Source organism: Kribbella ginsengisoli (genome assembly GCF_039537185.1).
In the GTDB taxonomy this organism is placed as follows: Bacteria; Actinomycetota; Actinomycetes; order Propionibacteriales; family Kribbellaceae; genus Kribbella; species Kribbella koreensis.
The window spans coordinates 192,673-307,342 of record NZ_BAABAA010000007.1 but is presented as its reverse complement, the minus strand read 5'-3'; the positions used below and the strand labels follow the sequence as shown (position 1 = coordinate 307,342).

Genomic DNA, 114,670 nt, shown 5'->3' with positions numbered 1-114,670 from the left:
TACCGAGGTAGAAGTTCAGGTCGGTCGCGCCGGAGGCCGCCGTGCCGGTGTTGCTGACCCGGGCGGACAGCGTGATCGCGTCGGTCTCGACCGGTGCCGCCGGCGTCCACGTCACGTTGGAGACGGTGAGATCCGGGTTCGGGGCCGGGACGCCCATCACCTGGAGCTCGGCGACCTGACCGGCGGGGGCGCCGGTGTTGGCGGTGAAGTTCAGCCTGACGTCGGCGATCCGCGCGCTCACCGGGATCGTGACGGTGTTGCCGGTCGACGGGCTGAAGTTGTACGACGCGGAGCCGACGATCGTGGTGAACCCGGACGCGCTCTGCTCGCGGCCGAGGATCGAGAACGTCTGGGTGCGGTTGCCCCAGGCGCTGTCCGGGTTGAGCCGGATCACGATCGAGCTGAGGTCGGCGTTCGAGCCGAGCTGGGTGGTCAGCGTGGCCGGGTTGGCGTTGCCTTCCCAGTAGGTCTGCACGTTGTCGTCGTTCGCGTTGGTCGCAACGAAGGTGAAGACCGAGCCGGACGCGGTGATCGGCTTGCCGAGCGCCAGGTTGGTGCCCGGGCCGGTGCTGCCGCCGCGGGTGACGGTGTTGCTGTTCGGCGATTGGTTGCCAGCGGCATCCTTCGCGCGGACGAAGTAGCTGACCGAGGCGCTGGCCGGCTGGGTGTCGGTGTAGGTCAGCACGTTGCCGGCCACGCTGGTACGCAGCGCGCCGTTGGCGTACAGGTCGTACCCGGTCACGCCGACGTTGTCGGTCGAGGCGTTCCAGGTGAGCTTGATCTGGCCGGCGGCGGGTTCGGTGAAGGCCAGGCTGCCCGGGGCGGTAGGAGCCTGAGTGTCACCGGTCGCCGGGCCGTAGACCTCGAGTTCGGAGACCTGTCCCGCGGGCCAGCCGGTGTTCGCGGTGATCAGGATCCGGACGTACCGCGCGGTCGAGTTGCCGTAGTCGATCGTGAGCGTGTTGCCCGGTGCGGTGAACGCGCGCGACGCGGACGCGGACAGATCGTTGAAGTTCTGGCCGTCGGTACTGCCTTGTACTGCGAGGGTCTGGTTGCGCGAACCCCAGCCCGACGGGAGCTTGAGGATGACCTGGTTGGTGCTGACCGACGAACCGAGATCGACCTGGACCCACTGCGGGAACGCGTTGTTCGCGCTCTCCCAGTAGCTGCCCTGGTTGCCGTCGGTGACGTTCGAGGCGACGTAGTTCTGGGTGTTGCTGCTGGCGGTCGCGGTCTTGCCGGCCGCGAGGTTGGGACCGGCCAGTACTGCGGCAGCGGCGGTCGAGCCGCTGCTGTGCAGCCCGGCCGCGGCGAACATCGGTCCGGCCGTCAGCAACAGACTGCCGACGACCGTGGCGGCCAGCAGCCGCCATCGTGCACGTGTGGTTCTCATGGCATCCGGGGCCTCTCCGGTGGGCGGGGTGGTGAGGGCGCAAGGGACTACGGCTGCCAAGAAAATTGCACGATGCCTACGGAAGTTTCGTAAGTTTGCTGATTTCTTGCACAGCGCTGGCTTATTGTTACGGCAGCGCTACGCGAGCGTCAACGGTTCATGACCGCACGCTTTGCTCCGGGAGGAGGTTGCCGGCGACGTCAGGCGGGGATCTTGACCCGCCCGAGCACCAGTTCGTTGGCGAGGAAGTCGCGCTCGACGACGTACAGATACCCGCCGCCCAGCGCGAACTCGGCGCCCAGCGCCGCGGTCGAGATGGACCCGTCCGGCCGGATCAGCCGGATCGCCTTCCCACGGGCCTGGTCGAGAACTGCCCGCTGCCCTGGCGTGTACTTGCCGTTGTAGTAGGCCGTGGTGTCATCCGGCGCATGCTTGGTGGTGGAGACGGCAATCAGCCCGCCGGCGGCGGCCAGACCATCTCTGAGTACGCCGATGTCGTTCACGGTGCCCTCTTGGGTGAACGGCGCCGGCGCGACCGGGGCGCCGCCCGTGCCGCCGAGCTGGGATGTCGCTACTTTGGTGAGCTTTCCCGTCGAGGTGATGGCCAGGATCGTCCGAGCCGTGCCGCCGTTGTCGTCGCCGACGGCCGCCAGCAGGATCGTGCCGTCCGACTGGGTCACGAGTTCGTCGATGCGCACGGCTGCCGTCGTCTCCCAGTCGAGCGCCGCGCCGCTCGACGGTGGGTGGAGCGCTGCGGCAGAGGCTGCCACGGCGGCGTCGTACGTAGTGAACTCGGCGCGCTTGCCGGCGATCGTCCGTACGGTGCCGTTGGTCTCGAGCCGGCGAATCACCACGCCGGAGTGGCCGTCCTTGCTGGCCTCCACGGCGAAGACGAGCCGGCCCTCGGCGTCGACGGTGAAGGTGCCGAACTTGCCGATCGCCTTGCCTGGCCGGGCATCGATGCCGGCGGTGGCGGTGGTGTAGTCGATCACCGGCTGCCGGCTCTGGCTGCCGTCGGGCTTGATCCGGTAGATCGCGTCGTTCTTCTCGCCGACGTGCAGATTGACGTACGCCGAACCGTCCGGGCCGACCGCGATCCGGCGGCCGAGGTTGCGGTTGTAGTCGAGGTCGACCTTGGTGCGGGTGCCATTTGGGTGGATCCGCTCCAGGCGGAGCTGTCCCCTGTCGTTGTTGATCAGCAGGTTCGCCGTACCGTCCGGTGCGATCTCGATGTCCCATGCGGCGCCGATGATCTTCGCGTCGAGGGCCTTGTCGGCGGTAGCATCGGCGCCGCCGCCGGCCACGATCTCGAACGGGGTGGTGGCGGCCGGCTGCTGCGACCGTGGGGTACCGGCTGGGGCTGGTGTCGACTCTTCCGGTGTGCCGGTTGAGGTCTGCTCGTGCGCTTGCTGCGTACCGGCTGGGGAATTTGACGGGTTGGTGGTGATCGAGCAGCCCGTGATGACGAGTGCGAGGGCGACGGTTGCAGTCAGCAGTCGGGGCACGAGGGCTGACGGTAGTTCGGGGTGGGGGTCAGCGGGAGGTGTCGGAGGTGAGCCAGCGGGTGGGGCGGAAGGTCAGCAGGGTGACCAGGTTTTCGGGGTCGCCGAGCTCTGTCTGGACGTAGCCCTGAGCGTGCTCCTCGGGCATGTAGCGGCGGGCGATGGTGAGCATCTGCTCGTGGGTCGGCTTGGTGACCTCGACGAGCTCGGCCTCGACGGTCACGTACGCCGGGGGCATCTCTTCGCGCTGCACCACGAACGACACCACGCCGGCCTGCTTGATCTGCTCGATCCGCTTGGGGGCGCGGCGCTGCGTACCTGTGAACATGGTCAGCTCGCCACCCGGCTCGTATGCGTAGAAGGTCGGGACGCTCGTCGGTGGGTGGCCGGGCTCGCCGGTGACGCTCAGGACGCCTACGTGGGTGTCGGCCAGGAACTCTTCGCGCTGTTGCTTGCTCATGGTTGCCATGCATTAAGCTTCATAAAAACAAGTACACTTTGTCAAGGGGAGTAGGGTGGTCGATATGACGACGAAGACCTACGGCCAGTACTGCGGGGTCGCCCGCGCGCTGGAACTGGTCGGCGAGCGCTGGGCGCTGCTGATCGTCCGCGACCTCCTGGTCGGCCCGAAGCGCTACACGGATCTGCGCGCCGGCCTCCCGAAGATCCCCACCAACGTGTTGGCCACCCGCCTCAAGGAACTCGAGCAGGCGGGTCTCGTCGAGCGCCGCATCCTTCCGCGCCCGTCCGGTGCGATCGTCTATGAGCTCACTGCGTACGGAGCCGACCTCGAAGACGTAGTACTGGCGTTAGGCCGCTGGGGTGCCCGCTCCCTGGGGGAACTCCGCCCCGACGACATCATCACCTCCGACATTCTGGTGATGGCCCTGCGCTCCACCTTCCAGCCGTCCCGCCTGAAAGCCAAGTACGAACTCCACTTCGGCGAAATCACCATCCACGCCGTCATCGACGGCGACGACCTACTAGTCGACGTCGGCCCCCTGGAAGGCGCTGTAGTCCTGGAAGCCTTCGCCCCCATCGCCCCCCTCCTCATCGGCGAACTCGACGGCGCAGCAGCCCTCAAGTCCGGCCTACTCAAAACCACAGGCACCGCCAAGGACGTAGACCGCTTCGCAGCAGCCTTCCCCATCGGCCCACCTGCATAGGCCCAACCCGGTTGGTGCGGGCTCCTTGTGTGCCGATCGACAGGTAGTGCACCCCGATACGGCGTACATGCGACCGTTGTCCACGCTCAGGGTGCACTAGGTCCGGTCGACTACTTCCTGTCCTTCGGTACACGATCCCGTCGCGCCCCGCTGGCCAGCGACGCGGGTACTGGTGGGGTCATGCGCCAGTCCCACCAATGCAACGCGCCCGCGGCCCCAAGAGGAGTCGCGGGCGCGTTCGTAGTACGGGGGCTAGTGCTTGCCGGGGCCTTCGGCGCCGGCTCCGGTCAGGGAGCGGACGGAGAGTTCGTTGTAGCGGTTGGCGGCGGTTTTGTCCTTGCCTACGTAGGTGCCGATGATGCCGAGCAGGAAGCCCAGGGGGATGGAGATGATGCCTGGGTTCGAGAGCGGGAACCATTGGAAATCGGCGCCGGTGATCATCGAGGTCGGGCGGCCGGAGACGACCGGGGAGAAGATCACCAGGACCACGGCGGAGATCAGGCCGCCGTAGATGCTCCAGACCGCGCCTGACGTGTTGAAGCGACGCCAGAAGAGGTTGAAGAGCAACGCCGGGAGGTTCGCCGACGCAGCGACGGCGAAGGCCAGGGCGACCAGGAAGGCGATGTTCAGCTTCTGGGCCGGGATCGCCAGGCCGATTGCGACGGCGCCGATGCCGATGGCGGCGAAGCGGGCGACGCGGATCTCGTTCTTCTCGGTGACCTTGCCCTTGGCGATGACGTTCACGTACAGGTCGTGCGCGAACGACGATGCCGACGTCAGGGTCAGCCCGGCGACCACCGCGAGGATGGTGGCGAAGGCGACGGCCGCGATCAGCGCGAGCAGGATCGCCCCGCCGATCGAGTCGGCCCCACCGCCGACGACCTCTGCCAGCAGTACCGACGCAGTGTTGCCCTTGGATGCGGCGACCGCTGAGGACTTGCCGGTATCGAGCAACGCCGCCGCACCGAAACCGAGCGCCAGCGTCATCAGGTAGAACGCGCCGATCAGCCCGATGGCCCACTGCACCGACTTCCGCGCCGACCGCGAGTCGGGGACCGTGTAGAAGCGGATCAGGATGTGCGGCAGACCCGCCGTGCCGAGCACCAGCGCGAGTCCGAGCGACAGGAAGTCGATCTGGCCGGTCAGGTCCTTGCCGTAGAGCAGCCCGGGCTGCAGGAACGCCTCGCCCTTGCCGGAGTGTTGCGCGGCCGCCCCGAGCAGCTTCGACGGGTTGAAGTCGAACTTCAGCAGCACCAGGAACGTGATCAGCAAGGTGCCGGTCATCAGCAGCACGGCCTTGACGATCTGCACCCAGGTGGTGCCGCGCATGCCGCCGATCGTCACGTAGATGATCATCAGCGCGCCGACCAGGACGATCACGCCGGCCTTCAGGCCTTCGCTCTTCACCCCGAGCAGCAGCCCGACGAGCGAGCCCGCGCCGACCATCTGGGCCAGCAGGTAGAAGATCGACACGACGATGGTGGAGGACGCGGCGGCGGTACGGACCGGGCGCTGCTTCATCCGGAAGGCCAATTGGTCGGCCATCGTGAAGCGCCCGGAGTTGCGGAGCAGTTCGGCGACCAGGAGCAGCGCGACCAGCCAGGCCACCAGGAAGCCGATCGAGTACAGGAAGCCGTCGTACCCGTAGAGCGCGATCTGGCCGGAGATGCCGAGGAAGGATGCCGCGGACATGTAGTCGCCGGCGACGGCGAGGCCGTTCTGGGCGCCGCTGAACGAGCGTCCGCCGGCGTAGTAGTCGGCCGTGGTCTTGTTCTGCCGGGACGCCCACCAGGTGATGTACAGCGTCACGGCGACGACCGCGGTGAACAGCGAGATGGTCAGCGCCTGGTTGCCGGGTTCGGCGTCGGCGAGTGGGACGAGCAAGGTGTTCACCGGCGGCGCTCCCTCTTGTACTTGGCGTTCAGGCCACTGGCCAGCGGGTCGAGCTTGCGGTTCGCGAACCGGCCGTAGACCGCGGCGATGACGAAGGTCGAGACGAACTGGAGCAGGCCGAAGACCAGCGCCACGTTGATGTGGGTGTCGCCGATCCGGTGGCTCATGAAGCCGCGGGCCCAGTTGTTACAGGCGACGTAGGCCAGGTACCAGATCATGAACGCGGCCGTCCACGGGACGACGAAGTTCTTGTACCGGCGTTTCAGCTCCTGGAAGTCCTTCGCCTCGTACACGACCTCATACGCACGGGCTTCCCGCTCGTGCACAGTTTCCTCAGACATCTGCACCCCTTTTTCCGGAACGCGAACAAGGGCACGCTAGCGGCTGGTGAGCGGTTTGTGTCCGAAAGCAACAAAAACGCCTGGAGAAAAGTGACGCAGCTAGACCATCGTCCGGCGATAGTTCGCCAGGTCGCTGGGCCGGGTGCGGTAGCAGTTGGTGAAGTACGGCATCCGGAGCGGCTCCGGCGGGCGGGCGGTGCTGTCGTAGATGGCGTCGATCTGGTCCAGCACCGACTCGCGCCGGGACTCGGTCAGCACCGCGACCCGCGAGTGCGACATCGCGAGCTGCTTCAGGCCGGTCCGGTCGAGGTCGTGCCAGTGCCGGAAGCGGGCCGTCTCGACCATCGAGAACAGGTCGGACTGGAGCAGCGTCGGCATCGGGTCGAACTCGTCGTTGCCGGCCAGGAAGTCCTCGCCGATCATCGCGCGGTGCAGCCGCCGCACCCACGGTACGACGGTGTCGTAGTTGTTCCAGAGCAGCCCGAGGACGCCGTGCGGCCGGAGTACGCGAGCGATCTCCGGCAGCGCGCGGGCGTGGTCGAACCAATGAAACGCTTGTCCGACGATCACCGCGTCGACCGAGGCGTGCGCCAGCGGGATCGACTCGGCCGCGCCGACCATCGTGTCGACGCCGGCCAGCTTGCGGCAGACGGCGAGCATCTCCTCGGACGGATCGACCGCGACCACGTCGTGCCCGAGCGCCGCGGCGACCTGGGCGAGCTTGCCGGTACCGGCCCCGAGATCGAGGATCTGCAGCCGCCCCGGACCGAGGATCCAGGTCAGCGCGTCGGCAGGGAACGTCGGCCGGCCCGCGTCGTACGCGGCCGCGACGGCGCCGAACGAGTGCGCGCGTGCTGAGTCATCGGTGGTCATCACCGCAAATCATGCCGTAGCCACCGCCTCGCGGGGTGTTACTCGCCGAGCTTCTTCTGCTCGATGTGCGCGTTGAGCGCGGCCAGTTCCGGATGTTGGTCCAGAATCGCGACCAGATCCGCGCAGTTCCGGTCGGCCGCGTCGTACTCCTCGTACAGCGCGGTGAGCAGCTGCCGGTCGTCCTCGGTGTCCAGCGTGAGCCGGTACTGCGCTCCGCCGCCGCTCCACGGCAGGTTCAGCAAGCGGACGTCCCCGGCCCGATTCTGGTGCAGGTACGACGTCACGTGCTCGCGGTCGGCTTGCAGCGTCGCTTGGGCGTCAGCCTCGAGCAGCCGAGCCGTCGAGAACACCTCGTAGTCCATCCCGCGCGGGTACGTCCGCTCGAGACAGTTCGACAGGTACAGGCCCTCATCGCCCTCGGCGCGCCAGCGGTCGACGCCCGCGGCAACGACCTCGGGATCGATCAACGGGCAGTCCGAGGTGACCCGTACGACCGCATCCAGCCCGTACTGCGAAGCCGCGCCGGCGAACCGCGACAGCACGTCCTCCTCGCTCCCCCGGAAGACCGGCAGCCCGAGCTTCTCGGTGAGGATCACGATCGGGTCGTCGTCCACGTTGGTCGTGGTCGCCACGATCACCGGCAGCCCGGTCCGGGTCAGCCGCTCCAGGTGGTACTCGAGGTAGCTGCGGCCGGCCGCGGTGAGCAGCACCTTGGCGGGCAGCCTGGTGCTCGTAGCGCGGGCCTGGGTGATGATGCCGACATTCATTGAAACGCTTTCTTGGTGGTCCACTGGAACATCTCGCGGATCTCCGCCGGATGGGCGAGATTCTCGACGCCGAGCTCGGTGTCGGTGAACTCGCGGGCCTGCGGCAACGGAACGTACGGCTGGTCCATCTCGGGCCACATCCGCTTGATCCGGGCCTGTCCGCCGAACGACGGGTGCTCGTTCTCCAGCAGCATAGGGTCTCCGTAGACGCCGGGCTGCAATCCGAGCGACGCGCCGTACAGGACCGCGGAGCTGAGCCGGTTGGAGGCGACCCGGCGGTGCTTGCGGATCTCCTTGAGCTGCTTGAGCAGGAAGTCCTTATCGGTCTTGCGCCAGTGCAGTCCCCGGTACCCGTGCGTGATCACCCGGAAACCGGCTGACTCGTAGACCTGCCGGATCGCCTCGTTCTGATACTCGTTCCAGTACAGGCAGACCGTCACCGGTCCTTGCTCGTGCTCGTTGATCGAGGCAACGATCCGGCCATGGTCGCCCAGCACGTGCTGGCCTTCCCAGCCGTGGAACGGGTAGAAGATGGTGCCTTCGGCGTCATTCGCCGGAGTCGCCAGCCCGGGATGCACCTGCAGGAGATAGAGCCAGGGCGCGCCGATCACCGACTGGTTGCGCAGCCCCATCGAGAAGCCCCGGCGCCGGACGCTGTCGGACCAGACGAACTTGGGCATCCCGGCGACGAAGGCCGTGTTGTACGCGAACCCGTCGAGGATGTTCCACCCGTGCTGGAGATAACCCCAGATCCGCGGCGAGCCGTGCAGCCCGGCGTACGCGGCCATCACGTGCGCGTGGCCGTAGAAGTGGTTGGCGTGATGCATCAGAGCCGCCGCAGCCGCTTCACGACCACCCGGGCCGGATTGAGCACCGCATGACCGATCCGGTACGGCCGGGAGCGCCGGATCCCGTCCAGCTGACTCTCGAACCAGGTCGCCTGCTCGTTCGCGTCGGCCAGCTCCTGCGACAGCCGTGCGATGGTCGCGAGCTGCTCGGCCTGCCCCTGCGGGCGAAGGTTGTCGAGGGCAACGGTCAGCTCGCCTTCGATCGACAGCCCAGCCATCGACGCGAGCCGGGCTGTCAGGGCTTGGGTGTCACCTGACCATGGTTGCCGAGAGCCCGCTTCCTGCGCCCGCCGGACGAACCGTGCGAGATGCTCGACCGCTCCGCCGGAGGTCACCACGCCGCTACCGAACAGCCGGTACTTCGTACCGTCCACGATCACGTTGTCCGGCGAAGCGATGGCCGCGGACTCCGGCGCCAGCGAGTGCAGCCAGGTGACATACGCGGGCACGGAACGCCTGAGGGCTGCCTGGTCGTCGACCTTGAGTGCTGCCAGCAACTGTTCTTCCAGCAAGATGCCATCGCCGACCGGAATCGCCTGTGCTGGAAGGATTTCCGGCACTTTGTCGCCGATCACGAAATACCAGACCGGTGCAAGCTCGCGACCCAACCCGGCGGCGATCGCGTCCTGGATCAGGCGATAGGGATCCATCAACGTCGATCCGCTGTGCCGAGCCGCGACGGACCGGCCGATGGCGACGGCCGTGAGCGGGCCGGTCGGGGTGAGCATCGCGAGATCGGCGGTGACCAGATCGGGATAGACGCTGTAGACGGTCGTCGACGATGCGAGGGCGCCGAGGGCGGTCCGGATCGCGGCCAGGCCGACCGGGGCTTCGAGTGTGCCGCCGACGACGCCGGGCCAGTCCGCGTTGCGGGGGACGGTCGCGGTGACGTCGGGCTGGAGCAGGCGCTCGATTCCGAAGGCGTTCTCGGCAGCCAGCAGGAGTCGGCCGCGGGGGGCCATCCGGGCCTTGAGCAGGGCTAGGCCTTCGGTCCAGGTCATCGATGGGGTGTCGGGGCCGACCAGTCGGGGCAATCCGTCGAGGGCTACGACTACGTCGTACAGGTCGGTGCCGGTGAAGCGGTCGAGGGCGCCGCAGAAGACGCGGCCGCTGACGACGCGGGCGATCTGCTCGGCGTCGGGCGCCGACCGGACCAGCACGTCGACGCTGGTGACCTTGGTGGCGATCAGGTCGAGCAGCTCCAGCGAATGCGGACCCGCGACGAAGACCTTGTCGGTCGGCCGCAGAACAGCATCCAGCAACGCGGCCGTCGCCGGGCCGCCGGTCGCCGGTCGCCCGTCGGCCGGGCGCAGGTCGGACCAGTTGAGCATCTCAGCGCCAACCATCAACAACTCAGTGCACCAGTTTCGTCAGTGTCTCGATCACCCGGTCGACATCCGTGTCGGTCAGGTCGGGGAACATCGGCAGCGAGAGCTCCTCGCGGTAGAACTGCTCCGCGTTGGGGCACAGGCCGCGCTGGTAGCCCAGTTCGGCGAAGACCGGGTGCCAGTAGACAGGAATGTAGTTCACCTGGACGCCGATCCCGGCAGCGCGCATGCCCTCGAACACCTCGCGGCGGCGATCGCCGAGCACCCGCAGGGGGTAGAGGTGCCAGGCGGGATCGACGCCGGGGCGCTGCACCGGCGTGCGGAGTCCATCGATCCCGGCGAGTGCGGAGTTGTACTTCGCGGTGATCTCGGCCCGGCGTTGCTTGAAGGCCGCGAGGCGTCGCAGTTGGGACAGACCGAGGGCGCAGGCGAGGTCGGTCAGGCGGTAGTTGACACCGAACTCGTGAACCTCCTGGTGCCATGGGCCTTCGTCGGTGATCTGGAAGCGAGCGGGGTCGCGGACCAGACCGATGAAGTGGAACTCGTGCACCCGCTGGGCGACGGCCGGGTCCTTGGCGACGACGGCGCCGCCCTCGCCGGTGGTGAGGTTCTTGGTGGGGAAGAAGGACAGCGTGGTGACATCGGCCAGGTCGCCAACAGGTCTGCCATCAGCGAATCCGCCGACTGAGTGGGCGGCGTCGTCGAGGGTCTTGGCGCCGACGCGATCGGCGATGGGCTGGAGAGCGTCGTAGTCCGCGGGGTGGCCGGCGTAGTCGACAGCGGCGATCACCTTGGTGCGGTCCGTGGTGACGGCGTCGACGGCAGCCGGGTCGAGGAGGGCGGTGTCTTCCTCGACGTCGGCGAAGACGATCTTGGCGCCGAGGAGGGCGGCGGTCGAGGCGGTCGCGACGAAGGTCATGGGAGTGGTGACGACCTCGTCGCCGGGGCCGACGCCCAGGCCGGCGTACGCCATGTGGAGGGCGGCGGTGCCCGAAGTACAGCTGACTGCGCGATGGCCGCCGGTCAGTTCGGAGATGGCGGACTCGAAGGCGGTGACGGCTGGGCCTGTCGTGAGCCAGTCGCCGCGCAGTACGGCGGTGACGGCTTCGATGTCTTCTTCAGAGATGGACTGACGACCGTACGGGAGCATCGGGGTCAGTCCTCGAGCAGGATCTTGCGGATCTCGTCGATCGAGTACCACTGGTCGTTGGTGTCCGAGGCGTAGTGGAAGCCTTCGACGACCGGGGTGCCGCCGTCCGGTGGCACGTAGCCCCAGCTGGCGAGGTCGGGCTGGAGGACGAAGCGGTTGCCGAGGGTGAGAGCGCGGCGGCCTTCCTCGGGGCTGATCATCTCCTCGTGCAGCTTCTCGCCCGGGCGCAGGCCGATGTCGTGCATGGTCGCACCGGGGGCGATCGCCTCGGCGAGGTCGGTCACCTTCATCGACGGGATGCGCGGGACATACAGCTCGCCGCCGGTCATCAGCTCGAACGAGTCGACGACGAACTGGACCGCCTCGGGCAGCGTGATCAGGAACCGGGTGCAGCGCAGGTCGGTGATCGGCAGCGACTGGCCGGCCTCGTGCAGCGCGCGGAACTTGGGAATGATCGAGCCGCGGCTGCCCATCACGTTGCCGTACCGGACCACGCTGAACCTGGTCTCGTACGCCGCCGCGTAGTGGTTGCCGTTGATGAACAGCTTGTCCGCCGTCAGCTTGGTGGCGCCGTACAGGTTGATCGGACTCGACGCCTTGTCGGTGGACAGCGCGACGACCCGCTTCACACCGGAGTCGATCGCCGCCTCGATCACGTTCTGCGAGCCGATCACATTGGTCTGGACGAACTCCCACGGGTTGTACTCCCCGCTGTCCACCTGCTTCAGCGCCGCGGCGTGCACCACGTAGTCCACCCGGTGCATCGCCCGCATCAACCGGGCCCGATCCCGCACGTCGCCCAAGAAGAACCGCAACCGCGGATCGTCCCCGAAGGCCGCCCGTACTTCCCACTGCTTCAACTCGTCCCGGCTGAACACGATGATCCGCCGCGGATCCAGCTGCTTCAGTGCATGCCCGATGAACGCCCGGCCGAAGGACCCGGTGCCTCCGGTGACGAGAATGTCAGACCCGGTGAGGATGGACACGTAAGCCCCTTCTAGCCACAATTCCGAACCACGCGATCACACCACGCAAGTCCGTACCTTAGCTGGCCCGTCCTATTCCGGCGCCACCAGTTCGATGGTGGGGAAGTAGGTCCGGAAGCGCGCTGTGTCCCGGGTGATCAGCCGGTATCGGTTCACGGCCGCGTGGGCGCCGATGTAGAAATCGGGCAGTGGGGAACTCTTCAGGCCACCCCGGCCGCGGTAGGTGACGAAAGCCCGGGACGCCAGGAAGCCTGCTGGGTAGGGCAAAGCCTCCCGGAGGAAATCGGCTGCCGGCAACGCCGCGTCGACATCTTCGATCCGGTCGAAGCCGGCACAGACCTCCGCGTAGATGATCGGGTTGATCACCAAGTCGCCGACGTCTCTGGCGTCGGCAACGGCGGTGGCCGACCAGTCGGCCCACTCCGCGTCGTCGGTGAGGATGTCCAGCAGCACGCAGGTGTCGACCATGGTCGACACCTGCTGGACGGATTGCAGTGGGCGGTCATTCGCCACGCAGCAACTCCATCAGTTCCTCGGTGCTCTGGCCGGTTGTTGCCCGGCCGCGCATCTGGCGGACCAGTCGCTGGCCGTGCGTCTCACTGCCCTGGGCCCGGACGATCCGCAGTGCGGTGCCGTCCTCGATCACCTCTAGCTCGTCGCCTTCGTGGAGGTGATGCTTGGCGCGCAGCTTGGCGGGGATGGTGACCTGCCCCTTGCTGTTCATTCGCATGGTTCCTCCTACGTAGTACATCCCCTACGTATTACATCCTACCCCGAACCGGATACGGTCTTGGCGTGGATCAGGTGCTGAGGGTTGGGGTTCGGTGTGATGTGGGGGTTCGGCGCGGGGTCGGGCATGTGATGCGGAGCCTGGCGCTCGCGGAGGAGTTGCGGGGGCGTGGGGCTGAGGTGGTGTTTGTTTGCGACAGTCCGAGCGTGCCGTGGGCAGATGAGCAGATCCGGGCGCGGGGGATCGCGGTGGAGCCGGCGGTGTGGGGTGCCGGGGAGCATGTCGAGATGGTTCGGCGGTTGGGGCTGGATGCGGTGGTGTTCGACTCCTATGACTTGCCGGGGGAGGTGTTCTCGGCGGTGCGGGGGTCGGGGGTGCCGACGCTGGCGATTGTGGATGGGGAGTTGCGGGGAGCCGATGCCGACGTGTTGGTCGATCAGAACTTGGGGGCTGAGTTTGATCGGCCGGTGCTGCCTCAAGGGAGTGTGAGGTTGGCGGGGCTCGAGTACGTGATGTTGCGGGATGAGGTGCTGGCGTCGAGGCCGGTGGAGGCGCCGATACTGCGGGTAGGGGGCGTGCCTCGGGTGTTTGCGTTCTTCGGGGGGACGGATGCTTACGGGGCCGGGCCGTACGTCGTACGGGCGTTGGCGGCGACTGGGGTGGTGTTTGAGGCGACGGTGGTCGCGCCGGGCGATGAGCTGGCCGAGGCGATCGGGGCAGTGCAGCTCCAGCCGGGGCAGGACGTGCGGGTGATCGGGCCGACGTCTGAGCTGGCTAAGGCCGTCGTGGAGTCGGATCTGGTGGTGAGTGCGTCAGGGACGTCTACCTGGGAGCTGCTGTGTCTTGGAGCTACCGCTGGGCTGGTCTGTGTCGTGGACAACCAGGAGATGGGCTACGAGCGAGCAGTGGCCACCGGTGCGGCCGCAGGGGTTGGGACCCTCGCGAGTTTGAAGGCAGATGTGACAGAGGCTGCGGCGGTACTACGCAAGCTGCTCACCAACCCGCAAGAGCGCCAGCAGCTCGCCCAGGCCGGGTGGAAGCTAGTTGACGGGCAGGGGAGAGCACGCGTTGCGGATGCGCTCCTTCACCTGATCTCGTAGATCGTCGCGTCCAGGGTCGCGTGCCGCAGGCGGACGTACTGCTTCAGTTGCGGCGAGATCTGACCGGCCCGGTGGTCGGCGTACAGCCACCGCACGCCCAGCTTGCGCAGGCGCTCGATGATGGCCGGCGACGGTGACGTGAAGGTCGCGTCGTTCGCCGCGAGCTGCTCCTTGTTCCAGTACGGCACCTTGCTCGGGTCCACGCCCGAGGTAGCCGAGATCCGGCTCGACCGGTTGGTTCGTACCCAGCCCTCGATCAGCACCTGCCGCTCGGACAGCGCAGCGATCCAGAAGTGCCGGCTGTCGCACGTCTCGCCGTGCTGAGCGATGCAGTGCGCGTTCGTGGCGATCAGGTCCTCGTCAGCCGAGTTCTCCTTCAGCCACCGAGCAGCATCCGCCTCAGCGTCGGTCGGCCCATCCCTGCCCGGTCGCCCATAGGCGACGTCGCTTGCCGAAGCGGACACCAGCCCCACCAACGGCAGCGCCAACGCCCCGACCATGCACGCCGCAACCAGAGCAGCGAAGAACGCCCTCGGCATCCCGCCACCTCGCCGGCCTGCCTTCCACCCGATCGCGACCACCAGCGCAACGGCCAATACCGCCGCAACCGTCCAGACCAAAGGCTCCTTGACCCCACGCAGATCGGCCGCGCCCCACCGAGCAAACCCACAAGCCGCCAGCCCCAGCCCAGCAGCACCAGCAACCAGTACTACGCTCCGCCGATCGTCCAGCCGCTCGACCAGCCGAGCCAACCCGACGCACGACAACACCGCGAGAAAAGGAAACGCCATCCGGTAGAACGACAACGGCTGATTCGTCACCAGCGCCGCCACGAACCCGCCGATCGCAAAGCCGGCCACGTAGATCCCACCCGGATCCCGCCAGAACCGCCGCAGGAACAACACCCCGACGACTGCCAGCCCCCAGGCCACCAGGATCACCACCGCGCTGATCAACCCGGCCCGATCACCAGCCGCCGCCTTGATCGCGGCGTACGGCGGCAGCTCCTCGAACAGCACGCCGAACTTCACCTGCAACCCCGACGACTCACCGCCGAAGACCACGATCGCCGACCCGACGAACACGCCGAGCGCGATCAGCACCCCGAAGAACGCATTCCGCGTCGACCGCCGGAACAGGAACACCAGCAAGAACCCACACACCGCCATCGGCAGCACACTCGCCTTGGCCCCCGCAGCAGCCAGCGCCACCAGCAGCAACAAGATCCACCGAGTCGACGGCGGCTGTTTGCGCAGCAGATCGATCGCGATGACCGCAAGCACCAGCGCGAACATCACCCCTAGATTCTGCGTCGGACTCAGATACGCCCCCGACACCATCGAAACCCCGCCGACCGACAGGTCATGCAGCGGCTCCAGCGACCCACCAAGCCCCGCCACGAGCACAGCAAGCGGCCCCGCCCACACAGCCGCAGCGCTCTCACCCGGCTGCACGAACCGCTGCATCACCACGAAGACCAGGGCACAACCCGCCAGCGCGAACGGCAGCCAGCTCAGCGCATAGATCAACTGAGTCAGATCCACCCCGGTAGCCCACGACGTCGCCGCGGTGACCTGATGAAAGAACGTGTGGAACTTCATCGGCTCACCACCGATCCACAACGGCACCACCGGTACGTCGGCCTTCGCGCTGGCCGCGAGCGCCTGGTGGAACGCCATCCCCGGATCACTGACCAACGGATCGGTGTACGCCGGTGCATACCGCCCCGGCCCGGCCCGATAGATCGCGAACAGCACGAGTGACGTCGACAGCGACAGCAACCAAGCAGTCAACGGCGCGAGCGGACTGGCGACCCGGCGCCAGACCCGGTTCCGCACGTCGCGATCCATCACCCCGAGGACGAGCACGATCGGCGCCCAGCCCCACGACCAGCGCTGCAACCCGACGGACGCGCTGGCCAGGTACACGATCAACTGCGCGGCCGTACCGATCGCGAAGCCGGCCGCGAAGTCCTCGACCAGGCTGCCGCGATAGGCGCCGATCAACCGCCAGATCACCACACCGGGCAAGGTCACGCCGACCACCAGGAACAGGCCGAACTTCGCGACGTCGAGAACCGGGGCTCGCGAGATCAGCAGGACCAGGACCAGCAACAGCACTGGCAGGGCCGCCATCCGTCCGGCGAGCGTTCCGGAGCCGGTGTCCTTCGGCCCGCGCCGCCGAGCCCTGGAGTGCATGCGGTCACCCTAATGCCGGAACGGCTCCGATGCGTAGGCGCGCCATCACTCAGGGGAGTTCGTAGACGAGCGCGTCCGACGCCTTGAAGCGCAACGTGGCAAGACTGTTCAGAGTGCTTGAGACGATCGTCTGAGTCGGGTCGGCGTACAACCAGCGGACGCCGTACTTCTCCCGCAGCACCCGCAGGTTGTCCCGGGTCGGCGCGACGAAGACGATGTCGTTCTCCTGCAGCCGCGGCTGGTCCCAGAACGGCAATGAGTTCGGGCCCATCCCGGTCCCGGCGACGAGATCGTTGAGCGTGTTCGTGTAGCCCCAGCCCTCGATCAGCACGTGCCGCTCGGACAGTGCCGAGATCCAGAAGTGCCGGGCGTCGCAGCCCAGCGTGCTCTTGCTCGCGCAATGCGCATTGGTCGCGATCAGCTCACCAGGCGCAGCGTGATCCCGCAGCCAGATCGCCGCAGCGGCCTGGGTCCTCGAAGGCCCGAGCAGCTGCTTGTCGGTCTGCGGGGCCAGTACGACCGGCTTGTACTCCGCCATGGCCTGCATCGGGAGGAACAGGCCGGCGCCCATCCCTGCGAGCGCGAAGGAGGCCATCGCGATCCGCGTCGGTCGGCCCCGCCGATGCCCGCCGCGCTTCCACAGGACCGTGAGCACGACGGCGACCAGCAGCAGCAAGCCGATCGTCCACAGCCATGGAGCGATCAGCCCGTGCAGCGATCCGTCGGCCTGCCGGAACGGCTTGGCGTCAGCCTTGACGATCGCCCGCGCCGCCGCGGTCGCTCCGATGCCGCCGACGACCGACGCGAGCACGACGAGATCGGACCACTTGTCGGCGAACCAGAACACCAGCATCCACACCCCGGCCGCGGCCAGAGCGGCGATGACCGGTACTGCGGTGCGGTGGAAGTACAACTGGCTGGTCCCCGGCTGGTCGGTCAGGATCATCGCGCAGAAACCGGCGATCGAGATGCCGACCAGGAAGATCATCCCCGGATCGCGGAACCAGCGGGCCGCCGTACCGGTGAGGATGATCAGCCCGGCGCTGCCGAGGACCAGGCCGAGACAGGCGGTGATCCCACTGATCCACATCGCGCTGTGGTCGAACTGCCCCGACGGCAGCGGATCGGCGATCAGCGGATAGATGCCGATCTTGGCGAAGGTCACCCAGGGCTTCACCGCGAGCCCCGACGAGTGCATGCCGAAGACCACCACGATCGAGGCGGCGAAGATGCCGCCGAGCGCCACCGCGATGAGGACCGCGGATCGGGCCAGCCGGCCGTAGCAAAGCCGGACGAAGACGACCAGGGCGAGCCCGCAGATGATCAACGGCAGCACGGTCGCCTTGGACCCCGACCCGGCCGCCGCGATGACGACGAACATCACCCAGGTACCAGGCGAACTCCGGCCGCGCAGCAGATCGACGCCGATGAGCGCGAGCAGGGTGATCAGCGCGCCGCCGAGGTTCTGCGTCGGGCTACCCCAGACGTAGTTCATCAGGCCTTCGGACAGCAGCGAGCCCTGTGGATAAGCGCTGACCGTGCCGCCAATGGACGCGACCGCGATCGCCAGCGGACCGGCCCAGCGCGAGCTCGGGGCGAGCCGGTCGGTGAGGGCGAAGATCAGTGCGGTCCCGGCGATCAGCAGTGGTACCCAGCCGATCGTGTAGACGAGGTCGGTGAGGTCGATCCCGGTAGCCCAGGAGGTGGCGGCAGTGAACTGGTGCCAGAAGTAGTGGTAGTCCATCTGCTCGCCGTTGACGTACGGCGCCTGCAGCGGGAAGTCGTACTTCGCACTGGCCGACAGTGCTTGGTGGAACGCCATGTCAGGCGAGTTGGAGCGGGCATCCGTGTAGGGAGCCGGCAGCAGATTCCGGTAGCGCCCAGTGCCGTACAGCGGCAGCGCACAAGCGGCGACGATGAGCCAGGCGGTCACCGGATTGATCGGGCGCTCGACCTTGCTCAGCACTCGTCGGCGCCACCGCGGCACCGACACCCCGGCCATCAGTACGGGCGCAGCCCACAGCCAGGCCCACTGCTGCAGCCCTAGCGGCGCAACCCCCATGTAGACGAGCAGCAGGATGGCCACGCCGACCAGTGACCCGGCCGCAACGTCCTCGACCAGGTTGTGCCGGAACGGGCTGGCCAGCCGCCACAGGATGAAGCCCGGCAGTGTCAGCCCGAAGACCCAGAACCGCAGCAGCGCCACGATGCTGTCCCCCGACGCGTGCCCGGCCATCAACCAGATCGCCAGCACGGCCAGAGCGACCCCGGCGCCGGCCTTGACCAGGCGCGCAGTCGGTGTCTCCGGAGCCTGGCGTGCTGCTGGTTGAGGTGGCCGGATGACCGACCGCATCGTCCGCGACCGGGCCCGCATCCGGGCGGCCTCGCGGAGCCGCGTCTCCTCGATCTCGCGGGCTCGTTCCAGCTGACGAGCGGTCTCCCGCCGCACGGCCGCCTCACGCCGACGTTCGGCGAGACTGCCGGGCGGTTCGCCCGTCACGATTGCCACCAGGGCAGCCTAGTGCCGCAGACGGCTAGTAACCTCCCCGGCAAGGAGGTCTCCATGGCATCCAGCCAGCCTGTTCTGTCCGTCGTCGTGCCGATGTACGACGAGGAAGAGGTGCTGCCGATCTTCTTCGAGCGGATGCACCCGCTGCTGGACGGTCTGGGGATCTCGTACGAGGTGCTGGTCGTCGACGACGGCAGCCGGGACAAGACGGCCGCCCTCCTGACCGAAGCCACGGCCAAGTGGCCGCAGCTCCGCCTGGTCCGGCTGCTCCGCAACTCCGGTCACCAGGCCGCCCTCTCGGCTGGCTTCCGCAGGGCGCGTGGGGAGTACCTCGTCACGATCGATGCCGACCTGCAGGACCCGCCCGAGGTCATCGCCGAGCTGCTCGCCACTGCCCGCGACAAGGACGTCGACGTCGTGTACGGCGTGCGCTCCGACCGCTCGAGCGACTCCTGGCCGAAGCGGACGACCGCCCGGATGTACTACCGGCTGATGTGCCGTCTGGTCGGCAAGGAGATCCCGTTCGACGCGGGCGACTTCCGGCTCGTCTCCAGGCGAGTGGTGGACGCAGTGAACGGCTTGCCCGAGGACGGCCGGGTGTTCCGGCTGGTGATCCCGTGGCTGGGCTTCCCGAGCGCCGAGGTGCCGTATGTCCGCGCAGTACGGGCGGCAGGCGTCACGAAGTACAACTGGACGAAGATGTTCCGGCTGGCGTTCGACAGCGTGACCGCGTTCTCGGCGGCACCGCTGCGGCTGGCCACCTGGCTCGGGTTGCTCGGTGGGCTGCTGTCCTTCGCGATGGTGATCGGCGCACTGATCATCAAGCTGTCCGGCAACAGCATCCCCGGCTGGACGTCGACAGTGCTCGCGGTCGGCGTGATCGGCGCGATCCAGCTGCTCTGCCTCGGCTTGCTCGGCGAGTACGTCGCTCGCTTGTTTCAATCGAGCCAGCGCCGGCCGCAGTTCCTGGTCGGCTACGACAGCCTCGAGGATCCGGGCCACCACAGCTATGCCGAAGCGCTCGAAGCGCAAGAGAAGGACTAGGCTTCTGCTCTATGCCGGAGCTGTCGCCGATCCCCTTCGTCAAGGCGTACCTGGCGGGTGACGAGCTCGCGTACGTGAGCCGGTCGTTCACCTCCGCCGCGGTCACCGGAGACGGTCCTTTCACCGCCCGGGCGACCGAGCTGATCACCAAGCTCACCGGCGGGCTGGCATCGTTGCTGACCACCTCGTGCACGCATGCGCTGGAGATGACCGCGCTGCTGCTCGACCTCGCTCCGGGCGACGAGGTGATCATGCCGTCGTTCACCTTCGTCTCGACGGCCAACGCCTATGTACTGCGCGGCGCGGTGCCCGTGTTCGTGGACATCCGGCCGGACACGCTCAACCTCGACGAGACCCAGCTCGAAGCCGCCGTCACCGACCGCACCAAGGCGATCGTGGTTGTGCACTACGCCGGGGTCGCGGCCGCCATGGACGAGGTGCTGGCCGTCGCGGCGAAGTACGGGCTGGCAGTGATCGAGGACAACGCGCACGGGCTCGGTGGGACGTACCGGGGTCGGCCGCTCGGCTCATTCGGGGTGATGGCGACGCAGTCGTTCCACGGGACCAAGAACGTGCACTGCGGCGAGGGCGGTGCGCTGGTGCTCAACGACGCCGACCTGGTCTCGCGTGCCGAGGTGATCCGGGAGAAGGGCACCAACCGGAGCCAGTTCTTCCGTGGGCAGGTGGACAAGTACCGCTGGGTCGACGTCGGCTCCAGCTATCTCCCGGCCGACCCGCTCGCCGCGTTCCTGACGGCGCAACTGGAGCAGTTCGACCGGATTCAGGCACCGCGGCATGCGATCTGGCAGCGGTACGACGAGGAGCTCGCCGTCTGGGCCGCGTCGCGCGGCGTCGGCGTACCGACCGTGCCGGCCGAGTGCGTGCACCCGGCGCACCTGTACTACCTGCTCATGCCGTCGCATGAGGACCAGCAGGGGCTCATTGCGCACCTGCGGGAGCTGAACATCAGTGCACCCTTCCACTACCTCCCGCTGCACTCGTCGCCGGCCGGTGAACGCTACGGCCGGGTCGGGCCTGGCGGCTGCGAGGTCACCGAGCGGGTGAGCGACAGGCTCGTCCGGCTGCCGCTCTACAGCCAGCTCACGTCAGATGAGCAGGCTCGTGTGATCGACGGCGTCATCTCGTACAACCTGGTTGCCGTATGAGCTGGTACGACGCCCTGGAGTCCGGCGAGTTGACCAGCAGGCCGGGTGAGTACGAGGCGAAGCGTTTCGGCGTCTCCGTCGACCGCATCTCCGTGTCAGCCTCCGCCGGTACGCCGCTGGACGAGGTGCTCACCGCTGTCGACAAGTCCTCGGCGGACGTCGTCATCCTGCGCTACCCAGCGCGCGAGGTGACCTGGTTCGCGGCGCTCGCCGCTGGGACGCGTACGGCGCTGCTGGCCGACAGCCTCGTCTACTGGTCGCTCCCGGTCGGCAAGGGTCGTCGCCCGGCGCCACTGGCCGGGTTCAGCGCGAGCCTGGAGAAGGAAGTCGACGACACCCTCGTGGACGACCTGGTGGGCGACATCTTCGGCGACTACGGGAACCACTACTGCGCCAATCCGCTGTTCAAGCGCTCCGAGGCGCTTGCTGGATACCAGGAGTGGGCCCGCCGCAGCGTGGCCGACGCGGGTGCGGTCGTGCTGCGTGGGCCCGACCGACGAGTGCTGGCGCTGGCGACCATCGACCAGGAGAGGTCGTGGACGGAGGTCCAGCTTGCTGGCGTAGTACCGGCTGAGCAGGGGCGCGGGAGGTACGGGCATCTGCTGGCCGCGGTAGAGGATGCGAGCACGACCCGACGGTTGGTGATCTCCACTCAGGGGCATAACACCGGTGTCCAGCGCGCTTGGGCGCGCTACGGTTTCGAGCCTGTCCACACCCTGCTGACAGTGCACTTAGTAGCCGATCGGTTACTGCTAGCATGACGAACCGAACCTGAACTGAGCCGAGGAGACAGAAGCAGTTGTGACGCCGCGGCTGAGCGTGGTTGTGCCGTTCTACAACGTCGGGGAGTACATCGGGGACTGCCTCGAGTCGATCGCCCGGCAGACCTTCGCCGACTTCGAGGCGATCCTGGTCGACGACGGGTCGCCGGACGACAGCGCCGCGATCGCGAAGGACTTCTGCGAGCGGGACGCCCGGTTCCGGATCGTCGAGCAGCACAACCAGGGGCTCGGGCCGGCCCGCAACACCGGCGTACGGGAAGCCCAGGGCGACTACCTGACCTTCGTGGACAGTGACGACCTGGTCAGCCGGCACGGGTTCGAGTGGCTGATCCGGACCCTCGACGAGACCGGCTCCTGCCTGGCCGGCGGCAACGCGCGGCGGTTCAACAACAGCGCCGGCGTCCGGCCGTCGTGGATCCACCGGCTGCCGTTCGCCAAGGACCGGATCGCGACCCACGTGATCGAGACACCCGACCTGATTCTCGACCGGATGATCTGGAACAAGGTCTACCGGCGATCCTTCTGGGACGAGCACGGGTACGAGTTCCCCGCGATCCGGTACGAGGACTACCCGGTCACCCTGCAGGCCCACCTGGACGCGGTCACCGTCGACGCGATCGCCGCACCGGTCTATTACTGGCGCGAGCGGGAGTCTGGGGAATCGATCACGCAACAGAAGTTCCAGTTCGGCAACCTGGCCGACCGGGTGACGTCTGCCGAGCTGGTGCTGGACCTGATCGACTCCGGCGGCCCCGGGCTGGGCGAGATCCGGCGGCGGGTGCACTCGCACTTCACCCAGATCGACATGCTGACGCTGATGATGGCCTTCGGCGCGGTGCCGGAGTCGGAGGAGCAGGAGTTGGTGCTGCTCGCCTCCAGGTTCCTGGAGCGGTTGGATCGCTCGGTGCTCACGCGTGCTCATGGGTACGACCGGCTGCAGCATGCTGCGCTGCGGGCCGGGGATGTCGAGCTGCTTCGGCGGCTGGCGCACTTCCGCAACGAAGGCGGGCTGCGTGGCGGCGCCCGGGCGCTGCCCAAGCCGGGTCGGCGGCGGCAGTTCGAGCACAACTATCCGGGTGTGCACGAGGCGAACACGGCGATCCCGCGGTCGCTCTACCAGTTGCCGGCCCGGGAGCTGACGCTCGCGACCACGGTCCAGGACGTCGCCTGGCGAGATGGCGGGCTGGCGATCAAGGGCACCGCGGAGATCCGGCATCTGGCGACGGACGCTGCGTCGTCGGCGGTGCGGATCGCGCTGGTGGTCGATGGGGCCGAGACGCCTTTGGCGGTACGGCGGTTCGAGGCGACTGACTCGCATGGGGACACGGCGATGGTCGGGTTCGAGGTGCACCTCGACAAGCCGTTGCTGGCCAGGCTGTCCGAGACGGGGGCGCCGGGGCATTTCGCCGTACGGATGCGGGCCGGGAAGGCACGGCGGGAAGGCAAGCTGCGGGGGCAGAAGGCGGGCAGCCCGGGGTGGCCGCCTGGCAACTGGATCTGTGCGAACAGTTGGGTGCAGCCCGGGCCTGGCGCAGATGGGGCCTTCGTACTGCGCCGGATGGTCGACCCTTGCCGGTTGACGTCCGTCGACCAGTTCGAAGACGCCCTGGTACTGCGGGGTCGCGTGCCCGCCGCCCTCGACAACCCGCAACTGCAGTTGACCAGGCCGCTGTCCGGGCAGGACCAGGTGCTGTCGGTCGAGCTGTCGAGCGACCGGCGGTTCAGCGTCCGGATCCCTTATGCGCCGATCATCGCGGAGACGAACCCGGACGACCCGTTTACGCAGCGGACCACCTGGGCGTTCCGGATGGTGGGCAGCGATGGCACCGAGAAGCTGCTGCTGTGGACAGCCGAGGACCAGGCCGTCAATCACCTGGAGCAAGGCCGGTTGGTCTCGTTGACCCGGTCGACCGGCGGCTACGTCAATCTGCACGAGGGGCCGGCCCGGCTGGTCGCCGAGCGGGCGCTGATCGTTGCTGAGAGCAATGAATTGCGGATCAGTGGGCCGTTGACCGATGTCACGCACAGCTTCAGCTGGCGGCGGTACATCGATGACTCCGACGATCACCTGGATGTGGCCTGCCGGAGCGCGTTGTCGGACGGGCAGTGGACGGCGTCGGTGAAGCTGCCGGCGCTGGTCCCGGAGAACCCGGTCGCGCATGCCGTCGATCCGCTGGCCAGCTTGGCGGACTGGGTGCTCTTCGCGGTCGCCGCCGATGGCTCGGCGCAGGCTGTGCAGTGTGAGCCGTTCCTGGCCAGCCGGTTGCCGTTGGTGATCGAGCAGAATGGCCACATGCTGGGTGTGCGGCCGCACGCAGGCACTCTTCACGTCGAGGTTCGCTGATGCATCACCACAATCACTACTACGGGCAAGCGCACATCCTGGCGCGGTACGCCGGGCTGGACGAGGCGTACCCGCCTCGCCTGCGCGGCTACCTCCAGCACGGGTGGAACATCGGCGACGGCTGGAACCCGGTGCATGAGTTCTACGACGGCGCCTGGCGGTTCACCTGGAGTGACGCTGTGCGGCGGCGCGGGCATGCGCTGGGGCGTCGGAACTACCACAGCATCGGGGCGCCGTTCCTGTACTTGCTGGACCTCGAGCCTTCGCTCGGCGTCGTGCCGGAGGAGGAGCGGGAGGGGACGCTGTGGTTCCTCTTCCATGGTTGGGAAGGCGGCAAGATCGAGGGCGATCACAAGCGCTTGATCGACGAGATCCGGGAGACCGAGCCGGGGCCGGTGACGTTCAGCCTGTACTACACGGAGTACGACCGGCCGGAGATTCGCCGCTCGTACGAGGATGCCGGCTTCCGGGTGGTGTCGTTCGGGCGGCGGGGGTTCTCCTACGAGGGGACGGATCCGCGGTTCCTCTACAAGCAGCTCGCGGAGTTGCGCAAGCACAAGCGGGTGGCGGCGAACCGGCTGTCGACCGCGGTCTTCTACGGGATCGCGGCGGGTTGCGAGCCGGCTGTCTACGGCGATCCGATGCAGATGGCGGGCGAGAACCCGCTGTTCGGCGGCGAGGCGCGGATCGCGCGCCTGTGGCCGGAGATGCTGGGCAAGGAGATCGACCTGGCGGCCGCGCGGGCGACCACCGACCTGGAACTGGGCGTGCCGTGGATGATGCCGCCCGCCGAACTGCGGATGTTGTTCGATTGGAGAGAGCGTGTCTGACAACCAGCTGGCCGTCGAGGTGGTTCGCGGTGAGATGCAGCCGTGGAGCGACTACAACGGCAAGCGTGGGGCTGTCGGGGGACCGGTACTCCGGACCCTGCTGAACGACGTACTGCCTGCTGGGGCACGCACCCTGATCCTCGGCCCCCACACGGCCGACCTCGTCTCTGTGGTCTTGGCCAAGTCTTCCGCCGCAACCATGCTCGTCCGCTCCGTCTCGGACGCTTCCTCGCTCTCCGAACAATTCCCCGACCTGCAGGTCATCGCAGGCGCCCTCGACGGCCTCCCCGGTACGACGCACGAAGCGGTCGCCGGTACGACGTACGAAGCGGTCGCCGGTACGACGTACGAGGCGGTCGTCGCCGTGGATGGCTTGGACCGGGTCCTCGGCTACGACAGCCCCGACCTGACCTGGCCGCAGCGGCTGGATGCATTGGCCGCCCATTGCACCCCCACCACAGTCGTGGTCCTGGGCCTGGAGAATGAGTTCTCCCTCACCAACCTCCTAGACAGCCGCCTCCCCACCAACCGCCACGGCGACGACGACTGGCACCCCCTCCACGAAGACCCCACCCGCCCGGTCTCCGCAGTCCAACTAGCCTCCGAACTAGCCCGAGCCGGCCTACCCCTCCAATCCGTCTACGCCTCCTACAACGGCACCCTGCTAGCAGCAGACGTAGCCGCCTCCGCCCGCCCCGGCACCCTCCCCACCCGCCTCGCAGTAGAAGCACTGGAGTCCAGCGACGTTCCGCTCCTCGCCCCCATCGCCGAGGCAGCAGAAACAGCAGCCCGAGCGGGCCTCCTCGCCTCAACAGCGACCAGCTGGCTGGCAATCACCAGCACCACCAACCACAGCGCGATCTACGCCCACACCGGCCCCGCCGGCCAAGCCGTCCTGACATCCACCCCGGCCCTCGCGCCATCGGCGACCCTGGCCACCCCGGGGGCAGCCACGCCCGGCGCGCCGACGACCTCGGTAGATGCGACCACCGCTCCGGCCAGCGCCTCGGCGCCCACGGACTGGGCGACCTCCGTCGTGCAGTCCGAGACCCCAGACGAGGCTGACCAGCCTGAACCTCCTGGTCGCTCAGCGCGAGGCGTCCTCTTCGACCACGCCACCATCCCCCCCGTTGTTTCCGGCGGGACCAGCGTTGAGACCGTCCTCTTCCGGTTGGCGGCGGCTGAGGACGTACCGGCTTTCCGCGAGCTGGCTGGGCGCCTTGGCGAGTGGGCCTTGGCGCAGCCTGGTCAGGTGTTGCTTCGGTGGGACGACGTGACCGTCGACGGAGACCCCTTTGGGTTCGGGGTGTCCGGGTGGGTTGCTGAGGGTGGGCGGGGTGAGTTGCTTGCTGCTGCTTGGGCGCGGTTCCATGAGCGGTTGATCGGCGCGCATCGACGTCACCCGTGGCCGCCGTGGATGGTGGGGGATGACTTGATCACCACCTGGCTGGCGATGTCGGGCGGTGCCGCCGGGGATGTTGCTCGGGGCAAGGAGTTGGCTGCGGGGCTGTCGGCTGCGCTGGGCAAGGTGGAGAGCCAGGCTCCCGACGTACGGACCGCGTTGGCGGATGCTGAGCGGGCCAAGCATGAGCTGTTCGAGTTGCAGGGGCATGTCTTCGGGCTGGAGCGGACGCTGGGCTTCCGGGACAAGGCGCTGAAGACTCGTGAGACGCGGCTTCGTGAGATGCGGCTTCAGGTGCAGAAGATCAACGCCGAGCGCACCCGCTTCCGCAACTCCCGCGCCTTCGCCGCCGCCACGCTGATCCGCAAGGCAGCGCTCATCCGCAACCCGCGTAAGTTCGCCTACAAGGTCAAGCGCCGCCTGAAGAAGAAGCTCGGCAACAGGTTCTAGCGCTTGGCGATCAATAGCTGGTGGGTGTCCGGCCAGTCGACGGCCTCGCCGGTCACCGTGCTGATTGAGGCGACCGGAGCGATTCGGTTGTCGATCACCCAGTCGTTGCGCCACGCCTTCGACGCGGGGTCGATGGTGAAACCGGCCTCCTTCGCGACCGCCGACCAGCCGGCGAAGTCGAGTCCGCAGAACTGCTCATGCGTCTCGCTCAACCAGTTGTCCACATAGTCCTTGCGCGTCAGGAAATCCATCGCATCCGCCAACCGCAGCACCAGCTTCCCGTCCCGCTCGACGTACTCGAACGGCACCGAAGCATTCCGCCGGAAGTCCTGCGCGAACTGGAAGAACCGCGCCCGCGTCGACAACCCGGAGATGTAGCCCGCCGGGTCATGCAGCGCCTCCAGCTCGACAGGCTCATCCGGATTGGCCCCATCACTGTCATCCAGAGCCAGTACTACGCTCCGCTCCGGCTCCCCAGGTCCGCACACATCAGAGTTGACCCAAACCCCACCCGGCGCAGTATGCGCATAGAGCGCGTCCGCGAAGCGCTGAACGGTCTCCGGCCGTGACCCGGCGGCGTACGACCAGATCTCATGTGTCAGCGCCAACGTCAGCGTCGTGTCGATCGAGCGCGCCGGGAAGACCGCCGAGCCGAGCATGTTGCGCTGGTAGAAGTACACGTTCGGGTTGTGGAACAGCCCCTGCTCTTTCTTGTGCACGCATTCCGCGTACAAATGCCGCGCGACCTCGACCCCGATCAGGTCCGACTCATGAAACCGCGGATCCGCGTCGACGAGCTGCAGCGTCGCACCGGTCGCGCACCCGATGTCGAGAATGCGCCCCGGCCGGACGAAGTCCTTGATCTGCTCCCATTTCCGGTCGGCCGCCGTCTCGAACGCGTCCGCGTAGGTCTTGTAGTCGCGAGTGGTGGTCAGCCCACCGTCATCCCCGACCACCGGGTCGTTGACGCAGCGCTGGATCTGCGCGTCCAGCCGATAGCGATCGAAGACATCGACAGTCGCCGGATGCGCCAGCTTGCGCCAGTCGTCATTGCCAGCGGCAACCATCAACAGCACGTCCCAGGGGCGCGGCTCGTCCTCGGGCTCCACCCCGATCACCTGGTACCCGAGCTGCTCGTACAGCTTCGCGACCTCCACCGTCGAGCACGCGACGACCGTGTTCGACGGATCCAGCTGCACCTCGTCGTCCGTACCGGCCTCGACCGCCTTGATGGTGACGTCGGCGAAGTCGTCCGTCGGCGGGGTGTCGACCACGCCGATCACCAGCGACCGGATCCCGACCGCCACGCTGAGCCGCTCGATCGCGGCCTCGCGCCGGTCGAACGGCACCGGGTTGCGCTTGGTGGTGTGGTGGTTGGCCGACGTCACGGCCCAGACGATCGTCGCGTCGTACCGGCGCAGGAACTCCGCCTGGTAGCGCGTCAGCACGTGATGGCGGCCGGGGAACAGCAGGTACTCCATGGTCAGTCAGCCTCACGCTTGATGTCCGGATGGGCGTCCACGTCGGTGCGCTCGCGGATCACGTACGTCGGCCGGCCCATCGACCCCGAGTGCAGGCGGCCGACGTACTCACCCAGTACGCCGAGCGCGAGCATCTGCGCGCCGGAGAACAGCGCGACCATCGACGCGATCGTGGTGAACCCGGCGACGGTCGTCGCGCCGGTGACGTACTTGACGATGATCACGCCGAACAGCCCGACGCCGAACACCGCGCAGATGAATCCGAGGTAGCCGACCAGCCGCAGCGGCTCAACGGAGTACCCGGTGATCAGCGTCAGCGAGTGCTTCATCAGCATCCAGGTCGTGTAGTTCGACTGGCCGGCCGCGCGCGGCTCCATCCGTACGGTCGTCTGCGCGATCCGGGTCGTCGACCACGACAACGCGACATCGACCGAGGCGTGCGGCCCGTCCAGCCCGTCGAACCCGTCGCGCAGGAAGGTACGGAATGCCCGGAACGCGCTGATCGACCGCGCGTCCCGCACCGCCATCGCGGACGCCAGCGCCCCCTTCACCAGCCGCGACGAGAAGCTCCGCGCGAACCCGTGCTCCTCCTCGGCCGGTACGCCGTACACGAGGTCGACGTCATCCGTCAGCGCCCGCAACAACACCGGCACCTGATCGGCCGGATGCTGCAGATCGTCATCCATCGTGACGACGACCTCGTACCGGGCGTTCCGCACGCCGGCGATCAACGCATTGTGCTGCCCATAGTTCCGGGCCAGCCGCATCGCCCGCACCTCGCCGTACTTGTTGGCCAGCTCACTGGCCACCTGCCAGGTGTCGTCCGGACTCCCATCCACCACCAGCACGATCTCGAACCCGGTCGTCGCGCCGGGCAGCACCTGCACCAGATCCTCGACCAGCCGCGGCAGAGTCGCCCCCGACCGATAACACGGCACGACAACTGAAACGAGCACGAAAAGCCCTTCTTACAGAAGATCCCAGGTCAGTGGTGTGCCGGCGGTGGCGTCGGTGCGGAACGGCCGGCCCTCGACGGTGGAGAACGCGTCGGGCTGGAGGCCGCCGGCGGGGCGCACCGAGCGGACGTTGTCGGGGGAGACGTGCTCGCCGGCTTTCACGTCGCGGGTGACGTAGAGGGAGCGGCGGAAGCGGAGTACGTTCTGCTCGGCCTGCTTGGGGCCGATGACCGGTTCGCCGAGGGCCTCGTGGGCGATGGTCGTGCCCTCGACCAGGGCCCTGACCTCGTGCGGCTCCAGCGAGAACGCCGAGTCGACGCCGCCGTCGTCGCGGGACAGGGTGACGTGCTTCTCGATGACGGTCGCGCCGAGGGCCACCGCGGCGATCGAGGCGCCGATGCCCATCGTGTGGTCCGACAGGCCGACCTGGACGCCGAGCGCGTCGCGGAGGACCGGAATCCCGCGCAGGTTCGACTGGTCGGCGGGCGCCGGATAGCTGGCGGTACAGGACAGGACGACGATCTGCTCGTTCCCGGTCGAGCGGGCGGCGCGGACGGCCGCGTCGATGTCGGTCAGCGTCGCCGAGCCGGTGGAGATGATGATCGGCTTCCCGGTCGCCGCCATCGCCCGGACCAGCGGCAGGTCGCCGATCTCGTTCGACGCGACCTTGTAGCCGGGGACGTCCAGCTTCTCCAGCAGGTCGATCGCGGTCTGGTCGAACGGCGACGCGAACGCGACCATGCCGAGCGAGTTCGCCAGCTCGAACAGCGGCTCGAACCAGGACCAAGGCGTGTGCGCCTCTTCGTACAGCTCGTGCAGGTGGCGGTCGGCCCACAGCTTGTGGTCGCCCGGCAGCCGGAACGCGGGCAGGTCGACGTCGAGCGTCATCGTGTCCGCGGTGTAGGCCTGCAGCTTCAGCGCCTGGACGCCGGTGTCGCCCATCGCGCGGACGATCTCCTTGGCCCGCTCGAAGTCACCGTTGTGGTTGCCGGACATCTCAGCGATCACGAACGGCCGGTGCTCCGGGCCGATCGGGACGCCGCCGAAGTCGATCGTGCGGGTGGCGCTCATCGGGTCTCCTTCGGCTTGCGCCGGTCGGCTCGGGACAGCTTGATCGGGATGACGGTGAGCTCGCGGCCGTCGGCGTACCGGAGCTCCGGCTCGCCCTCGGTGAAGCGGAAGCGGCGGTTCATCTGCCGGACGACGGTGTTGTGCTCGAGCACCTCGCCGGTCAGCTCATCGAGGCCGAGGGTGTCGAAGGCGTAGCCGGTGGCTTCCTTCATCACCTCGATCCAGGCGGGCAGCGTCTCGCCGGTCTCGGCCAGCCCGTCGGCGTCGAGGAAGAATCCCCAGGCGCCGGTACCAGCATCGAGATCGAAGAAGTTGACCACGCCGGCGGTCCGGCCGTCGCGCTCGTAGATCAGCACCCGGCGGCTCGGGTCGACGCTCGTCTTGGCCCACCAGCCGGCGTGCTCCTCGGCGGAGATCTCGTGCGTGGTGATGCTGACGTCGCGGTTGGCCTGCTGGTTGCGCAGTGCCCGGATGGTGTCGACGTCCTCGTCCGTGGCCTGGCGCAGCATGGCCCAACCGTACCGACCTCTTCTGCACCCGGCCCAACTGTGTAACTATTTTTCGACTTCTTTTGGACAATCGGTCGGAGAATGACATGAGAGCCTGGCGGATCCTCGGCCTTCTCGGCGCATCAGCCTGTCTGGTGGCCGGTGCCCTCACCAGTACTGCGACAGCGGCGCCACCGGCTCCGGACAGCACCTGTACTCCGAACCCGGCGACGCCCCTGCGCCAGTTCCGCGCGAGTTGGGTGTCGTCCGTGGTGAACATCGACTGGCCGTCGCGGACCGGGCTGACCCCGGAGCAGCAGAAGGCCGAACTGCTCGGCTGGTTCGACGACGCGGTCCGGCAGCACCACAATGCGGTCATCCTGCAGATCCGCCCGACCGCAGACGCCTTTTGGCCGTCGAAGGTCGAGCCGTGGTCGCAGTACCTGACCGGTACGCAGGGTGGGGACCCGGGCTATGACCCGCTGGCGTTCGCGGTCGCCGAGGCGCACAAGCGGAACCTGGAGCTGCATGGGTGGTTCAACCCGTACCGGCTCTCGATGGGGACCAACCTCAACGCGCTGGTCCCGACGCATCCGGCGCGGCTGCATCCGGACTGGGTGGTGACGTATGGCGGGAAGCTCTACTACAACCCGGGCATCCCGGCTGCGCGCAAGCTGGTTGAGGACGCGATCATGGACGCGGTCGTCAATTACGACCTTGATGGGGTGCACTTCGACGACTACTTCTACCCGTATCCGGTTGCTGGTCAGGTGTTCGACGATGCGGCGACCTATGCGCAGTACGGGGCGGGTTTCCCCACTGTGGCCGAGTGGCGGCGGAACAACATCAACCTGTTGATCCAGGAGATCCAGCAGCGGATCAAGGCGGTCAAGCCGTGGGTGAAGTTCGGCATCTCGCCGTTCGCGGTGTGGCGGAACAAGGGGACGGATCCGCTGGGGTCGGACACCACTGCCGGCGTACAGACCTATGACGATCTGGCTGCTGACACGCGGCGGTGGGTGCGGGAGGAGTGGATCGACTACATCGTGCCGCAGGTCTACTGGGCGGGTGGGTTCGCGCCGGCCGATTACAACAAGATCGTGCCGTGGTGGGCCGAGCAGGTGCGCGGTACTGACGTGCATCTGTACATCGGGCAGGCGACGTACAAGGTCGGTACTTCGACGCAGTCGCCGGACTGGTCGGACCCGGCCGAGTTGAGCGATCACCTGGCGTTCAACACCACGGTGCCGGAGGTGAAGGGCGACATCTACTTCTCTGCCAAGGATGTCCGGGCGGATCGGCTTGGTGCGACAACCCTCCTCAACAACAACTGGTACACGCGCCCGGCACTGATCCCCGCGATGCCCTCCCTGGATTCCCGACCCCCACTGCCGGTGCACGCACTGCGGTCGACCCGTACGGCGGCCGGCGTATCCCTGCAGTGGAAGGCGACCTCGGCCGACAGCACGTCATACGCGATCTACCGCCGCGACCTCACCGCTGGCGACTGGTGCGCCGACACAGATGCGCGCAACCTCCTCACCACCCTCCGCGGCAACTCCTACGTCGACACCACCGCCGCAACGGGCCACCACTACCTCTACTCCGTAACAGCCCTGGACCGAGCCTCAAACCAAAGCCTCCCGATCCCAACCCTCGGCTAGCGCCCACCCCCTCAGACCGCATCTGCGGGGTTAACCCCGCAGATGGTGGGTTGCCCCATCAGAATCTCGGCAGGCAACCCACCATCTCAGGGGTCAACCCCCGAGATGGAGCCGCAGCCACCCAACCTTCCCAGCCCCGCCCCGGGCCGACGCCCCCGGAAGGCGTTTGAGGGGTTGACCCCCGAGTTGGTGGGTTGCCCCCCGAGATTCCGGTGGTGCAACCCACCAAGTGCGGGGTTAACCCCTGAGATGGGGGGCCGGCCGGCCGGCTTCGGCGAGGATCGGCTGGCCAACTTCGGGGTGGGGAGGTTGCTGGTTGCGGGTTAGGGGTGGGGGCTGGTTGGAGGAGTTGGCGGTGGGAAGGTGGATGACGGCGCACCGCTGGGGGGCGGGGATGACGGAAAGCCGCCGGGGGTTTGACTCCCGGTGGGGAGGCCGGTCGGCTGTGAGGTGGGGAAGGTGCCGGTCGGCTGCGAGGACGGGAGACCGCTCGGTGTCTGCGAGGTCGGGAAGCCGCCGGGAGTCTGGGTTGGCGGCTGGCTCGGGAAGCCTCCGGGCTGAGACGCGCACGGGTTCGGCGACGGTGTCCCTCCCGGCGTCTGCGTGCCGGTGGGGAAGCCAGGCGTCTGCGACGAAGAGAATCCGCCAGGCGTCTGCGACGAGGGGAACCCGCCAGGGGTCGGCGACGTGGGGAAGGTGCCGGGTGGCTGGGACGTCGGCTGGCCGGTTGGCTGCGTGGACGGGAAGCCGCTCTGCGACGGCGGGAGTCCGCCGGTCGACGGAGACAGCGGGAGACCGGGAGTCTGCGAGCTGGCAAGCGGTTGCGTGGGAACGGTGCTCCCGAGTGCCCCCGGAGCGGCGCCGCCGGCCGGTCGAGACGGAGCGGTGCCCGGGGGTTGGGAGGAGGGCGGGCCGCTCGGGGGTTGGGAGGTGGGGAAACCACCTGGCGAGGATGGGAAGGCGCCTGGGGTGGATGGGAAGCTGCCGGGCGTGGATGGTTGGCCGGCGGGGGTTTGGGTGCCGGTGGGGAAGGGGGTTTGGGTGGGGCAGGGAGTGGAGCTGGTGGGGCGGGGGTAGAGCTGGTAGACGCGGACTGTGCCGTAGTGGAAGCGGAGTTCTGCTAGGCGTTCCAGGGCTACGGGCGGGGTGGCGAGGCGCTCGTCGAACAGCAGCCATTGGACGCCGTACTGCGTGCGCAGCGTCTCCAGGACCTCGCGCGTCGGCGTGGTGAACGCCTCGTCGTTGAGCCGGAGCCGCTCCGGGTTCCAGAACCTGCCCTGGACCTTCTCGTCCGCCGCGTAGCTGTCGTCGACCCGCTGGGTGTACGCCCAGCCCTCGACCAGCACCCGCCGCTCGGCGTACCCGGCGATCCAGTACGACCCGGTCAGGCAGCGATCGACCCCCGCCTCGCGACAGTGGACGTTGGTGGCGATCAGATCGCCCGGCCCGGAGTTGCGCCGGATGAAGCGCGCCGCCTCGATCCCGCCCGGCGCGATCGACTCGTACGCCGTCAGCGCAGGCGACGCGAACTCCTTCAGCGACTCCAGCGTCGGCGACACCGTCAACCCGAGCACGACCGCCACCGCGACCACTGCCCACAGCTGCCGCTTCAACCGGAACAGCAAGCAAAGAACGCCGACCCCGATCACAGCGATGACCAGCGCGACCACCAGCGGCTGCCCGAAGCAGTTCGCGCCGGTGCACGAGTCCTCCGACCGATAGCGACCCCAGTAGATCGCCGCTGCTCCGATCAGCAACCCCGGCGCGGCAACGTAATACTGCTTCCGCTCGAGCGATCCCAGCCCCCACGTCGCAAGCAGGACGCCGTAGATGAAGCCGGTACGCACGAAGAACACCTGCGTCTGCCCACTGTCGTACAGCAACCCCGTCGCGACCACCGAGCTGACCAGCCCGACCAGCAGCAACAGCACCATCGGATCGCGAGGCACCCGCCGCCGGATCAACACCGCACCCACAGCAGGCAGCAGCCACCCGAGCACCACAACCACTGCGATCACCACCAACGCAGCAGTGGTGTGCCGCGCCGTCATCACGTCCATCATGTGCCGGAAGGTCCGCGCCGGGTGGAACTCGATACCGGACGGCTTCCCCCGCAGTACGACGAGGAAGGTGAAGCCATAGCAGGCCGCAACGCCAACCCCGAGAGCCAGAGCACGCAGGTTGAGGCGGCGAGCTCGCACGGTGAGGTAGACCCACGCGGCAGCCAGCCCAGCGGCGTACACGGGAAGTGCGGACGCTTTGGTCGCAGAGATCGCCGCGATGAGCACCCCGGCCGCCACCAGCATGCCGATGACCTGTGCCCGCGTCTGCGTGGGCTTGCGCCGCAGCAGCATCGCAGTGACCGCTATCAGCGGCAGCATCAGCACAGTGGAGAACGACTGCGACGGATTGGTCAGCCAGCCCATCGAGAACGGGCTGTCGTTGAACAGTCGCGCGTCAACCGCCCACGGCCAGGCAGCGAGATCCCCGGCAGCCACAGTCAGCCCAGCGCCGATCGGAGCCGCCACCGAGCGGCCAGTCAGTACTACGCCGACCGCGGCCGCGCCGAGCACCGTCAGGAGGAGGAAGGCGAAGGGCGCCATCCGCTGAGTCAGTACGTCGAGCTCGATGCTGGTGATCCAGTGCGCCGACGCCAGGTGGTCGTAGACGCCGAAGTGGCTCGTCAGCGGTCGCCCGGACGCGTAGGGGATCTGCGGCGGGAAGTGATGAGCCAGCTCACCGGCCAGCGACAAGTTGCGCGCTGCATCCGAGTCGGACCGCAGTGCTGCCGGTCCGTCGATCGGGATGAGCTGCGAGCCGACCCGGACGAACCAGGCCGCGACGACACCGACGGCGACCATCACACCGGCCATCGCCCACCAGGGCGTCGCCTTCACCGGCAGCTTGCTTCGCGGTACGCCGCGGTAGACCCCGAACGCGAGTGCCGGCATCAGCAGGGCCGCCAGCGGGATGTCGAAGTACCGGCCGACCGGGTAGATCAGTGCCTCGACGGCCAGGCCGAACGAAGTGCCGAGCACGGCGTCGACGGCGAACCAGCCGGTACCACCGGTCAGCCGGCGCCAGAACAGCGTGCCGGGGACGGCGATCACCAGCAGCAGGTAGCCGAGGTAGGCGATCGACATCCACGGCTTGTGGTCCTGCAGCGCGATGAACCAAGCGAGCGGTAGTACCGGCAGGCTCGCCAGCGAGGCAAGCCCCATCGCCCGTCCTGGTCTCGTCATACATGTCCTCTCGGTCGCGTCCTCGCACACGGAAGAGAGCCCCGGACGACGAAAAGTTCCCTGCCATTTCACAACAACTGTCACAACAGCACCGGCAAACGGGTCTCAGTGTATGAGCCGTTTACCAGGCGGCGGCACGCGCCTACACTGAGTAGGCGAACGCCCCCTTGTCCGTCACACAGCGCACGGGAGGTCACGTTCATGCCTGCCCAGCACATCGCGGGGATGCCGGTCGAGGAGATCCTGCTCGCCGCGCTCGCGGCCGCCACTCCGATGATCGCGCTGATCGGCTGGGAGATCCGGGACCGCCTCCGGCGGTTGCGCGGAAAACTCTCCCGCACCCCCGCGGATCTCTCCCACGCCGAAGCGAACCGAACCACTGCCGAAGCAACCACCGATTCGGCCCCGGAGGTCAGGTAGACCGTGTCCGGCCCCGGTCCACAGCAGCTAGGCTCTGTGGTCATGGCTGAGCTGACGCGGGAGCAGATCCGGGACCTGATGGGAGCGGTGCTGACGGCGCAGGGCAAGACGTTGCCGGCCGACGACGGCGCCGACCTGCGGGAGATCGGCTTCCGCTCGCTGGACTTCTCCGAGCTCGCGCTGCGGGTCGAGGACGAGATCGGCGACGAGCTGAACTTCGACGCGCCGGGGCTGCGCCAGATCGCCAAGGTCGGCGACGTGCTGGACTTCATCGAGCAGCTCCAGTCGGCGTGACCACGCGGCGCCGGTCCACTGCCCTGATCGGGGACGACAACAAGGTCGTCGCCGGTGGCAAGACGGTGACCTGGCGGACCCTGCACAAACTCCCGCAGCTGCCGTCGCCGGCCGCGGTCCTGGTCGACAACGGCGCCGACGCGCTGGCCGCAGTACGGCATCACGCCGTGCACGGGACCGAACTGCTCGTCGCGACCACCTCGCGGGTCGACCTGAGCATGCGCGAGGAGCTCGCCGACTCCGGCTTCGCGATCGTGATCGCGAAGGGCGACGAGCACTCCGTCGAGCCCGCGAAACTCAAGCGGGTGGAGGAATCCGGCCGCGCCTGGCTGCTCACCTCCGGCTCCACCGGCCGCCCGACGCGTATCGGTCACACCCTCGAATCGCTGACCACCGTCACCAACCAGCAGCAGCCGCGCACGTGGCTTCTTCCGTACTCGCCCGGCACCTACGCCTGGTGGCAGGTGGTAACGATCTCTCTGACCCAGGCCGATCAGGGCCTGGTCGTGATCGAGCCGTCCGAGCTCGAGATCTGGCCGTCGATCGCCGCCGCGCACGGCGTCACCGCAGCCTCCGGTACGCCGACCTTCTGGCGCCAGACGATCTACCGCGACACCGACGCTCTCACCAAGGTGCCGCTGGAGCAGATCACCCTCGGCGGCGAGCCGGTCGACCAGACGATCCTCGACCGCCTGCGCGAACTCTTCCCGAAGGCCCGGATCTCCTGGATCTACGCATCGTCCGAGGTCGGCGCCTCGATCGTCGTGCACGACGGCAAAGCCGGTTTCCCCAAGGCCTGGCTGGATCGCAAGCCCACCGGCGAACGGCCGGCCTTGTCCGTCGCCGGCGACGAGCTCGTCATCGCCTCTCCGCACCACGGCGCGGGAATGGACGGCGCGGTCCATACCGGGGACCGGGTCGAGTTCGTCGACGACCGGGTACTGATCACCGGCCGGCTCGACAGCGACGAGATCAACGTCGGCGGCTCGAAGGTCTCGGCCGGCGTGGTCCGCAGCGTGTTGCTGGCCCACCCGGGCGTCGCCTGGGCACGGGTCTTCGCGCGCAAGGCGCCGCTGGTCGGCCGGATGGTCGCGGCCGAGGTAGTGGCCAATCCGAATCTCGGGCCGATCACCGCCGACGATCTGGTCCAGTGGTGCTCGCACCGGTTGCCGGACTACGGCGTACCGCGGCGGATCAAGTTGCTCGATGAGATCCCGCAGAAGGAGACGTTGAAAAGCGATGTCTGAGCCGACTGCAGTGCCGCCGTCCTCGGTGGTGCTGGTCTCCGGTGGTTCGCGTGGGCTGGGCCTGGCGATCGTCACCGAGCTGCTGGCGTCCGGCGTGAAGGTCGCCGCGTTCGCCCGGACCGTGACCGCCGAGCTGACGGCGCTGGCGACGAAGTACCCCGACGATCTGCACGTCGGCTCGGTCGATGTGAACGACGCCAAAGCGACGCAGGCGTTCGTCAAAGAGGTCGAGGAGAAGCTCGGCCCGATCGACGGGCTGGTGAACAACGCCGCCGTCGGCCAGGACTCGCTGCATGTGCACACCTCGGCCGAGCAGCTCGCCGGCATCATCCAGACCAACCTGACCTCGCCGCTCGTCCTCACCCGGTTCGTCCTGCGCCGGCTGCTCGCCAAGGGCCTGAAGGGCCGGATCGTCAACGTGACCTCGATCTGCGCACAACGCGGTTACCCGGGACTGGTCGCGTACTCCGCGACGAAGGGCGGCATGGACGCGGCCACCCGGTCGATGGCTCGCGAGCTGGGTGGCCGGGTGCTGGTCAACTCCGTCGCCCCCGGCTTCTTCGCCTCGGAGATGTCCGCGGTGCTCGGCCAGACCCAGCTCGACCAGATCGTCCGGCGGACCCCCACCGGCCATCTGACCGAGCCGGAGGAGGTCGTACCGGTCGTCCGGATGCTCCTGCTCGACCAGACCAACATCAACGGCCAGGTGCTGGTGATCGACGGAGCAGCCTCCATCTAGCCCGGCAGGATGTTCATGTTGCGGTGGAAGACGTTGCCGGGGTCGTACTGCGCCTTGATCTTCGCCAGCCGCGCGTACTTCGCTTCGCCGTACGACGCCTTGACCCGGTCGTAGTCGTTCTCGGCCATCGCGTTGACGTAGCTGCCGATCCCGAGCGTGTGCGGCTGCAGCGCATCCCAGAACGCCCGGACCCAGGCGCGATCGCCGGGCAGCAACTCAGGCACCGGCGCGATCGCGACGAGGAAGACCGCGTACCGCGGCGAGCGGCCACCGGCGAAGGCGGTCTCGTCCTCGCCGACCTCCGAGTAGGCGCCGTCCAGCCGGTAGAACAGGACGTTCGAGAGTGGCGACGACTTGAGCGGGACGTGCTGGGTGATCACCTCGATCGCCTCGTCCGACAGGGTTTCGAGGTAGCTGCCCTTGTCGTAGCAGTGGTTGCCCCAGGAGTTCGGCTCGTCGATCGACTGCTGCAGAGCCGTGTAGGGCATCGGGGTGGCAAATTCCCACCGCGGCGGGATGGCCTCGTGGATCTGGTCGAGTAGGGCCTCGTGCTCCTCGGGCGTTCCGAACCCGACGACGATCAGCGCATAGCCGGGCTCGTGATGGTAGTGCTTGGGGAGGAAGGGCGCGGGTGGTGCGGTGATTGCACCGATCACGACGTTGAAATCCAGGGACAGCGTCGGGATCAGGTCGCGCGCGTACCGAAGTACCTCGGCGCCCTGCTCCAAACTCCAGAACTGGATGCCGTACTGGACGATCGGCCCGACGTCGTGCAGCTGGAACTCGAACTGCGTCACCACACCGAAGTTGCCGCCGCCCCCGCGAACGGCCCAGAAGAGCTCAGGGTTCTCGTCCGCCGACGCCCGCAGGATCTGGCCATCGGCCGTCACGATCTCCACGGACAGCAGATTGTCGAGCGTGAGCCCGTGCTTGCGGCTCAACCACCCCATCCCGCCACCGAGGGTCAGCCCGGCGATACCGGTATGACTGATCGCCCCGGCCGGCGTCGCGAGCCCGTGCTCCTGCCCAGCCGCATCCAGCTCAGCCAGCTTGGCGCCACCGCCGGCCACCGCCCGCTTGGTCTCCGGATCGACCGTCACCTGGTTGAGCCGACTGACATCGATCATCAGCCCGTCGTCCACGGTCGACGCCCCGGACATGCTGTGCGCCCCACCCCGCACCGCGATCTCCAGCCCGTTCCGTACTCCGAACAGCACCGCCGCCCGCACGTCCTCAGCACTCAAGCACTGCGCCACCACAGCCGGCCGCCGGTCGATATCCGCGTTCCACACCCGCCGCGCGTCGTCGTACGCCGAATCGCCAGGCGCGACCACCACCCCACCGATCGCCGCCCGCAACTCATCGATCCCACTACTCGCCGTCTGCGTCATGGCATACCTCTCCCCGAAGTCATCACTCCCGGTAACCATAAAGGTTCAGCCAGCAGCTGACACGGTCCTTTCGGCCAGCCCATCGCGCGCAGATTGTCGGCGGCCGCAGGTAGAAAGCGGGTATGAGATACGGAGTGATCCTGCCCGGCGGTACGGCCCAGCAGCAGCTGGAGCAGGCCGTCCTCGCCGAGGAATCCGGCTGGGACGGCGTCTTCGTCTGGGAAGCCGCGTACGGCGTCGACGCCTGGGGGCTGCTGTCGGCGATCGCCGTCCGCACGTCGCGGATCCGGCTCGGCACGATGCTGACCCCGTTGCCCTGGCGCCGCCCGTGGAAGGTTGCGAGCCAGGTCGTGACGCTGGACCAGCTGTCCGGCGGCCGCGCCACGCTCGCCGTCGGGGTCGGCGCGACCGGGTTGGCCGAGACCGGTGAGGAGCTGGATCTCCGGACCCGGGCGGCGATGCTGGACGAGGGCATCGACCTGATCCGGGAGCTGTGGGCCGGCCGGTCGAGCTACCACGGCGTGCACTACGACTACGAGTCCGATCGCGAGGACGTCACCCAGGCCGGTGGTGCGGTCCAGGAGCGGATTCCGATCTGGGTGGTCGGTGTCTGGCCGCGGCCGAAGTCGATGGCCCGGGCACTGCGTTGCGATGGGCTGCTTCCTCAGTACTCCTCAGGCGAGGGCACGCCGGAGGAGCTCGGTGCGGTGCGTACCTGGTTGAACGAGCGTGGAGCCGCGCCTGAGTTCGAGGTGATCGCCGAGGGCGAGACGGCGGCGGACGACCCCGCGGCGGCGGCCGCGCAGGTGGCGCCCTGGGCCGAGGCAGGCGCCACCTGGTGGCTGGAGACCCGCTGGGAGATGCCGCACCACTCCCCGGAGCGGATGCGGCAGGTCCGTGATCGCCTGATCGCAGGCCCGCCCTCGGGTGATCCCGGCTAGGCCGAGTAGGAGCCGATGCGGGTCGCCTCCTCGCGGATGAGGTCGCCGTCGAAGCGGTCGGCGAGGTTGCGCTGGAACTCCTGGAAGGCGGCGAGGTCGGTGAGGCCTTCGCCGTCGACCACGTGGACGAAGGTGACGCCGTCGTCGAGGCGGAAGCTGGCGTAGGTCAGATCGGGTGGCGCGACGGCAGACAGTTCGGCGAAGACCTTCTCGATCAAGAGAAGGTTCTCGTCGGCTGCTTCCGGCTTCGTGCGGTAGCGGAACACTGCTGTAGCCATGGTTGCTCTCCTTCAAAGGGGTTCGTCACTGGTACAGACAGCGGCGCAGGGTCGAACTCATCGCAGCGATGAGTTCGGGTCCTGCGCGCTGTCAGTACCTGTGACAGCGAATTCCTGGAGGACACGTGAACAGCAAGATCGGTACGACCGGCGAGCAGCGGTGGGTGCTGGGGCTGACCTCGATCGGGTCGGTGGTGGTGGCGCTCGACGTACTCGTGGTGGCGGCCGCGCTGACCACCATCAGGCAGGATCTCGGCGCGACCGTCGAGCAGCTCGAGTGGACGGTCAACGCCTACAGCCTGAGCTTCGCGATGCTGCTGATGACCGCGGCCGCGATCGGGGACCGCTGGGGACGACGCCGTACGTTCGCGGCCGGCCTCGGCCTCTTCACCATCGCCTCGATCGCCTGCGCGCTGGCTCCCTCGGTGCCGCTGCTGATCACGGCCCGTACGGTCCAAGGCGTCGGTGCGGCAGTGGTGATGCCACTGTCGATGAGCCTGCTCGGCGCCGCGTTCCCACCCGAGCGCCGTGGCTGGGCGATCGGCATCTTCAGCGGGCTGACCGGCCTGGCCGTTCTCGGCGGCCCGATGATCGGTGGCGCGGTCACCGAGGGCCTCGCCTGGCAGTGGATCTTCTGGATCAACGTGCCGATCGGCGCCATCGCGATCCCGCTCCTCCTGGCCAAGATCCCGGAGAGCCGCGGCGCCGTCCGGCAACTTGATCTGCGCGGGGCGGCTCTGATCACGCTGGCCGTCCTCGGCATCGTCTGGGGTGTGGTCCGCGGCGCGGTGGCGGGCTGGTCGAGTCCGGAGGTCCTCGGATCCTTCGTCGCGGGAGCCCTTCTTTTGCTGGGTTTCCTGGCCTGGGAGAACCGCGCCGGGCAGCCGATGCTGCCATTGCGGTACTTCCGCTCGCGCGCCTTCTCGGCAGGAAACGCAGCCGGCTTCTTCCTCACGGCTGCGCTGTTCGGCGCGGTCTTCTTCCTCGCCCAGTTCATGCAAGCGACCTTCGGTTCCGGGCCTTTGAAGGCGGGTCTGCAACTCCTGCCGTGGACAGCCACACTCTTCCTGGTCGCCCCGATCGCCGGACGCCTGGTCGACAAGATCGGTGAACGTCCCCTGGTCTTCACCGGTTTGCTGCTGCAAGCAGTGGGCATGTTCTGGATCAGCCAGGCCAGCAAGGGCACAGTCCAGTACGCCGACCTGGTGCCGGCCCTGATCGTCGCCGGCTGCGGGGTCTCCCTGGCGATGCCTGCCACGCAGAGCGCCAGCATCGGGTCGCTACCCCCGGAAGCGGTCGGGATGGCGTCGGGTATCTACGCCATGATGCGGCAACTGGGTGGGGTGGTCGGTGTCGCGGTGCTGGCGGCTGTGTTCGCGGCCGCCGGGGGATATGAGTCGTTCGAGACCGGCTTCGCCCGGGCGCTGGCAGTCTGCGGCGTACTGTCGTTGCTGGGTGCACTTGCCGGGCTGGGGATCGCTGTGCGACGTAGTACGGGCGTTGTGGTGCTGGAGCCGGCGGAGGAGTTGGGATGAACCTGGAGGACGAGTTCGCGCAGTACCGGGGTCAGTTGGTCGCCCACTGCTACCGGATGCTCGGGTCGCTGCATGATGCGGAGGATGCGGTCCAGGAGACATACCTGCGCGCTTGGCGAGGGTTCGCGGACTTCGAGGAGCGCTCCTCGGTCAAGACGTGGCTCTACCGGATCGCTACCCGGGTCTGCTTGAACGCCTTGCAGCACAGCAGTCGACGGATGGTCCCGTCGGCGCTAGGGGCGCCAGGCATCGACCCGCACGACCTGGAGACGCAGTCGCTGGAGACTAGTTGGCTCGAGCCGTTCCCGGATCTGCTGCTGAGCACGGACCCGGCACAGGTGGTGGGGACTCGGCAGAGCCTCCGGTTGGCCATGGTGGCAGCGCTACAGCACTTGCCGGCGCGGCAGCGCGCAGTACTGATCCTGCGGGATGTCCTTGCCTGGCAGGCGTCCGAGGTGGCCGACCTGCTGGTGACGACGACTGCTGCGGTCAACAGTTCGCTCCAGCGGGCTCGCGCGGAGATGGCCAAGCTCGCACCGGCCGAGGACGACTTCAGCGAGCCGGACGAGCCAGTACGCCGTGCTCTGCTCGACCAATACGCGAAGGCGTTCGAGAAGGCCGACCTGGTTGCGCTGAAGGGTTTGCTGACTCAGGACACCCGGTGGGAGATGCCGCCGATCCCAACCTGGTTCAGTGGGCGGGACGACGTACTGGGCCTGCTGGCGACGAAGATCCTGCCTGGGGAAGGGCGACGGATCCTGATCGAGACGTCGGCCAATGGGCAACCTGCCTTTGCCATGTACGTGCGTGGCGACGACGGGATCTTCCACGCGCACTCGCTCAAGGTGCTGACCCTGACCAAGGCCGGGGTGTCCGCGGTGATGGCGTTCCACAACCCGTCGCTGTTCGCGGCGTTCGGGTTGCCGATCGACCGTTGTCCACAGGAGTGATGGCGCGGCCGGCGGGAGGTTGGGCTCGGGTGACAAACTCGTCCGCGTGAGTGATTCCGAGATCCTGCACCTGCTGCCGTCAGCGGCGGCTGCCGTCGTGCTCAACCACGAGGAGGCTGACGCGTTCCTGGCCCGTCTCGGTGGCTATGACGAGCGCGACCAATCGCAGGTCGATCGGGTCCTGCAAGAGTTCCTGCGGAAGCTGGTCCGCTCTGCCTGGGAGCGTGGGTGGACGCCTGGCGACGTGGTGCAGCATGCCCGGCGGCGGTTGGAGCCGGGGGTGGAGCCGTTGCTGCTGGTCGTGATCGCGTCGGAGCATCGGGCCTATCGCGAGGTCGATCCACGCTGGCTGGATCAATTGCTCGACCTCGGCATCGACGCGCCGTACTCCGAGTTGCAGCTGACCGCCTGGGCTTCGGGGCAACGGCTCGGCCGTTATCTCGCCCTCCACACGGCGCTCACGGTCGCAGGCTTCCTCCAGTCGCTGCCCGGACTCGCACGACTGTTCCCCCTGCCCGGTACGCCGGTGCAGGCGCGCGTGGCGGGGACCGGCGTACCGAACGACAAGATGCTCGGGCGGATCAGAGCCCTGCTGGCCAAGGCGGAGGCGACGGACTTCCCGGACGAGGCGGAGGCCTTGTCGGGCAAGGCGCAGGAGCTGATGGCCAAATTCTCGCTCGACCAGGCGCTGGTGGACGCCGACCCGGGGCTCGACCTGCCCGACGACTCCGGCGCCCGGCGGATCTGGGTCGAAACCCCTTATGTATCAGCGAAAGCGCAACTCGTCGGAGCCGTCGCCTCCGCCAACCGCTGCCGCACGGTCTCGATGGAGCAGCTCGCCGTCGTCACGATCGTCGGCGCCGAGCTCGATCTGCAGCTGACCGAGCTGCTCAGTACTTCGCTGTTGGTGCAGGCGAATCGCGCGATGCTTGCTGCTGGCAAGCACATCGGCCACCGGGGCGAGTCGCGGACCCGGTCGTTCCGGCAGTCGTTCCTGATGGCGTACGCGCAACGCATCGGGGAGCGGCTGCAGAAGACGACGGACGCGACGCAGGCCGCCGTACCGGCTGCTGATGCCGATCGGTTGTTGCCGGTGCTGACCAAGCGGGAGGCCCAGGTCGAGGCGTTGTTCACGAAGCTCTTCCCGGACACGGTCACGCGGCGGACCAGGATCACCAACGGCGCCGGCTGGGCCGCTGGGCTGGATGCGGCCGACCAGGCCCAACTGCAGGCCCGTCCCCAGGTCCGTAGATAGGCTGCGAGCCATGCCGAGCGTCAAGCAGACCAGCATCCCGGGACTCCTGCAGATCGAGCTGGACCTGATCGAGACTCCGCAGGGGTGGTTCAAGGAGAGCTTCCAGCAGGCGAAGCTTGTCGATCAGGGGTTCCCGCAGGTCGAGTTCGTGCAGAACAACATGGCCTACACGACCGAGGTCGGCATCACCCGCGGGATCCACGCGGAGGCCTGGGATCGGTACATCTCGCCGGCGCTCGGGCGGCTGTTCACCGCGATCGTGGACCTGCGGGAAGGCGCGACGTTCGGCCGGCTGGAGACGTTCGAGCTGACGCCGGGGCAGGCGATCTTTCTTCCCGAGGGCTGCGGGCACTCGTTCTGCACACTGGAGCCGAACACGGTCTACACCTATCTGCTCGCCGCGCACTGGACGCCGGATGCGCCGCGGACGATGGTCAACCTGTTCGACCCGCAGCTCGCGGTGCCGTGGCCGCTGCCCAAGGATCAACAGCACTATGTAGAGGCGGACGCGACCGCTCCCTACCTGGACGCGGTGACGCCGATCAGGCTTTGAGGCCGGCCAGGACGATTTCGAGCAGGCGGTCGGCCTGCTCCGGCGACATGTCGCGGCCCATCGTGATGCCGCCGACGAGCCGGAGCACGTCCATCAGCTGTAGGTCCTGGCGGACCGAGCCGTCCGCCTTCGCCGCGTTGAGCAGCTTGTCGCCGGCCTCGCGGACGTTCACCTTGCAGGCCGTGAAGAACTCCGAGTTCTTGCCCAGCGCCGCCGTCAGCTCGCCGGCCAGACTCTTCTTCGAGACGCTGTAGCCGACGAAGCTGCGCAGCCAGGCGGCCAGCGCGTCGTACGGCCCGAGCTTCTCGGCGAAGCCGTAGGCGCGGTTGCAGACCTGCTGGATCTCGTCGACGTAGACCGCCTCGAGCAGCGCGGTCCGGTTCGGGAAGCGCCGGTACAGAGTGCCGATCCCGACGCCCGCCCGGCGCGCGATCTCCTCCAGCGAGGTGTCCGTGCCGTGCTCGGCGAACGCTTCGCGCGCCGCGGTGACCAGCAAGTCGTAGTTCCGGGCGGCGTCGGCGCGGGCAGGCCGGGTCGTCGGAAGTGGTGTCGAGGTCATCCGGCCCTCCTTGCCGAGGCGTAGTGGACGGCGCAACGCAAAGTCGCGCCATAAATCCCTTGATAAAGCGGAGGGTGCCTCCGTATGGTGGAATCCGGAGGAGCTCTCCACTTCATCTGAAAACAACTCTAGCCCCTCGTGGGTAAGGAGCAAGTCACACTATGGCGGCAACATCCGCGGCGCCGGCCGGCGCCCGAACCGGTACGCCCGCGCGGCGGCCGGGGGTAGTCCTCGCAGTCATCCTGGTCACTCAACTGATGGTGATCCTCGACGGCACCGTGGTGAACATCGCGATGCCCAAGATCCAGCACGCGCTCGATTTCAGTCCCGCCAGCCTGTCCTGGGTGCAGAACGCGTACGCCCTCGCCTTCGGCGGTTTGCTGCTGCTCGGCGCCCGGGCCGGTGACCTGCTCGGTCGCCGGCGCGTGTTCATCACCGGTGTCAGCGTCTTCAGCGCCGCCTCACTGCTCGGTGGGCTCGCCCCGTCCGCCGAACTGCTGTTGGCGGCCCGCGTCCTGCAAGGCATCGGTGGTGCCATCGCAGCGCCGGCGGCCCTGACCCTGCTCATGCTCACCTTCCGCGAAGGTCCCGAGCGGCTCAAGGCGCTCGGCCTCTACAGCCTGGTCTCGTCCGGCGGTGCAAGCGTCGGCCTGGTCCTCGGCGGCATGCTGACCGATTGGGTCTCCTGGCGCTGGGGCCTGTTCATCAACGTCCCAATCGGCATCGGCCTGGTCTTCGCGGCCCGGCAGGTACTGTCCGAGACGCCGCCCGAGAAGGGCAAGTTCGACGTCGCCGGGGCGCTCACCTCGACGCTCGGCATCACCTCGGTAGTCTTCGGCTTCATCCGCGTGGCCGAGGTCGGCTGGACGTCCGCCGAAGTGCTCGGCGCCTTCGCGATCGGCCTGGTGCTGCTCACCTCGTTCGTGCTGATCGAGCGCCGGGTGAGCCACCCGATCGTGCCGCTGCGGCTGTTCGGCAACGCCGACCGGGTCGCGGCGTACGTGACCATGCTGCTGGTGGTCGGCACGATGTTCGGGATGTTCTTCTTCCTCACCCAGTACCTGCAGGGGGTGCTGGAGTTCAGCCCGCTGAAGGCCGGCCTGGCCTTCCTGCCGCTGACCGGTCTGCTGTTCACCTCGTCCCGGATCGTGCCGCGGCTGCTCGGCCGGATCGACGGCGGCAGGCTGATGATCGCCGGTTCGGTGCTGATCCTGGTCGGCATGATCTGGCTGACCCGGCTCACCGAGGACAGCACCTACCTCGGCGGCGTCGTCGGCCCGCTCGTCCTGTTCGGGTTCGGCGCCGGGATGCTGTTCATCCCGACGACCGGCCGGGCGCTGGCCGGCGTACAGCCTCAGGACGCGGGTGCTGCCTCCGGCATGCTGAATGTGTTGCAGCAGGTCGGCGGGGCCCTGGGTCTCGGCGTCCTGGTCACCATCTTCGGTACCGCGAGCCGCAACTCGGACGCGGCCTCGAGGATCCCCGCTGAGCGGGTGCGCGAGGTCCTGACCGACGGCGTGCACGCGGCCTTCATCGGCTCCGCGATCTACGCGGCCCTCACACTGGCGGTCATCGTGCTCGGCGTCCGCCCGTGGAACCGCCGCGGCAACCCTTCACCGGCGGTCGAAAGGATTGAAGAAGTCCCCGTCGAGCTATGACAGTGAGTGCATGACCAAGACACTCGCAGTCATGTTCATCGCGGGAGCCGGCGTGGCGGCACTGACCGCCGCGCCGGCTTCGGCTTCCGTCGAGTCAGCGCCCGGCCGGTGTACCTCCCCGGTCCTCATCCGCACAGCGGCAAGCACGGGCGGGATGGGCAAGGGCATCTGCCAGCCGACCCACTCGACCACCGCGAACTGCAAGGTCAACGGCCCGCTCGTCGTGGTCGGCGGCGTCGCGACCAGCATCTGGTACTACATCACCGACCACACCATCAGCGTCTCGGGCTACGTCAGTGCGGCCTACTACGAGACCGACGACTGGGCCGTCCCCTACTGCTGACTCAGGTCAACGGCAGTCGGTACGTCGTCCACTGAGTGTGCTGCTGGAAGCCGAGGCGCTCGTAGAGGCTGAGGGCGCCGGTCGGGTTCTGGGTGTCGACACCCAGGGATGCGCGCTTGAAGCCGGTCTCGGCGGCCTGTGTCATCAACGCGGTCAGTGCCACGGCGGCCAGGCCGCGGCCGCGGTGCGATCGGACCGTACCGACCTGGCCGACGTAGACCTCGCGGATGCCGGTCGCCGCGGTGTCGGCGTCGTACTCGAAGCCGTTCGCGTAGGCGACGATCTGCTCGCCGTCGAGGACCAGGAACGACAGTCCGGCCCGGAACGCGCGCGACCCGGTGAACCAGACCTTCCAGGTCTCCTCGTCCTTCGGGGTCGAACCCCAGTGGTCCATGAAGACCTCGTTGTGGGTCAGCCGCAGCGCCTCGTCGTACGCCGGTTCGAACGGCACCACCCGCAGCCCGTCCGGTACGCCGACCGCCGGGATCGGCTCGTCGAACGGCCGCTGCAAGGTGAACGAGTAGCGGCACTCCTCGAAGCCCTGCCCGGTGAAGAGCGCGGCCGCCCCGACGTTCGTGCTGATCACGGTCGAGTTGAGCTCCGCCTCGGCGACGTCCGGGTGGTGCTCCTCGTGCAGTTCACGAGCGCTGGCGATCTCCCAGGTCAGCAACGCCTGCCCGAGCCCGCGGCGACGCCACTCGCCCCGGACCGCGGAGTCGGTGTTGAGCCGGTCGACGTCGACCAGGTTCTTGCGCCAGTAGACGACGCCGTACGCCACCATCACCTCGTCGACCCAGAGGCCGATCGTGTCCCGGGCGGTGTTCATCTTCGGATCGCCGAGCTCCTCGACCAGATCCTCGGCGCTGTAGTTCTCACCGTTCTGGTCGGTCACCTGGACGTCGTTCATCAACGCCGCCCACGCGTCGGCGTCGGTCTTCTCGATCGGCCGGGCCTCGACCCACTCCGGAAACGTCCCCATGCCGAGAACGGTAGGTGCCGGGTCGCTGACCCGGCACCTCATTTACCCGATCAGGCAGCCAGTTGCCGGCAGAGCCACTCGACGGCGAGCGGGTAGCGGTACTCGATCCCACCGTGCTTGCCGTCGAAGAGCTCGAAGTACAAGCGTTCTTCCGGTACGCCGGCCCGCAACGCCGCCCGATGGAACGCAGTCGCCCCGAAGTCGAGGTAGTACTCGTCCTGCTTGCCCGCATCGATCCACACGGCTCGCATCGATCCGAGCGCCTCGGCGTACCGGGTCTCGGTCGCGACCATGTGCACCGGATCGCGACTCAGCCAGCGCTGCCAGATCTCCGGGATGATCTGGCCGAGCTCGTCGTGGGGGAGCAGCACCGTCCCGTCCGGCTCGGCCGAGTACGCTGCGGCATACCCGTACATCTCGAGCAGCTCGAGATCGTCCCCGGTCGTCCGGCCGGCTCGATTCTCGAAGTCCGCGAAGAACTTCTGGTACGACCCGTCGTACTGATCGCGCAACCGCCGAGCCGTCAGCGGGAACCCGGACTGGTAGCAGACCTCGAACGCCGCATCGCCCGCATGCGTCGCCAGCGCCCCGAACACGTCCGGCCGGAGCAGCGGAGTCACCATCGCCGCATAGCCACCGCTCGACTTGCCGGTGATCGCGCGATGGTCGCGATCGGCGATCGTCCGGTACCGCTCGTCGACCCACGGCACGATCTCGTCGCACAGATACGAGTGGTACTGCCCGGTGCCCGGCGAATCGAGGTACTGGCTGCCGCCGAGCTTCGTCCACGCGTCGACGAACACCACGATCGCCGGCGGCACGTCGCCGGTCGCGAACACGGCGTCGAGCAACTCCGGATACGGCTGGCGGAACGGCTGCCGGTTGAACCACATGCCGAGGTGGCCGGTGTAGCCCATCGCCACGTAGATCGACGGGTAGCGCTGATCCGACTCGTCGTACCCGGGTGGCAGGTAGACGAGCACCGGCCGCTCGTGCGGATCGCCCAGCGGGTTGCCGCGCAGGAACGCGCTGTCGAAGATCGTCTGGTCGAACCGTCCGGCAAGCTCCGCGGACCACGGCAACATCGGCGAGCCCCTCTCAGATCACATCGCGTCGGGCGCGCTGATCCCCAGCAGCCCCAGGCCATCCTGCAACACCGTGCGGGTCGCCGCGCAAAGGCTTATCCGGCTGGTCCGGACCTCGCCTTCGCTGGTCAGCACCGGACAGGTCTCGTAGAACGCCGACAACGCGGCCGCCACCTCGTACAGATAAGTGCACAACCGATGCGGCTGCAGCGTCTCGGCGACCTGTAGGACGCAGTCGCCGAAACCGCTCAGCAACAAGGCCAACCGTTGCTCCGCGGGCTCCGTCAGCACTGTCACCCGGCCAGGAGTCTCACCCGCTTTGCTGAGGAGCCGAGACAGCCGCGCGTGGGCGTACTGAAGGTACGGTCCGGTGTTCCCGGTCATCGCGACCATCCGGTCGAGGTCGAACACGTAGTCGTTGATCCGGTCGCTCGACAGGTCCGCGTACTTGATCGCCCCGATGCCGACCGCGGCCGCGACAGTCGCCTTCGCGTCGTCGTCCAGCGCATCCCGTTCGTCCAGGAGCGCCCGGGCCCGTGCCGTCGCTCCGTCCAGCAGCGACGCCAGCCGGACCGTACCGCCGTCCCTGGTCTTGAAGGGCTTCCCGTCCTTCCCCAGAACGGTGCCGAAGGCAACATGCTCGGCCGGTACGCCGTCGGGCAACCAGCCGGCCGCCCGGCAGAGCGCGAAGATCTGCTGGAAGTGCAAGCCCTGCCGATGATCGACGACATAGACGATCCGATCGGCCTGCAGCTCGTCGATCCGGTGCCGTACCGCCGCCAGATCCGTCGCGCTGTAGCCGAACCCGCCATCGGACTTCCGCACGATCACCGGCAACGGCGAGCCGTCCCGTCCCGCGAACCCCGGCAGGAACGCGCACAACGCGCCACCCGACTCGGTCAGCAATCCGGCAGTCGTCAGATCGTCGACAACGCCTTGCAGCCGGTCGTTGTAGGCGCTCTCGCCGACCACATCGGCCCGCGTCAACGGCGACCCGAGCTGCTGGTAGATCCGGTCGAACTCGGTCAGTGACACCTCGACCATCTGCCGCCAGATCGCCAGCGTCCCGGCGTCGCCTGACTGCAGCAGCACCACCCGCGCCCGGGACAGCTCGACGAACTTGCCATCGGCATCGAAATGCTTCCGCGCCCGCTGGTACAGCTGCTGCAACCCTTCGATATCAAGGGTTTCCACCGCCAGGTCCTCGAACAGCACCTGCTCGACCAACATGCCGAACTGGGTTCCCCAGTCGCCGACGTGGTTCTGCCGGATCACCTCGTAGCCGACGGACCGGAGTACGTTGCACAGGGCGTCGCCGATCACCGTCGACCGCAGGTGGCCGACGTGCATCTGCTTGGCGACGTTGGGCTGCGAGTAGTCGACCACCACTGTCTCGCCGCGTGGTGCGAAGGCGACCGGCTCGTTGACGCCGGCCGCGAGCGTCGCCGGAAGCAGGGTGAGGTTGATGAACCCTGGCCCGGCGATCTGCGCAGGCTCACAGAGCCCGGTCAGGTCGAGGGCCTCCACCAATTGCTCGGCGACTGCCCGTGGCGACGTGGCTAGCGTCTTTGCGAGTCGCAGAGCGAGGTTGGTTTGGTAGTGGCCGAACTCGGGTCTGGTGGCGGCCCGGAGTTCGGGATCGAGTCCGCCGTACTCCGCGCCGAAGGCGGCCGAGACGGCGGTGGACAGCTGGGTGGCAAGGGCAGACAGCGCTGCGGACATGGCAGAGTCCTTGAGAAGAGAAGCAACTGGAACAGGGTTGAGGTGTTCAGACAGTGCTTCGTCGTCGCAGGCCGAAGCGATCGCGCGCGATCACCGGGCTCGTCGACATGCCCCCATTATGCACAACCGGTGGGCGCGGTTCGTCAGAGCTGGTGTGGTGACGGCGCCGGGTGCCGGTCGGCGAGCGGGATGATCGGTGGCAGGTCGGTCTCGCCGAGGAAGATCCGCCGGACCACCCGCTCCGCCGCGCGGCCGTCGTCGAACTCGCAGAACTTCTCCCGGAACAGCTGCCGATGCTTGGCCGCTTCAGCTTTGGCGAACGCGCCGGTCTGAAAGGCGGAGAGCAACTCCTCCGGCGACCTCGCCACCAGCCCCGGCGGAAACGCGGTGATGTCGAAGTACGTCCCGCGGGTGCTGTCGTACGCCCCGAGGTCGTCGACCAGCAGCACGATCGGCCGGTTGAGGTTGGCGTAGTCGAAGCTGATCGACGAGTAGTCCGAGATCAGCACGTCGGCCGCCAGCATCAGGTCCTCGACCCGCGGATGGCTCGACGCATCCACCACTCGGTCGGAATGCGCGGTCGGATGCTTCGACAGCGAGTAGTGAGTCCGGACCAGCACCCGCCCGTGGTCGCCGGCCGCTGCCGCCAATTGGTCCAGGTCGAGGTGGATCCCGTCGCCACCCAGATCGACCAGGCCGGACGGCGTACGGACCGAGTCGACGCCGTCGCGGAAGGTCGGCGCGTAGAGCACCACGAGGTGTGAGTCGTCGAACCCGAGCGAGGCCCGGATCGCGCGGACGTCCTCCACGGTCGCGTTGAGGAGCCGGTCGTTGCGGGGGAACCCGTACTCGAGTTCCTCGAAGTGGGCCGGGTAGGTGCGTTCCCAGATCTCCGACGAGTACCGGTTCGACGACAGGTTGAAGTCCCACCGGTCGACCTGGCGCATGAGTTCCTCGAGGTCGAGGTCCTTCGCGGCCGCCGGGTAGTGGCGCAGATCAGTCCCCATGGTCTTCAGCGGAGTACCGTGCTGGGTCTGCAGATGGATCTGCCCGTCGCGTTTGTCCAGCTCCTTCGGCAGGTTCATGTTGCTGACGAAGTACGTCGCCTTGGCGACCAGCTTCTGGTACGCCGGTGAGCCCGCCACCACGTATTCGACGCCCTCCGGGATCGCGGCGACATGCTCCGCGTCGACCACCCAGACGCCGCGCAGCTGAGGAGCCAGCTCGGCGGCCTTCTCGTAGATGGCTCGTGGGTTGCACGCGTACTGCTTGAACCAGTACGCGCCGTAGAGGGCCAGGTTCGGGTCGAGGTCGCCGCGGTGCAGCAGCTTGTCGACCGCCTTGCGCGGACTCGGTACCGCGAGCATCTTGGCGCTCAGCTTGAGGGTCGTGTACGTCGCGTAGTCGTCGTGCACGATCTGCCACCGGCGGAAGCCACGCCGGGTCTTGTCGACCACGTACCCCTCGGGCTTCCAGCGCTTGGCGAAGGCCGCTGCGGCGTGGAAGAACTCGGCCCGGTCCTCCGGAGCGAGTCGCTCGGGCTTGTCGATCACCGCCAGGATGTGGTCCAGCGACCGGTCGAAGGCGAACCGCCGCCAGCCGGCCAGCTCCGGGTCGGAGGTGATGAAGGCGTGCACCCGGTCGTACTGGTCGAAGATGTCGAACTGCTGCCGGGTCGCGGTGGCGTGGATGTTGCCGCCGGTGCGGTGCTGGCGGTAGTCCACGACGACCTGGTCCAGCGTCGCGATCCGCTGCGCGGTGAGCATCGTCGAGTAGGTCCAGGGCGCGTCCTCGTAGAACCCGGCGGTGAAGACGAAGCCGTGCAGGGTGAGGAAGTCGCGCCGGATCGCCTTGTTCCAGACCACCTCGAGGAAGGTCAGGAAGACCGGCCGCTCGGCTGCCGTGAAGACTCCGGCGCCCTCGCGGGCGAACGCGTCGTGGCGCTGGTTGCGCACCACCTGACCGTCCCAGTGGATCCGCTCGTAGTCGAACATGACGATGTCCGGCCGGTTGGTGTCGTCGATCCGGGTTGCGATCGCGGCCAGCGAGCCGGGCCGGTAGGTGTCGTCGGCGTCGAGGAACAGCACGTAGTCCCCGCGGCACTCCTTGAGGCCGGCGTTGCGGGCCAGCCCGAGCCCGACGTTCTCGCTCAGGTGCAGCACCCGGACCCGCGGGTCGGCGGCGGCGTACTCGTCCAGGATCCGGCCGCTGCCGTCCGGGCTGGCGTCGTCCACGCCGATGATCTCGAAGTCCGCGCACGACTGGCTGAGCACCGAATCCAGGCACGGCCGCAGCCAGGCCCGTGACGCATGACACGGGACCACGATGCTGAACCTGGGGACCCCGACGGAGTCGGTGCTGGCGGCCATAGGTCTGCATCCTAGGGTGCACACCATGAGCGCTGATGTCTTCGAACCACTGGCCGGTCTCGAAGGGGTCGGTTCGGCCGCCCGGGCGGCCAGGGATGCGGTCGACGTGCTGCTGCGCGACCGCGGGCTGCGGAAGGTCGGCGCGGACATGACCGCCGAGGCGCTGCTCCGGGGCGCCCACGCGTCGGCCGCCCTGGCCGGCAGTTCGGCTTCCTTGGAGGAGGTACGCCGGGGAGCCGGCGACGCTCTGACTGCGGGTGCTGTCCGGATCACGGGCGAGCTGATGAGCCTGGCGCCACGGATGGACACCGCGCCGGTACAGGTCTGGACCAGACTGCACCAGTTGGCGGCGGTCGCACTCGGCAGCGAAGACCAGTTGGGTCACCTGCGGACCAGTCGGGAGCCGATCCCGGACGACATCCCGGGGCTGCCACCGGCACCGCCTGCCGACGAGATGTGGGAGCGGCTGCACGGTCTGGCGCGGGCGCTGACCGTCCCGACCAAGGCTCCGGGGCTGGTGGTGGCCGCGATCGTGCACGCGGAACTGGCGGTACTCCGGCCATTTCCGGTCGCCAACGGGCTGGTCGCGCGGGCGGCCGAGCATGTCGTGTTGGTTGCCCGGGGCATCGACCCGTTGTCGGTGACGGTGCCTGAGGTCGGGCACTTCGAGCTCGGCGGGTCGTACGCACAGGGTTTGCGCGATTACGCCGCGGGCGGGCTGGTCGGCGTACAGGCCTGGTTACTGAGGAGTTGTGAAGTGATTGCCTTGTCGGCGGAGCGCTCGCCGCTGAATCTTTCCACCCAGTAGGAAAATTGCGAACGGCGCTCTCCGGGGAGAGCGCCGTCGCGAGCACAACATCCTGGTTACCAAGCGTGCACCTTGTCTGCCGCCCCATGGTTTCGGCGTTGGCCGAAGTCTGGGGTCGTGCTGCCCGGTTGGGATGGGCTGGTCGCCGCGTGGGTGCCTGGTTGCCGTGCGATTCTCTACCGGATCCGAAGATCCTTTGTGCTTCCTTTGTACTCTTCAGATCCCTTCAGGGGAAGGGCTAACGCCACCTTCATGAAGCTGAGAAGAACGGAGCCCGCCTCAACTTCCGGCCGGCCTGGAGCGCCGCCGGGCGACGTAGAGCAGCACTCCGGCAGCGGCCAGGGCGACGCCGACCAGGCTCGCCGCGACGGCCGGCCGACGGACCTCGGGGAGTCGTTTGCGCTCCTCGAGCGCCACCGGTTTGCTGAAGTCGAGCACCGGCCAGTCGCGGGAGACGGCGAGCTTGCGCAGCGCCTTGTCGGGATTCACCGCGAACGGATGGCCGACCGCGGCCAGCATCGGCTCGTCGGTGATCGAGTCCGAATAACCGTAGGAAGCCTTCAGGTCATAGCCTTCCGCGGCGGCCAGCTCGGTGATCGCGGTCGCTTTGTGCGGGCCGTAGGCATAGACCGAGATCTCCCCCGTGTACTTGCCGTCGGCAACTACCATCCGGGTGGCGATCACCTTGTCGGCGCCGAGCATGGCGCCGATCGGCTCGACCACCTCGGCGCCGGACGAGGAGACGATCACCACGTCCCGGCCGGCCGCGTGATGCTCCTCGATCAGTGCCACGGCCTCGTCGTAGATCATCGGCTCGACGACGTGGTGCAGGGTGTCGGCGACGATTTCGCGGACCGTCTGGACGTCCCAGCCTGTGCACATAGCGGACAGGTACTCCCGCATCTTCTCCATCATGTCGTGATCGGCGCCGCCGAGCAGGTAGACGAACTGCGCGTAGGCACTCCGCAGGACGGTCCGCCGGTTGATCAGGCCGCCGGCGTAGAACGGCCGGGAGAAGGCGAGCGTGCTGGAGCGCGCGATGATCGTCTTGTCGAGGTCGAAGAAGGCGGCCGATCGGGGCGTCACCGGGTGCTCCATGGGGTCGAGCATAGGAGTTCCCGCGAAACGCCGAGGGGCCCGGCCTTTCGTGTGGACGGGTCTCCCGTTAGACTGTTGAGCAGTGTGACAGTGACACTGGCCTGAAAGCCTCTGATCGAGGTTCAGGCGCCGGTTGATCAGGCGCTCAGTTGCAATAGAACTGAGATGTGTGAGATCCGGACTCGGGGGGTACATACCTCTCGACAGTGGCAGACTGTCGCCTCCTGATCGGCCCCCGGCTCCTCCCCCCGAGCCCGTGGCCGAAGACGGCCCCCGGTCACCCCCCCGCCGGGGGCCGTCGCCTTTCCTTTTGCAGGTAGAGCCCTTTCGGGCTCCCTCTTTCACTGGCTGCAAACGCTTACCGAAATGGCCTTTCCTGCCCGCTGCCGGGCAGATGTCGGCCGCCGAACCTCAAAAAGCCATATAGTTTTCACTTTTGTTGAGCGTGAGAGCGTTCCCACTTTATGCAGGGTCTTGACAATGTAGTTGACTGGTCACACTTTGTGTCACATGAACCCGCGTACGAACCGCCCCCACGCCGCGGTCATCTCAGTCCTGTCAGCCCTGCTTCTCGCGGTCACCGGTCTGGTCCTGATCACGCAGACCAGCTCCGCCGCGACCAACCTCGTCACCAACGGGACCTTCGAGACCGGCACCCTCGCCGGCTGGTCCTGCACTGCCGGATCCGGCGCTGCGGTCAGTGGCTCGGCCCACACCGGCACCTACGCACTGCAGGGCAGCCCCAGTTCGAACGACATCGCCCGCTGCAGCCAGACCGTCTCGGTCAAGCCGAGCTCGACCTACACGCTGTCGGCCTGGGTGAAGGGCTCGAACGTGTACCTCGGTGCCGACGGCGGCACCAGCACCTGGACGACCAGTACCGGCTGGGCCCAGCTGAGCACCACCTTCACCACCAGCGCGTCGACCAGCAGCGTCGTCGTCTACACGCACGGGTGGTACGGCCTGCCGGCGTACCAGGCTGACGACGTAGTACTGGACGGCCCGGGTGGTACCGGTCCGCCGCCGGACACGACGCCGCCGACCGTCCCGGGCGGCCTCACAGTCGGTAGCCCGACCTCCAGCTCGCTGCAGCTCAACTGGTCGGCCTCCTCGGACGCCAACGGCGTCAGCCGGTACGACGTGGTCCGCGGCACCGATGCCCCGCAGAGCGTGGGCAACGTCACCAGCTGGACCGCATCGGGGCTCAGCCCGAGTACGACGTATAGCTTCAAGGTGCGTGCTTGTGACGCCGCCGGCAACTGCTCGGCGTACGGGGCCACTGCGTCCGGTACGACCTCCAGCGGGCCGACTGACCCGCCGCCCGGCCCCCTGCCGAAGCACGTGCTGACCGGGTACTGGCAGAACTTCAACAACGGTGCGACCGTGCAGAAGATCTCCGACGTGCCGGCCGCTTACGACCTGATTGCGGTCGCGTTCGCCGACACCGGCGCCCAGCAGGGTGCGATCACCTTCAATCTCGACAGTGCGGGCCTGGGCGGATACACCGTCGCGCAGTTCAAGGCGGACATCGCCGCCAAGCACACGGCCGGCAAGAAGGTCATCCTGTCCGTGGGTGGCCAGAACGGCACCGTCTCGGTCGCCAACGCGACAGCGGCCGCCAACTTCGCGTCGAGCGCGCTCTCGCTGCTGCGCGAGTACGGCTTCGACGGGATCGACATCGACCTGGAGAACGGCGTCAACGCGCAGTACATGGGCCAGGCGCTGCAGAGCCTGCGGAACAGCTTCGGCAGTGGCCTGATCATCACCATGGCGCCGCAGACGATCGACATGCAGGCGACCACGTTCGAGTACTTCAAGCTGGCGCTGGCGATCAAGGACATCCTGACCATCGTCAACGTGCAGTACTACAACTCCGGCTCGATGAACGGCTGCAACGGGCAGGTGTACTCGCAGGGCACGGTCGACTTCATCACCGCACAGGCCTGCATCATGCTGCAGAACGGGCTCCGTCCCGACCAGGTCGGTCTGGGCCTGCCGGCCTCGAGCCGGGCGGCCGGTAGCGGCTATGTGTCGCCAACCATCGTCAACAACGCACTGGACTGCCTGGCCAGGGGCACCAACTGCGGGAGCTTCAAGCCGAGCACCACGTGGCCCACGCTGCGCGGCGCGATGACCTGGTCGACCAACTGGGATGCGCTCAACGGGGGCGGGTTCGCGAACCAGGTCGGCTCTCACGTCCACGCGTTGCCCTGATGCACAACTATCGACCTGCTCCGGTGCTGGAAGCACTCGGCGTCTGCTCGGAGGACGAGCAGCTCTACCGGGCGCTTCTGGCCCGGCCGGAAGCAACTACGACCGAACTGGTAGCTGACACGGGCTGGGCCACCGCACGGGTGGCCCGGCACCTTCGGTCACTCCTGTCGCTGGGTCTGGCATCCCGTACTCCGGGGCGCCCGGCCCGCTACACCCCTGCGGTGCCCGAGGCTGCTGTGGAGCTCCTGGCGCTCCGCAAGCAGGCGGCGATCGTGCAAGCGCGTCTCGGTGCGGCTGCACTGACCTCGGAGTTCCGGGCTCGCGGCGACGCTGGACCGTTCACGGTGATCCGTGGGCAGCAGGCGATGGCGCAACGGTTCTACCAAGCGCAGCAGAGTGCCCAGACCGAGGTACTGGTGCTCGACAAGCCACCGTTCGTCGTACTGCCGATTGAGCCGCGACGGGCTCACGGAGTCTCCTACCGGACTGTCTATGACATGTCTGCTCTGGTGGAGCCTGCAGAGATTGCGGCGGCGCGTAGTGCTGGGCCTAGCTGTCGGATGCTGCGCGACGTACCGCTGAAGCTGGTGGTCGCCGATCAGCGAATCGGGTTGATGCAGACAGGGCACGAGCTCATCGAGATCGGGCCGTCGACTCTGCTGGATGCGTTGCTGCGACTGTTCGAGCTGCTGTGGCAGCAGGCGACTCCACTGTCACCATCGGCCTCGGACGGACCGCTGACCTTCGAGGACCAGCAACTGCTGGCCCTGGCTGCGGCTGGACTCACCGACCAGGCGATTGCTCGCCGCCTCGGTGTTGCTCAGCGCACTGTCGAGCGGCGGATGCAGCGAATCCTGAAGGCATTGGACGCGACCACCCGCTTCCAAGCGGGTCTCCGGGCAGGTCAGCGAGGTCTGCTGACCTAGTCGGTTACATCAGCGACTGTGGCGTCGAGGGCCTTGAGCAAGTCCTCGGCGTTCACTGTCATGCCGACTCCGTGCTCGCCGCCGCCGATCGAGATCGTCCCGGTGATCCGGTCGTCGGCGATCACCGGCCAGGCGTTGGTGCTGCCGAGCGGGGTGATCGTGCCGCGGACATAGCCCGTCACCTCGAGGGCCGTGTCGGCGCTGGGCATCGAGATGCGGTTGATGCCCAGCAGCGCGCGCAGCTTGGGCCAGGCGATCTCCCGGTCGCCGGGAACCAGGACGAACCGGTAGTCGTCGTCGGAGAGCCGGACGACGATGGTCTTGATCAGCTTGGCCGGCTCGATGCCACGGGCGGCCGCGGCCTCCTCCAGTGAGTTCACCCGACCGTGCTTGGTGACCTCGTAGGCCAGGCCTTTTGAGTCCGCCGCCTCGGTTGCTCGCGTCATGTCGTCAGTTTCGCACTGCGCCTCAACAGCAGGGCCAGGACCAAGGTGATGAGGAGCAGGCCACCGGCCTCGGCTGCCACTCCGGGCCAGGCGGCGTGCGTCCACGCAGTACCGGCCAGACCGCCGAAGACCGAGGAGCCCAGGTAGTACGCGAAGAGGTAGAAGCTGGCCGCCTGACCGGTACCACCGCCACCCGCATGAGCCCGGACGGCGACCCATCCGCTGGCGACTCCATGGACCGCAAAGAACCCCGCCGTCATCACTGCGAGCCCAGCGATGACCAGCGGCAGCGGTCCCGCGAGAGTCAGCGCCACGCCGGCCATAGTCACGAGGCAACCGACGGGGACCACGGCACGGCGACCGTACGAGTCGGCCAGCCTGCCCGCCACAGCTGACGATGCCGAGCCCAGCAGGTAGACCGTGAACACCAGGCCTGCGAGGCCGGGGCCGAGCCCGTACGGCTCAGCCGCAAGCCGGAAGCCCGTCGCGTTGTAAACAGCGACGAAGGCACCCATCGCGGTGGCGGCTGTGCCGTAGAGACCGAGCAATGCGGGGTCCTTGAGTACCCGGAGCGTCTGACGGCTGCCTGTGGCCTTGGTGAAGTTCTGTGAGTCGGGCAGTAGTACTGCTACTAGTACCGCGCAGGCGACGGCCAGCAAAGCGATGCCGCCGAGCGCTGCTCGCCAGCCACCTAGCTCTGCGAGGCCACCGGCGACCAGCCTGCCGGTCATACCGCCTACTGCTGTGCCGGCGATGTAGAGGCCGCTCGCTCTGGCAAGGCTGTCGTCGTGGACCTCTTCGCGCAGGTAGGCCATCGCAACGGCCGGGAGCCCTGCCATCGCTACTCCTTGTAGACCTCTGAGCGCCAGCAGGATCGGCCAGCTCGGCGCGAGGGCACAGAGGACAGCTATGGCAGCTGCCGCGGCCACCGACCAGCGCATCAGCTTGGTGCGCCCGATGACCTCAGAGGCGGGCCCTGCGACCAGCAGGGCAACTCCGAGGCCCAGCGTGGCCAGCGACACACTGAAGGCGCTCTGGCTGGGCGATACCCGGAACACCCGCGCCAGCTCGGGGAGCAGCGCCTGAGTGCTGTAGAGCATCGCGAAGGTGGCCAGTCCTGCCGCGAACAACGCCGCCGACAGGCGGCGATAGCCGGCCTCGCCGGGGAGGTAGCCGCGGACGGCGACGGTCTGCATGGTGCTGACGGTGCCAGATGTTCTGACATGCGTAAAATGTCATGAACAGAGCAGATCGATACGATAACCGTATGCATGTGGAGGATCTGCGCTGGTTCGTCGTTCTGGCGGAGACCGAACATCTGACCGACGCGGCTGCCGTCCTCGGGACGAGTCAGCCGACGCTGTCCCGATCGCTGCGCCGGGTCGAGGCCGCGTTCGGCGCGCGACTGTTCGAACGCGAGCATCGAGGCTTGCGGCTCAATCCCGCCGGCCGCCTGGTCCTCGAAGCGGCCCGGACGGGGACGACGGCGGTGGATGCGGCCAGGTCGACCATCGAGGCACTGCAGGACCCGGAGTCCGGCACGGTCCGGCTGGCCTTCCTCCACTCGGTCGCCACCGGTTTGGTGCCCGACCTGCTGAAGTCCTTCCGTGCGACGGCTCCCCGGATCCGCTTCGCCCTGCGGGAGGAGCCGTCGCACGAGATCGTCCGCGACCTCGAGTCCGGCGAAGCCGAGCTCGCGGTCACCGGTCCTCGGCCGGACCCGGAGGTCTTCGGCTGGCATCTGCTCGAACGCCAGCGGCTCTGTCTCTACGTTCCACCGGACCATCCCCTGGCCGGCCGGAAACAGGTCGGGCTCGCGGAGGCCGCTGCCGAGCCGTTCATCGGGCTTCGTCCCGGCTTCGGATTCCGTCGTGTCGTGGACGAACTGTGCCGGGCGGCCGGCTTCACCCCGGTGGCCGCCTTCGAGTCCACCGACCTCTCGACCATCGATCGCCTCGTCGGCGCCGGTCTGGGGGTCGCGGTACTCCCTGCCGGTGCGGTCCGCGGCACCGACAGCGGAGCTACCCCGGTCCCGCTGGCCGGTATCAAGGCTCGCCGCGACATCGGCCTGACCTGGCGGCTGGGGCGGACGCTGTCTCCGGCGGCCCAACGCTTCCGGGCTTTCGTCACTTCGCCGGGACAACCGTCTGAAACCTGAAAGACTCTCGGCGTCTATAAAGTTCCTCCGGTGAGGAAGCTATTGAGTGGGGTCAGGCCGAACAGGCGACAAGTTTTTCGTGGCAGGGGCGGTTGCGGCGGCGTCCACGGTCGCGACCACCGGCACGGCTGCCGCTGCCGTTGACCCCGGTCCGTACGGATCGGGCAATCTCGGCGAGTGGAAGGGTCTGTCCAAGGCTGTCGCGACCGAGGCGACGATCGAGCGGGTGCTGTCGGTGAACGGGGTGTTCATGTTCGGCGACAGCCTCGGCGTACAGGACGGCAAGGCGCTCGCCCTGCGCCTGAAGAGCAAGCTGGGGCTGGAGCTCGCCGTCAACAACTGGTCGGGGCGGCCGACGAAGGACACCGTCGACGCGCTGGCCAACTGGCGGGCCAACTACGGGCTGCCGCGCCGGATCGTGATGGCGTGCGGCACCAACGACATCTTCAACCCGCCCATGATGGCGGCACAGATCGACCGGGCGATGAGCCTGGTCGGCCAGCGGACCACTGTGTTCTGGGTGAACACCCAGGTGGCCCGCACTGGCCTGGGAAACGCGATGCTGTTGGCCGACCAGCGCAACAGCGCCTGGGTCAACCTGCAGTTGGCCGAGGCGCAGCGACGGCACTCGAACCTGCGCATCGTCCGCTGGGCCGAATGGCTGGCGGCCAAGCCCTCGCGGCTCAACACGTATCTGCGCAAGGGGATCCACACCTCGGTCCCCTACGGGCAGGACGCCCGCAACGAGCTCATCGTCCAGGCGGTCAAGGCCGGCTGACCTGTATTGAGCACTGCGGCGGGCCGGAGTACCAGCCCGCCGCAGTACCGGTCAGAACCCCGCGGTGATGCGGGTGAAGTCCCAGTCGCCCTGGGCGATACCACTGCAGTTGGAGACGACGCCGCCGCCCGCGCAACCGCGGTCACGGTTCACGCCCCAGAACGCCAGCCGGGCCAGGCCGTTGTTCTTGGCCCAGGTAGTGATGTTCTGCCAGGTCGCCGTGGTCGTCATCTCCTGCTGGTCGGACAGACCGTTCATCCCGGAGATGCCCTGGTGGGCGTAGGCCTGCGCGGTGGTCCAGCCGAAGACGGACTTCAGCTTGTTGTTCAGGCCGGTGGACGCGCCGACCGTGTCGTTGTAGATGTTGCTGCTGCCGAAGTCGAACGGCATCAGGGTGAAGATGTCGATGTTCGCACCCAGTGCCTGCGACCGCTCGATCAGCCGGTTGCCGTAGTAGTTCGGGCCGGTGGTCGAGGTGCCGAAGGTCAGGATCGTCTTGATCCCGGGGTTGTTCTGCTTGACGATCTTCAGCGCGTTCAGGATCCGGTCCTGGACGGCCTCGTTCTCGAACTCGTCGGTGTTCTCGATGTCGATGTCGATCGCCTTCAGGTTGTAGGCGCTGATGACCTGCTGGTACGCGCCGGCGAGTGCCTCCGGCGTGCTGCAGTTCGGGCCGAGCTTGTTGCCCTGCCAGCCACCGATCGACGGGACGATGTCGCCGCCGGCCGCCCGGATCTGCGAGATCGCAGTGGCGTCGACGCCGCCCTGGAGCGGCCTGTTGCCGTCCCATGCCGCGTTGCAGCCGCCGGACGACAGGATGAAGGCCATCGTGAACCACTTGATGCCGGTGGCGTTCATGACCGTCGTCGGGCTTGGCGGGTCACCCCAGCCGAGCCAGAGGTACGGCGCGGCCGTACGGCCAGGAGCCGGGTCGGTGCCACCGGGCTTGGTGGTCACCGAGACGGAGCCCGTCTTGGGTCCTTCGCCTGCGCTGTTCGAGCCGCTGACCTGGTAGCTGTACGCGGTGCTGGCGTTCAGCCCGGAGTCCGTGTAGGACGTGCCGCTCGGCGTACCGACCTTGGTGCCGTTGCGGTAGACGTTGTAGCTGGTGGCGCCGCTAGCCGCCGACCAGGTGAGGCTTACCGAGTTCGCTGTGGAGGTACCGGCCAGTCCTGACGGTGCGCCCGGCACTGTGCCGCCGCCACCGCCCGCGCAGGAGCCGCCATTCAGTCGGCAGGCGGAGATACCGGGGAAGTTGCCCGGGCTCCCGTTGAAGCCGAAGGTGACACTGGCGCCGGGTGCGAGCGGTCCCGCCCAGCTGGGCGGTGTGAAGGTGTGGGTCTGCCCGCTGCTGACACGGGTCGCGTCCCACGAGCTGCTGATGGTGTAGCCGGATGGGAAGTCCAGGGCGACCGACCAGGTGCTGATCGAGGCGGTGGTGCCGTTCGTGACGGTCACCTTGCCCTCGAATCCGCTGCCCCAGTCGGACACCTTCGTGAAGGCCGCGCTCACCGGTGCGGCCGAGGCCGCGGGGATGAAGAGGACGGACATCACCACTGCTGCTATCGCCGCGACGGCGACAGAAATGCGCTTGCGTTTCATCATGCTCCGATCAGTGGGCGGTACGTGATCAGACCCGGCCCCAGAGTGCGGGGACGTTCGGCGGTTCCCATCCGGTCAGCGAGGTGTGGCCCTGGATGCACCGATAGGTAATGCCGTTGTAGGACACCAGCGAGCCGGTCGCGTACGCCGTGTTCGGGGCCCACGGGGTTGCCGTCGGAGGGGTGGTCGGCGGCGTGGTGGGAGGTGTCGTCGGGGGAGTGGTCGGCGGCGTCGTGGGAGGCGTCGTCGGCGGGGTCGTCGGAGGTGTGGTGGGCGGGGTGGTCGGCGGCGTGGTCGGGGGACCACTGCAGCCAGGGGTGTCCGCGTTGACCGAGTTGACGACGTTGTTGAACAGCGTGACGGCCGGGTCCAGTGCCTCCAGGCTGTACATCATCGCCCCGGCCAGGCCCTTGCAGTGGCCGTAGTCGGCCTTCTCCTTGATCGACCGGGCGTTGTCGCCGGTCCAGAAGGTGCCGTTGCTGTAGAACCACGACGACTTGCTGGCGTCGTCGAAGAAGGTGGACGACGGGTTGTCGACGAAGCCGGTCAGCTCCTTGTAGAAGGAGACGCCGGGCACGTTGCCGCTCAGCGCGTGACCGTCAGCAGGCTGGGTGGCCGTCTGGTACTTGCCGTTGGCCGTGGCCGGCACGCCCTTCCAACCCCTGTAGTAGAAGGGGTATCCGATGGTCAGCTTGTTCGCCGGGAAGCCGCCAGGGATCCCGTACGCCGAGTCGCCGGTGGTCCAGGCGGTGATCGCGCCGTCGACCGAGTACTTCTTGGTGCCCGGCGGGATCGGGTTGCTCGGGTCGCCCGGGGCCTGGTACAGCGGGTCCTGGAAGTTCGTCGGACCGGTCGGCTCGAAACCGCCGTGCATGTCGTACGTCATCACGTTGTTGTAGTCGAGGTACTGACCGATCTTGTCGGTCTCGATCGTCTTGATCTTGTCCTGCCCGGCCGGCGTCGCGGCGGTCAGCCACATCTTCTTGCCGCCGTTCGCGGCACCGAAGGCGTCGAGCTGGCGACGGAACTCGGCCAGCAGCAGGGTGAAGTTGCCCTTGTCTGCCGCGCTCCAGTGGTTGCCGGTGTGACCGCCGGGCGAGCCCGGGTACTCCCAGTCGATGTCGACGCCGTCGAAGATGCCCGCGGCGCTGCCCGGGCCGCCGAAGCCGTCCACCACCGGCAGGTCGCCCTTGATGAACATGTTCACGCAGGAGGTGACGAAGGCCTTGCGCTTGGCGTCGGTGGAGGCCGCGTCGGAGAAGTACTTCGAGTAGGTCCAGCCGCCGATCGAGATCAGGATCTTCAGGTTCGGCTGCTTGGCCTTCAGCTTCTTCAGCTGGTTGAAGTTGCCCTGGATCGGCTGGTTCCAGACGTCGCCGACGCCGTCGACGCTGATGTCCGCGCCGTAGGACTTGCCGTAGTCGGCGAACGCGTCGCCCGCGCCGTCACCCGCGTTCGGGTTGCTCTCGTCCTGCGAGGCGGCCTGGTTGGCCATGAAGCAGGTGTGGCTGGTCGGGTGGATGTTCGCGAACGCGTAGTTGAGGAAGTCGAGCTTGCTCGCGACCCCGGTGGTGATCAGGTTCTTGGGATAGAACGCGTTCTGATAGATGCCCCACTGGGTGAAGTAGGCCGTTTTCACCCCACCACTGCTGGCGGCCAGGGTCTGTGGCTGGGCATCGGGGGCTTGGGTTTGGGCGGTGGCGACCGAGACGCCGGCGACGGCGATCAGGGCGGTTGCGGCCACGGTGGCCGCGGCAGCGGCGCTGCGCATTCGACTCATGGGGGCGGACCTCCATCAAGGAGCGGTGAGGAGTGCACGGGTGTCCAGCAGGTGTCCACGAATGGACGCTTGCCGAGCGTTCTGAGAGAAACTTAGTTAAGGACGCTTCGAAAGGAACCGTAGCTCTTCACCGCCCGCAGGTCGCCGGGTCGCGATGGCGGATTGCCGCTGCTGACGGATATCCGACAGTTCTCCACAGCCTTGGTTTTTCTTCCCGCCGCCCGCCGGAACGACGGCACCTTCTAAGACATGAACAACCTCCTCCCGATCCGCGCCCCGATCCCCACCCAGCCCACGCCGCTACCGGCCGTTCTGCTGGCCACCACCGACGACCTGCTGCTCGACGATCTGCTCCGCCTGGCCGCCGCCGCAGAGCTGACCCCTCACGTCGAGCACGACCTGCTGGGCCTCCGCCGCAACTGGCAGACCGCCACCCTCGTAGTAGTAGGCGACGACCTCGCCAGCCCCCTGGCCCAAACCCAGCCACCCCGCCGCCCAGGCGTCCTCGTAGCCACCCGCGCCACTACCCACCCCGCGCACTCCGCACCTGCTGGTGCGCCCGACGCCTACCGCCTCGCACTCGCGATCGGCGCCGAAGGTGCCTTTGTCCTTCCCACCGACGAAGCAGCACTCAGCGCCAAACTCTCCGACGCCCTTGACGGTGGCACCCGCACAGCAACCACCCTCGCCATCGTCGGCGGCTGCGGCGGCGCAGGCGCCACCACCCTGGCGACAGCTCTCGCCATCACCGCCGGCCGCCGAGGCCTCCGCAGCATGCTCATCGACGGCGACCCACTGGGCGGCGGCATCGAACTGGTCCTCGGCACCGAAGACTACGAAGGCTCCCGCTGGCCCGCCCTCCTCAACGCCGCAGGCCGAGTCAGCGCCAGCGCCCTCCGAGCCGCCCTCCCCTCAGTAGACGGCCTCGCGGTCCTCTCCTGGGACCGCTCCGACGTGACAGCCCTGCCGCCAGAGGCGATGCGCTCAGTCCTCGGCGCAGCCCAACGGAGCAGCGACCTCGTCGTCGTCGACCTCCCGCGCCGCCCAGACCCAGCTGCGGAAGAAGCCTTTGTCCGAGCAACCTCGACGCTGGTGGTCGTCCCCCGCGACGTCCGCTCCTGCGCCGCCGCAGCTCGCCTGGTCGCTCCGTTGCGGGAGGTCGCCCACGACCTGCGAGTAGTTGCCCGCGAGCCCGGACTCAACGGACTCTCCGCCCTGGATGTAGCCGACCATCTGTCCTTGCCTCTAGCCGCCAAGCTCGGCTACGAACGGGATCTGGCGACAGCACTTGACGACGGCCGCTTCGACCCACGCCCCCGGAGCGCCTTGGGTCGCGCGGCAAACGAAGTACTCGACCTGTTCGGCCTCCACGCCCTGCTCGCCGCATGACCGTCTCACCCGAGCTCCTCGAACGCGTCCGCAGAACCCTTGCAGAGAAAGGATCCGAGCCCACCCCAGCCCTGGTCGCTGCCGCTCTGCGCGCCGACGGCACCCTCGTCGGCGACTCGATCGTGCTCGCCGTCGTGGCGGCCCTCCACCGCGAAGCGATGGGCGCAGGCCCCCTGGACGGCCTGCTGTCCGAGTCCGGCATCACCGACATCCTCGTCAACGGCCCTAACGAGGTCTACGTCGACCGCGGCGCAGGCCTCGAACGCATCCACTTGCGAACAGGCGACGAAACCTCCGTACGCCGTCTGGCGACTCGCCTCGCCGCCGCAGCCGGCCGCCGCCTCGACGACGCCACCCCGTACGTCGACGTCCGGCTCCCCGACGGCACCCGCTTCCACGCCGTCCTGTCCCCGATCGCCGCCCCCGGCACCTGCCTCTCCCTCCGAGTCCCCTCCCGAAAGGTCTTCACCCTCGACGACCTGGTCAGCGCCGGCTCCCTCCCGCCAAGTGGCGCCTCCGTACTCCGAGACCTCCTCGAAGCCCGCGTCGCCTTCCTGATCAGCGGCGGCACCGGCACCGGAAAGACAACCCTCCTCAATTCCCTGCTCTCATTGGTAGATCCATCCGAACGCCTGGTCCTGGTCGAGGACGCATCCGAGCTCTACCCCGACCATCCCCACGTGGTCCGTCTCGAGGCCCGCCCACCGAACGTAGAAGGCGCCGGCGAGATCTCCCTCCGAGACCTGGTCCGCCAAGCCCTCCGGATGCGCCCAGACCGCCTGGTCGTGGGCGAAGTCCGAGGCCCTGAAGTCGTAGACCTTCTCAGCGCTCTGAACACCGGCCACGAAGGCGGCTGCGGCACCGTCCACGCCAACTCAGCCGCCGACATCCCCGCCCGCCTGGAAGCCCTGGGCGCCATGGCCGGCCTGACCCGCGAAGCAATCCACAGCCAGATCTCCTCCGCCCTCCACGCCGTAATCCATCTGACCCGCACGCCGACCGGCACCCGCCGAATCACCGAAATCCGAGCCGTCACCCGCACCCACACCGGTCAGGCCATCGCTGTCCCCGCCATCGAGTTCCTCCCCACCGGCCCGCCCAAACTCCACCAAGCCGCCTCTCTCCTCACCCACCACCTAGCCGGAGCAGCCTGATGCGAGCCCTGACCGCTCTGTTGGCTTCGGTCACGGTTCTCACCCTGCTCCCGTCCCCAAGCCGAGCTCTCCACCGCCTCAGCGCGCCGCCCCCGCGACCGCGCGGCCAGTCCCAACTCTCCGGTGGTGGGACAGCCTTCGCCCGATCATCCACTCGCCGGCTGGGAGTCCTGACAGCGATAGTTGCCCTCGGCATCTTGCTCGCGGTGTCGACCGATCCGTCGGTGCTGGTGATTGCGCTGACTGTCGGCGTCGTCGCCTTGGTGGTGATCAGTCATCGCACGCGAACCGCCAAAGCCCGGATCGCAGCCGCCCGCCGCGCCACCGTGATCGAAGCCTGCGACGTCCTCTCAGCCGAACTGACCGCCGGCCGCCCACCAGCAGCCGCCTTGGAAGGCGCCGCCACAGTCTGCCCAGACCTCCAGGTCGCCTCAGCAGCCGCCAAGCTGGGCGGCGACGTCCCAACCCTGCTGGAACTGATCGCCGAAACCCCAGGAGCAGAAGGCCTCCGAGCTCTGGCCGCGGCCTGGCGAGTAGCCGACGAATCCGGCGCCGCTTTCGCCGTCATCACCGAACGGCTGGCCGACTCCCTCCGCGCCGACGAATCCATCCGCCGGCAAATCACCACCGGTATGGCCGGCACCCGAGCCACCGCCCGCCTGCTAGCCGTCCTACCCCTCTTCGGCACAGCCCTCGGCTACGCCCTAGGCGCGAACCCGCTGGCCTTCCTCACCCAAACCCCACCCGGCTGGCTCTGTCTCGCCCTGGGCCTAGCCCTCTCCACCCTCGGCCTCCACTGGACCAACACCCAAACCAAACCACCCAGCCTTGGAATGCGATGACCGAACCCGTTCTGCCCGCCCTCGCAGCAGCTCTTGCGGTAGTTCTGCTGCTACCAAGCCCACCAGCTCGCCGACTCGCCAGACATCGTCCGCTTGGCACGCGCTGGCCCTTCAACCTCGCAACGACAAAGGTGGTGCCGCCAGCCACTCGACGCGCTCATCTCGCGGTTGCCGCCATCGCCGCAGCCGCTCTGCTCCTCCTGCTCGGCATCCCAACCGGCGCAGTTCCAGCAGCCGTCGCGTTCTTCGCCACCCCGATAGCCCTCAGCCGACTAGAACCCGCAGCCACCCGCCAACGCACGGCACGCCTAACCGCCGACCTCCCCCTAGCGGTCGACCTGCTAGCCGCCTGCCTAAGAGCCGGCCGCCCGCCCCAAGCCGCGATCAGCGTCGTCGCCCAATCCCTCGGCGGCCCGCTCGCCGACCTCCTCACCGAAGTCGAAGGCCGCATGAACCTAGGCGCCGACCCCATCGACGCCTGGTCCACCCTCCTCAAGGAACCGTCCTGCGCAGCCTTCGCCCGCGCCACCCAGCGGGCCCTCCGCTCCGGCGCCCCACTGGCGAAGATCCTCGAACACCAAGCCAACGACGTCCGTCAGTCCCGCCGCTGGTCCGCCGAAGCCCACGCCCGTGCAGTCGAATCCCGCTCGGTCGTCCCGCTCGGCTTGTGCTTCCTCCCAGCGTTCATGCTGCTGGGCATCGTCCCCACCATCGCCAGCTCTCTGTCCGGCCTGCTCAGCTTCCTAGGCTGACGGCTTCTCCCGATACGGTTCCAGCGCCGCCGCGACATTCGTCGCCAGGAACTGAGTGACCCGGTACTCGCAAATTCCCGCAACAGAGAACGGATCGCCGGCCACCAACTCCTCCATTGCAGCCCGATCATCGCCAACGGCAAGGATCACGCCGCCATCCCGCGGCTCCTTACGCCCCGACGCCACAAACACCCCCGCGTCGTACTGCGCCTTCACCCAGCTCAGGTGATCTGCCATGAATCCGTCAACACGATCGAGCGGCACGGTATAGGTCAGCTCCAGGACAAACATGCCGATCACGCTAACCCGGTTGTACTGGCTGTTGTCACTCGCCCTGTTCGGCTGCCTCGAGCAACGACTCCGCTGCCGACGTCCGCGCATACAGAACAACCCGCCCGACCCGATGCGGAGTGACCAGCCCGCCCGCCCGTAACGCGCTGAGGTGCTGCGAGACACCGCCAGCGGTCATCCCGATGCGCGCAGCCAGCTCCGTCGTCGACCGCGGCGAGTCCAGCTGCATCAACACCTCCGCCCGAGACCGACCCAGTACAGCGGCCAAGCCGGCCGAGGTCCCGCGTGCCGGCTCACTCCAGAGCGTCGCCACTCCACGAGCCGGATAGGTCAGCGTCGGCTGCCACGGCGGGATCGTGCTCGAGTACACGGTCGGCCAGACAAAGGCAGACGGCATCAACAGCAACCCCTCACCCGCCAGCTGCCGCACACCCTTGAAGCGCCGGTGCCTGATCTGCAACGACCCGTCGCGCCACTTCACGGTGTCGGCCAGATCATCGAACAGCCCGGTATGCCCCGCCTGCCCGAGCCTTCGTCCCCGATAGAGCAGATCCCCTTCGAGCAACGCCCGGATCCGCCCCCAATGCGGAGCGATCGCCAGTTCCCAGTACGCCTCCACCTGCCCGGCCAATCGCTCGATGCCACCCAGCGGATCGCCATACAGCTCAGCGATCGCCACCGTCGGCATACCGCCTGCCCTACCGCGAACGCTCGTGGTGCCGCGGACACTCGCGTTTCCGCGGGCACTCGTGGTGCCGCGGGCACTCGCGCTTCCGCGGGCGCTGGGGCCGACCCCGGCATCTCGCCGTCGGCGGGGGAGGGTGACCTCGTCGAGGGAGCCGATCGGGTTCTTCCAGGCGTAGGCGAGGACATCGAGGTCGGCGCGGACCTGGTCGGCGCTTACTCGGCGCAACGCGCCCAGGTCCGTCGTCAGGTCAGGTGCAGGTGTCTGTGGTGGCGGGGTGAGGAAGTCCACGAGATACCAGACGCGCGGATCGACCAGATCGAAGAGCAGTCCGAGCTCGGCACCGGACCGATTGATCCGTTCCGTCGTCGCTTCGGCCCAGCGCCGATGGAACGTCTGCGACCGCGGCGTCTTCAGCAACCGGATGCTCGCGACCACCTCCCACAACGGCGAGACCGCCAGCCGCGTCCGGGCCAGGTCCTCCACGGTGAAGGTGATCGTCAGCATCTCTGTCGCCTTGTCGATTTAGTAGTAGCTAAATCATTGCAGAAGCCCGCCCGATCGCGGCGAGTCTGTCCGCATGACTCTGGAATCAACACGCTCAGTTCAGCCGACGATGATGATCGGCGACCTGGAGGTACACAGGCTCGGGTTCGGCGCGATGCGGCTGACCGGGTTCCGGCCGGCCGAGGACCGTACCGAGGCGATCAAGGTGGCCCGGCGAGCCGTCGAGCTCGGCGTGAACTTCATCGACACGGCCGACTCCTACGGCGTCGGCGCCAACGAGGACCTGCTGGCCGAGGCCCTGTATCCGTACACCGACGACCTGCTGATCGCCACGAAGGTCGGACGAACCCGGCCGTCGCCGAGCGAATGGACGCCTTTGGGTCGCCCCGAGTACCTGCGACAGGCGGCCGAGCTGTCACTGCGACGGTTGAAGGTCGAGCGGATCGACCTGCTGCAGCTGCACCGCATCGACCCCACCGTTCCTTTTCAGGATCAGCTTGGCGCCTTGGCGCAACTGCAGTCAGAAGGCAAGGTCAGGCACCTCGGCCTGTCAGAGGTGACGGTCGAGCAACTGGAGGAGGCGCGCCAAGTGATCGACGTGGTCAGCGTCCAGAACCGTTACAACCTGACCGACCGCGAACACGAAGCCGTCCTGGATCATTGCGCGGAGCGATCAATAGCCTTCGTTCCCTGGCTCCCCATTGCGAACGGCGACCATGCCTCGTCGCGGATCTTGACCGATCTCGCCGCCGAACTGGAGGCCACGCCCGCGCAGATCTCCCTTGCCTGGTTACTGCATCGCTCGCCTGTCGTGGTCCCGATCCCAGGAACGAAGTCGGCCGAACACCTCGAAGAGAACGTGGCGGCAGCCCGGATCCAACTGACCGCGGAGCAGCTCGAACGCCTGTCGGCGGCCGGCGGGCGGTAGTTGTCCCCAGGCTGAAAACTCCTTTCCTGCAAGGCCTCCGGCGACGGCATCTTGTCAGTAAGCCGTGCCGGAGCAGCCGGGCGGCAGATCAGGAGGTTCGACATGTCCAAGGCGCTGGTACTGGCCCGCCGATCCCGCAACCGCACCGAGCGCGGCGCCGCCACCGCGGAGTACGCCGTGACCATGGTCGCGGCCTGCGGGATCGCCGGCATCCTCATCGCGCTCTTCAAGTCGCCGGCGATGCTGACGTTGCTCAAGGCAATCATCAACTATGCGCTGAAGGCGGCGGGTGTGGACGGCGTGCACCTCTGACGCACCGCAGTAACCATCCGGCCGCGGCGCCTCCCCTCACCGCCGCGGCCGGCCCACCCCGCCTGGAAGGACCTGCCACATGCGCATCCGAGACGAGAACGGCTCAGTCACAGCCGAGGCTGCCTTCGTTTTCCCTGTACTACTTGCCGTACTGGCCCTCGGCCTCTGGCTGGTCGGCACCGTCATCACCAATGTCCGTTGCATCGACGCGGCCCGGGACACCGCCCGAGCCGTCGCCCGCGGCGAGTCCTTGGAGTCAGCCCGCGAACTAGGCAGACGCGCAGCACCACCAGGCGCCACCATCACCATCACCCGACAAGACGTCACCATCCACGTCGAAGTCACCGCCACCACATCCCAACCGCGCGGCCTCCTCGCCGCCCTACCCCACCCGACCCCCAAAGCCACCGCCGTCATTCAAACCGAGCCGGCTGAGCCCGATGACTGACCGGCCGAGTCCGATGACTGACAGAACAGATCGCGGCAGCGCCACCCTGCTGTCCCTCGGCATCGCAGCCGTCCTACTGGGCGCCTGCGTCCTGGGAGTGCTGTGGGCAGCAGTATCCGTAGCCCACCACCGAGCCGACACCGCGGCCGACCTAGCAGCCCTCAGCGCAGCCCAAGCCCAGCAATCCGACCCCGGCCAAGCCTGCACCACCGCCACCCGAATCACCGACGCCCAAGGAGTCTCATTGAAGTACTGCCACGCCGAGGCGGACACGGTCACAGTCGCCGTCACCGTAAGACTCCACCTAGGTGTCTTCGGCACGCCGCTGGTGACCAGCGAGGCCCGCGCCGGACCGATCGAAGGAGCAGACTGGCCAGGTGACGGATGACTCGACTGAACTACTGGTGATAGACGCCGCGAATGTGGTCGGGTCCCGCCCCGACGGCTGGTGGCGCGACCGCCCAGGAGCGGCCCGCCGCCTCCTCGCCAAACTGCAAACCCTCCCAGCCCGACTCGAAACCCCCACGGAGATCGCCGTAGTCCTGGAAGGAGCAGCCAAAGCCGCAGTCGAATCCGTCCCCGACCCAGCCTTCCCGGACCTGCGGATAGTCCTGGCGCAAGCCTCAGGCGACGACGCCATAGTCACCCTGGTCACCGAAGCCGTTGCCCAAAACAACAACCGCCCCATCACCGTGGTAACCGCCGACCGAGGCCTCCGCACCCGCCTGGACCAACTGGGCGCTCAGTCCACCGGCCCATCCTGGCTCTGGTCCCAGCTCCCTTCCTGACCCACCACGTCCCGGCCCACCCACCCCGAGCGTTCACCGGCCTCGGCGTGCCAGCCCATCAGCCTTTCCGTTGGGCGCGAGGGGCGGGGAGCTTGGTCAGGCGCCGGCGCCGCCGTCTATGGGGATGATGGCGCCGGTTACTACTGAGGCGCGGTCGCTGAGGAGCCAGGCGGCTAGTTCGGCGATCTCGCGGGGGTCTGCCATCCGGCCGAGCGGGGTGCTTGCGTTGATGCGGTCGACGACTCCTGGAGTGGCTGCCTCCCAGGTGTCGATCATCTCCGTTGCCGTGCCTCCGGGCGTGATGCCGTTGACGCGGATTCCCTGCGGCGCCCACGTCACGGCGGCTGTCTCGGTGATGCTGTTGAGTGCGCGCTTCATTGCGCCGTACGCGGGGAGGGCCGGGTTCGCACGGCGGCTTCCGATGCTCGAGGTGTTGACGATCGCTCCACCACCACCTCGTCGCATCAACGCGTACTCGGCATTCATCGCAGTCCAATGCGCCCGGAAGTTCACCTCGAACTGTTCCTCGATGTCCTCATCGCTCGTCGTGTCGAGCGGCCCAGGCGCCCGCTGAATCGCCGCACCGTTGTTGAACGCCCCGTCCAACCGCCCATGCAACTCGTCGACCCGGTCGACGGCCGCGCGAACGCTCGCCCGGTCGGCGAGATCCACCGTGACGGCATCCGCAACTCCGCCGTCCTCGCGGATCTCGGCAACGAGCTTCTGAAGAACGTCAGTACTGCGGGAAGCAAGCACGACGGCGGCTCCCTCTGAGGCGAACAAGCGCGCTGCGGCCGCCCCGATGCCGCGACTGGCCCCCGTGATGAACACGACCTTGCCGCTGAGCAGGCCGATGGGTGTGTTCTCGATATTCGTGGTCATGTCCCCAGCGTCAGGCGGTAGCCGATCCGGAGACAGGCACAGGCTGTACCAGGATCCGCCGTCGCGCAGCGGGCAGACTGGTGACATGGACAAGCAGGAACTCGGAGCGTTCCTTCGGAGCCGGCGGGAGCGGTTGCGGCCGGAAGATGTTGGGATGCCGTCGGGGGCTCGGCGGCGTACGCCGGGGCTTCGGCGGGAGGAGGTGGCGGTGCTGGCGCATATCTCCACCGAGTACTACGTGCGGCTCGAGCAAGGGCGGGCGCCGCGGCCGTCGGGGGAGGTGCTTGCTGGGATCGCGGGCGCGTTGAGGCTCACGGATGCTGAGTCGGACCATCTGCATGTGCTTGCCGGTACTGCACCCACTCGGACGGGATTGCATCGGCGGGATGTGCGGCCGAGCATCCGCACGCTGCTTGAGCGGTTGCCGCAGACGGCTGGGTTCGTGACGTCCGCGATCTTCGAGGTGCTGGCGTGGAACGATCTCGCGGCCGCGCTGATGGAGGACTTCGGCGAGGTCGCTCCGGAGGATCGCAATCTCGCTCGCCGGGCTTTCCTCGCACCGACACACGAAGGGCTGCCGCTTTATGGAGTGTCCGACGCCACGGAGTTCAGACAGCACGTCGTGATGGAGCTCCGTTCCACCCTCGCCCGCTACCCGTCCGACCCCGCGGTGACCGACCTCGTCGAAGAGTTGCGTAACGGCAGTTCCGACTTCGCCAGGCTCTGGGAGCAACACGACGTACAGGCCGCGCCGATGCTCACGAAGACCTTCCATCACCCGGTGGTCGGCGAGGTCACTGTCGACTGCGACTCGCTGGCCCTCACCGACCGCGACCAGCACCTGGTCCTCTACAGTGCGCCGGCCGGCTCCCGAGACGCCGAAGCCCTGGCCCTCCTCAACGTCCTCGGCACCGAAACCAGCAACTACCGCCCATAACCCACCCAGCCCAGCTCACCCAGGCAGTCCGCCCGAGGAGCCGCCCGGGGGAGCCCAGACGGGGTGGTTGCAGGGTCAGTCGAGGAGCCAGCCGTTCTGTTCGGCGGTGTGGATGGCGTCGGCTCGGGTTCGGGCGCCGGTTTTGCCGATGGCGGACCAGAGGCGGGTGCGGACCACGCGTTCGGAGACCTGGAGGTTGCGGGCCATCAGGGCGATGGTGCCGCCTTCGCGGGCTGCCCGGAGGGTTTCGGTTTCGCCGTCGTTGAGGGGGCTGTCGGCGTACCGGAGGGTCTCGGCGGCGAGGTTCGCGTCGACGACGCGCAGGCCGAGGTGGACGCGGCGGACGGCGTCGGCGAGTTGGGGTGCGGGGCTGCCTTTGAGGGCGAAGCCTTTGGCGCCGGCTTCCAGGCCGCGGCGCAGGTGGCCGGGTCGGCCGTACGTGGTGAGGATGACGACGCGGCACTCCGGCATCGAGGTGCGCAGCCGGCTGGTGACGCTGAGGCTGTTGGCGCCGGGGCCGGCGGCGTCGAGCAGTGCGACGTTGGCGCGGTGCTGTTTCGCGGCGCCGACGACGTCGTCGGAACGGCGGAGCTCGGCCACTACCTCCAAGTCTTGTTCGCGTTCCAGACCGCTTCTGAGCACGCCTCGGCTGAGGATCTGGTCGTCGACCAGCAACAGCCGGATGCGGTCGGGCAAACGAGCCTCCGGGGGACCGTCCGGGCACCGGGGAAGTGTGTCCGGGAGGAGATGAGCATGACGTCGGTTCCAGATCATGGAGCCCTGAAACTCAGCGCGTCCACATCAACGCGACATCTCTACCAGATTGCGACCAGATCGCGACCAGACGGTCTCCATGCCCAGTAAACGCACGCCCGGTGCAGCGCTTGGGCGGTCCGGCGGAGGCGGTCCGGGTATCAGTTGGTCAGCGACAGGAAGCGGTTGTCGTGGGTGACAAGGGCCGTGCCGGGCTCGGCAGAAGCAGGTATGGACTCGTAGGCGGAGCGGACGGCGTGCGTGGTGCCGTCGCCCGTCACGAGCAGGGTATTGGGGGCGTCGATGACAACCAGTTCGTTGCCGTTGCGGAGAACGATTGGGGCGTCGTAGCCGGCGGAGATCGCGGTGCGGCCCGCTGCGAGTCCCTCGAGCACGGCAGGAACCAGTTCGTCAGGGCCTTCGGCTGCGGCGTCGATGGCGATCCACGTGGTGGGGATTCCGGGCGTGGTCAGTGAGGACGGGTTGTGGTAGTCGCTGCCGCCGATGGGGGTGGTACCGAGGCCCCATGCCTGCCACCAGGCGACTGGGCCGCCCCAGCGGTGGTCTAGCCAGGAGGAGTGCCAGATCTCCGCCAGTGGTGGGTGTTCCGGGAGGGGGTGGCGCCAGGAGCAGTCGCCGCCCAGGGGGTGGTTGATGGAGAGCAAGCCGCCGCGATGGGCTACCTCCGTCACCCAGGTGGATGCTGGTTGGCGGAAGTCGATCGTGCCGATAGCGCCGAAGGCGTTGGCGTGGCCGATGTCCGTGGTGACCTCTTGGCCGGGGATCAGACCGATGCCGAACTGGCGGCTCAACCCGGGCAGCTCTGCGTGGTGTGCCTCGGTGTTGTGGTCGGTGATCGCCATCACGTCCAGCCCGGCCGATACGCCGAGGGCGGCTAGGTTGGCGACCGGTGTCGAGCCGTCCGAGTGCAGTGAGTGCGCATGGAAGTCACCTGCCACCCAGCGAAGCCCGTCGGCGGCAGGCAGCACTCGGCGCGGTGGCCGAGCCGGTACGCGGACAGCAGCCGTCAACGCGGCGTACTCGTCCAGTCCCGGGATCACCGAGATCGGTCCGGTCACCGCCTCGACCACCAACTCGACGCCCTCGACCGGGACCCGGTGCAGCCCGATCACCACGAACCAGGTGCCCTCCTCCAACTCGCCGGCCACGTAGCCGGGGGTCGCAGCAGTCGGGGTGATCGCGAAGGACTGTCGCGCACCACCAGACCAGCCGCGCCACCCACCGGCGCCCTCGCACCCGAGGTCGATCACCGCGCCTTCGACGGCTGGCACGGTCAGGGTGACCGACAGCCCAGGACAGCCGGGCGGGATGTCGACCGGCAGGGAGTGCCAGACCGACGCTGCCCGGTCGTCCAGCGTCCACCGCTGCCGGTACGTCGTGACGGCCATCAGCCGACCATGGCGGGTTGGCGGGCCAGCAGGTCGCCGGACTCCCTGTCGTACAAGAGAACCCGCTGCGCAGGAGCAGTCAGTACCACGGGAGTTCCCGGCGCCGGCTCATCCTCCTCCGGCACAGTCACCCCGACGAGCGTCCCCTCGCAGTCGACGCTGACCAGCGACATCGTCCCCAGGTTCTCCGCTACCACCACGGTGCCGCGGATGGACGGGCCGGACACGTCGCCAGTGGACAAGCTGAGGTACTCCGGCCGGATCCCAACCGTCACCTCAGCCCCCGCCGGCACAGCCGAAGTAGCCGCAGGCAACCACCCACCAGCCACCGAAACCACCCCAGAACCACCCGAGCCGGCTCCGACGGCGCCCGGCCCGGCCCCGGAGCTGCCCGAGCCCCCGGCGGTCCCCGGACCGGAGCCGGACCCAGCTCCGACGGCGCCCGGGCCGGACTCGCTGGCGCTCGGGGCGGTTGCTGAGCTCACTGCTGCGCCGTCCGTGACGGTGCCGGGGAGGAGGTTCATGGGGGTTGAGCCGATGAAGTTTGCGACGAAGGTGTTGGAGGGGCGGGCGAAGACTTCGCGAGGTGTGCCGAGCTGGACCAGCTTGCCTGTCTGCATCACCGCGATCCGGTCAGCGAGTGCCAGCGCCTCGGCCTGGTCGTGGGTGACGAAGACGGTGGTGATGCCCAGATCCCGCTGCAGCTTCTTCAGGAAGGTGCGGGCCTCGAGCCGCAACCGCGCATCCAGGTTGGACAGCGGCTCGTCGAGCAACAGCACCTTGCCCTCGGACGCGATCGCGCGTGCCAGCGCCACCCGCTGCTGCTGACCACCCGACAGTTGCCCCGGCCGCCGCTCGAGCAAGCCCTGCAACGACAGCTCGCCCGCCGTGCGCGAAGCAACACCAGAACGAGTGGCCGCAGCAACCCGGCGTACCTTCAAGGGATAGGTGATGTTGTCCGAGACGGTCATGTGCGGGAAGAGCGCATAGTCCTGGAAGACCATCGCCACCCCACGCTTGCCCGGCTCCAGCCGGGTCACGTCGGCCGCATCAATCCGAACAGACCCCTCCGTCGCCGACTCCAGCCCGGCGATCGTCCGCAACAGCGTCGTCTTGCCGCACCCCGACGGTCCGAGCAGCGCGAAGAACTCGCCGTCGGCGACGCTCAGGTCGAGCCCGTCGACGGCGCGCACGCCGTTCGGGTAGACGGTCGCCAGGCCCTCGATGTCGATACCGGCCATCAGCTCTTGATCCCTCCGTGGAAGCGGAACCCATAGCGCGAGTTCACCAGCAGATACAGCACGACGACCGGGATCGAGAACAGCAACGAGAACACCGGCAGAACCTGCAGATTGACGCTGCCACCCTCGTCGGTGAAGGTCTGCATCAGCACCGGGCCCGGCTGCAGCTCGATCGACCGGATCAGCAGGAAGGGCACCAGGAAGTTGCCCCACGAGTTCACGAACGCCCAGACCAGAATCGTCGCCAGCCCCGGCCGGGCCACCGGCAACACCACATCCCGCAGGATCTGCAGCGGCGAGGCGCCGAAGACCCGCGCGGACTCCTCGTACGACTTCGGCACCGCGTCGACGAAGTCCTTCAGGATGAAGATCGCCGCAGGCAACAGCCCGCCGGTCATCACCAGCGCGACCCCGAACCGCGAGTCGATCAGCCCGAGCTGGAACATCATCACGAAGATCGGCACCATCGCCGCGGTCCCGGTGACCACTGACGACAGCAGCAGAAGCCCGTACAGCAAGGCGTCCCGGCCCGGGATCCGCACCCGCGACAGCGCATAGCTCGCCAGCGCCGCGAACACGGTCACCGCGACAGCCGTAGTACCGCAGATCAGCAGCGAGTTGACCATCGAGTGCAGCGCATACGGATGCTCGAACGTCTTGCGGACGTTGTCGAGCGTCCAGTCCGGCCAGTGCACCCCGAGTCCCGGCGACGAGTCGAACGGAGCCGAGGCGATCCACAGCATCGGTACGGCGAAGAACAGCGTGATGACGCAGATCATCACGTAGAAGCCGATCCGGCGGACGACGTACGCGGGGTTCATGAGCGCCTCCGCAGCAGTCGCAGGTAGAGCAGTGCGACGAGCAGGTTCGCGATCAGCAGCAGGAACGAGATCGCCGACGAGTAGCCGAGCTCACCGCCCTGCAGCGCGACGTTGTAGATGTAGACCGGCACGGTCTCCGACTCGTGGTTGGGTCCGCCGCGGGTCAGCAGGAACGGTGAGAAGTCGTTCGCGGTCCACAGCGAGATCAGCAGCGTGTTGGTCAGCACGTGCCCGCGGATGTGCGGGAACACGATGTCCCGCAGCGTCTGCCAGCCCGACGCCCCGACCATCCGCGCCGATTCGAGCTGCGACGGCGGTACCGCTTGCAGGGCGGACGAGTAGAGCATCATCGAGAAGGCCGTACCGCGCCAGGTGTTGAACAGCACCAGGCAGACCATCGGGTAGTCGATCAGCCAGGCCGTGCCCTGCGTCCCGAGGATGCTGTTCAGCGTGCCGGTGTCCCGGTCGAAGAACGCGATCCACAGGTACGCGACGACGGTCGACGGCAGGATCCAGGCCAGCAGGACAAGGCCTTCCACGGTACGCCGTACAGCCGGGCGCGCCCGCCGCATCGTCCAGGCCAGCGCGAAGCCGAGGATGTTCTGCCCGATGATCGCCGAGCCCAGCACGAACAGCAGCGTCAGCCACAGCGCGTTGTGGAACAGCGCGTCGTTGAGCGCCTTGGTGTAATTCGACAACCCGACGATGGACGGCGACACGGCCTCGACACCGGTCAGCCGGTAGTTCGTGATGCCGATGTAGATCGTCCAGATCGCCGGGAAGACCAGGAAGGCCCCAATCAGCAGCAGGGCCGGCGCGACGAAGCCGAGGGCCCGGCCGATGCCGAGCCCCGCGACGTCCTGGGCCGGACCGCGGACCCGTGCCGGGCGGCCCGGCACGGGTTCGGTGACGGACGCCATCAGTTGCTGGTGACCTTGTCCTTGCTACCCGCGGCGGCCTCGACAGCCGTCTGGTAGCTCTTGGCCGCGGCGTCGGTGGACTTGCCGCCGACCACGTCCGCGGTCGCCTGCTGCAGTGCAGCCGAGATCTTCGGGTACTCCGCCAGGCCCGGCCGGTACTGCGTCAGCGGCAGCACCTTGGTCGCGACGAAGGTCAGCATCGGGTCGCTGGCCAGTACCTCGGTGTTGACGTCCGTCCGCTGGGTGATCTTGGCAGCGCCGGCCAGTGACGCCTTGACCATCTCGGCCGAGTTCATGAACTGCAGCAGCTCCCAGGCCTGCTGGGGGAACTTGGTGTTCGGGTTGATCGCGGTAGCGCCGCCACCGGACATCGACACGAAGTCCTGGCCCTTCACCCCGGCACCGGGCTTACTGGCCGGGATCAGCGCGTAGCCGACCGCAGTGTCGCGGTCCGCCATCTTCGCGACGCCTGCCTTGGGCTCGACGACGCTGCGCCAGAAGTAGTCGCCCTCGAGCAGGATGCCGATCTTGTTCGCGGCGAACTCGGCAAACGACTTGTCCCGGCCCTTGGCCTCGCGCTGCAGGATCGGGTCGCCCAGCCCGCCGCCGTAGATCGACTTGTAGAAGTCGAGCACCTGGCGGATCTGCGGGGTGTTGCCCAGCCATTTGCCGTCGGTGTTGATGGTCGCGCCGGTGCCCACCAGCAGCGGCAGTACGCCCTGCATGGAGGTGGCCTCGCCCATCGCCGTACCGGCGTTGATCTGGATCGGTGTCACCCCGGCCAGCTTCTTCAGCGCCTGGCCGGCCGCGGTGATGTCGTCCCACGACTTGGGCTGCCAGTCGGCCGGCAGCCCGGCCTGCGCGAACAGCTTCTTGTTGAAGTACAGCACCCGCCCATCGGTTCCACCCGGTACGCCGTACCGCTTGCCGTCGAAGCTGCCGAGCTGCTGGACCGAGTCGGGGATCTGCTTCCAGCCGTCCCAGCCGTCGACCTTGGCGGCGTCGCCGACGGTGTCGGTCAGCGGCTTGAGGTAGCCGGCCTGGGCGAACTCGCCGACCCAGATGCCGTCGATGCTGAACAGGTCCGGGCCGGCCTTGTTCGACAGGCTGAGCGCGAGCTTCTGCTTGTAGACCTCGTCGTCGGAGCCGTCGCCCTGGAACTTCACCGTGACGTCGACGCCCTTGGCCTTCTGCGCCTCGACGAACTTCGGGATCAGCACGTCCTCGGTGAACTCGGCGCCGGCGCTGTTCTTGCCGCCCTTCACCGAGTTCGAGCCGATCACCAGCTCGACCGACTTGGCGTCTGAGTTGCGGTTCGCGTCCTGGTCGCCGCTGCCGGAGTCCGACGAGCCGAGGCAGCCGGTCAGCAGCACGGTGGCGGCCGTTCCTAGTACGGCCAGCCGGAACAAGCGCGGGATACGTCGCATCAGGGGGCTCCTTGCGGGGTCAGTGCAGCCAGTGCCGGTTCACCTTGGCACTCGGCGGGAACTTTGTGAAGACTTTTAAACGGAGGAGAGCGAAACGTTGTTAATTTCCAACGTCAAGTGGTTGCCCTCGGCTACCTCGCCGGGCCGGCCCGGAGCCGTCAAATCGGATCCGAGCGGCGCGCATTGCGGAAGAGTTAAAGCTCGCTCGCGGTTGTATGACAAAGGGTAGCTGTCTAGATACAGACCGTGATGTTCCGAGGTAGCGTCAGTGCCGATCGGATCATCGGAGCGGAGGTGAAGAACATGCTGCTCGGACTTCTCGAGGACCTTCTCGGTGGTTGCTACTGGCACCACTGGCACCACCACTGCTGGTGGTGATCGGCCGACCGGGCCGCTCCGCTGACGCGCAAGCAGCGGATCGCCCAGCACTGCGAACACTGAGGATCTGACCACCGCGGTTCATGAACCGAAAGGAAGGGGCCGGTCCCGAGAGATCTCGGGACCGGCCCTCCTCTGTGTGGCTGAGGATCCTCCTCGTTACTTCTGGGCCAGCTGCATCATCTGCTTGGGCAGAGTCGTCATCTGGGCCGGTACCGGAGTCTTCGCCTGCAGCAGGCTGAACAGGCTCGACGCGGCGTTCGCGATCGGCAGCGGCAGGGCCAGGCCCAGCGATGCCAGCAGTGCGTTCACGAGTGCCAGGACAGCGCCGAGGATGTCCAGGCCCGGCAGCGGCAGCGCGCTCCAGCCCTGGTACTTCGCTCCGCTGGCCGACTGGATACCGGTCGGCTGCGCCTGCTTCTTCACGCCCTTGCCGAGCAGCGAACTGAGTGCCATTCCGTTCGCCGCGTTGACGAACGAGCCGGATGACTCGTCGTAGTTCCACTTCTGGCCGTCACCACTGCGGCAGGGCAGCACCAGGACCGGTGCGTTCTTCGGCGTGGTGACCAGGTCCGCACCGGTGTCCAGGCAGGCGCCGGTCTTCGCAAGGGCGCCACCGACGCTCTTGCTCATCGCGACCTGCAGCTGGCCCTTGTCGGTGAGCACCCATTGCTGGGTCTTGCCCTCCTTGCCGGGAGCGCAAGCCATCATCACCGCCATCGGGACCTTGTTGGACGTGACGAAGGTGAGGCAGTAGCGCGTGTCCGCGCGGTTCGCGATCTGCTTCACCACGCCGACCTCGACGCCCGGTGGGTCGGCCGGAACCGGCGCCGCCTGAGCGGGGATCGCGGTGGCCAGGGCGACGCTGACGGCGAGGACTGCCACGCCGGTGCGACTCAACATTCTACGGATGATCAAGACAACCTCCAGAGGTCGTGCTATCTCGCGGCGTCAGGTCGTCGGGACCCCGAGGCGAGAGCGGCCGAGCCTGGTTCCGGGAACCGCGAGGAACACCCCATTGCGCGTGGGGCGAGCTGCGGGTCGATCCCCCGATGAGGAGGCGGTGTGGCCCGGAAGGCCGGCGGTGACTCAACGCGACGTTGACGCCACGACCAGTAGTGCACAGGACCGTCGGAAGTGGCTATCGAGATCGGTGGGAACTTGATGCCAATGGCAACTAACTGCCACGGATGAATTGTTGCGCTAGGCATCGATATACGGCTGGGTGATCGCCGTGCCGCGGCTGAGCGGCGGCTGTGCCTGGACTGAGATATTACAACGAGAACCGTTTCGGGGCACGTTCCCTGGCTGAGCCGGTTTCACCTTCTGGAAAAGGTGAAACCGGCTCAATCCGGCCTGGTTCAGTGCGGCTGCTTCGAATCGGTGCCATCGGCAACGATGTGCCGATCGGCGGCCAGTCGCTCGCCGTCGGCGACGTCGACGGTCCGGCTGTCCGGGTCGTCGTCGGGCAGGTTCGTCGAGGTGCTGGAGCCGGTCGCAGCCGGATCGGCGGCGTGCCGTCCGACCGGCTCGTCGACCCGGTCGGAAGCTGAGGAGTCAGGTTCCACCGCGGCGACCTTCTGCCGGAGCTGACGTACTTCCTTGTGCCGGCGGTAGCCGCGGCCGAGTCCCTTCTTCGTCAGCCACAGGCCGAGGGTGATGGCGATGCCGGCGGCGGCACCGAGGAAGAACAGGGTGGGGACGGCGAGTCCGAAGTCGACGCCGAACACCGACATCGTGGTCGAGTCGCCGGACGAGACCGAGACGCCCAGGCCGAACAGGACGGCAAGGACGATCAGGACGATTCCGAGAGCCAGCATGATCGCTGCCTTTCTTCCAGCAGCCTGGTGCTGGAGGTTTCAGGCCTCACTGCGAAGGAGTGCGGTAAGCAGCGCTACTGCGCCACCTTTGTCGAGCGGGTTGTTCCCGTTCCCACATTTGGGTGACTGTACGCACGACGGGCAGCCGTCCACGCACTCACAGTGTGCAATCGCCTCCCGTGTCGCGGTCAACCACTCGCGCGCTGCGGCGTACCCGTGCTCGGCGAAACCGGCCCCGCCCGGGTGCCCGTCGTAGACGAAGACGGTGAGCCGGCCGGTGTCGGCGTGCTTGGCGGTCGAGACGCCGCCGATGTCCCAGCGGTCGCAGGTGGCGAACAGCGGCAGCAGTCCGATCGAGGCGTGCTCGGCGGCATGAGCAGCCCCCGGTACGTCGCTCAGCCCGAGCTCCTCGACGAGCTGGTCGGGCATCGTCCACCACACCGCCTTGGTCCGCAGTGTGCGCTCGGGCAGATCCAGAGGTTGCTCGTCGAGCACATCACCGGTGACGAGCTGCTTGCGCTGGAACGAGATCACCTGGTTGGTCACCTGGACCCAACCCCGGGACAACTCGGCCGCACCCCACTGCCGGGTCTCCTCCGTGGCCAAAATGCTGATCTCGGTGACATCGCGAGCGAACGTCGTGTAGTCCGGCGACGCCGCCTCGACGATCGCGGCGTGGTTCTCGAGGTCGAGCGTGCGGACCAGGTACGACTCGCCTGCGTGCACGTAGACCGCGCCGGCGTGCACGCTCGCGTGGGCCGAGCCGCCGTCGACGGTACCGAGCAGGCGCCCGGTCTGGTCCTCCACGATCTGCACCGTCTTACCGCCGGCCGAGCGGATGTCGATCGCGTCGACCGCCCGGTCGCGCCGGGTCCAGAACCAGCCGTGCGGCCGTTCCCGGAGCAGGCCCTGTTTGACGAGTTGCTTGATGACGGTCTCGGTGGTGGCGCCGAAGATCTCGTAGTCGTCCGGCGTCAGCGGCACTTCCTGTGCGGCGGCGCAGAGTTGCGGGCCGAGGATGTACGGGTTCTCCGGGTTGAAGACAGTCGCCTCGACCGGCCTCCCGAAGATCGCGGCCGGGTGCCGGACCAAGTAGGTGTCCAGTGGGTCGTCCCGTGCCACCAGGAGTGCCAGGGCATCGCCACCTGATCGTCCTGCTCGACCGGCTTGCTGCCACAGCGAGGCGCGCGTCCCGGGCCAGCCGGACAGTAATACTGCGTCCAGCCCGGCTATATCTATGCCGAGCTCCAACGCGTTGGTCGCGGCCACTCCGGTCAGCTCACCGCTCTGCAGCATGCTCTCGAGCCGCCGCCGCTCCTCGGGCAGATAGCCCGCCCGGTACGCCGACACCTGCTCGCTCAGCGCCGGGTCGACCTCCGCGAGGTTCTGGCGAGCAGTCATGGCGACGGACTCGGCTCCGCGGCGGGACCTGACGAATGCGACGGTCCGGACGCCCGACACCACCAGGTCAGTCAGTAGGTCGGCGACCTCGGCCGGGGCGGACCGGCGTACCGGCGCTCCGTTCTCACCTCGGAGGGAAGTGAGGGGTGGCTCCCAGAGGCCGAACGAGATGCCGCCTCGGGGTGAGCCGTCCTGGACGACCTCCACCATCGGCAGGCCGGTCAGTCGCTCCCCGGAGACCGCAGGCTCCGCCACGGTCGCCGAAGCGCAGACGAAGATCGGGTGCGCCCCGTACTGCGCGCAGACCCGCCGCAGCCGGCGCAGGACTCCGGCGACATGTGCCCCGAACACACCTCGGTAGTGATGGCACTCGTCGACCACTACGTACTGCAGCGATCCGAGGAACCGTGCCCAGCGTTGGTGGTTCGGCAGGACGGACCGATGCAGCATGTCCGGGTTGCTCAGTACATAGGTGGCGTGGTCGCGAGCCCAGTCCCGCTCGGTCCGCTCCGAGTCGCCGTCGAGAGTTGTCGCACGCAAGCCGGGCACTGAGTACGCCGACACCGCGCGCAACTGGTCATGGGCCAAGGCCTTGGTGGGAGACAAGTACAGAACAGACGCGGTCCGCCGATGTGGTGACGCCGCGTGCGCGATGCTCAGGGTGGCGAAGGCGGGCAACAAATAGCCGAGCGATTTGCCGGACGCAGTACCGGTCGCGACCACCACATGCTTGCCGGAGTACGCCGCTTCGGCCGTCGCGACCTGATGGCTCCACGGCGCGGTGATGCCGGCGTCGGCCAGCTGGCTGATCACTTCGGGTGGGGACCAGCGCGGCCATTCACTCGTTTGACCTAGTCGGGGTGGCACTGATTCCACATGCGTCAGCCGCTCGGCGCGGCCCGGTCCCGCGGCGAGCCGCTTCAGGATCTCGGCTGCCTCACTCACGGTGCCGACCTTAGTCAGAGCCACGGACAGGTTGCGATCCGAGAGTGCACGGGCGAATGCGCAACGCGTGTGCAAATGCGGATGCACGCGTCACTTTGGACACGCGGCTCGACGCGGGATGCACCGAAATGAAAGAGTTTTCGCACACGGCCCTACTCACGGTCCGTACATGGTTGAATGCAACAGTTCACGGGATCGGAGGCCGAAGTGGATCTGTCGCTGGCGACGCGCGCGGAAGGCGCGCGCATTGTCGTCGAGGTGGGTGGGGAGATCGACGCGTTCGCCGCGCCGAAGCTCCGCGACAAACTCGACCAGCTGATCGAGGCGGGCAACCACCAGCTGGTCGTCGACCTGGAAAGGGTGGAGTTCATGGACTCCGCCGCGCTCGGCGTGCTGGTCGGCGCGCTGCGGAAGATGGAGGCCCACGACGGCTCGCTGTCGCTGGTCTGCACCCGCGAGCGGCTGCTGAAGATCTTCCGGATCACGCATCTGGACAAGGCTTTCGAGATCCATCCGGACGTCGCCTCGGCCATCTGAGGCGGCCCGGTCCGATCGCGGGGCAAGGGAAAAGGTGTCCCCACGATCACAGACGGTGAGCTCTCGGCCGTCGGCGGCGGGGTATGACGTAGACCACCCTGTCATCAGGTCTGGTAGTTGACCCGTTAGAGTGACCCACCGCGCCAGGCCTTTGGCGCTGTGTCGTAATTCTCAACCCTTCGGTGTGCGGCAGTACGGGGGCCGTTCAGCCCTGAGGGGTTGCCTACAAGGAGGACGGATGTCGTCGCTTGCTGTACAAGCGGTGGATCTTTCGTCGAGCAACACCACGCTGGTCGCCGTTGTCGGAGTGATCGCGATCCTCGCGGTCGCCATCGCTTTGGTGTTCCGTCGTCAGGTGCTTGCCGCGAACGATGGCACCGAGAACATGAAGGTCATCGCCCAGGCGGTCCAGGAAGGCGCCGCAGCCTACCTGTCCCGGCAGTTCAGGACGTTGTCGATCTTCGCCGTGGTGGCGTTCCTGCTGCTGTTCCTGTTGCCTGTGCACAGTGACGGCGGCAACGAGACCACGCTGAAGATCTTCCGATCGGTCTTCTTCCTGGTCGGGGCCGGTTTCTCGGCGGCCATCGGCTACCTGGGGATGTGGCTCGCGACCCGCGCCAACGTCCGGGTCGCCGCGGCAGCCCGCGACGAAGGCCGCGAGCCCGCCATGCGGGTCGCGTTCCGGACCGGTGGAACCGTCGGCATGGCGACCGTGGGCCTCGGCCTGTTCGGCGCCGCGCTGGTGGTGCTGCTCTTCAAGGGTGACGCCCCGACCGTGCTGGAGGGCTTCGGCTTCGGTGCCGCCATGCTCGCCATGTTCATGCGGGTCGGCGGTGGCATCTTCACCAAGGCCGCCGACGTCGGCGCGGACCTGGTCGGCAAGGTCGAGCAGAACATCCCCGAGGACGACCCGCGCAACGCCGCGACGATCGCCGACAACGTGGGCGACAACGTCGGCGACTGCGCCGGTATGGCCGCCGACCTGTTCGAGTCGTACGCCGTCATGCTGGTCGCCTCGCTGATCCTGGGCAAGGCCGCCTTCGGCGAGCAGGGCCTGATCTTCCCGCTGATCGTGCCGGCCATCGGCGCCGTCACCGCGGTCATCGGGGTCTTCCTGACCAAGCCGCGGGCCGGCGAGAACGGTCTGCGGACGATCAACCGGGCGTTCTACATCTCCGCGGCGATCTCGGCCGTGCTGTGCGCGGTGGCGGCGTTCGCCTACCTGCCGAGCAAGTTCGCCGACCTGACCGGCGCGACCGCGGCGATCGCGGCGCAGGACGGCGACCCCCGGGTCATCGCCACCGTCTCGGTGATCATCGGCATCGTGCTGGCCGCGATCATCCTGGCCCTGACCGGCTACTTCACCGGTACCGAGGACAAGCCGGTGCAGGACGTCGGCCGGACCTCGCTGACCGGTGCCGCCACCGTCATCCTGTCCGGTATCTCGGTCGGCTTCGAGTCGGCCGTCTACACCGCCCTGGTGATCGCCGCCGCTGTCTACGGCGCCTTCCTGGTCGGCGGCTCCGGCGTGCTCGCGCTGTTCGCGATCGCACTGGCCGGTGGCGGTCTGCTGACCACCGTCGGCGTCATCGTCGCGATGGACACCTTCGGCCCGGTCTCCGACAACGCGCAGGGCATCGCCGAGATGTCCGGTGACGTGGACGGCGAGGCGGCCCAGATCCTGACCGAGCTGGACGCCGTCGGCAACACCACCAAGGCGATCACCAAGGGCATCGCGATCGCCACCGCGGTACTCGCGGCGACCGCGCTGTTCGGGTCGTACACGGACTCGATCTACGCCGTGCTGAACGACGCCGGCGACGCCGCGTTCAACATGGACGCGCTCGTCTTCGACCCGTCCACGCTGGTCGGCCTGATCATCGGCGCGGCGGTCGTGTTCATGTTCTCCGGACTGCTGATCAACGCCGTCGGCCGCGCCGCCGGTGCGGTCGTCTACGAGGTCCGTCGCCAGTTCCGCGACATCCCCGGGATCATGGAAGGCACCGGCAAGCCGGAGTACGGCAAGGTCGTCGACATCTGCACCCGCGACTCGCTGCGTGAGCTGGCCACTCCTGGTCTGCTCGCGATCGCGGCCCCGATCGCCGTCGGTTTCGGGCTGGGTGCCTCGGCGCTGGCCGGTTACCTGGCCGGCGCGATCGCCAGCGGCACCCTGATGGCCGTCTTCCTGGCCAACTCCGGTGGCGCCTGGGACAACGCGAAGAAGCTGGTCGAGGACGGCAACCACGGCGGCAAGGGCTCGCCGGCACACGAGGCCACCATCATCGGTGACACCGTGGGCGACCCGTTCAAGGACACCGCCGGCCCGGCCATCAACCCGCTGATCAAGGTGATGAACCTGGTCTCGGTGCTGATCGCGCCGGCCGTCGTCGGGATGTCGTCGATCGGTGAGGACAAGAACACGGCGCTGCGGATCATCATCGCGCTGGTCGCGTTCGTCATCATCGTCGCGGCCGTGGTGGTCTCCAAGCGCCGGGAGTCGGTCATCTCCGACACCCCGGCCGAGGCCAGCATCGCCGCCTGATTGTTCTGACCAAGTACTGACGCAGTACGCCGAGAGGCCCGCCGGAGTTCGCTCCGGCGGGCCTCTTCGTCTGCCCGACCAGTCGTCGTGGGATCGACGATCAGCTGGAAGTCACGTTCGTTAGCCGGCAGACAAGACGTTCGGCCATCGGCCGTCGACTTTCGTCGGATGCGCCGGGTGCCGGAGTACGGGATCGTCGGGGTCGGGTCAGGGGGTCAACCGATGGCATCCCGGGTCCGGCGAGCGGCAGAATCCACCTAAGGGTGGACACACCGGATCCGCCCGGGGTCCGATGTGATGACCCGTCCGGGCCTCGATACTGAGGTGGACAACCGCCCGCCCATCAACTCACTGGCGCGCCACCGAACGAGGAGTACGGGATGATCGAGGCAAAAGGCCTCACCAAGCGATACGGCAATACCGTTGCCGTTGACAACCTTTCATTCGAGGTGAAGCCGGGGAAGGTGACCGGGTTCCTGGGCCCGAACGGGGCCGGCAAGTCGACCACCATGCGGATGATCCTGGGCCTGGACACCCCCACCTCCGGCGACGTCCGGATCGACGGCCAGCACTACAGCGACCTCAAGCAGCCGCTGAGCAAGGTCGGCGCGCTGCTGGACGCCAAGTGGGTGCACCCGAACCGGTCCGCACGTGCCCACCTGTCCTGGATGGCGGCCTCCAACAAGCTGCCCAAGACGCGAGTCGACCAGGTGCTCGAGGCGGTCGGCCTGACCGAGGTGGCCGGCAAGCGCGCCGGTGCCTTCTCGCTCGGTATGTCCCAGCGGCTCGGCATCGCCGGAGCGCTGCTGGGTGACCCGGAGATCCTGCTCTTCGACGAGCCGGTCAACGGCCTCGACCCCGAGGGCATCGTCTGGATCCGGAAGTTCATGCACCGGCTGGCCGACGAGGGCCGTACGGTCTTCGTCTCCAGCCACCTGCTGTCGGAGATGGCGCTGACCGCCGAGGAGCTGGTGGTGATCGGCCGTGGACGGCTGATCTCGCAGACCAGCACCAAGAACTTCGTCGACAACGCCAGCGGCAGCAGCATCAAGGTCCGCAGCCCGCAGCTGGACCAGCTGCAGAGCCTGCTGCAGCAACGCGATCTGGTCACCCGGATCGAGGACGTCGAGGACGAGGGCAAGGTGTTGTTCGTCGACGGCGAGGTGACCACCGACTCGATCGGTGAGGCAGCCGCCGAGCAGGGCATCGTGCTGCACGAGCTGAGCCTGCAGCGCGGTTCGCTGGAGGCCGCCTTCATGCAGATGACCGGTGACTCGGTCCAGTACCACGCGCACGACTCGGAGCTGGCTCCGCCGCTGGCGGCCGCCGAGGTCGTCGTGGCCGAAGAGGAGAAGAACTGATGTCCCTGATCACCGTGGAGCGGATCAAGCTCTTCAGCACCCGGTCGCCCTGGTGGTGCATGGTGCTCGCTCTGGCACTGGCGGACGGGTTCGTCACGCTCGGCTTCATCTTCGCCCCGGACGACACCGTCTGGAAGACCACCGACACCCAGGGCACCTACATCTTCGGGTTGATGGTGATGATGGTGATGGCCGCGCTCGCCGTCACGACGGAGTACCGGTTCGGGACCATCCGGACCAGCTTCCTTTCGGTGCCGAAGCGGCTGCCGATCCTGATCTCGAAGGCACTCGTGGCCGCCACTCTGGCCGGTGTCGTCGGCCTGGTCACCTCTTTCGGCGCCTTCGGGCTCGGCAAGGTGCTGGTCAAGGACTCGTCGGGCCTGCAGTTGAGCACCGGCGCGGACTGGCGGGCAGTGGCCGGCGTCGGGCTGGTCTACTTCCTGGCCGCGCTGATCGCGGTGGCGATCGGCATCCTGGTCCGGCAGAGCGCGGGCGCGATCGCCATCGCGATCTGCTGGCCGCTGCTGCTGGAAGGCATCGGGCTGGCGATCCCCAAGGTCGGTGACTTCATCGCCGACTGGGGTCCGTTCTCCCGGGCCAGCTGGTTCATCACCGGCGACCCGAAGGCGCCCGACGCCGCCGACGCGCTGATGTCGCCGGGCTGGTCGCTGGTCTACTTCGCCGGCTGGGCGGTCGGACTGCTGGTGATCGCCCTGGCGGTCGCGAAGAAGCGCGACGCCTGACAGACGGCCGCCGGGTGGGTATCCCGCCCGGCGGTGCGAGGCCCGGCCGGGCTGAGGGGTCCTGGCCGCCACGGCTCGTGAAATATCCGGAGTGATCCGGATATTTCACGAGCCGGTTCCTTTTCGCCGGCCGCTCTGCTTTTGCGGCCCGGCGGGATTCAGTCGGTCAGCGGCAGTTCTTCTGGCCGACGATCTTCCAGTTGCCGGTGTTCGGCACGATCCGGTGCTGGTAGCAGGAATTCGCCTGGATCTGGCCGAGGCTCTTGATCGTGTCGAAGAGGCCCTTCAGCGAGATCGCCGGCGCGATGTCGCAGATCACCTTGACGATCTTCTGGACCCCTCCGGGCAGCTTGGCGATGCCCTTGCAGGTGACGTAGGCGGCCGCGCCACCGGCGGCGATCAGCGCGCCGAGCGTCAACTGGATCTCGGCGCCCAGCATGTTCAGGTAGATGCCGCGGCCGTACGTCAGCTTCGGGTCCATCGTGATCGGGTACTGGGCGCCGGCTGTGTCGACGCGTTGCACGAGCTCATTGCCTGCGGACGCCTCGTACCAGGTCTTGAGGGCGCGTCCGGTGGCATCTACCGCCCAGGGGGCCTCCAGCACGCCTACGAGGTCTGTTCCGGGCTTTGTCACCTGGTAGCCCGGCCCGGCCTGCTCGAGCCGCCAGCCGGGCGCGAGGCCCAGTTCGTATCGTGCGGTGTCGCCGCTGCGCAGGACGGTGATGACCTGGCCGCCGTCCGGGAGCTGCCGGACGACCGAGTTACGCCGGTCCTTGGCGCTGATCGTGTGTGAGACCCCGGCCGACGAGACCGTCACGCTCTTCGTGGCGTCGCGGACCTCGACGGCCGGCCGGGCCGGTCCGGCCGTTTCCGCGCCGCGGGCCGCCAGCGCCTTGCCGACGACCGCTTCGGTGTCCGGGCTCGCATTGGCCACCTGGCTGCCGGCGACAATCACGCCGAATGTCACCGCAATCGAAACCATCCCCCGAATGAATTTCATTTCTGCTCCTTTGTCGAAGTGATATTCGGAGACTAAGGAGAATGCTTTGGGAGGTGGCAACCTTTTCTGCAGCAAGCTGCAGATATTCGGCGCCGAATGCTCCGATCGAGCCGGAACCGCAATGTGGCCGGGCTTGCGGTCGTCACGACTGTTCGCCTGACTGGGCTGCCGGGCGGCCGCGGGCTTTGTTAGCCTGCGGGGCATGACCGATTGGGCGCAGGTGCGCGCGGACGGGTTCGCCGTACCGGCTGGTCGTCCGGTCGATGAGCTGGTCACCGAGCTTTCGGCGATGCTGCGGTCGCCCGATCCGCTGATCCGGGACGCGCAGGCGTACTCGACGCTGGCCACCTGGATCGGCAACGGAGTGCTCGGGCCGGCCGAGTTGCGGGCGCTCGGGGACGACATGGTCGGCCGGTTCGCCGATTCGGAGATCCAGGCGCGGACGTTCGCGCCGCTGATCCTCGACTCGATCGTCTCCCAGGGCGTCTTCGAGCCGTCCTGGGTGCCGCCGTTCGAGCGCTGGTACGTCGCTGAGGAGGATCTGCGCGGCTTCGACCCCAAGCTCGGGTGGCTGCACGCCGTGGCGCACGGGAGCGACCTCCTGGGGGCGCTGGCGCGGGTCCCGGCCGTCGAGCCGGTGCAGATGCTCCGGCTGGGTATCGGACGGCTCCTGACGCCCACCGAGTACGTGCTGCGCGATCTCGAGGACGACCGGCTGGGGTTCGCCCTCGCCGTGGCGCTGACCCGGCACGACCTGTCCGAAGAGGACGCGGTCGGCTGGCTCGATCCCGCGATCCGCGCCTTCGGCACGCTACCGGCGGCCGGCTTCCGCCCCGAGCAGACGAACACCCTCCGTACCCTGCGAGTCGTCTATCTCCTGGCCGACCACGGCGTCCGCCTCGACGACGATCACCCGAACGCCCAACTCCCACACCGCGACCAGGTCAAATCCAAACTCCTGGACCTCTTCCGCACCGCCACCCCGTACTACTTCTGAACCCTCCGGCATGCCCCCGCAACCGGCCCCACCCCCAGCGCCCGACTCAACCACGGCAGCGATCCGGGCGAACTACGCACGAGTCGCCGGGACGTATGCAGGCCAATGGGCAGAAACCCTGGCAACCCACGGCCGAGCCCTGGCGGACCGCCTAGCACTCAATCGGCCAACACCCAGCGCCGTAACCGGTGCGGCAGCCGCAGCTGCTGCCGCAATCCCGGCCAGTGAAGCCGTTACCAGTGCCGCCACGGCTGGGGCGGGTGCAGGGGTGGTGGGGCGGGCGAGTGGGCCTTGGGTTGTGGAGGTGGGGTGTGGGCCGGGGTTGGTGCTTCGGCATTTGGCTGAAGTGAATCCGGGGGCTCGGGTGGTGGGGGTTGATTTGACTGAGGAGATGTTGCGGCTGGCTCCTGCGGGGTTTGGGCGGGTGGTTGGGGATGCCCAGACGTTGCCGTTCGGGAGCGGGGTGGTTGACGCCCTGGTGATGCCGTTTGTGTTGTTCCATCTGCCGGCGTTGGCGGTGGCGCTTTCTGAAGTACGGCGGGTGTTGGTGAGCGGCGGGGCGTTCGGGGCGGTTACCTGGGCGGGGCATGATCCGCATCCGGCGTACGACGTGTGGGTGCGGGTGATCGACGAGCATGGTGCTCCGCCGGATCCGTCGCCGCAGATGCCTTCGAACGACATCACCTCCGATCCGGCGAAGCTCCGGCACGCCTTACAGGCGGCGGGTTTCGGTGAGGTCGAGATCACCGTCGAACGGTTCCGGCACCAGCCGTCAGCGAGCGAGTTTCTCGCGCACTCGCAGGTGATCGGCGCGATGGCCCGGCGGATCGAGCAGCTCCCGCCGGACCGGCGTACGGCGTGCCTGGCGGTCGCGGAGGAGGAGCTGGGCCGGTTGGATCCCGATGCGTTCATCGAGTCCGGCACAGTCCTCTACGCGACCGCCAGAGCGACCTGATCACTGCCAGAGCGGGCTGCTCACAGGATGGTGCTGATCACTGGAACGTTGCGGTAGCGGTCAGGGTGGGGAACGTCACCGTGCCCGAGGTCGGGGTGGCACCGGAGTCGATGGCGGTGTAGGAGAGGACGCTCTTCGCGGTGAGTTGGACGACCTTGGTGGTGGCCGGGACGGGGACCGGGATCACGTCGAGGGTCTCGGCGCCCGGGACCGGTGGGATCGGGGCGCCGTCGGCCGTGACCGTGAGGAAGGGCGCCACCCAGGTGGTCTTGTACAGGATGTAGTTGTAGTCCAGCTTCGACTCGGTCTGGACCCGCAACCACGCCTTGCCGGCCGGGGCCCAGCCCTTGTCCGGATCCCAGGGGGTCAAGACCGCCTTCTGGAGTGAGAGCAGGTAGGAGCTCTTGTAGTAGACCCCGATGTTCCGGACGGTGAGCGGGAACGACTTGTTCAGGTTGGCGACGACGCCGGTGCGGTAGTACGCCGCCGCGACGTCGGTCGTCGTGCGCTCGCCGGTGGTGAGCGAGAGCTTCTGGACGACGCCGGCGTTGGTCGCTGTCAGCGTCAGGTCGGAGGTGTCCTTCGGAACAGACACGAGCAAGGTCCGCTCGGCGGCGGAGGCTTCCGCCCCCACGCCGGGGAGCACCTCGACCGGGCGTTGCTCACTGCCGACCGTGACGGTCCACTTGGTCAGGGAGGACTTGGCGGTGCCCGCGTTGACCGCCGAGGCCCCGATCAGCGGGTCGATGGTCGGCGTGGTGCTGAAGACGGCGACGACGAACTTCTCGCCGCTGGCGGGTGCCTTCACCTCGGTGCCCGTGCCGATGGTCTCCGGCGTCGCGAGGCCCTTGAGAGTGAGGGTGCCGTCAGGGACGATCAACTTGCCGGTGGCCGGCTTGAGGTCGAGCTTCTCGCTCTTGTCGCTGACTGTGGTCAGTCCGGCCTGGGCGGCCGGCGCCGGCGGCGCGGCGAGCGCGTCCGCGTTGTCGTCGGCCTTCTTGTCGTCCGGCCGCCAGAAGGCGCTGTTGCCCGGGCGCACCTGGGACTTCTGCCACTGATCGGTATCGGCCGGCTCGAAGCCGGGCTTGTCGCCGCCGGTCGTCTGGATCGCCAGCACGTCCCACACCTGGCGCTCGGGGGTGCCGAGCCGGCGGATCGGGCCGCAGGCCAGCGTGCCGAGCGATTGCTTGCCATCGGCACCGGTCACGAAGTAGCAGCGCGCCGACTGGTCGAGGTTCTTGTTGGACTCGGCGTCGACCTCCTTGTGCCAGTCGCCCTCGGTGGTGGTCAGGAATGCCGAGGCGGTCTTCTTCTCGACCGTTCCGGCGCCTGTCTCCAGACCCGACGCCCCGCAACCTGCCACGACCACCAGCCCCGCGGCCAGGGCGACACCCACTCGCGTCTTCATCGCGTTTCCCCTCGTTCGACGAGCATTGATTTTGCCGACCTCCGACACCTGAAATCCTGCCAGTTCACGGGGCCTCCGGACCGGGCGTTCGCAAACCTGTGGATAACCGCGCCGACGTGTCGGCGACGGCCTGCGAGGATAGCGACATGGAAGAGCAAGAGCTGGCTGCGGGTCTGGTCGATCGGCTGCGTGCCGCCTTCGAGGCGGCGGCGTACACGGTGGAAGGGGTTGCGGCGCGGCTGGACGTGTCGGCCAACAATGCATTGGCGCGCAATGAAACCACCCTCGCTTTCCAGCGGACGGCTGCCGGTGACTCGCTCGACACGATGATCAGGCTGTTCCTGCTGCAACGGGCCGTGCCCAGAGACCTTGTGGAGAAAGCATTCCCGGGCGATACGACCCAGCTGCTTGCCTTGGGCATCTTACGGGAAGCGGGGCATCAGGTCGCGGCGGCGCTCGATGTCCGGCCGTATGCCGAGGACGATCGGCACTGGTGGGTGATCGCGGATCTGACGCCGGGGCTGGACGGCCGGCGTGAGCCGATGCGGCCGGACTATGTGCTGGGGATCGCGCCGGCGAGCCTGAGCCTGGTCAAGCTGACCGTGCCGATCAAGGCGGAGAAGGCGCTCGACATCGGGACGGGGTGTGGCATCCAGGCGCTGCATCTGGCTGACCGGGTCGGCCACATCGTTGCCACCGATGTGAATCCGCGGGCGCTTCGACTGACTCGATGGACGGCAGCGCTCAATCGGGTCGACCTTGACGTGCGCGATGGCAGTCTTTACGAGCCGGTCGCGGGGGAGCAGTTCGATCTGATCGTGAGCAACCCGCCGTACGTGATCGCGCCGCCGGCGGCCGATGCGCGGCTGACTTATCGCGAGACGGGGTTTGCGGGGGATGCCGTTGTCGAGCAGTTGGTCCGGCAGGCTCCGCAGCATCTGACGGACGGCGGTTGGTGTCAGTTGCTTGCCAACTGGACTTGCGTCCGGGGGCAGGACTGGCGGGAGCGGATCGCCGGCTGGACCGGCGATCGGTCCAGCTGGGCGGTGCAGCGCGAGCAGCTCGACCCAGCGGAGTACGTGGAGTTGTGGTTGCGCGATGCGGGTCTGCAGGGGCGTCCGGAGTACACAAGCCGGTACGACGCCTGGCTGCGATGGCTCGACGAGCAACAGGTCGAGGCGATCGGGATGGGCTGGATCAACCTGCACAACGTCGCGGGCAGCCTGGATGCGGAGGAGTGGCCGTACGAGATCGAGCAGCCGATCGGTCCGCATGTGCTGGATCGGTTCGAGCGGATCGAAGGGCTGCCGGCCGATCTGACCGGCCTGTACCTGACGATGGCCGACGACCTCGTGCAGGAGACGGCAGGCCAGCCGGGCGCCGAGGACCCCGCGACGATCGTCCTCCGCCGCCAACGCGGCATGCGCCGCGCCGAGCAGGTAGACACCGTCCTGGCCGGCTTCGTCGGCGCCTGCGACGGCGAACTCACCGTAGGCCAAATCCTCGACGCCCTAGCCAGCCTCCTGGAACGCGAAGACCTCCACGCCGACTACCTGCCAAAGATCGCAAACCTGGTCACCGAAGGCTTCCTGACGGCGTAGTTCAGCTCAGGGAGGTTCGGCGGTGCCGTTTTTCTTCGTACATTCGGCGGTCGGCGATGGTCAGGAGTTCGGTGATCGAGGTGCCGTCTGTGCTGCTTGCCTGGCCGATGGATAGGCGGAGCATGGCGAACCAGGGGTGGGCGGCGCCTCGGGCTACCAGGTCTGCGGCGGCCTTGATGCGTTCTACCAGTTCGCCGGCGCCTCGGTCGTCGGGGTTGTCGAGGACAATGACGAACTCGTCGCCGCCGGCTCGGGCGACTACGTCGTCGGCTCGGCATTGTTCGGTGAGGAGCTGGGCTACTCGGCGGAGGACCTCGTCGCCGCAGGCGTGGCCGTGGCTGTCGTTGATGACCTTGAGGTTGTCGACGTCGATCGCGAGGACGGCGATCGAGCGGCCGGATTCGAGTGCGGCGCCCATCCGCTCGTCCAGCGCCCGGCGGTTGCCGACGCCGGTCAGTGGATCCTCGCGCGCAGCCCGCCACTCGGCGTCGTGCCGCTTGGAGAGCTCATGCGTCTCGAGCGCGCTGCGTACGGCGTACAGGCCGCGTAGACGTTCGGCCCACCAGCCGCGCGTGATCGCTCGCGCATACTGCAGGCCGGACGACGCGCCGTCGTCTCCGGAGTCGGCGACGATCCGTACTGCGGTATGCCGCACCAGCGCCTCGACTGGCGGGTCAGAGGTTGGCGGCAGATCCGTCGCAGCCCGCTCGGCCGCCTCCGTCGCCTCGTCGAACCGGCCCGTCGCCGCGTAGGCCTGCGCCAGATACGCACCGGCGATCGCGGCCATTTCGGGCGAACCCAGCTTCACCAACTGGTCGCGACAGTCCTTGAGGATGACCGCGGCCTCCGCCGGATCCGCCTCGAAATCGCTGGCCGCGAGCCACATCCGCCCGGCGATCGGCCAGTAGCCGATCAGGTTGGCGCGGACGATCATCTCGTTCGCCTCCGCCGCCCAGTGCTTGGCCGCCTGGCGCCGGCGGACGATCTCGGCGTCGTACTCCGGATCGCCCAGCCGCTCCATCTCGTGCGCCCACCGCATGTTCGACTCGGCCAGGTTCATCCGGTTGATCGCCGGCGACTCGGGCAGCCCGAGCGGATCCACCCCGGCAGCGGCGGCGAACTCGAAATGCGGGATGCACAACTCGAACAACCGCAGCAGGTCATAGGCATAACCCAGTCCCGTATGCGCCCAGCTCGCCAGCCCCGGATCCTTCGTCCTCGCGAGGGCGTTCTCGGCCGCGACCAGGTCGGCCACCGAGTCACCGCCCTGCCCGGTGCGGATCAACGTGACGATCCGTACCGCCAGCGCGTTGGCCTCCCAGCCGGGCTCTTCGATCGCGCGGGACACCCGGATGCAGCCGTCGACGGCGTCCAGCGCGGTCTCGGCGTCGGCGGTGTAGTGGGCAGCGACGGCCCGGACGTACTCCGCGGCCGCGCGCTCGCTACTCGGCTCGGGACCGAGCTCGGTGAGCAGCAGGCGGATCTCGGTCGCCGCTCCGGCCGGGTTGCCCGACTGGGCGCGCGTCATCGCAGCCGCGATCCGCGCGGTCACCCCCGACGTCTCCCGCACCCGGCTTCCCCCTTGTATTCCGCTCTGGCTACCTGGAACGGCGCTTGTCCTCGTACAGCCGGCTGTCCGCCATCGGGATCAGCAGCTCGACGGGCACGCCTTCCGCGGTCGCGGCGTACCCGATGCTCAGACCCAGCTTGCTGAGCCACGGCTTCGGCGTCGTGGCGGCCACGAGGGCCACCGCGGCGCGGATCCGCTCGGCCAGCTGCGCGCCGCCTTTGGCGTCCGGCTGGTCCAGTACCACGAAGAACTCGTCCCCTCCCGATCGAATCACGGCATCGGTGGCACGTGCCTGTTCTACCAGCAGATCTGCCACAAGTTGCAGTAATTCGTCCCCGCAGGCATGCCCGAAGGTGTCGTTCACGATCTTGAGGTCGTCGACGTCGATGGCCAGCAGGGTCACCGCGCGCTGCGAGTCGCGCGCCGCGGTCAGCCGCTCGTCCATCGCGCGCCGGTTGCCGATCCCCGTCAACGCGTCCTGCCGCGCGGCGTGCCACTCGGCATCGTGGCGGGCCGAGAGGTCGTGCGCGACCAGAGCCTGCCGTACTGCGTTCAGCCCCCGCTGGCGTTCTTTCCACCAAGCGCGAGCCACCGACTGGGCGTAGTCGAGCGAAGCCGCCGCGCCGGGTTCGCCGAGCCGGACCGCGAGCTCGGACCGGGTCTGCAGCACGAGCAGCTCGGTCGACGGATCGGACAGCGGAATCAGATCCTCGATCGCGCGATCGGCCGCGATCCGCGCCTGCTCGAAATCGCCCTGCTGGGCGAAAGCCCTTGCCAGATAGGAGCCTGCGATCGACAGCCGCTCGGTCTCACCGAGCTTGCTGATCTCGTCGCGGCACTCCGTCAGGTCCTTGACCGCGGTGGCCGGATCGGTCGAGGTGGCGGCCGCGGCCAGCCAGAGCCGCGCGCTCAGCCGCCAGAACTCCTGGCTCTCGTCGTCGACGATCACCGTCTCCGCCTCGCGGGCCCAGTGCGCGGCCGACGCGAGCCGCACCTCGATCTCGGCCCGGTACGACGGATCGCCGAGCCGCTCGAGTTCGTGCGCCCAGCGCAGTTGCGTCTCGGCCAGGTTGAGCCGGTCGATGGCCGGCGACTCGGGCAGTGGCAGCGCGTCGTCCTCGATCCCCACGGCGATCTCGTAGTGCGGGATACAGAGCTCGAACAGCCGCAGTACGTCGTACGCGTAACCGAGCCCGGTGTGCCCCCAGCCGCGAAGGCCAGGGTCCGATGTCCGGCCCAATGCGTGTTCGGCGGCGACCAGGTCGTTGATCGTGTCGCCGCCGCGACCGCTCCGGGCCAGCGTGATGATCCGGATCGCGAGCGCGTTGGCCTCCCAGCCCGGCTCGTCGATCGCCCGCGCGACGGCGAGGCACTCCTCCACCGCCGCCAGGGACTCGTCGGCATCGCTGGCGTGGTGCGCGGTCACTCCGCGCACATACTCCGCCGCGGCCAGCTCATAACTCGGTACGCCGGCGAGCTCGGCGCGGATGGCGTCGATCTGGGCAGCGGCGACGACGTGCCCGCCGGACTGGGCAAGCGTCATCGCTCCCGCGATCTGTGCGGACAACCGCCCCGCCTTCATCGCCCGCCCTTCCCTCGTCGTCACCCACCGTCCAGGTGAGACCGCCCATTGTGGCGGCGCAGCGGGCCGCTGTCACGAGCTGGCAAGTTCCGGTCAGTCCGGTTCAGCCGGCCGCCTGCTGTGTACTGGCCGCTGCGTGCAGCTGGACCGGCAGCGATTCGACTCCGTAGACGATGGAGAAGTCGCGGAACCGGAGCTGGTCCTCGGAGACCGCCAGGGACAGGTCCGGGAAGCGGTTGGCCAGTGCGAGGAAGGCAGCGCGGAGCTCCATCCGGGCCAGCTCGGCGCCGACGCAGCGGTGCATGCCGTGGCCGAAGGCAAGGTGGGCGGCGGGGGCCCGCCGAGGCCAGAAATCCTCGGCGTCGAGGCCGAAAACGGCCTTGTCCCGGTCGGCGCCGGACAGCGAGACGGCGACCAGGTCGCCCTTCTTGACCTGCTGGCCGAACAGTTCCTGGTCGTGCTTGGCGAACCGCGGGAAGGCGACCTGGACGACTGTCAGGTAACGCAACAGCTCCTCGACGATCGCGTCGACCGACTCCGGCTCGGTCCGCAGCTGGGCGAAGATCTCCGGATCGCGGAGCAGTACCAGGGTGCCGAGCGCGAGCATGCTGGCCGAGGTCTCGTAGCCGCCGAGGAAGACGCCGTCAGCGAGCCCACCGAGCTCGATGTCGTCGATCCCGTCGCCGTGCTCGCGGATGATCGAGCCGATCAGGCCGTCGCCGGGGTTCGCGCGCTGCTTGCCGACGATCTCGAAGAGGAACTCGCGCGACTCGCTGGCCGAGCCGAACACGCCGATGCCGCCGCCGGACAGGTCGAACCGGGCCGGGCCGAGCGCGCGGAACCGATCGCGGTCCTGCTCCTCGACGCCGAGCAGGTCGGCGATCAGCAGGAACGGCACGTTGAAGGCGAAGTCGGTGACGATGTCGACGACCGGGCCCTTGGCCTCCATCAGGTCGAGCTGGTCGTTGACGATCTTCTCGATCATCGGCTCCAGCCGGGCCAGCCGGCGCTTGGTGAACTCGGGCGTGAGCAGCTTGCGCAGCCGGGTGTGGTCCGGCGGGTCGGTGAAGCCCAGGCCGCCGATGCCCTCGGACGGCTTGTTCGGGTCCGAGCCGATCATCGGCCGGATGTCGTTGCTGAAGTTGATCGAGTCGGCCAGCACGACCTTGGCCTCGGCGTGGCCGGAGACCATCCAGACGTTCAGCCCGAACAGGTTGGCGAGCTTGTGCATCGGCTCGATCTCGCGGATCGCGGCCATCTCGGGCACCGGATCGAGGCCGACCCGCCGCAGCGGCATCGAGACCTGGCGGGGAAAGACCCGCATCTTGGACAAGTTCAGACCACCCTTGCGAGTGGTCCGGCTCAAGACTCGGCTGCCGACCCATCTCTTCAGGTATGTCGCAACCATGACTCCCACGCGCCCTCTCTGAAACCACTGCCCCCGACGGCTTTCGTCTACTTCGAAGTTAGCCGTATCGAGGACCGAATCTGATGGTGTTGGCACTACTTGTGCAGTGGCGTTGGCACCACCATGGGAGGGGGCCATGGCGCTGCTACGTGATGCCAGCTCAGACCTTGTCATGGACGAGGGCCGAGATACCACCGGAACCCACCTGTACCGTCCCCTGGGACGAGTGACAGGTGGGTTCCGGGGTAGCTCAGGGAAAGTCCAGCCGAAAGTCGGTTGCGCGGACTCCGGCCGGCTGCAGGCTCAGGCGTTCTTGCAGGTCAACCGCGCCTCCGCCCAGTCTGCATGGTCGCTGGTGACGCCGTCACCCGCATCGGTCACCTGCAGCGTGAGTAATTGGCCACCGGTCGTGTCGACGCTGACGGGCACCGTGGGCGAGGTTCCGGTGAGCAGGTCCGATGTGTACTTCGCCACACCGTCGACGAGCACCTTGAAGCTGACCTTGCCCCGGTCCTCCATCTCGTCGTCGACCCCGACCTTCGCGGTGAACCCGGTGCAGTTGCCGCCCAGCCGAACCGTCACCGACGACGGCGCGTGCGTACCCAGTCCCTTCGCGTACTGCGTTCCGTCGAGCGTCAGGGTGGCGCCGTCACCGGCCGCGTCCTCGCCGTTGCTCTTGTCCCGCTCGACCGGACCCCAGCCGTTGCTCGAGTCGACGAACTCCAGATCGCTCACCCAGGGCTGCCCGGTCGGAGCCGGAGGCAACGGCTTGTCCGCCAGGGTCGCCGCGAAGAAGCCGAGTCCGCCGCCGGGCAGCTTGATCGCCTTCACCGTCTTGCCCGGGGTGACCGGTACGGCGGTGTAGAAGACCCGGTAGTCCGTGGTGGTGTTGGCCAGACCGGATTGTGTATACCGGCCCTTCACCGAGACGGCGAGTTTCGCGCCACCGGTCGTCGGGTCCTGGCAGCACCAGTTCGGCAGTTGCAGCGCGGACTTCGACTCGCTGCCGTCGGAGTAGATGATCGTCACGTCGCCCTTGGCGTTGAGGCTCGCGCCCGCGCCGAGCAGGGCCAGCGACGATCCGGTGCCGGAGACGAGGATCGGCGCGGACTGGTTCTTCACCAGGTTCGGCGTACCGGGTGCTCCGGTCGGCCAGGTGAAGTCGGCGCCCTGCACGGTGACCTTGGCGCCCGGGGAGTAGCCGGCCGCGGCCAGCGCTTCACCGTTGAAGCTGTTGCCCGAGCCGTCGAAGTTGCCTTGGCCAAAGCTCTTCGCGTCGCTGACGCCGACCACGGTCGCGGCCTGCGACAACGATGCATAGGGCAACTGTGCGGTCGCCACCGCGCTGTTGCTGTAGGTGTCCTCGTGTACCTGGTACGTCGCGTCTAGCCGCAGGGTGAAGCTCGCCGGCTTGACCGAGGCCGCGGGCGTCACCGCGAGCTTGGTGGTGACGGTCTTGCCCGGGTCGACCTTGGCGAAGGTGCTCGTGCCTGTTGCGGTCCAGCCGGCCGGCAGGTCCAGCGCGAGCTTGACGTCACGCATCGTCGAGGCGGTCGGGTTGGTGAAGCCGGCTGTCAGTTCGGTGGCCTGGCCGGGTGCGTTCCACAGGGCCGGCGAGGAGAGTTCCGGCGTACCGGTGGACTCCAGGACGGCCTTGCCGCCGCCGACGGAGGTGGTGCCGGCCAGACGGACAGTTGCGGTGGCAGCTGTAGAGATGGACGCGGTCTTCACGAGGACGACGCCGTTCTCGTAGTACCAGCCGGTGTCGGCTGCGAGGTACGCGTCCTTGCTGGCCTGTTTGGTGAGTTGGACGTTGTCCACGGAGACATCGCGCGGGGCGGTGCCGGTGTGGACGGTCAGTTCGTACGGACGTGTGCTCGGCTTACCGGCGTACGAGCCCTTGCTGGCGCCGATCTTGACGGTGACGTCGCCGCGGGCCGCGACGGGGGCGGTGACCTCCAGGAGCTGCGAGGCCGACTTGTCCTGCTTGTAGTCGCGGGTGACGCGGTCGTCCTCGTAGAGGCTGAACGACGACTTGCCCTCGGGGTAGACGTCGACCGTGAGCCGGTCGCCGAAGCCCTGCTCGGCGGCGCTGTTGATGCCGCTCTTCCACATCGGTACTACGGCGCCTGCCTTGACGAACAGCGGCAAGGTGTCGAGCGGTGCGTGGTAGCCGTTGACCGTGGTCGGGCCCGTGTAGACCTTGCCGGTCCAGTAGTCGACCCAGTTGCCCTTGGGCAGGTAGATGCCGCTCTTGACGTCGTCGGCGCTCCAGGACGGTGCGACCAGGAACTCCTTACCGGCCAGGAACTCGTACTTCGCGGCGTCACCCCAGGTGTTCGGGTCATCCGGGTACTCGAGCACCAGCGAACGGTCCAGCGGAGCACCGGTCGCGTGGGCCTCAGCGGCGTACGAGTAGAAGTAGGGGAGCAGACGCTCGCGCAGCTTCAGGTACTTGCGGTTGATCGAGGTGTAGGGCTCGCCGTACGTCCACGGCTGCTTGAATGCCGGGGTCGCCCAGCCCGACATCGTCATGAAGGCCGGGTTGAAGGTCTTCCACTGCAGGTCTCGCGTGTAGCTGACCGGGGAGCCGCCGAAGATGCCGTCGACATCCCCTGCGCTGTAGGCGATTCCGGAGTTGCCGGAGCCGGTGATAGCCGGGATCTGCCACTTGATGGCGTCCAGCGAGCCGCTGTGGTCGCCGGTCCACTGCACTGCACACCGCTGCGCACCTGCCCAGCCCTCAACCATCCAGGCGTAGCCACGGGCGTTGCTGTACTGCTCAATGCCGTCGTGCGCGGTGTCGCAGGCGCTCAGCGCGTACCGGTAGCCAGGGCCGACCCATGCGACGTCCAGCTTGCGTACGCGGACTCCTGCGTCGCCTACCTCGGCAGGCTGGCGGTCGAGCGAGGACTGGGTCCACAGGCCCATCTGGATGTTCCGCTTGCGCAGTTCGTCGCCGGTCTGCTTGAGCGCGGGGATGTCCCGCTTGCCCCACCAGGTGCCGTCGACCTGCTCGGAGTCGGTGTTGGCCGAGTAGCCGCAGCCGTAGTCGTCGTTCACGAGCATCCAGCCGCCGGGCATGTCGTTGTCGTGGAACTTCTGCGCGACCTTGACGGCGTCCAGCGTGGTCGTCTTCTCCGGGTTGACCTTCCAGTCGTTGCTGGGGTCCGGATCGGTCGCGTAGTGGCCGCGGTTGTAGCAGTCGGAGTCGCCGTACTCGAGCCCGTAGATCGGCGGCATGAACGGCCGGCCGGTGAGCTCGGTGTAGCGGTTGAGCGAGGTCTTGAGATCGCCGACGAAGTAGTACGCGTCGAACCGCTTCTCGTCGTGCTTGGTGACGACGGGGTCGGTGAAGCTGTAGCTACCAGGGGCGAAGGTGTTCCGCAGTACGCCGTATCCGGCAGTGCTCATGTAGTACGGAGAGGCGTTGGGGTTGCCGCCGTCCTCCCAGTTGAAGTCCCTGGCGACCGTGATGGTCTGGTCGCGGTGGGAGAAGCGGCCGTTCTGCATGCCGCCGCCGAAGAACTGCTCGTTGGCGCCACGGCTCAGCGACTGGGTGGTGGAGCTGTCGGTCCAGGACAGGGGTGCCGTCTCGGACCAGACCTGCTGGCCGCCCGCCCGGTAGAGCGAGAAGCGCAGCGGCGACTTGTTCGCCCGTACTTCGATCTTGCCGGTGGTCAGCGAGTAGTAGCTGCCCTGGTCGGTCCAGCCCGTCGCGGGCTTGGCGTAGTCGGTCTTGGTGACGATGTTCGACGCCGGGGCCGTCGGGTCGGTCGGTGGGGTGTTCGCCGGGTCGGTGAACGTACCGTCCGGGGCCAGCCAGATCCGGAAGACGTCGTCCTTGACGAAGACGACCCGCACCTTCGCAGTACCGGCAGTCAGCGTGTACTGCGCGCCGTCGGCGGCGAAGCCGGTCACTGCGCCCAGCGACGTACCCGCTGCGGCTGCGGCCGGTTCTGCGCTGGCGGGGCCGACCGCGTTGGCCATGGCACCCGCTACTAAGGCCAGGGATGTCCCGGCGATGACTGCTGAACGTTTAACGCGGACAAAGATGCTCACGAGTGCCTCACTTCACGCATCTATGAACAGGATTGCGCTATTGATAACCCACCGGCGCACCGGTTGTCACTAGTTCGGCCGCCGCTGTTGTCATGAAGTTGAGATGGGGACTCCATCGGGTGGTGGGCTCGCGCCGAGGGTCCCGAGGGCTTTGATGATTCGCATGACGAACTATCGAAGCTTCAGCCGCCGCCGGGTCCTTGGTGCCGGCCTGGCGGCGAGCGTCTTCCTGTCGGTCCCCGCGCTGGCTCAGGCGTACCCGATCGGCGAGCGTGACAGCGGACCGTCGGTCAGCGGCGCCCTCGCGGCGGCCGGCACCACGACGACGTACCCGCCGACGAAGATCCACGTGCCCGCTCCGACCGGGCCGGACAAGATCGGCACGGTCGAGCTGCACCTGATCGACCAGGCCCGCGACGACGCGAGCGCACCGGGCGGCAAGCGCGAGCTGATGGTCAGCGTCTGGTACCCGGCGCGGCCTCGCGCAGAGGGACCGCCGGCCAAGTACATGCCGCCGAAGACCGCGGACGTGCTGAGCCACAGCCTGGCCATGGCCGCCTTCGGCCTCAAGGACCCGGTCTTCGACTTCGCGGGCAGCGACACGCACGCCCTGGTCGGCGTACCGGCGCAGTTCGGCCGGCATCCGGTCGTGCTGTATTCACCGGGCTATCCGCTCAGCCGGTTCTACGGGACCGCGCAGGTGGAGGAGCTGGTCAGCCGCGGGTACATCGTGGTGACGATGGACCACACGCACGAGGGTCCGGTCGAGTTCCCGGGCGGGCGGTTCGTACCGGGTACGGACGTCCTGCTGCCGACTGCGGACGAGACCAAGGCTGCGGTCGACGCCCGGGTGGCTGACGCGCGGTTCGTGCTCGACAAGATCTCGTTGCTGGCCTTCGGGCTCAACCCGGACGCCGAGCGACGTCAGTTGCCGCGTGGTCTGCGGCAGGCGATCGACATCAACCGGGTGGGGATGTTCGGCTTCTCGGCGGGCGGGCACACGACGGCGAACGCGATGCTGGCCGACCCGCGGATCAAGGCTGGGGTGGATCTCGACGGGACGCTGGCCTACGACATGCAGAAGGGCCCGGTCGGGCCGGCCGCTCTGCACGGTCTGGACCGGCCGTTCATGCTCTTCGGGTCGGACGGGAGCCAGCGGGTGGATCCCAGCAACACGGATACCTTCGACCTGTCGTGGGCGACCTTCTGGCAGACGCAGAAGGGGTGGAAGGTCAACCTGCAGCTGCCGGGGACGAATCACCTCGGCTTCTCGGACTACCAGTTCTTCTTCTACGACATCTTCTACGGGCTCACCGGGGATGACGACGGCGCCGTCCAGGTCCAGGCGAACGTCGGCGGCATCCTCGACCGGCACCGGATGCTGCTGTCCCAGCGGACGTACCTGACGGCCTTCTTCGACCAGTTCCTGCGCGGCCAGCAGCAGCCCTTGCTGCAGAAGCAGTCCCAGGCCTTCCCGGAGGTCCAGTTCGTGTCCTGATCGGGCAGGCGGGTGATACCTAGGGATGACCTGGAGATCACGCCTTAGGACGATTCGCCGGGGCGGCTGCTGGGATTGGCTGGAGGGATGATCCAGCGCCGAATCATCGCAGCCGCCCTTGCGACCGCCTTCGTAGCGCTCGCAGTACCCGTCGCCACCCGCGTCAGCCCTCCGGTGGCCACGGCAGCCCCGGTTGCGGCCGCCAGTACGCCGTACAGGGTGGTACTGCCGGAGCCGACCGGGCCGTACGGGATCGGGATGACCGAGGTGCACCTGACGGACTCCCGGCGCGCGGACCCGTGGCAGCCGGGGAAGCGGCGGGAGCTGATGGTCAGCGTCTGGTACCCGACGCGAGGTATTCACCGGCAGTTCGCCCCGTACGCCGGGCCGGCCGTCGCCCCGGCGCTTGGCGCCGACATGGCCTCTCTTCTGCGGCTGCCCGGCGAGACCGTCGACCTGGGCGGCAGTACTACGCACGCCCGGCGCCACGCCAAGCCCTGCCGCCGGCACCCGGTACTGCTCTACTCACCCCCGTCCGCCGTCTCCCGGGTGATCGGTACGAACCAGGCTGAGGAGCTGGCCAGCCGGGGCTACGTAGTGGTGACCATCGACCACACGGGGGAGGCGCCGGTCGAGTTCCCGGGCGGCCGGGTGGTGGGCGCGCTGCTGCCGTGGACCGCGCCGGGAGCTGTGAAGAAGGCCACGGACACGCGGGTGGCGGATGTGAGATTCGTCCTCGACTCGCTGCCCGGGCTGCCGCGTCGGCTGAGCCACGCGATGGACCTGAGCCGGATAGGGATGTACGGGTACTCGATGGGCGGCTCGACGGCCGCCTCGGCGATGCTGCTCGATCGGCGGATCGCCGCCGGAGTGAACCTGGACGGCGGCATGCGGGACGGGGAGGAGCCGAGCGAGGTGAGCCGGCGCGGGCTCGACCGGCCGTTCCTTCTGGTCGGCGGCGGGGCGCATTCCCGCAGTACGGACCCGACCTGGTCCAGCTTCTGGACGGTTCAGCGCGGGTGGAAGGACGAGCTGCTGCTGCCGAACGGCGGGCACGGGTCGTTCGGTGACTATCAGTTCACCCTGCCCGGCCTCGCGCGCGCGTCAGGTATCGACCCGGCGGGGCTGTCGGAGGGCCTCGGTACGGTCTCTCCCGAGGTGTCCGTCGCCTTCACGCGACATGCGCTGGGCGAGTTTTTCGGCCGGTTTCTGAAACCCTGATGAGGCCGATGGCGCCCCGAGCGGTTACCGTGCGTTGAGAAATGCGTTGCTGTCGGCCGTACTCTGTCCGTGGGACGGGTCGGTTTTGTGTTCGGGGGAACAAGCTGTCCGACCGCAGGCGTTTGGGCACAGTGGAGCGTTGACAGGCAAGGAGCGCAGTGGCAGGGGCAACAGGCACGAAGACATCGTCCGGCAAGTCGTCGACGGCTGCCGGTGGTCAGCGCCGCCTGGTGATCGTCGAGTCGCCGAAGAAGGCGCGGATGATCGCCGGCTTCCTGGGCGCCGGATACGTGGTGGAGTCGAGCTTCGGCCACATCCGCGACCTGCCCAAGGGTGCCGACGAGATCCCGGCGAAGTACAAGGGCCTGCCCTGGGCGCGCCTCGGGGTCAACATCGAGGACCACTTCGACCCGCTGTACGTCGTACCGGCCGACAAGAAGGCGCAGATCCGCAAGCTGAAGGACCTGCTCAAGGACGCCGACGAGCTCTACCTGGCCACAGATGAGGACCGCGAGGGCGAGGCCATCGCGTGGCACCTGCTGGACGAGCTGAAGCCGAAGATCCCGGTCAAGCGGATGGTCTTCCACGAGATCACCCCGAAGGCGATCCAGGACGCGGTCGGCAGCGCCCGCGACATCAACGACGCGCTCGTCGACGCCCAGGAAGCCCGGCGGATCCTGGACCGGCTGTACGGCTACGAGGTCTCGCCGGTGCTCTGGAAGAAGGTCATGCCGAAGCTGTCGGCGGGCCGCGTGCAGTCGGTGGCGATCCGGATGGTGGTCGACCGCGAGCGGGAGCGGATCGCGTTCCGCAGCGCGTCGTACTGGGACCTGGACGCCAAGCTCGACGCGGGCGAGGGCAAGACCCCGCGGATCTTCCCGTCCCGGCTCGTCTCGGTGGACAGCCGGCGGGTGGCGCAGGGCCGCGACTTCGCGTCGACGGGTGAGCTGAAGAGCGGCAACACGGTCCACCTGGACGAGGCGACCGCCACCGCGCTGGCCGCGGCGCTGCGGGAGTCGACCTTCACGGTCCGCTCGATCGAGTCCAAGCCGTACACCCGCAAGCCGTACGCGCCGTTCCGGACCACCACGCTGCAGCAGGAGGCCGGGCGCAAGCTCAACATGTCCGCCTCGCAGACGATGCAGATCGCGCAGCGGCTGTACGAGAACGGCAACATCACCTATATGCGTACCGACAGCGTGACGCTGTCGGACACCGCGATCACGGCGGCCCGGGCCCAGGTCCGCGAGCTGTACGGCGCGTCGTACCTGCCGGACAAGCCGCGCGTCTACACCTCCAAGGTGAAGAACGCGCAGGAGGCGCACGAGGCGATCCGGCCGGCCGGCGAGCACTTCCAGACGCCGGCCCAGACGGGGCTGAGCGGCGCGGAGTACCGGCTGTACGAACTGATCTGGATGCGGACGATCGCGTCGCAGATGAAGGACGCGGCCGGCAACAGCGTATCGATCAAGATAGATGCCCGGGCGTCGTCGGGTGAGAACTGTGAGTTCACCTCGTCCGGCCGGGTGATCACGTTCCACGGGTTCCTGAAGGCGTACGTCGAGGGCGCGGACGACCCGTCCGCCGAGACCGACGACCGTGAGACGCAGATCCCGGACGTGTCCGAGGGCGATGTGCTGCCGGCCACCGAGGTTGTCGCCTCGGGGCACGAGACGAAGCCGCCGGCACGGTTCACGGAAGCGACGCTGATCGCGCAGCTGGAAGACCGCGAGATCGGTCGGCCGTCGACGTACGCGTCGATCCTGGGGACGATCCAGGCGCGGGGTTACGTGTACAAGAAGGGCACGGCGCTGGTGCCGGCCTGGCTGGCCTTTGCGGTGGTGCGGCTGCTCGAGCAGCACTTCACCCGGCTGGTCGACTATGCGTTCACGGCCTCGATGGAGGACGTGCTGGACGACGTCGCCGCCGGGAACCTGCAGCGCGAGGGCGTGCTCGGGCGGTTCTACTTCGGTGACGACGGGATCGAAGGCCTGCAGTCCATGGTCAGCGATCTGGGCGACATCGATGCCAGAGAGATGTCGACCTTCCCGGTCGGCGATGCGGACAGCGGGATCGTCGTACGGGTCGGTCGTTATGGGCCGTATGTCGAGGGGCCGGACGAGACTCGGGCGAATGTGCCTGAGGACCTGCCGCCGGATGAGCTGACGGTCGAGAAGGCTCGCGAGTTGTTGTCGCAGCCTTCGGGTGTCGAGCTGGAGCTCGGTACTACGCCGGATACCGGGCTGAAGGTTGTGGCCAAGGCAGGCCGGTTCGGGCCGTACGTGACCGAGGTACTGCCGGAGGACGCGCCGAAGAGTGCGAAGCCGCGGACCGGGTCGCTGCTGTCGACGATGGCGCTGGACACGGTGACGCTGGCCGATGCGCTGAAGCTGCTGTCGCTGCCTCGGGTGGTCGGCAAGGACCCGGAGTCCGGGGACGAGATCACGGCGCAGAACGGGCGCTACGGGCCGTACCTGAAGAAGGGCACGGACTCGCGGTCGCTGCAGACCGAGGACCAGATGTTCGACATCACCCTCGAGGAAGCGCTGAAGATCTACGCCGAGCCGAAGCAGCGTGGCCGGCGTGCTGCCGCGCCGCCGCTGAAGGAGCTGGGCGAGGACCCGGCGTCCGGTCAGCCGGTGGTGGTCAAGGAGGGTCGCTTCGGTCCGTACGTGACCGACGGCGAGACCAACGCGACCCTGCGCAAGGACGACTCGGTCGACACGATCTCGCTGCTGCGGGCGGCGGAACTGCTGGCGGACAAGCGGGCGCGTGGACCGGTGAAGAAGACGGCCAAGAAGGCGCCGGCCAAGAAGACTGCCGCCAAGAAGACCGCTGCCAAGAAGACGGCGGCCAAGAAGACGGCCACCAAGAAGACCACGGCTGCGAAGAAGACCACTGCTGCCAAGAAGACGGCTGCCAAGAAGGCCTGATGCCCAGTACCGCGAAGGGTCCGGCCGAGGTCACCGCGCAACGCCTCCGAGAACGAGGCGAACGCGTGACCCCGGCCAGGCTCGCGGTCGTCGAGGTACTGGCGGGCACCGACGAACACCTGAGCGCCGAACAGATCGGCGAACGTGCCGAACAACTGCGTCCCGGCATCCACCGAGCCACGGTCTATCGCGCTCTGGACGCCCTTGGCGAGTTCGGCCTGGTGACCCACGTACACCTTGGCCGAGCCGGCACCACGTACCACCTGGCCGGGGATCTGGCACCCCGCCACCTACACCTCCGCTGCAGCGAATGCGGCACAGTCCTGGACGTAGCCGGCGACATCCTCGACCCAGTCCGCCGAAAACTCCTCCGAGAACTGGGCTTCCACCTGGCTCCCGAACAGGTCGCCCTAGTCGGCCTCTGCAAAGACTGCAGCAGCTGACCCCGTCACCTCGCCCTCTCGACGGAACGGCGCAGCACCGCCGCCAACTAGTCGGCTCGTGACGCATGGCGTCACCTCGCACCTGCGATTCCCGCGCGGCAGCAGCTTCACCCCGGCTCGTGACGCTTCGCGTCACCTCGGACCTGGGACTCCCGCGCGGCAGCAGCTTCACCCCCGGCTCGTGACGCTTCGCGTCACCTCGCGCCCGCAGATGGGATGGCGAGGCAGCCGCCGTTGAGTGGCGCGTTGCATCGAGGCGCCGGACAGTTCGACGTTCGACCGACAACGGATCGACTTGCCGCGGCCACGAGCCAAGCTGCGGCTCGCCCCGCGACTCAACGGGGCACTTCGACGTACCGACGTACCGACGTACCGACTGGCGCTTGACGGCCGCCCACGGGTATCTGGCGGTGAGCTGGCTCGTCGGCGTGACGCTTGGCGTCATCTCGCGCCGGGACAAGGGCGGGGCAGGCTGTCGTTGGTTGGGGGCCGGTTGGGAGTTGCTTGGTGTGGCTACCGGCAGAGCTCGGCCGGCTCGTGACCCAGCTGGGTCATTTGGCGTACCGGCGTACCGGCTGGCGCTTGCCGGTCGGCACTTGGCGGTGAGTTGGCCACCGGCTCGTGACGCTTGGCGTCATGTCGCGCCGGGACAAGGGCGGGGCAGGCTGTCGTTGGTTGGGGGCTGGTTGGGAGTTGCTTGGTGTGGCTATCGGCAGAGCTCGGCCGGCTCGTGACCTAGCTGGGTCACTTGGCGTACCGGCGTACCGGCTGGCGCTTGCCGGTCGGCACTTGGCGGTGAGTTGGCCACCGGCTCGTGACGCTTGGCGTCACCTCGGGCCGGGATGGTGGCGGGGTAGTCCGCCGTTGGCTGAGGGTCGATCTACTCGCGCGGCGCCGCTCACCGCCGCGATGATGGTTCGATTGATTGCCGAGGGCAATGGTTGGTGCGCTGGTGCACGCATAACTCCGCAGGTAAGCGATTACCTCGGTGTGTCGGGGTGGTTCGTGTTGGTTAGGTATGCATGGCGGTTCGCCGATTCGGCAGTTGCCTGCAGATCGCACCTGGTTCGCGCCGCCCGGCGTCGCCTCGTGTCCGTAGTCTCAAGTCAGCAAGCGTCACGGCGGATTCGCCGAGCCGATTTCCCATAGATGCCAGCTGGCTGCGGCTAGCCTCGCGACGCCTAGCCTCCTCTTGGCGTACCGGCGTACCGGCGTACCGGCGTACCGGCGTACCGGCGTACCGGCGTACCGGCGTACCGGCGTACCGGCGTACCGGCGTACCGGCGTACCGGCGTGCCGGCGTGCGGAGGGTCGGCAGATCGGTTGCATGGGGCGGTCGGCTCGTGACGCTTGGCGTCAGCTCGCGTCGGGATGGTGGCGGGTAGTCCGCCGTTGGCTGAGGGCCGATCTGCTCGCGCGGCGCCGCTCACCGCCGCTCACCGCCGCGATGATGGTTTGATTGATTGCCTAGGGCAAGGGTTGGTATGCCGGTGCACGCATAACTCCGCGGGTAAGCGATTACCCCGGTGTGTCGAGGCGGTTCGTGTTGGTTAGGTATGCGTGGCGGTCCGCCGATTCGGCAGTTGTCGGCAGATCCCACCTGGTTCGCGCGGCCTGCGCCGCCTCGCGTCCGAGTGGCTGCGTTCAGGGGGGAGGTGCGTGTTTATCGGTTGGCTGAGGTTCTGTAGGAGCAGGCGCGTGAGTCGGCGGTGGTGGGTGGGTTGGGGTGGTCTGAGTTGAGCGCGATCGCCGGTATGTCGAGGCGATCGGCGGGAAGGTCGAGATTGTGGCGGACTTCGGGGATGAGCGGTTGGTTCTCGGCTAGAGCTGCCGGCATTGTCCCCGGGGGTGGTTAGGTTCGGGGGATGGTGAATGTTGGGGAGTCGGTCTCGGTGGGGGAGGCGCGGCGGATTGCGCTTTGGGCGCAAGGGTTTGGGGGGCCGCGGG

At 67.9% G+C, this 114,670-nt stretch carries 97 protein-coding genes (1 of these 97 cut by a window edge); 47 read left to right on the top strand and 50 right to left on the bottom strand.

The annotated features are described in order from the left end of the window. From ABD768_RS24875 to ABD768_RS24865, 3 genes are all read right to left on the bottom strand, one after another. A protein-coding gene (locus ABD768_RS24875; protein WP_344844510.1) for a discoidin domain-containing protein crosses the window boundary here: on the bottom strand, positions 1–1,393 show its beginning. Its footprint begins 2,213 nt before the window's first position; the window shows 1,393 of its 3,606 coding nt (coding positions 1–1,393); it begins with the start codon at positions 1,391–1,393; its stop codon lies off the left edge, out of view. Positions 1,394–1,593: 200 nt separating this feature from the next. Next, a complete protein-coding gene (locus ABD768_RS24870) occupies positions 1,594–2,898 on the bottom strand; it encodes a hypothetical protein (RefSeq protein WP_344844507.1) in 1,305 nt (434 codons plus the stop codon). A gap of 28 nt (positions 2,899–2,926) precedes the next feature. Next, positions 2,927–3,355, bottom strand: a complete 429-nt coding sequence (locus ABD768_RS24865) for a pyridoxamine 5'-phosphate oxidase family protein (protein ID WP_344844504.1) — start codon at positions 3,353–3,355, stop codon at positions 2,927–2,929. A 64-nt stretch (positions 3,356–3,419) separates the two neighbouring features. On the opposite strand from ABD768_RS24865, the gene ABD768_RS24860 reads away from it, so the two are divergent. After that, positions 3,420–4,061, top strand: coding sequence for a winged helix-turn-helix transcriptional regulator (locus tag ABD768_RS24860; protein ID WP_343967497.1), 642 nt, complete (start codon positions 3,420–3,422; stop codon positions 4,059–4,061). A 252-nt stretch (positions 4,062–4,313) separates the two neighbouring features. Here the strand turns inward: ABD768_RS24860 and ABD768_RS24855 are convergent, their stop codons facing one another. From ABD768_RS24855 to ABD768_RS24810, 10 genes are all read right to left on the bottom strand, one after another. After that, positions 4,314–5,954: a solute symporter family protein gene (locus ABD768_RS24855; RefSeq protein WP_343967499.1), complete on the bottom strand. Its 1,641-nt coding sequence runs from the start codon at positions 5,952–5,954 to the stop codon at positions 4,314–4,316. Then, positions 5,951–6,295 carry a DUF485 domain-containing protein gene (locus ABD768_RS24850; RefSeq protein WP_343967501.1) on the bottom strand — a complete coding sequence of 115 codons (345 nt, stop codon included), beginning with the start codon at positions 6,293–6,295 and terminating at the stop codon, positions 5,951–5,953. The genes ABD768_RS24855 and ABD768_RS24850 overlap by 4 nt, the downstream gene beginning before the upstream one ends. A gap of 99 nt (positions 6,296–6,394) precedes the next feature. Further along, on the bottom strand, positions 6,395–7,168 hold the full coding sequence (locus ABD768_RS24845; protein WP_344844501.1) for a class I SAM-dependent methyltransferase: 774 nt from the start codon (positions 7,166–7,168) through the stop codon (positions 6,395–6,397). Between the two features lie 38 nt (positions 7,169–7,206). Further along, a complete protein-coding gene (locus tag ABD768_RS24840) occupies positions 7,207–7,935 on the bottom strand; it encodes a cytidylyltransferase domain-containing protein (RefSeq protein WP_344844499.1) in 729 nt (242 codons plus the stop codon). Further along, a complete protein-coding gene (locus ABD768_RS24835) occupies positions 7,932–8,762 on the bottom strand; it encodes a hypothetical protein (RefSeq protein ID WP_344844497.1) in 831 nt (276 codons plus the stop codon). Before ABD768_RS24835 ends, ABD768_RS24840 begins: the two co-directional genes overlap by 4 nt. Continuing rightward, on the bottom strand, positions 8,762–10,129 hold the full coding sequence (locus ABD768_RS24830; protein WP_344844494.1) for a hypothetical protein: 1,368 nt from the start codon (positions 10,127–10,129) through the stop codon (positions 8,762–8,764). The genes ABD768_RS24835 and ABD768_RS24830 overlap by 1 nt, the downstream gene beginning before the upstream one ends. 7 nt (positions 10,130–10,136) lie before the next feature. Further along, positions 10,137–11,261: a DegT/DnrJ/EryC1/StrS family aminotransferase gene (locus ABD768_RS24825; protein ID WP_344844492.1), complete on the bottom strand. Its 1,125-nt coding sequence runs from the start codon at positions 11,259–11,261 to the stop codon at positions 10,137–10,139. Positions 11,262–11,266: 5 nt separating this feature from the next. Then, positions 11,267–12,247 carry a UDP-N-acetylglucosamine 4,6-dehydratase (inverting) gene (gene pseB / locus ABD768_RS24820; RefSeq protein ID WP_343967513.1) on the bottom strand — a complete coding sequence of 327 codons (981 nt, stop codon included), beginning with the start codon at positions 12,245–12,247 and terminating at the stop codon, positions 11,267–11,269. 72 nt (positions 12,248–12,319) lie between these two features. Then, positions 12,320–12,760: a type II toxin-antitoxin system VapC family toxin gene (locus tag ABD768_RS24815; protein WP_344844489.1), complete on the bottom strand. Its 441-nt coding sequence runs from the start codon at positions 12,758–12,760 to the stop codon at positions 12,320–12,322. Beyond that, on the bottom strand, positions 12,750–12,977 hold the full coding sequence (locus tag ABD768_RS24810) for an AbrB/MazE/SpoVT family DNA-binding domain-containing protein (protein ID WP_344844486.1): 228 nt from the start codon (positions 12,975–12,977) through the stop codon (positions 12,750–12,752). Before ABD768_RS24810 ends, ABD768_RS24815 begins: the two co-directional genes overlap by 11 nt. Before the next feature lie 65 nt (positions 12,978–13,042). Here ABD768_RS24810 and ABD768_RS24805 point away from each other — a divergent pair, with 65 nt between their 5' ends. Next, positions 13,043–14,077 carry a PseG/SpsG family protein gene (locus tag ABD768_RS24805; RefSeq protein WP_344844483.1) on the top strand — a complete coding sequence of 345 codons (1,035 nt, stop codon included), beginning with the start codon at positions 13,043–13,045 and terminating at the stop codon, positions 14,075–14,077. On the opposite strand, the gene ABD768_RS24800 is transcribed toward ABD768_RS24805, so the two are convergent. After that, positions 14,062–16,275, bottom strand: coding sequence for a hypothetical protein (locus tag ABD768_RS24800; protein ID WP_344844481.1), 2,214 nt, complete (start codon positions 16,273–16,275; stop codon positions 14,062–14,064). The two genes, ABD768_RS24805 and ABD768_RS24800, sit on opposite strands and share 16 nt — an antisense overlap. A 49-nt stretch (positions 16,276–16,324) precedes the next feature. Further along, positions 16,325–18,784 carry a hypothetical protein gene (locus ABD768_RS24795; protein WP_344844478.1) on the bottom strand — a complete coding sequence of 820 codons (2,460 nt, stop codon included), beginning with the start codon at positions 18,782–18,784 and terminating at the stop codon, positions 16,325–16,327. A 54-nt stretch (positions 18,785–18,838) separates the two neighbouring features. On the opposite strand from ABD768_RS24795, the gene ABD768_RS24790 reads away from it, so the two are divergent. From ABD768_RS24790 to ABD768_RS24765, 6 genes are read left to right on the top strand one after another with little or no spacing between them, the layout of a single operon-like run. Then, positions 18,839–19,828: a glycosyltransferase family 2 protein gene (locus ABD768_RS24790; protein ID WP_344844476.1), complete on the top strand. Its 990-nt coding sequence runs from the start codon at positions 18,839–18,841 to the stop codon at positions 19,826–19,828. A gap of 11 nt (positions 19,829–19,839) precedes the next feature. Next, positions 19,840–20,994 carry a dTDP-4-amino-4,6-dideoxygalactose transaminase gene (gene rffA / locus ABD768_RS24785; protein WP_344844475.1) on the top strand — a complete coding sequence of 385 codons (1,155 nt, stop codon included), beginning with the start codon at positions 19,840–19,842 and terminating at the stop codon, positions 20,992–20,994. Beyond that, a complete protein-coding gene (locus ABD768_RS24780; protein ID WP_344844472.1) occupies positions 20,991–21,755 on the top strand; it encodes an N-acetyltransferase in 765 nt (254 codons plus the stop codon). The genes rffA and ABD768_RS24780 overlap by 4 nt, the downstream gene beginning before the upstream one ends. Positions 21,756–21,795: 40 nt before the next feature. Next, positions 21,796–24,120 carry a glycosyltransferase family 2 protein gene (locus tag ABD768_RS24775; protein WP_344844470.1) on the top strand — a complete coding sequence of 775 codons (2,325 nt, stop codon included), beginning with the start codon at positions 21,796–21,798 and terminating at the stop codon, positions 24,118–24,120. After that, on the top strand, positions 24,120–24,950 hold the full coding sequence (locus ABD768_RS24770) for a hypothetical protein (RefSeq protein WP_344844468.1): 831 nt from the start codon (positions 24,120–24,122) through the stop codon (positions 24,948–24,950). The genes ABD768_RS24775 and ABD768_RS24770 overlap by 1 nt, the downstream gene beginning before the upstream one ends. Next, a complete protein-coding gene (locus tag ABD768_RS24765; protein ID WP_344844466.1) occupies positions 24,943–26,802 on the top strand; it encodes a hypothetical protein in 1,860 nt (619 codons plus the stop codon). Before ABD768_RS24770 ends, ABD768_RS24765 begins: the two co-directional genes overlap by 8 nt. On the opposite strand, the gene ABD768_RS24760 is transcribed toward ABD768_RS24765, so the two are convergent. The 4 genes from ABD768_RS24760 to ABD768_RS24745 are packed head-to-tail and all read right to left on the bottom strand — an operon-like array spanning position 26,799 to position 30,819. Beyond that, positions 26,799–28,283 carry a class I SAM-dependent methyltransferase gene (locus tag ABD768_RS24760; RefSeq protein ID WP_344844463.1) on the bottom strand — a complete coding sequence of 495 codons (1,485 nt, stop codon included), beginning with the start codon at positions 28,281–28,283 and terminating at the stop codon, positions 26,799–26,801. The two genes, ABD768_RS24765 and ABD768_RS24760, sit on opposite strands and share 4 nt — an antisense overlap. Positions 28,284–28,285: 2 nt before the next feature. Then, positions 28,286–29,239, bottom strand: a complete 954-nt coding sequence (locus ABD768_RS24755) for a glycosyltransferase family 2 protein (RefSeq protein ID WP_343967537.1) — start codon at positions 29,237–29,239, stop codon at positions 28,286–28,288. A gap of 12 nt (positions 29,240–29,251) precedes the next feature. Beyond that, the gene (gene pseI / locus ABD768_RS24750) at positions 29,252–30,310 is read right to left on the bottom strand and encodes a pseudaminic acid synthase (protein ID WP_343967540.1); all 1,059 of its coding nucleotides are present in this window, start codon (positions 30,308–30,310) and stop codon (positions 29,252–29,254) included. Next, positions 30,307–30,819, bottom strand: a complete 513-nt coding sequence (locus tag ABD768_RS24745) for a GNAT family N-acetyltransferase (protein ID WP_344844461.1) — start codon at positions 30,817–30,819, stop codon at positions 30,307–30,309. Before ABD768_RS24745 ends, pseI begins: the two co-directional genes overlap by 4 nt. An 86-nt stretch (positions 30,820–30,905) precedes the next feature. On the opposite strand from ABD768_RS24745, the gene ABD768_RS24740 reads away from it, so the two are divergent. Next, positions 30,906–32,462: a glycoside hydrolase family 10-like protein gene (locus tag ABD768_RS24740; RefSeq protein ID WP_344844459.1), complete on the top strand. Its 1,557-nt coding sequence runs from the start codon at positions 30,906–30,908 to the stop codon at positions 32,460–32,462. A 323-nt stretch (positions 32,463–32,785) separates the two neighbouring features. Here ABD768_RS24740 and ABD768_RS24735 read toward each other — a convergent pair whose 3' ends face one another. Beyond that, positions 32,786–35,704 carry an atrophin-1 family protein gene (locus ABD768_RS24735; RefSeq protein ID WP_344844457.1) on the bottom strand — a complete coding sequence of 973 codons (2,919 nt, stop codon included), beginning with the start codon at positions 35,702–35,704 and terminating at the stop codon, positions 32,786–32,788. A gap of 201 nt (positions 35,705–35,905) precedes the next feature. Between ABD768_RS24735 and ABD768_RS24730 the strand changes: the two genes are divergently transcribed. Genes ABD768_RS24730 through ABD768_RS24715 form a run of 4 tightly spaced genes read left to right on the top strand, consistent with a single transcriptional unit; the run spans position 35,906 to position 38,404 of the window. Then, on the top strand, positions 35,906–36,124 hold the full coding sequence (locus ABD768_RS24730; RefSeq protein ID WP_344844455.1) for a hypothetical protein: 219 nt from the start codon (positions 35,906–35,908) through the stop codon (positions 36,122–36,124). Positions 36,125–36,166: 42 nt separating this feature from the next. Next, entirely contained in the window at positions 36,167–36,418 is a 252-nt protein-coding gene (locus ABD768_RS24725) for an acyl carrier protein (protein ID WP_343967549.1), read from the top strand. Then, positions 36,415–37,665 (top strand): AMP-binding protein, encoded by a 1,251-nt coding sequence (locus ABD768_RS24720; RefSeq protein ID WP_343967550.1) that lies wholly within the window; start codon positions 36,415–36,417, stop codon positions 37,663–37,665. The genes ABD768_RS24725 and ABD768_RS24720 overlap by 4 nt, the downstream gene beginning before the upstream one ends. Next, complete coding sequence (locus ABD768_RS24715) at positions 37,658–38,404, top strand: SDR family NAD(P)-dependent oxidoreductase (protein WP_344844451.1); 747 nt, start codon at positions 37,658–37,660, stop codon at positions 38,402–38,404. The genes ABD768_RS24720 and ABD768_RS24715 overlap by 8 nt, the downstream gene beginning before the upstream one ends. Here ABD768_RS24715 and ABD768_RS24710 read toward each other — a convergent pair. Continuing rightward, positions 38,401–39,795, bottom strand: a complete 1,395-nt coding sequence (locus ABD768_RS24710; RefSeq protein ID WP_344844449.1) for an FAD-binding oxidoreductase — start codon at positions 39,793–39,795, stop codon at positions 38,401–38,403. The genes ABD768_RS24715 and ABD768_RS24710 overlap by 4 nt on opposite strands. Before the next feature lie 122 nt (positions 39,796–39,917). Here ABD768_RS24710 and ABD768_RS24705 point away from each other — a divergent pair, with 122 nt between their 5' ends. After that, a complete protein-coding gene (locus tag ABD768_RS24705; RefSeq protein WP_343967556.1) occupies positions 39,918–40,736 on the top strand; it encodes an LLM class flavin-dependent oxidoreductase in 819 nt (272 codons plus the stop codon). Here the strand turns inward: ABD768_RS24705 and ABD768_RS24700 are convergent. Further along, the gene (locus tag ABD768_RS24700; protein ID WP_344844446.1) at positions 40,733–41,014 is read right to left on the bottom strand and encodes a hypothetical protein; all 282 of its coding nucleotides are present in this window, start codon (positions 41,012–41,014) and stop codon (positions 40,733–40,735) included. The genes ABD768_RS24705 and ABD768_RS24700 overlap by 4 nt on opposite strands. 125 nt (positions 41,015–41,139) lie before the next feature. Here ABD768_RS24700 and ABD768_RS24695 point away from each other — a divergent pair, with 125 nt between their 5' ends. From ABD768_RS24695 to ABD768_RS24680, 4 genes are read left to right on the top strand one after another with little or no spacing between them, the layout of a single operon-like run. After that, positions 41,140–42,549: a DHA2 family efflux MFS transporter permease subunit gene (locus ABD768_RS24695; protein ID WP_344844444.1), complete on the top strand. Its 1,410-nt coding sequence runs from the start codon at positions 41,140–41,142 to the stop codon at positions 42,547–42,549. Beyond that, entirely contained in the window at positions 42,546–43,499 is a 954-nt protein-coding gene (locus ABD768_RS24690; RefSeq protein ID WP_344844442.1) for a sigma-70 family RNA polymerase sigma factor, read from the top strand. Before ABD768_RS24695 ends, ABD768_RS24690 begins: the two co-directional genes overlap by 4 nt. A gap of 46 nt (positions 43,500–43,545) precedes the next feature. Then, on the top strand, positions 43,546–44,754 hold the full coding sequence (locus ABD768_RS24685; RefSeq protein ID WP_344844439.1) for a DUF2786 domain-containing protein: 1,209 nt from the start codon (positions 43,546–43,548) through the stop codon (positions 44,752–44,754). Positions 44,755–44,764: 10 nt separating this feature from the next. Next, a complete protein-coding gene (locus ABD768_RS24680) occupies positions 44,765–45,307 on the top strand; it encodes a dTDP-4-dehydrorhamnose 3,5-epimerase family protein (protein ID WP_344844437.1) in 543 nt (180 codons plus the stop codon). On the opposite strand, the gene ABD768_RS24675 is transcribed toward ABD768_RS24680, so the two are convergent. Further along, positions 45,297–45,866, bottom strand: coding sequence for a TetR/AcrR family transcriptional regulator (locus ABD768_RS24675; protein ID WP_343967569.1), 570 nt, complete (start codon positions 45,864–45,866; stop codon positions 45,297–45,299). The genes ABD768_RS24680 and ABD768_RS24675 overlap by 11 nt on opposite strands. Positions 45,867–46,027: 161 nt before the next feature. On the opposite strand from ABD768_RS24675, the gene ABD768_RS24670 reads away from it, so the two are divergent. Both ABD768_RS24670 and ABD768_RS24665 read left to right on the top strand, forming a co-directional pair. After that, the gene (locus ABD768_RS24670) at positions 46,028–47,524 is read left to right on the top strand and encodes an MFS transporter (RefSeq protein ID WP_343967571.1); all 1,497 of its coding nucleotides are present in this window, start codon (positions 46,028–46,030) and stop codon (positions 47,522–47,524) included. A gap of 10 nt (positions 47,525–47,534) precedes the next feature. Beyond that, positions 47,535–47,867, top strand: a complete 333-nt coding sequence (locus tag ABD768_RS24665; RefSeq protein WP_343967573.1) for a hypothetical protein — start codon at positions 47,535–47,537, stop codon at positions 47,865–47,867. A 1-nt stretch (position 47,868) separates the two neighbouring features. Here ABD768_RS24665 and ABD768_RS24660 read toward each other — a convergent pair whose 3' ends face one another. The 4 genes from ABD768_RS24660 to ABD768_RS24645 form a co-directional block, all read right to left on the bottom strand. Next, on the bottom strand, positions 47,869–48,846 hold the full coding sequence (locus ABD768_RS24660; protein ID WP_344844434.1) for a GNAT family N-acetyltransferase: 978 nt from the start codon (positions 48,844–48,846) through the stop codon (positions 47,869–47,871). 50 nt (positions 48,847–48,896) lie between these two features. Then, entirely contained in the window at positions 48,897–49,931 is a 1,035-nt protein-coding gene (locus tag ABD768_RS24655; protein ID WP_344844433.1) for an alpha/beta hydrolase, read from the bottom strand. 18 nt (positions 49,932–49,949) lie between these two features. Continuing rightward, entirely contained in the window at positions 49,950–51,641 is a 1,692-nt protein-coding gene (gene argS / locus ABD768_RS24650) for an arginine--tRNA ligase (RefSeq protein WP_425558454.1), read from the bottom strand. 155 nt (positions 51,642–51,796) lie between these two features. After that, the gene (locus ABD768_RS24645; protein ID WP_344844429.1) at positions 51,797–54,022 is read right to left on the bottom strand and encodes a bifunctional glycosyltransferase/CDP-glycerol:glycerophosphate glycerophosphotransferase; all 2,226 of its coding nucleotides are present in this window, start codon (positions 54,020–54,022) and stop codon (positions 51,797–51,799) included. Between the two features lie 25 nt (positions 54,023–54,047). Between ABD768_RS24645 and ABD768_RS24640 the strand changes: the two genes are divergently transcribed. Further along, complete coding sequence (locus tag ABD768_RS24640) at positions 54,048–54,830, top strand: Fic family protein (RefSeq protein WP_343967582.1); 783 nt, start codon at positions 54,048–54,050, stop codon at positions 54,828–54,830. 279 nt (positions 54,831–55,109) lie between these two features. On the opposite strand, the gene ABD768_RS24635 is transcribed toward ABD768_RS24640, so the two are convergent. Continuing rightward, positions 55,110–55,940: an HAD family hydrolase gene (locus ABD768_RS24635; protein WP_343967583.1), complete on the bottom strand. Its 831-nt coding sequence runs from the start codon at positions 55,938–55,940 to the stop codon at positions 55,110–55,112. A 498-nt stretch (positions 55,941–56,438) separates the two neighbouring features. Between ABD768_RS24635 and ABD768_RS24630 the strand changes: the two genes are divergently transcribed. Further along, positions 56,439–58,142, top strand: a complete 1,704-nt coding sequence (locus ABD768_RS24630; RefSeq protein ID WP_344844427.1) for a chitinase — start codon at positions 56,439–56,441, stop codon at positions 58,140–58,142. Then, entirely contained in the window at positions 58,142–59,068 is a 927-nt protein-coding gene (locus ABD768_RS24625) for a helix-turn-helix domain-containing protein (protein ID WP_343967587.1), read from the top strand. The genes ABD768_RS24630 and ABD768_RS24625 overlap by 1 nt, the downstream gene beginning before the upstream one ends. Here ABD768_RS24625 and ABD768_RS24620 read toward each other — a convergent pair. After that, complete coding sequence (locus tag ABD768_RS24620) at positions 59,065–59,514, bottom strand: aminoacyl-tRNA deacylase (protein WP_343967589.1); 450 nt, start codon at positions 59,512–59,514, stop codon at positions 59,065–59,067. The genes ABD768_RS24625 and ABD768_RS24620 overlap by 4 nt on opposite strands. Then, complete coding sequence (locus tag ABD768_RS24615; RefSeq protein WP_344844425.1) at positions 59,511–60,710, bottom strand: MFS transporter; 1,200 nt, start codon at positions 60,708–60,710, stop codon at positions 59,511–59,513. The genes ABD768_RS24620 and ABD768_RS24615 overlap by 4 nt, the downstream gene beginning before the upstream one ends. Positions 60,711–60,781: 71 nt before the next feature. Between ABD768_RS24615 and ABD768_RS24610 the strand changes: the two genes are divergently transcribed. Both ABD768_RS24610 and ABD768_RS24605 read left to right on the top strand, forming a co-directional pair. Next, complete coding sequence (locus tag ABD768_RS24610; RefSeq protein WP_343967593.1) at positions 60,782–61,672, top strand: LysR family transcriptional regulator; 891 nt, start codon at positions 60,782–60,784, stop codon at positions 61,670–61,672. 79 nt (positions 61,673–61,751) lie between these two features. Then, on the top strand, positions 61,752–62,450 hold the full coding sequence (locus ABD768_RS24605) for an SGNH/GDSL hydrolase family protein (RefSeq protein ID WP_344844423.1): 699 nt from the start codon (positions 61,752–61,754) through the stop codon (positions 62,448–62,450). A 51-nt stretch (positions 62,451–62,501) separates the two neighbouring features. Here ABD768_RS24605 and ABD768_RS24600 read toward each other — a convergent pair whose 3' ends face one another. Both ABD768_RS24600 and ABD768_RS24595 read right to left on the bottom strand, forming a co-directional pair. Next, entirely contained in the window at positions 62,502–64,055 is a 1,554-nt protein-coding gene (locus tag ABD768_RS24600; protein WP_344844421.1) for a glycoside hydrolase family 18 protein, read from the bottom strand. A 25-nt stretch (positions 64,056–64,080) separates the two neighbouring features. Next, complete coding sequence (locus ABD768_RS24595; RefSeq protein WP_344844419.1) at positions 64,081–65,832, bottom strand: glycosyl hydrolase family 18 protein; 1,752 nt, start codon at positions 65,830–65,832, stop codon at positions 64,081–64,083. A 249-nt stretch (positions 65,833–66,081) separates the two neighbouring features. Between ABD768_RS24595 and ssd the strand changes: the two genes are divergently transcribed. The 4 genes from ssd (at position 66,082) to ABD768_RS24575 (ending at position 69,969) form a co-directional block, all read left to right on the top strand. Next, entirely contained in the window at positions 66,082–67,221 is a 1,140-nt protein-coding gene (ssd, locus tag ABD768_RS24590; RefSeq protein WP_344844417.1) for a septum site-determining protein Ssd, read from the top strand. Beyond that, positions 67,218–68,375, top strand: coding sequence for a TadA family conjugal transfer-associated ATPase (locus ABD768_RS24585; protein WP_344844415.1), 1,158 nt, complete (start codon positions 67,218–67,220; stop codon positions 68,373–68,375). Before ssd ends, ABD768_RS24585 begins: the two co-directional genes overlap by 4 nt. Positions 68,376–68,581: 206 nt before the next feature. Then, complete coding sequence (locus ABD768_RS24580; RefSeq protein WP_344844412.1) at positions 68,582–69,217, top strand: type II secretion system F family protein; 636 nt, start codon at positions 68,582–68,584, stop codon at positions 69,215–69,217. A 134-nt stretch (positions 69,218–69,351) separates the two neighbouring features. After that, the gene (locus tag ABD768_RS24575) at positions 69,352–69,969 is read left to right on the top strand and encodes a type II secretion system F family protein (RefSeq protein WP_344844410.1); all 618 of its coding nucleotides are present in this window, start codon (positions 69,352–69,354) and stop codon (positions 69,967–69,969) included. On the opposite strand, the gene ABD768_RS24570 is transcribed toward ABD768_RS24575, so the two are convergent. Both ABD768_RS24570 and ABD768_RS24565 read right to left on the bottom strand, forming a co-directional pair. Next, entirely contained in the window at positions 69,961–70,260 is a 300-nt protein-coding gene (locus tag ABD768_RS24570; protein WP_343967604.1) for a YciI family protein, read from the bottom strand. The two genes, ABD768_RS24575 and ABD768_RS24570, sit on opposite strands and share 9 nt — an antisense overlap. 34 nt (positions 70,261–70,294) lie before the next feature. Next, positions 70,295–71,452 (bottom strand): ArsR/SmtB family transcription factor, encoded by a 1,158-nt coding sequence (locus tag ABD768_RS24565; protein WP_344844406.1) that lies wholly within the window; start codon positions 71,450–71,452, stop codon positions 70,295–70,297. 73 nt (positions 71,453–71,525) lie between these two features. Here ABD768_RS24565 and ABD768_RS24560 point away from each other — a divergent pair, with 73 nt between their 5' ends. The 5 genes from ABD768_RS24560 (at position 71,526) to ABD768_RS24540 (ending at position 73,928) form a co-directional block, all read left to right on the top strand. After that, positions 71,526–72,380: an aldo/keto reductase gene (locus tag ABD768_RS24560; protein ID WP_344844404.1), complete on the top strand. Its 855-nt coding sequence runs from the start codon at positions 71,526–71,528 to the stop codon at positions 72,378–72,380. Between the two features lie 102 nt (positions 72,381–72,482). Continuing rightward, a complete protein-coding gene (locus ABD768_RS24555) occupies positions 72,483–72,692 on the top strand; it encodes a DUF4244 domain-containing protein (RefSeq protein ID WP_343967609.1) in 210 nt (69 codons plus the stop codon). 79 nt (positions 72,693–72,771) lie between these two features. Further along, positions 72,772–73,140, top strand: a complete 369-nt coding sequence (locus ABD768_RS24550) for a TadE family type IV pilus minor pilin (protein ID WP_344844403.1) — start codon at positions 72,772–72,774, stop codon at positions 73,138–73,140. A gap of 13 nt (positions 73,141–73,153) precedes the next feature. Then, positions 73,154–73,528 (top strand): Rv3654c family TadE-like protein, encoded by a 375-nt coding sequence (locus ABD768_RS24545; protein WP_344844401.1) that lies wholly within the window; start codon positions 73,154–73,156, stop codon positions 73,526–73,528. Beyond that, positions 73,518–73,928 (top strand): hypothetical protein, encoded by a 411-nt coding sequence (locus ABD768_RS24540; RefSeq protein ID WP_344844398.1) that lies wholly within the window; start codon positions 73,518–73,520, stop codon positions 73,926–73,928. The genes ABD768_RS24545 and ABD768_RS24540 overlap by 11 nt, the downstream gene beginning before the upstream one ends. Positions 73,929–74,024: 96 nt before the next feature. Here ABD768_RS24540 and ABD768_RS24535 read toward each other — a convergent pair whose 3' ends face one another. Next, positions 74,025–74,810: an SDR family NAD(P)-dependent oxidoreductase gene (locus ABD768_RS24535; RefSeq protein WP_343967617.1), complete on the bottom strand. Its 786-nt coding sequence runs from the start codon at positions 74,808–74,810 to the stop codon at positions 74,025–74,027. Positions 74,811–74,895: 85 nt separating this feature from the next. Between ABD768_RS24535 and ABD768_RS24530 the strand changes: the two genes are divergently transcribed. After that, positions 74,896–75,747 (top strand): helix-turn-helix transcriptional regulator, encoded by an 852-nt coding sequence (locus tag ABD768_RS24530; RefSeq protein WP_344844395.1) that lies wholly within the window; start codon positions 74,896–74,898, stop codon positions 75,745–75,747. Between the two features lie 75 nt (positions 75,748–75,822). On the opposite strand, the gene ABD768_RS24525 is transcribed toward ABD768_RS24530, so the two are convergent. From ABD768_RS24525 to ABD768_RS24485, 9 genes are all read right to left on the bottom strand, one after another. Beyond that, positions 75,823–76,443 (bottom strand): response regulator, encoded by a 621-nt coding sequence (locus ABD768_RS24525; protein ID WP_344844392.1) that lies wholly within the window; start codon positions 76,441–76,443, stop codon positions 75,823–75,825. 218 nt (positions 76,444–76,661) lie between these two features. After that, a complete protein-coding gene (locus ABD768_RS24520) occupies positions 76,662–77,909 on the bottom strand; it encodes a CehA/McbA family metallohydrolase (protein ID WP_344844389.1) in 1,248 nt (415 codons plus the stop codon). After that, complete coding sequence (locus ABD768_RS24515) at positions 77,909–79,150, bottom strand: ABC transporter ATP-binding protein (protein ID WP_344844387.1); 1,242 nt, start codon at positions 79,148–79,150, stop codon at positions 77,909–77,911. Before ABD768_RS24515 ends, ABD768_RS24520 begins: the two co-directional genes overlap by 1 nt. After that, positions 79,150–79,971, bottom strand: a complete 822-nt coding sequence (locus ABD768_RS24510) for a carbohydrate ABC transporter permease (RefSeq protein WP_344844384.1) — start codon at positions 79,969–79,971, stop codon at positions 79,150–79,152. The genes ABD768_RS24515 and ABD768_RS24510 overlap by 1 nt, the downstream gene beginning before the upstream one ends. Further along, on the bottom strand, positions 79,968–80,891 hold the full coding sequence (locus ABD768_RS24505) for a carbohydrate ABC transporter permease (protein WP_343967630.1): 924 nt from the start codon (positions 80,889–80,891) through the stop codon (positions 79,968–79,970). Before ABD768_RS24505 ends, ABD768_RS24510 begins: the two co-directional genes overlap by 4 nt. Next, a complete protein-coding gene (locus tag ABD768_RS24500) occupies positions 80,891–82,318 on the bottom strand; it encodes an extracellular solute-binding protein (protein WP_343967632.1) in 1,428 nt (475 codons plus the stop codon). Before ABD768_RS24500 ends, ABD768_RS24505 begins: the two co-directional genes overlap by 1 nt. A 537-nt stretch (positions 82,319–82,855) precedes the next feature. Next, a complete protein-coding gene (locus tag ABD768_RS24495) occupies positions 82,856–83,599 on the bottom strand; it encodes a ricin-type beta-trefoil lectin domain protein (protein ID WP_343967634.1) in 744 nt (247 codons plus the stop codon). A 458-nt stretch (positions 83,600–84,057) separates the two neighbouring features. Continuing rightward, entirely contained in the window at positions 84,058–84,516 is a 459-nt protein-coding gene (locus tag ABD768_RS24490) for a hypothetical protein (RefSeq protein WP_343967636.1), read from the bottom strand. Positions 84,517–84,555: 39 nt separating this feature from the next. Then, positions 84,556–86,862, bottom strand: coding sequence for a DEAD/DEAH box helicase (locus ABD768_RS24485; RefSeq protein WP_344844378.1), 2,307 nt, complete (start codon positions 86,860–86,862; stop codon positions 84,556–84,558). A gap of 177 nt (positions 86,863–87,039) precedes the next feature. Between ABD768_RS24485 and ABD768_RS24480 the strand changes: the two genes are divergently transcribed. The 4 genes from ABD768_RS24480 (at position 87,040) to ABD768_RS24465 (ending at position 92,045) form a co-directional block, all read left to right on the top strand. After that, positions 87,040–87,399, top strand: a complete 360-nt coding sequence (locus ABD768_RS24480) for an STAS domain-containing protein (protein ID WP_425558449.1) — start codon at positions 87,040–87,042, stop codon at positions 87,397–87,399. Positions 87,400–87,637: 238 nt separating this feature from the next. Then, positions 87,638–89,941, top strand: a complete 2,304-nt coding sequence (locus ABD768_RS24475) for a sodium-translocating pyrophosphatase (RefSeq protein ID WP_343967643.1) — start codon at positions 87,638–87,640, stop codon at positions 89,939–89,941. A gap of 380 nt (positions 89,942–90,321) precedes the next feature. Further along, positions 90,322–91,302, top strand: a complete 981-nt coding sequence (locus tag ABD768_RS24470; RefSeq protein ID WP_343967645.1) for an ABC transporter ATP-binding protein — start codon at positions 90,322–90,324, stop codon at positions 91,300–91,302. Beyond that, entirely contained in the window at positions 91,302–92,045 is a 744-nt protein-coding gene (locus ABD768_RS24465) for an ABC transporter permease (protein ID WP_343967647.1), read from the top strand. Before ABD768_RS24470 ends, ABD768_RS24465 begins: the two co-directional genes overlap by 1 nt. A gap of 166 nt (positions 92,046–92,211) precedes the next feature. On the opposite strand, the gene ABD768_RS24460 is transcribed toward ABD768_RS24465, so the two are convergent. Continuing rightward, entirely contained in the window at positions 92,212–93,045 is an 834-nt protein-coding gene (locus ABD768_RS24460) for a hypothetical protein (RefSeq protein ID WP_344844375.1), read from the bottom strand. 202 nt (positions 93,046–93,247) lie between these two features. Here ABD768_RS24460 and ABD768_RS24455 point away from each other — a divergent pair, with 202 nt between their 5' ends. Both ABD768_RS24455 and ABD768_RS24450 read left to right on the top strand, forming a co-directional pair. Beyond that, entirely contained in the window at positions 93,248–94,042 is a 795-nt protein-coding gene (locus tag ABD768_RS24455; protein WP_343967651.1) for a DUF2785 domain-containing protein, read from the top strand. A 10-nt stretch (positions 94,043–94,052) separates the two neighbouring features. Continuing rightward, entirely contained in the window at positions 94,053–94,997 is a 945-nt protein-coding gene (locus tag ABD768_RS24450) for a class I SAM-dependent methyltransferase (protein ID WP_344844372.1), read from the top strand. Positions 94,998–95,034: 37 nt separating this feature from the next. Here ABD768_RS24450 and ABD768_RS24445 read toward each other — a convergent pair whose 3' ends face one another. Beyond that, positions 95,035–96,405: a hypothetical protein gene (locus tag ABD768_RS24445; protein WP_343967657.1), complete on the bottom strand. Its 1,371-nt coding sequence runs from the start codon at positions 96,403–96,405 to the stop codon at positions 95,035–95,037. Positions 96,406–96,551: 146 nt separating this feature from the next. Between ABD768_RS24445 and ABD768_RS24440 the strand changes: the two genes are divergently transcribed. Next, the gene (locus tag ABD768_RS24440) at positions 96,552–98,006 is read left to right on the top strand and encodes a DUF7059 domain-containing protein (protein ID WP_344844369.1); all 1,455 of its coding nucleotides are present in this window, start codon (positions 96,552–96,554) and stop codon (positions 98,004–98,006) included. A 1-nt stretch (position 98,007) separates the two neighbouring features. Here ABD768_RS24440 and ABD768_RS24435 read toward each other — a convergent pair whose 3' ends face one another. The 4 genes from ABD768_RS24435 to ABD768_RS24420 form a co-directional block, all read right to left on the bottom strand. Continuing rightward, positions 98,008–99,576, bottom strand: coding sequence for a GGDEF domain-containing protein (locus tag ABD768_RS24435; protein WP_343967661.1), 1,569 nt, complete (start codon positions 99,574–99,576; stop codon positions 98,008–98,010). A 28-nt stretch (positions 99,577–99,604) separates the two neighbouring features. After that, positions 99,605–101,182, bottom strand: coding sequence for a GGDEF domain-containing protein (locus tag ABD768_RS24430; protein ID WP_343967663.1), 1,578 nt, complete (start codon positions 101,180–101,182; stop codon positions 99,605–99,607). Between the two features lie 79 nt (positions 101,183–101,261). Then, complete coding sequence (locus ABD768_RS24425) at positions 101,262–102,482, bottom strand: cytochrome P450 (RefSeq protein WP_344844366.1); 1,221 nt, start codon at positions 102,480–102,482, stop codon at positions 101,262–101,264. Positions 102,483–102,869: 387 nt separating this feature from the next. Continuing rightward, positions 102,870–106,556, bottom strand: a complete 3,687-nt coding sequence (locus tag ABD768_RS24420) for an NPCBM/NEW2 domain-containing protein (protein WP_344844364.1) — start codon at positions 106,554–106,556, stop codon at positions 102,870–102,872. Positions 106,557–106,791: 235 nt separating this feature from the next. Between ABD768_RS24420 and ABD768_RS24415 the strand changes: the two genes are divergently transcribed. The 5 genes from ABD768_RS24415 (at position 106,792) to ABD768_RS24395 (ending at position 114,182) form a co-directional block, all read left to right on the top strand. Then, on the top strand, positions 106,792–108,126 hold the full coding sequence (locus tag ABD768_RS24415; RefSeq protein WP_344844361.1) for an alpha/beta hydrolase family protein: 1,335 nt from the start codon (positions 106,792–106,794) through the stop codon (positions 108,124–108,126). A gap of 87 nt (positions 108,127–108,213) precedes the next feature. Further along, a complete protein-coding gene (locus ABD768_RS24410) occupies positions 108,214–109,347 on the top strand; it encodes an alpha/beta hydrolase family protein (protein WP_344844360.1) in 1,134 nt (377 codons plus the stop codon). Positions 109,348–109,505: 158 nt separating this feature from the next. After that, positions 109,506–112,280, top strand: a complete 2,775-nt coding sequence (topA, locus tag ABD768_RS24405; RefSeq protein WP_425552072.1) for a type I DNA topoisomerase — start codon at positions 109,506–109,508, stop codon at positions 112,278–112,280. Further along, positions 112,280–112,723 (top strand): Fur family transcriptional regulator, encoded by a 444-nt coding sequence (locus ABD768_RS24400; RefSeq protein ID WP_343967673.1) that lies wholly within the window; start codon positions 112,280–112,282, stop codon positions 112,721–112,723. Before topA ends, ABD768_RS24400 begins: the two co-directional genes overlap by 1 nt. Positions 112,724–113,915: 1,192 nt before the next feature. After that, on the top strand, positions 113,916–114,182 hold the full coding sequence (locus ABD768_RS24395) for a hypothetical protein (RefSeq protein WP_344844359.1): 267 nt from the start codon (positions 113,916–113,918) through the stop codon (positions 114,180–114,182). Positions 114,183–114,670: the final 488 nt, after the last annotated feature.

Excerpts from the sequence above, each read along its gene's own strand:
- ABD768_RS24690 (WP_344844442.1), top strand. The coding sequence starts at position 42,546 with ATGAACCTGGAGGACGAGTTCGCGCAGTACCGGGGTCAGTTGGTCGCC.
- ssd (WP_344844417.1), top strand. The coding sequence starts at position 66,082 with ATGAACAACCTCCTCCCGATCCGCGCCCCGATCCCCACCCAGCCCACG.
- ABD768_RS24595 (WP_344844419.1), bottom strand. The coding sequence starts at position 65,832 with ATGAGTCGAATGCGCAGCGCCGCTGCCGCGGCCACCGTGGCCGCAACC.
- ABD768_RS24530 (WP_344844395.1), top strand. The coding sequence starts at position 74,896 with ATGGACAAGCAGGAACTCGGAGCGTTCCTTCGGAGCCGGCGGGAGCGG.
- ABD768_RS24740 (WP_344844459.1), top strand. The coding sequence starts at position 30,906 with ATGAGAGCCTGGCGGATCCTCGGCCTTCTCGGCGCATCAGCCTGTCTG.
- ABD768_RS24660 (WP_344844434.1), bottom strand. The coding sequence starts at position 48,846 with ATGGGGACGTTTCCGGAGTGGGTCGAGGCCCGGCCGATCGAGAAGACC.
- ABD768_RS24550 (WP_344844403.1), top strand. The coding sequence starts at position 72,772 with ATGCGCATCCGAGACGAGAACGGCTCAGTCACAGCCGAGGCTGCCTTC.
- ABD768_RS24510 (WP_344844384.1), bottom strand. The coding sequence starts at position 79,971 with ATGAACCCCGCGTACGTCGTCCGCCGGATCGGCTTCTACGTGATGATC.
- ABD768_RS24645 (WP_344844429.1), bottom strand. The coding sequence starts at position 54,022 with ATGGCCGCCAGCACCGACTCCGTCGGGGTCCCCAGGTTCAGCATCGTG.
- ABD768_RS24850 (WP_343967501.1), bottom strand. The coding sequence starts at position 6,295 with ATGTCTGAGGAAACTGTGCACGAGCGGGAAGCCCGTGCGTATGAGGTC.
- ABD768_RS24630 (WP_344844427.1), top strand. The coding sequence starts at position 56,439 with ATGAACCCGCGTACGAACCGCCCCCACGCCGCGGTCATCTCAGTCCTG.
- ABD768_RS24585 (WP_344844415.1), top strand. The coding sequence starts at position 67,218 with ATGACCGTCTCACCCGAGCTCCTCGAACGCGTCCGCAGAACCCTTGCA.
- ABD768_RS24545 (WP_344844401.1), top strand. The coding sequence starts at position 73,154 with ATGACTGACAGAACAGATCGCGGCAGCGCCACCCTGCTGTCCCTCGGC.
- ABD768_RS24415 (WP_344844361.1), top strand. The coding sequence starts at position 106,792 with ATGACGAACTATCGAAGCTTCAGCCGCCGCCGGGTCCTTGGTGCCGGC.
- ABD768_RS24480 (WP_425558449.1), top strand. The coding sequence starts at position 87,040 with ATGCAACAGTTCACGGGATCGGAGGCCGAAGTGGATCTGTCGCTGGCG.
- ABD768_RS24620 (WP_343967589.1), bottom strand. The coding sequence starts at position 59,514 with ATGACGCGAGCAACCGAGGCGGCGGACTCAAAAGGCCTGGCCTACGAG.
- ABD768_RS24715 (WP_344844451.1), top strand. The coding sequence starts at position 37,658 with ATGTCTGAGCCGACTGCAGTGCCGCCGTCCTCGGTGGTGCTGGTCTCC.
- ABD768_RS24705 (WP_343967556.1), top strand. The coding sequence starts at position 39,918 with ATGAGATACGGAGTGATCCTGCCCGGCGGTACGGCCCAGCAGCAGCTG.
- ABD768_RS24770 (WP_344844468.1), top strand. The coding sequence starts at position 24,120 with ATGCATCACCACAATCACTACTACGGGCAAGCGCACATCCTGGCGCGG.
- ABD768_RS24505 (WP_343967630.1), bottom strand. The coding sequence starts at position 80,891 with ATGGCGTCCGTCACCGAACCCGTGCCGGGCCGCCCGGCACGGGTCCGC.
- ABD768_RS24515 (WP_344844387.1), bottom strand. The coding sequence starts at position 79,150 with ATGGCCGGTATCGACATCGAGGGCCTGGCGACCGTCTACCCGAACGGC.
- ABD768_RS24640 (WP_343967582.1), top strand. The coding sequence starts at position 54,048 with ATGAGCGCTGATGTCTTCGAACCACTGGCCGGTCTCGAAGGGGTCGGT.
- ABD768_RS24825 (WP_344844492.1), bottom strand. The coding sequence starts at position 11,261 with ATGCTCCCGTACGGTCGTCAGTCCATCTCTGAAGAAGACATCGAAGCC.
- ABD768_RS24635 (WP_343967583.1), bottom strand. The coding sequence starts at position 55,940 with ATGCTCGACCCCATGGAGCACCCGGTGACGCCCCGATCGGCCGCCTTC.
- ABD768_RS24790 (WP_344844476.1), top strand. The coding sequence starts at position 18,839 with ATGGCATCCAGCCAGCCTGTTCTGTCCGTCGTCGTGCCGATGTACGAC.
- ABD768_RS24735 (WP_344844457.1), bottom strand. The coding sequence starts at position 35,704 with ATGACGAGACCAGGACGGGCGATGGGGCTTGCCTCGCTGGCGAGCCTG.
- ABD768_RS24425 (WP_344844366.1), bottom strand. The coding sequence starts at position 102,482 with ATGCGGGTCTTTCCCCGCCAGGTCTCGATGCCGCTGCGGCGGGTCGGC.
- ABD768_RS24490 (WP_343967636.1), bottom strand. The coding sequence starts at position 84,516 with ATGCTGGCTCTCGGAATCGTCCTGATCGTCCTTGCCGTCCTGTTCGGC.
- ABD768_RS24745 (WP_344844461.1), bottom strand. The coding sequence starts at position 30,819 with ATGCTGCGCCAGGCCACGGACGAGGACGTCGACACCATCCGGGCACTG.
- ABD768_RS24760 (WP_344844463.1), bottom strand. The coding sequence starts at position 28,283 with ATGGAGTACCTGCTGTTCCCCGGCCGCCATCACGTGCTGACGCGCTAC.
- ABD768_RS24520 (WP_344844389.1), bottom strand. The coding sequence starts at position 77,909 with ATGGCCGTCACGACGTACCGGCAGCGGTGGACGCTGGACGACCGGGCA.
- ABD768_RS24830 (WP_344844494.1), bottom strand. The coding sequence starts at position 10,129 with ATGGTTGGCGCTGAGATGCTCAACTGGTCCGACCTGCGCCCGGCCGAC.
- ABD768_RS24455 (WP_343967651.1), top strand. The coding sequence starts at position 93,248 with ATGACCGATTGGGCGCAGGTGCGCGCGGACGGGTTCGCCGTACCGGCT.
- ABD768_RS24840 (WP_344844499.1), bottom strand. The coding sequence starts at position 7,935 with ATGAATGTCGGCATCATCACCCAGGCCCGCGCTACGAGCACCAGGCTG.
- ABD768_RS24615 (WP_344844425.1), bottom strand. The coding sequence starts at position 60,710 with ATGCAGACCGTCGCCGTCCGCGGCTACCTCCCCGGCGAGGCCGGCTAT.
- ABD768_RS24410 (WP_344844360.1), top strand. The coding sequence starts at position 108,214 with ATGATCCAGCGCCGAATCATCGCAGCCGCCCTTGCGACCGCCTTCGTA.
- ABD768_RS24675 (WP_343967569.1), bottom strand. The coding sequence starts at position 45,866 with ATGACCTCGACACCACTTCCGACGACCCGGCCTGCCCGCGCCGACGCC.
- ABD768_RS24730 (WP_344844455.1), top strand. The coding sequence starts at position 35,906 with ATGCCTGCCCAGCACATCGCGGGGATGCCGGTCGAGGAGATCCTGCTC.
- ABD768_RS24710 (WP_344844449.1), bottom strand. The coding sequence starts at position 39,795 with ATGACGCAGACGGCGAGTAGTGGGATCGATGAGTTGCGGGCGGCGATC.
- ABD768_RS24445 (WP_343967657.1), bottom strand. The coding sequence starts at position 96,405 with ATGAAGACGCGAGTGGGTGTCGCCCTGGCCGCGGGGCTGGTGGTCGTG.
- ABD768_RS24440 (WP_344844369.1), top strand. The coding sequence starts at position 96,552 with ATGGAAGAGCAAGAGCTGGCTGCGGGTCTGGTCGATCGGCTGCGTGCC.
- ABD768_RS24725 (WP_343967549.1), top strand. The coding sequence starts at position 36,167 with ATGGCTGAGCTGACGCGGGAGCAGATCCGGGACCTGATGGGAGCGGTG.
- ABD768_RS24535 (WP_343967617.1), bottom strand. The coding sequence starts at position 74,810 with ATGACCACGAATATCGAGAACACACCCATCGGCCTGCTCAGCGGCAAG.
- ABD768_RS24600 (WP_344844421.1), bottom strand. The coding sequence starts at position 64,055 with ATGATGAAACGCAAGCGCATTTCTGTCGCCGTCGCGGCGATAGCAGCA.
- ABD768_RS24465 (WP_343967647.1), top strand. The coding sequence starts at position 91,302 with ATGTCCCTGATCACCGTGGAGCGGATCAAGCTCTTCAGCACCCGGTCG.
- ABD768_RS24655 (WP_344844433.1), bottom strand. The coding sequence starts at position 49,931 with ATGTTGCCGTGGTCCGCGGAGCTTGCCGGACGGTTCGACCAGACGATC.
- ABD768_RS24835 (WP_344844497.1), bottom strand. The coding sequence starts at position 8,762 with ATGCATCACGCCAACCACTTCTACGGCCACGCGCACGTGATGGCCGCG.
- ABD768_RS24780 (WP_344844472.1), top strand. The coding sequence starts at position 20,991 with ATGAGCTGGTACGACGCCCTGGAGTCCGGCGAGTTGACCAGCAGGCCG.
- ABD768_RS24625 (WP_343967587.1), top strand. The coding sequence starts at position 58,142 with ATGCACAACTATCGACCTGCTCCGGTGCTGGAAGCACTCGGCGTCTGC.
- ABD768_RS24450 (WP_344844372.1), top strand. The coding sequence starts at position 94,053 with ATGCCCCCGCAACCGGCCCCACCCCCAGCGCCCGACTCAACCACGGCA.
- ABD768_RS24420 (WP_344844364.1), bottom strand. The coding sequence starts at position 106,556 with ATGGCCAACGCGGTCGGCCCCGCCAGCGCAGAACCGGCCGCAGCCGCA.
- ABD768_RS24800 (WP_344844481.1), bottom strand. The coding sequence starts at position 16,275 with ATGCACTCCAGGGCTCGGCGGCGCGGGCCGAAGGACACCGGCTCCGGA.
- ABD768_RS24700 (WP_344844446.1), bottom strand. The coding sequence starts at position 41,014 with ATGGCTACAGCAGTGTTCCGCTACCGCACGAAGCCGGAAGCAGCCGAC.
- ABD768_RS24670 (WP_343967571.1), top strand. The coding sequence starts at position 46,028 with ATGGCGGCAACATCCGCGGCGCCGGCCGGCGCCCGAACCGGTACGCCC.
- ABD768_RS24495 (WP_343967634.1), bottom strand. The coding sequence starts at position 83,599 with ATGTTGAGTCGCACCGGCGTGGCAGTCCTCGCCGTCAGCGTCGCCCTG.
- ABD768_RS24860 (WP_343967497.1), top strand. The coding sequence starts at position 3,420 with ATGACGACGAAGACCTACGGCCAGTACTGCGGGGTCGCCCGCGCGCTG.
- ABD768_RS24865 (WP_344844504.1), bottom strand. The coding sequence starts at position 3,355 with ATGAGCAAGCAACAGCGCGAAGAGTTCCTGGCCGACACCCACGTAGGC.
- ABD768_RS24400 (WP_343967673.1), top strand. The coding sequence starts at position 112,280 with ATGCCCAGTACCGCGAAGGGTCCGGCCGAGGTCACCGCGCAACGCCTC.
- ABD768_RS24845 (WP_344844501.1), bottom strand. The coding sequence starts at position 7,168 with ATGACCACCGATGACTCAGCACGCGCGCACTCGTTCGGCGCCGTCGCG.
- ABD768_RS24470 (WP_343967645.1), top strand. The coding sequence starts at position 90,322 with ATGATCGAGGCAAAAGGCCTCACCAAGCGATACGGCAATACCGTTGCC.
- ABD768_RS24570 (WP_343967604.1), bottom strand. The coding sequence starts at position 70,260 with ATGTTTGTCCTGGAGCTGACCTATACCGTGCCGCTCGATCGTGTTGAC.
- ABD768_RS24665 (WP_343967573.1), top strand. The coding sequence starts at position 47,535 with ATGACCAAGACACTCGCAGTCATGTTCATCGCGGGAGCCGGCGTGGCG.
- pseI (WP_343967540.1), bottom strand. The coding sequence starts at position 30,310 with ATGAGCGCCACCCGCACGATCGACTTCGGCGGCGTCCCGATCGGCCCG.
- ABD768_RS24560 (WP_344844404.1), top strand. The coding sequence starts at position 71,526 with ATGACTCTGGAATCAACACGCTCAGTTCAGCCGACGATGATGATCGGC.
- ABD768_RS24610 (WP_343967593.1), top strand. The coding sequence starts at position 60,782 with ATGCATGTGGAGGATCTGCGCTGGTTCGTCGTTCTGGCGGAGACCGAA.
- rffA (WP_344844475.1), top strand. The coding sequence starts at position 19,840 with ATGCCGGAGCTGTCGCCGATCCCCTTCGTCAAGGCGTACCTGGCGGGT.
- ABD768_RS24680 (WP_344844437.1), top strand. The coding sequence starts at position 44,765 with ATGCCGAGCGTCAAGCAGACCAGCATCCCGGGACTCCTGCAGATCGAG.
- ABD768_RS24555 (WP_343967609.1), top strand. The coding sequence starts at position 72,483 with ATGTCCAAGGCGCTGGTACTGGCCCGCCGATCCCGCAACCGCACCGAG.
- ABD768_RS24460 (WP_344844375.1), bottom strand. The coding sequence starts at position 93,045 with ATGAAATTCATTCGGGGGATGGTTTCGATTGCGGTGACATTCGGCGTG.
- ABD768_RS24565 (WP_344844406.1), bottom strand. The coding sequence starts at position 71,452 with ATGCTGACGATCACCTTCACCGTGGAGGACCTGGCCCGGACGCGGCTG.
- ABD768_RS24475 (WP_343967643.1), top strand. The coding sequence starts at position 87,638 with ATGTCGTCGCTTGCTGTACAAGCGGTGGATCTTTCGTCGAGCAACACC.
- ABD768_RS24810 (WP_344844486.1), bottom strand. The coding sequence starts at position 12,977 with ATGCGAATGAACAGCAAGGGGCAGGTCACCATCCCCGCCAAGCTGCGC.
- ABD768_RS24500 (WP_343967632.1), bottom strand. The coding sequence starts at position 82,318 with ATGCGACGTATCCCGCGCTTGTTCCGGCTGGCCGTACTAGGAACGGCC.